Annotated in this window: 114 protein-coding genes and 2 tRNA genes (1 of these 116 cut by a window edge); 73 read left to right on the plus strand and 43 right to left on the minus strand. The window is 69.0% G+C overall.

What is annotated here, in order from left to right:
- Positions 1-197: phage integrase N-terminal SAM-like domain-containing protein (locus BM288_RS11065; protein ID WP_039071829.1), on the minus strand; the 197-nt coding region annotated here is incomplete at its 3' end.
- Between the two features lie 155 nt (positions 198-352).
- On the opposite strand from BM288_RS11065, the gene dfrA6 reads away from it, so the two are divergent.
- The 5 genes from dfrA6 to BM288_RS11100 all read left to right on the plus strand — a co-directional run bounded on the left by dfrA6 (position 353) and on the right by BM288_RS11100 (position 3379).
- The gene (gene dfrA6, locus BM288_RS11070; protein WP_063844458.1) at positions 353-826 is read left to right on the plus strand and encodes a trimethoprim-resistant dihydrofolate reductase DfrA6; all 474 of its coding nucleotides are present in this window, start codon (positions 353-355) and stop codon (positions 824-826) included.
- Positions 827-949: 123 nt separating this feature from the next.
- The gene (locus tag BM288_RS11080) at positions 950-1372 is read left to right on the plus strand and encodes a DUF3806 domain-containing protein (RefSeq protein ID WP_092918797.1); all 423 of its coding nucleotides are present in this window, start codon (positions 950-952) and stop codon (positions 1370-1372) included.
- 156 nt (positions 1373-1528) lie between these two features.
- A complete protein-coding gene (locus tag BM288_RS11085) occupies positions 1529-1876 on the plus strand; it encodes a quaternary ammonium compound efflux SMR transporter QacE delta 1 (protein WP_000679427.1) in 348 nt (115 codons plus the stop codon).
- Positions 1870-2709, plus strand: a complete 840-nt coding sequence (gene sul1 / locus BM288_RS11090) for a sulfonamide-resistant dihydropteroate synthase Sul1 (protein ID WP_000259031.1) — start codon at positions 1870-1872, stop codon at positions 2707-2709. Before BM288_RS11085 ends, sul1 begins: the two co-directional genes overlap by 7 nt.
- 127 nt (positions 2710-2836) lie before the next feature.
- Positions 2837-3379 carry a GNAT family N-acetyltransferase gene (locus BM288_RS11100; RefSeq protein ID WP_092918799.1) on the plus strand — a complete coding sequence of 181 codons (543 nt, stop codon included), beginning with the start codon at positions 2837-2839 and terminating at the stop codon, positions 3377-3379.
- A gap of 28 nt (positions 3380-3407) precedes the next feature.
- Here the strand turns inward: BM288_RS11100 and BM288_RS11105 are convergent, their stop codons facing one another.
- From BM288_RS11105 to mobF, 8 genes are all read right to left on the minus strand, one after another.
- Positions 3408-4397 (minus strand): IS481-like element IS5564 family transposase, encoded by a 990-nt coding sequence (locus tag BM288_RS11105; protein WP_012359994.1) that lies wholly within the window; start codon positions 4395-4397, stop codon positions 3408-3410.
- Positions 4397-5572 (minus strand): chloramphenicol efflux MFS transporter Cmx, encoded by a 1176-nt coding sequence (cmx, locus tag BM288_RS11110; RefSeq protein WP_092918801.1) that lies wholly within the window; start codon positions 5570-5572, stop codon positions 4397-4399. The genes BM288_RS11105 and cmx overlap by 1 nt, the downstream gene beginning before the upstream one ends.
- A gap of 21 nt (positions 5573-5593) precedes the next feature.
- The gene (locus tag BM288_RS14740) at positions 5594-5647 is read right to left on the minus strand and encodes a chloramphenicol resistance leader peptide (protein ID WP_011113070.1); all 54 of its coding nucleotides are present in this window, start codon (positions 5645-5647) and stop codon (positions 5594-5596) included.
- Positions 5648-5849: 202 nt separating this feature from the next.
- A complete protein-coding gene (gene qatD / locus BM288_RS11115; RefSeq protein ID WP_092918803.1) occupies positions 5850-6608 on the minus strand; it encodes a Qat anti-phage system TatD family nuclease QatD in 759 nt (252 codons plus the stop codon).
- Entirely contained in the window at positions 6605-7882 is a 1278-nt protein-coding gene (gene qatC, locus BM288_RS11120; protein WP_092918805.1) for a Qat anti-phage system QueC-like protein QatC, read from the minus strand. The genes qatD and qatC overlap by 4 nt, the downstream gene beginning before the upstream one ends.
- Positions 7879-8691 carry a Qat anti-phage system associated protein QatB gene (gene qatB, locus BM288_RS11125; protein WP_092918807.1) on the minus strand — a complete coding sequence of 271 codons (813 nt, stop codon included), beginning with the start codon at positions 8689-8691 and terminating at the stop codon, positions 7879-7881. Before qatB ends, qatC begins: the two co-directional genes overlap by 4 nt.
- The gene (locus tag BM288_RS11130; RefSeq protein ID WP_092918809.1) at positions 8672-10543 is read right to left on the minus strand and encodes a KAP family P-loop NTPase fold protein; all 1872 of its coding nucleotides are present in this window, start codon (positions 10541-10543) and stop codon (positions 8672-8674) included. The genes qatB and BM288_RS11130 overlap by 20 nt, the downstream gene beginning before the upstream one ends.
- 240 nt (positions 10544-10783) lie before the next feature.
- The gene (gene mobF / locus BM288_RS11135; protein WP_092918811.1) at positions 10784-14353 is read right to left on the minus strand and encodes a MobF family relaxase; all 3570 of its coding nucleotides are present in this window, start codon (positions 14351-14353) and stop codon (positions 10784-10786) included.
- Positions 14354-14574: 221 nt separating this feature from the next.
- Here mobF and BM288_RS11145 point away from each other — a divergent pair, with 221 nt between their 5' ends.
- Positions 14575-15747: a restriction endonuclease gene (locus tag BM288_RS11145; RefSeq protein ID WP_092918813.1), complete on the plus strand. Its 1173-nt coding sequence runs from the start codon at positions 14575-14577 to the stop codon at positions 15745-15747.
- Between the two features lie 21 nt (positions 15748-15768).
- Here BM288_RS11145 and BM288_RS11150 read toward each other — a convergent pair whose 3' ends face one another.
- A complete protein-coding gene (locus BM288_RS11150) occupies positions 15769-16620 on the minus strand; it encodes an AbiJ-NTD4 domain-containing protein (protein WP_092918815.1) in 852 nt (283 codons plus the stop codon).
- 358 nt (positions 16621-16978) lie between these two features.
- Between BM288_RS11150 and BM288_RS14680 the strand changes: the two genes are divergently transcribed.
- Both BM288_RS14680 and BM288_RS14685 read left to right on the plus strand, forming a co-directional pair.
- Positions 16979-17497 carry a DNA cytosine methyltransferase gene (locus BM288_RS14680; protein ID WP_318255502.1) on the plus strand — a complete coding sequence of 173 codons (519 nt, stop codon included), beginning with the start codon at positions 16979-16981 and terminating at the stop codon, positions 17495-17497.
- 218 nt (positions 17498-17715) lie between these two features.
- On the plus strand, positions 17716-17889 hold the full coding sequence (locus tag BM288_RS14685; protein WP_318255503.1) for a hypothetical protein: 174 nt from the start codon (positions 17716-17718) through the stop codon (positions 17887-17889).
- Positions 17890-18146: 257 nt separating this feature from the next.
- Here BM288_RS14685 and BM288_RS11160 read toward each other — a convergent pair whose 3' ends face one another.
- Entirely contained in the window at positions 18147-19823 is a 1677-nt protein-coding gene (locus tag BM288_RS11160) for an ABC-F family ATP-binding cassette domain-containing protein (RefSeq protein WP_092919084.1), read from the minus strand.
- 584 nt (positions 19824-20407) lie between these two features.
- Between BM288_RS11160 and erm the strand changes: the two genes are divergently transcribed.
- The 11 genes from erm to BM288_RS11215 all read left to right on the plus strand — a co-directional run bounded on the left by erm (position 20408) and on the right by BM288_RS11215 (position 30383).
- Positions 20408-21184: a 23S ribosomal RNA methyltransferase Erm gene (erm, locus tag BM288_RS11165; RefSeq protein WP_092918817.1), complete on the plus strand. Its 777-nt coding sequence runs from the start codon at positions 20408-20410 to the stop codon at positions 21182-21184.
- A 135-nt stretch (positions 21185-21319) separates the two neighbouring features.
- Positions 21320-22225 (plus strand): helix-turn-helix domain-containing protein, encoded by a 906-nt coding sequence (locus tag BM288_RS11170; protein WP_318255505.1) that lies wholly within the window; start codon positions 21320-21322, stop codon positions 22223-22225.
- 210 nt (positions 22226-22435) lie between these two features.
- On the plus strand, positions 22436-23533 hold the full coding sequence (locus tag BM288_RS11175) for an ArdC-like ssDNA-binding domain-containing protein (RefSeq protein WP_092918821.1): 1098 nt from the start codon (positions 22436-22438) through the stop codon (positions 23531-23533).
- Complete coding sequence (locus BM288_RS11180; protein ID WP_092918823.1) at positions 23533-24471, plus strand: bifunctional DNA primase/polymerase; 939 nt, start codon at positions 23533-23535, stop codon at positions 24469-24471. Before BM288_RS11175 ends, BM288_RS11180 begins: the two co-directional genes overlap by 1 nt.
- The gene (locus tag BM288_RS11185; protein ID WP_092918825.1) at positions 24471-25253 is read left to right on the plus strand and encodes a DUF2637 domain-containing protein; all 783 of its coding nucleotides are present in this window, start codon (positions 24471-24473) and stop codon (positions 25251-25253) included. The genes BM288_RS11180 and BM288_RS11185 overlap by 1 nt, the downstream gene beginning before the upstream one ends.
- Positions 25250-25663: a hypothetical protein gene (locus tag BM288_RS11190; RefSeq protein ID WP_092918827.1), complete on the plus strand. Its 414-nt coding sequence runs from the start codon at positions 25250-25252 to the stop codon at positions 25661-25663. The genes BM288_RS11185 and BM288_RS11190 overlap by 4 nt, the downstream gene beginning before the upstream one ends.
- An 84-nt stretch (positions 25664-25747) precedes the next feature.
- Positions 25748-26656 (plus strand): hypothetical protein, encoded by a 909-nt coding sequence (locus tag BM288_RS11195; protein ID WP_404799712.1) that lies wholly within the window; start codon positions 25748-25750, stop codon positions 26654-26656.
- A gap of 30 nt (positions 26657-26686) precedes the next feature.
- Complete coding sequence (locus BM288_RS11200; RefSeq protein ID WP_318255506.1) at positions 26687-27694, plus strand: ParB N-terminal domain-containing protein; 1008 nt, start codon at positions 26687-26689, stop codon at positions 27692-27694.
- A gap of 47 nt (positions 27695-27741) precedes the next feature.
- A complete protein-coding gene (locus BM288_RS11205) occupies positions 27742-28476 on the plus strand; it encodes a hypothetical protein (RefSeq protein WP_092919086.1) in 735 nt (244 codons plus the stop codon).
- A gap of 15 nt (positions 28477-28491) precedes the next feature.
- Positions 28492-30117 (plus strand): M23 family metallopeptidase, encoded by a 1626-nt coding sequence (locus BM288_RS11210; RefSeq protein ID WP_092918831.1) that lies wholly within the window; start codon positions 28492-28494, stop codon positions 30115-30117.
- On the plus strand, positions 30117-30383 hold the full coding sequence (locus BM288_RS11215) for a DUF6112 family protein (protein WP_092918833.1): 267 nt from the start codon (positions 30117-30119) through the stop codon (positions 30381-30383). Before BM288_RS11210 ends, BM288_RS11215 begins: the two co-directional genes overlap by 1 nt.
- On the opposite strand, the gene BM288_RS11220 is transcribed toward BM288_RS11215, so the two are convergent.
- Positions 30380-31258, minus strand: a complete 879-nt coding sequence (locus BM288_RS11220) for a TIGR02391 family protein (RefSeq protein ID WP_318255507.1) — start codon at positions 31256-31258, stop codon at positions 30380-30382. The genes BM288_RS11215 and BM288_RS11220 overlap by 4 nt on opposite strands.
- A 124-nt stretch (positions 31259-31382) precedes the next feature.
- Here BM288_RS11220 and BM288_RS11225 point away from each other — a divergent pair, with 124 nt between their 5' ends.
- Genes BM288_RS11225 through BM288_RS11235 form a run of 3 tightly spaced genes read left to right on the plus strand, consistent with a single transcriptional unit; the run spans position 31383 to position 34525 of the window.
- The gene (locus BM288_RS11225; protein WP_092918835.1) at positions 31383-31652 is read left to right on the plus strand and encodes a DUF6112 family protein; all 270 of its coding nucleotides are present in this window, start codon (positions 31383-31385) and stop codon (positions 31650-31652) included.
- Positions 31653-31693: 41 nt separating this feature from the next.
- On the plus strand, positions 31694-33055 hold the full coding sequence (locus BM288_RS11230) for a conjugal transfer protein TrbL (protein ID WP_092918837.1): 1362 nt from the start codon (positions 31694-31696) through the stop codon (positions 33053-33055).
- 6 nt (positions 33056-33061) lie between these two features.
- Complete coding sequence (locus BM288_RS11235) at positions 33062-34525, plus strand: SCO6880 family protein (protein WP_092918839.1); 1464 nt, start codon at positions 33062-33064, stop codon at positions 34523-34525.
- Here the strand turns inward: BM288_RS11235 and BM288_RS11240 are convergent.
- Positions 34508-35245 carry a hypothetical protein gene (locus BM288_RS11240; RefSeq protein ID WP_143103097.1) on the minus strand — a complete coding sequence of 246 codons (738 nt, stop codon included), beginning with the start codon at positions 35243-35245 and terminating at the stop codon, positions 34508-34510. The genes BM288_RS11235 and BM288_RS11240 overlap by 18 nt on opposite strands.
- 32 nt (positions 35246-35277) lie before the next feature.
- Here BM288_RS11240 and BM288_RS11245 point away from each other — a divergent pair, with 32 nt between their 5' ends.
- Positions 35278-36456 (plus strand): hypothetical protein, encoded by a 1179-nt coding sequence (locus BM288_RS11245; RefSeq protein ID WP_092918843.1) that lies wholly within the window; start codon positions 35278-35280, stop codon positions 36454-36456.
- On the plus strand, positions 36453-37928 hold the full coding sequence (locus tag BM288_RS11250) for a TraC family protein (RefSeq protein WP_092918845.1): 1476 nt from the start codon (positions 36453-36455) through the stop codon (positions 37926-37928). Before BM288_RS11245 ends, BM288_RS11250 begins: the two co-directional genes overlap by 4 nt.
- A 13-nt stretch (positions 37929-37941) precedes the next feature.
- Here BM288_RS11250 and BM288_RS11255 read toward each other — a convergent pair whose 3' ends face one another.
- Both BM288_RS11255 and BM288_RS11260 read right to left on the minus strand, forming a co-directional pair.
- On the minus strand, positions 37942-38538 hold the full coding sequence (locus BM288_RS11255; RefSeq protein WP_092919088.1) for a GNAT family N-acetyltransferase: 597 nt from the start codon (positions 38536-38538) through the stop codon (positions 37942-37944).
- 23 nt (positions 38539-38561) lie between these two features.
- Positions 38562-38906: an ArsR/SmtB family transcription factor gene (locus tag BM288_RS11260; RefSeq protein WP_092918847.1), complete on the minus strand. Its 345-nt coding sequence runs from the start codon at positions 38904-38906 to the stop codon at positions 38562-38564.
- A gap of 88 nt (positions 38907-38994) precedes the next feature.
- Between BM288_RS11260 and BM288_RS11265 the strand changes: the two genes are divergently transcribed.
- Genes BM288_RS11265 through BM288_RS11290 form a run of 6 tightly spaced genes read left to right on the plus strand, consistent with a single transcriptional unit; the run spans position 38995 to position 45231 of the window.
- Positions 38995-40314, plus strand: a complete 1320-nt coding sequence (locus BM288_RS11265) for an FAD-dependent oxidoreductase (RefSeq protein ID WP_092918849.1) — start codon at positions 38995-38997, stop codon at positions 40312-40314.
- Positions 40311-41375 carry a flavin-containing monooxygenase gene (locus BM288_RS11270; protein ID WP_092919089.1) on the plus strand — a complete coding sequence of 355 codons (1065 nt, stop codon included), beginning with the start codon at positions 40311-40313 and terminating at the stop codon, positions 41373-41375. The genes BM288_RS11265 and BM288_RS11270 overlap by 4 nt, the downstream gene beginning before the upstream one ends.
- Positions 41376-41417: 42 nt before the next feature.
- Positions 41418-42608, plus strand: a complete 1191-nt coding sequence (locus tag BM288_RS11275; protein WP_318255508.1) for an MFS transporter — start codon at positions 41418-41420, stop codon at positions 42606-42608.
- A 48-nt stretch (positions 42609-42656) separates the two neighbouring features.
- A complete protein-coding gene (cmtR, locus tag BM288_RS11280) occupies positions 42657-43016 on the plus strand; it encodes a Cd(II)/Pb(II)-sensing metalloregulatory transcriptional regulator CmtR (protein ID WP_092918851.1) in 360 nt (119 codons plus the stop codon).
- Positions 43013-44926 carry a heavy metal translocating P-type ATPase gene (locus BM288_RS11285; RefSeq protein WP_177220365.1) on the plus strand — a complete coding sequence of 638 codons (1914 nt, stop codon included), beginning with the start codon at positions 43013-43015 and terminating at the stop codon, positions 44924-44926. Before cmtR ends, BM288_RS11285 begins: the two co-directional genes overlap by 4 nt.
- The gene (locus BM288_RS11290) at positions 44923-45231 is read left to right on the plus strand and encodes a hypothetical protein (RefSeq protein ID WP_013864598.1); all 309 of its coding nucleotides are present in this window, start codon (positions 44923-44925) and stop codon (positions 45229-45231) included. The genes BM288_RS11285 and BM288_RS11290 overlap by 4 nt, the downstream gene beginning before the upstream one ends.
- A 135-nt stretch (positions 45232-45366) precedes the next feature.
- Here the strand turns inward: BM288_RS11290 and BM288_RS11295 are convergent, their stop codons facing one another.
- The 8 genes from BM288_RS11295 to BM288_RS11330 form a co-directional block, all read right to left on the minus strand.
- Positions 45367-45771, minus strand: coding sequence for an arsenate reductase ArsC (locus BM288_RS11295; protein WP_013864597.1), 405 nt, complete (start codon positions 45769-45771; stop codon positions 45367-45369).
- A 15-nt stretch (positions 45772-45786) separates the two neighbouring features.
- Positions 45787-46788, minus strand: a complete 1002-nt coding sequence (locus tag BM288_RS11300; protein WP_092918855.1) for a metalloregulator ArsR/SmtB family transcription factor — start codon at positions 46786-46788, stop codon at positions 45787-45789.
- Positions 46785-47885 (minus strand): ACR3 family arsenite efflux transporter, encoded by a 1101-nt coding sequence (gene arsB / locus BM288_RS11305; protein ID WP_092918857.1) that lies wholly within the window; start codon positions 47883-47885, stop codon positions 46785-46787. The genes BM288_RS11300 and arsB overlap by 4 nt, the downstream gene beginning before the upstream one ends.
- On the minus strand, positions 47882-48208 hold the full coding sequence (gene trxA / locus BM288_RS11310) for a thioredoxin (protein ID WP_092918859.1): 327 nt from the start codon (positions 48206-48208) through the stop codon (positions 47882-47884). The genes arsB and trxA overlap by 4 nt, the downstream gene beginning before the upstream one ends.
- Complete coding sequence (trxB, locus tag BM288_RS11315) at positions 48205-49179, minus strand: thioredoxin-disulfide reductase (protein ID WP_092918861.1); 975 nt, start codon at positions 49177-49179, stop codon at positions 48205-48207. The genes trxA and trxB overlap by 4 nt, the downstream gene beginning before the upstream one ends.
- Before the next feature lie 88 nt (positions 49180-49267).
- The gene (locus BM288_RS11320) at positions 49268-50956 is read right to left on the minus strand and encodes a hypothetical protein (RefSeq protein WP_318255509.1); all 1689 of its coding nucleotides are present in this window, start codon (positions 50954-50956) and stop codon (positions 49268-49270) included.
- Positions 50957-51015: 59 nt separating this feature from the next.
- The gene (locus BM288_RS11325) at positions 51016-51345 is read right to left on the minus strand and encodes a helix-turn-helix domain-containing protein (RefSeq protein ID WP_013864591.1); all 330 of its coding nucleotides are present in this window, start codon (positions 51343-51345) and stop codon (positions 51016-51018) included.
- Positions 51342-52430, minus strand: a complete 1089-nt coding sequence (locus tag BM288_RS11330; protein WP_092918864.1) for a tyrosine-type recombinase/integrase — start codon at positions 52428-52430, stop codon at positions 51342-51344. The genes BM288_RS11325 and BM288_RS11330 overlap by 4 nt, the downstream gene beginning before the upstream one ends.
- Positions 52431-52716: 286 nt before the next feature.
- On the opposite strand from BM288_RS11330, the gene BM288_RS11335 reads away from it, so the two are divergent.
- The 5 genes from BM288_RS11335 (at position 52717) to BM288_RS11355 (ending at position 58131) form a co-directional block, all read left to right on the plus strand.
- The gene (locus BM288_RS11335) at positions 52717-53175 is read left to right on the plus strand and encodes a hypothetical protein (RefSeq protein WP_318255510.1); all 459 of its coding nucleotides are present in this window, start codon (positions 52717-52719) and stop codon (positions 53173-53175) included.
- Complete coding sequence (locus BM288_RS11340; RefSeq protein WP_092918866.1) at positions 53172-54962, plus strand: type IV secretory system conjugative DNA transfer family protein; 1791 nt, start codon at positions 53172-53174, stop codon at positions 54960-54962. Before BM288_RS11335 ends, BM288_RS11340 begins: the two co-directional genes overlap by 4 nt.
- 82 nt (positions 54963-55044) lie before the next feature.
- On the plus strand, positions 55045-55491 hold the full coding sequence (locus BM288_RS11345; protein ID WP_092918868.1) for a single-stranded DNA-binding protein: 447 nt from the start codon (positions 55045-55047) through the stop codon (positions 55489-55491).
- A 7-nt stretch (positions 55492-55498) separates the two neighbouring features.
- Positions 55499-56098, plus strand: a complete 600-nt coding sequence (locus BM288_RS11350) for a hypothetical protein (RefSeq protein ID WP_092918870.1) — start codon at positions 55499-55501, stop codon at positions 56096-56098.
- Between the two features lie 359 nt (positions 56099-56457).
- Positions 56458-58131 carry a recombinase family protein gene (locus BM288_RS11355; protein ID WP_092918872.1) on the plus strand — a complete coding sequence of 558 codons (1674 nt, stop codon included), beginning with the start codon at positions 56458-56460 and terminating at the stop codon, positions 58129-58131.
- Here the strand turns inward: BM288_RS11355 and BM288_RS11360 are convergent.
- The 4 genes from BM288_RS11360 to BM288_RS11375 all read right to left on the minus strand — a co-directional run bounded on the left by BM288_RS11360 (position 58124) and on the right by BM288_RS11375 (position 59757).
- Positions 58124-58199 (minus strand) — tRNA-His (locus BM288_RS11360). The two genes, BM288_RS11355 and BM288_RS11360, sit on opposite strands and share 8 nt — an antisense overlap.
- Before the next feature lie 67 nt (positions 58200-58266).
- A complete protein-coding gene (orn, locus tag BM288_RS11365; RefSeq protein ID WP_092919092.1) occupies positions 58267-58851 on the minus strand; it encodes an oligoribonuclease in 585 nt (194 codons plus the stop codon).
- A gap of 71 nt (positions 58852-58922) precedes the next feature.
- Entirely contained in the window at positions 58923-59564 is a 642-nt protein-coding gene (locus tag BM288_RS11370; RefSeq protein ID WP_177220366.1) for an HAD family hydrolase, read from the minus strand.
- A 120-nt stretch (positions 59565-59684) separates the two neighbouring features.
- Positions 59685-59757, minus strand: a tRNA-Arg gene (locus BM288_RS11375).
- A 60-nt stretch (positions 59758-59817) separates the two neighbouring features.
- On the opposite strand from BM288_RS11375, the gene BM288_RS11380 reads away from it, so the two are divergent.
- Both BM288_RS11380 and BM288_RS11385 read left to right on the plus strand, forming a co-directional pair.
- On the plus strand, positions 59818-60492 hold the full coding sequence (locus tag BM288_RS11380; RefSeq protein WP_318255513.1) for a DedA family protein: 675 nt from the start codon (positions 59818-59820) through the stop codon (positions 60490-60492).
- Between the two features lie 97 nt (positions 60493-60589).
- The gene (locus BM288_RS11385) at positions 60590-61150 is read left to right on the plus strand and encodes a YceI family protein (protein WP_092918876.1); all 561 of its coding nucleotides are present in this window, start codon (positions 60590-60592) and stop codon (positions 61148-61150) included.
- An 87-nt stretch (positions 61151-61237) separates the two neighbouring features.
- Here the strand turns inward: BM288_RS11385 and BM288_RS11390 are convergent, their stop codons facing one another.
- Positions 61238-61480 carry a hypothetical protein gene (locus tag BM288_RS11390; protein WP_092918878.1) on the minus strand — a complete coding sequence of 81 codons (243 nt, stop codon included), beginning with the start codon at positions 61478-61480 and terminating at the stop codon, positions 61238-61240.
- Positions 61481-61562: 82 nt separating this feature from the next.
- Between BM288_RS11390 and msrA the strand changes: the two genes are divergently transcribed.
- The 6 genes from msrA (at position 61563) to BM288_RS11420 (ending at position 66877) form a co-directional block, all read left to right on the plus strand.
- Positions 61563-62087 (plus strand): peptide-methionine (S)-S-oxide reductase MsrA, encoded by a 525-nt coding sequence (gene msrA / locus BM288_RS11395; RefSeq protein ID WP_092918880.1) that lies wholly within the window; start codon positions 61563-61565, stop codon positions 62085-62087.
- A gap of 62 nt (positions 62088-62149) precedes the next feature.
- Positions 62150-62629, plus strand: coding sequence for a single-stranded DNA-binding protein (locus BM288_RS11400; RefSeq protein WP_092918882.1), 480 nt, complete (start codon positions 62150-62152; stop codon positions 62627-62629).
- A 37-nt stretch (positions 62630-62666) separates the two neighbouring features.
- A complete protein-coding gene (locus BM288_RS11405; RefSeq protein ID WP_092918884.1) occupies positions 62667-63131 on the plus strand; it encodes a DUF6993 domain-containing protein in 465 nt (154 codons plus the stop codon).
- 4 nt (positions 63132-63135) lie between these two features.
- Entirely contained in the window at positions 63136-64818 is a 1683-nt protein-coding gene (gene ettA / locus BM288_RS11410; protein ID WP_092918886.1) for an energy-dependent translational throttle protein EttA, read from the plus strand.
- Entirely contained in the window at positions 64818-65303 is a 486-nt protein-coding gene (locus BM288_RS11415; protein ID WP_092918888.1) for an acyl-CoA thioesterase, read from the plus strand. Before ettA ends, BM288_RS11415 begins: the two co-directional genes overlap by 1 nt.
- Positions 65304-65347: 44 nt before the next feature.
- Positions 65348-66877, plus strand: coding sequence for a CoA-acylating methylmalonate-semialdehyde dehydrogenase (locus tag BM288_RS11420; RefSeq protein WP_092918890.1), 1530 nt, complete (start codon positions 65348-65350; stop codon positions 66875-66877).
- A gap of 129 nt (positions 66878-67006) precedes the next feature.
- Here the strand turns inward: BM288_RS11420 and BM288_RS11425 are convergent, their stop codons facing one another.
- Together BM288_RS11425 and BM288_RS11430 are read right to left on the minus strand one after the other, a co-directional pair.
- Complete coding sequence (locus BM288_RS11425; RefSeq protein WP_092918892.1) at positions 67007-67582, minus strand: GNAT family N-acetyltransferase; 576 nt, start codon at positions 67580-67582, stop codon at positions 67007-67009.
- Positions 67579-68490 (minus strand): acyl-CoA thioesterase, encoded by a 912-nt coding sequence (locus BM288_RS11430; RefSeq protein WP_092918894.1) that lies wholly within the window; start codon positions 68488-68490, stop codon positions 67579-67581. The genes BM288_RS11425 and BM288_RS11430 overlap by 4 nt, the downstream gene beginning before the upstream one ends.
- 56 nt (positions 68491-68546) lie before the next feature.
- Here BM288_RS11430 and BM288_RS11435 point away from each other — a divergent pair, with 56 nt between their 5' ends.
- Positions 68547-69161, plus strand: a complete 615-nt coding sequence (locus BM288_RS11435; RefSeq protein ID WP_092918896.1) for a DUF8185 domain-containing protein — start codon at positions 68547-68549, stop codon at positions 69159-69161.
- Here BM288_RS11435 and BM288_RS11440 read toward each other — a convergent pair.
- From BM288_RS11440 to BM288_RS11460, 5 genes are all read right to left on the minus strand, one after another.
- Positions 69158-69817, minus strand: a complete 660-nt coding sequence (locus BM288_RS11440; RefSeq protein ID WP_092918898.1) for an HAAS signaling domain-containing protein — start codon at positions 69815-69817, stop codon at positions 69158-69160. The genes BM288_RS11435 and BM288_RS11440 overlap by 4 nt on opposite strands.
- Positions 69814-70176 (minus strand): PadR family transcriptional regulator, encoded by a 363-nt coding sequence (locus BM288_RS11445; protein ID WP_318255514.1) that lies wholly within the window; start codon positions 70174-70176, stop codon positions 69814-69816. Before BM288_RS11445 ends, BM288_RS11440 begins: the two co-directional genes overlap by 4 nt.
- A 51-nt stretch (positions 70177-70227) precedes the next feature.
- A complete protein-coding gene (locus tag BM288_RS11450) occupies positions 70228-70644 on the minus strand; it encodes an NUDIX domain-containing protein (protein WP_092918955.1) in 417 nt (138 codons plus the stop codon).
- A 9-nt stretch (positions 70645-70653) separates the two neighbouring features.
- Positions 70654-71691 carry an App1 family protein gene (locus tag BM288_RS11455; protein WP_092918957.1) on the minus strand — a complete coding sequence of 346 codons (1038 nt, stop codon included), beginning with the start codon at positions 71689-71691 and terminating at the stop codon, positions 70654-70656.
- A gap of 62 nt (positions 71692-71753) precedes the next feature.
- Positions 71754-72449, minus strand: coding sequence for an SOS response-associated peptidase (locus BM288_RS11460; protein ID WP_092918959.1), 696 nt, complete (start codon positions 72447-72449; stop codon positions 71754-71756).
- 48 nt (positions 72450-72497) lie between these two features.
- Here BM288_RS11460 and BM288_RS11465 point away from each other — a divergent pair, with 48 nt between their 5' ends.
- A complete protein-coding gene (locus BM288_RS11465; protein WP_177220367.1) occupies positions 72498-73136 on the plus strand; it encodes a TetR/AcrR family transcriptional regulator in 639 nt (212 codons plus the stop codon).
- A 9-nt stretch (positions 73137-73145) separates the two neighbouring features.
- On the opposite strand, the gene BM288_RS11470 is transcribed toward BM288_RS11465, so the two are convergent.
- Positions 73146-73805 (minus strand): DedA family protein, encoded by a 660-nt coding sequence (locus BM288_RS11470; protein ID WP_092919094.1) that lies wholly within the window; start codon positions 73803-73805, stop codon positions 73146-73148.
- Entirely contained in the window at positions 73805-74581 is a 777-nt protein-coding gene (locus BM288_RS11475) for an aminotransferase class IV (RefSeq protein ID WP_143103099.1), read from the minus strand. The genes BM288_RS11470 and BM288_RS11475 overlap by 1 nt, the downstream gene beginning before the upstream one ends.
- Positions 74582-74593: 12 nt before the next feature.
- Here BM288_RS11475 and BM288_RS11480 point away from each other — a divergent pair, with 12 nt between their 5' ends.
- Positions 74594-75895: an anthranilate synthase component I family protein gene (locus tag BM288_RS11480; RefSeq protein WP_092918963.1), complete on the plus strand. Its 1302-nt coding sequence runs from the start codon at positions 74594-74596 to the stop codon at positions 75893-75895.
- A gap of 11 nt (positions 75896-75906) precedes the next feature.
- Here the strand turns inward: BM288_RS11480 and BM288_RS11485 are convergent, their stop codons facing one another.
- The 3 genes from BM288_RS11485 to BM288_RS11495 all read right to left on the minus strand — a co-directional run bounded on the left by BM288_RS11485 (position 75907) and on the right by BM288_RS11495 (position 77782).
- On the minus strand, positions 75907-76290 hold the full coding sequence (locus BM288_RS11485; RefSeq protein ID WP_092918965.1) for an ArsR/SmtB family transcription factor: 384 nt from the start codon (positions 76288-76290) through the stop codon (positions 75907-75909).
- A complete protein-coding gene (locus BM288_RS11490) occupies positions 76287-77213 on the minus strand; it encodes an SRPBCC domain-containing protein (RefSeq protein ID WP_092918967.1) in 927 nt (308 codons plus the stop codon). The genes BM288_RS11485 and BM288_RS11490 overlap by 4 nt, the downstream gene beginning before the upstream one ends.
- Before the next feature lie 98 nt (positions 77214-77311).
- A complete protein-coding gene (locus BM288_RS11495; protein ID WP_092918969.1) occupies positions 77312-77782 on the minus strand; it encodes an SRPBCC domain-containing protein in 471 nt (156 codons plus the stop codon).
- Between the two features lie 114 nt (positions 77783-77896).
- Here BM288_RS11495 and leuS point away from each other — a divergent pair, with 114 nt between their 5' ends.
- From leuS to holA, 4 genes are all read left to right on the plus strand, one after another.
- Positions 77897-80440, plus strand: a complete 2544-nt coding sequence (leuS, locus tag BM288_RS11500) for a leucine--tRNA ligase (RefSeq protein ID WP_092918971.1) — start codon at positions 77897-77899, stop codon at positions 80438-80440.
- Positions 80441-80563: 123 nt separating this feature from the next.
- Entirely contained in the window at positions 80564-81127 is a 564-nt protein-coding gene (locus BM288_RS11505; protein ID WP_092918973.1) for a ComEA family DNA-binding protein, read from the plus strand.
- A gap of 88 nt (positions 81128-81215) precedes the next feature.
- On the plus strand, positions 81216-83555 hold the full coding sequence (locus BM288_RS11510) for a ComEC/Rec2 family competence protein (protein ID WP_092918975.1): 2340 nt from the start codon (positions 81216-81218) through the stop codon (positions 83553-83555).
- A gap of 10 nt (positions 83556-83565) precedes the next feature.
- The gene (gene holA, locus BM288_RS11515; RefSeq protein ID WP_092918977.1) at positions 83566-84558 is read left to right on the plus strand and encodes a DNA polymerase III subunit delta; all 993 of its coding nucleotides are present in this window, start codon (positions 83566-83568) and stop codon (positions 84556-84558) included.
- Positions 84559-84851: 293 nt separating this feature from the next.
- Here holA and rpsT read toward each other — a convergent pair whose 3' ends face one another.
- A complete protein-coding gene (gene rpsT, locus BM288_RS11520) occupies positions 84852-85112 on the minus strand; it encodes a 30S ribosomal protein S20 (protein WP_092918979.1) in 261 nt (86 codons plus the stop codon).
- Between the two features lie 231 nt (positions 85113-85343).
- Here rpsT and lepA point away from each other — a divergent pair, with 231 nt between their 5' ends.
- The 3 genes from lepA to hemW are packed head-to-tail and all read left to right on the plus strand — an operon-like array spanning position 85344 to position 89054.
- Entirely contained in the window at positions 85344-87194 is a 1851-nt protein-coding gene (lepA, locus tag BM288_RS11525; protein WP_092918981.1) for a translation elongation factor 4, read from the plus strand.
- A 13-nt stretch (positions 87195-87207) separates the two neighbouring features.
- A complete protein-coding gene (locus BM288_RS11530; protein ID WP_092918983.1) occupies positions 87208-87846 on the plus strand; it encodes a DUF1990 family protein in 639 nt (212 codons plus the stop codon).
- A gap of 2 nt (positions 87847-87848) precedes the next feature.
- Positions 87849-89054, plus strand: coding sequence for a radical SAM family heme chaperone HemW (gene hemW / locus BM288_RS11535; protein WP_092918985.1), 1206 nt, complete (start codon positions 87849-87851; stop codon positions 89052-89054).
- A 13-nt stretch (positions 89055-89067) separates the two neighbouring features.
- Here hemW and BM288_RS11540 read toward each other — a convergent pair whose 3' ends face one another.
- Positions 89068-90000 (minus strand): DUF4870 domain-containing protein, encoded by a 933-nt coding sequence (locus BM288_RS11540; RefSeq protein WP_092918986.1) that lies wholly within the window; start codon positions 89998-90000, stop codon positions 89068-89070.
- A gap of 181 nt (positions 90001-90181) precedes the next feature.
- Between BM288_RS11540 and hrcA the strand changes: the two genes are divergently transcribed.
- The 16 genes from hrcA (at position 90182) to BM288_RS11620 (ending at position 105751) form a co-directional block, all read left to right on the plus strand.
- Positions 90182-91195 (plus strand): heat-inducible transcriptional repressor HrcA, encoded by a 1014-nt coding sequence (gene hrcA / locus BM288_RS11545; RefSeq protein ID WP_092918987.1) that lies wholly within the window; start codon positions 90182-90184, stop codon positions 91193-91195.
- The gene (gene dnaJ, locus BM288_RS11550; protein WP_092918988.1) at positions 91196-92293 is read left to right on the plus strand and encodes a molecular chaperone DnaJ; all 1098 of its coding nucleotides are present in this window, start codon (positions 91196-91198) and stop codon (positions 92291-92293) included. It abuts the gene before it with no gap.
- Positions 92293-93018 carry a 16S rRNA (uracil(1498)-N(3))-methyltransferase gene (locus BM288_RS11555; RefSeq protein ID WP_092918989.1) on the plus strand — a complete coding sequence of 242 codons (726 nt, stop codon included), beginning with the start codon at positions 92293-92295 and terminating at the stop codon, positions 93016-93018. The genes dnaJ and BM288_RS11555 overlap by 1 nt, the downstream gene beginning before the upstream one ends.
- A gap of 39 nt (positions 93019-93057) precedes the next feature.
- Positions 93058-93402, plus strand: coding sequence for a histidine triad nucleotide-binding protein (locus BM288_RS11560; RefSeq protein ID WP_092918990.1), 345 nt, complete (start codon positions 93058-93060; stop codon positions 93400-93402).
- Between the two features lie 34 nt (positions 93403-93436).
- Positions 93437-94420 (plus strand): PhoH family protein, encoded by a 984-nt coding sequence (locus BM288_RS11565; RefSeq protein ID WP_092919096.1) that lies wholly within the window; start codon positions 93437-93439, stop codon positions 94418-94420.
- A complete protein-coding gene (ybeY, locus tag BM288_RS11570) occupies positions 94420-94911 on the plus strand; it encodes an rRNA maturation RNase YbeY (RefSeq protein WP_092918991.1) in 492 nt (163 codons plus the stop codon). The genes BM288_RS11565 and ybeY overlap by 1 nt, the downstream gene beginning before the upstream one ends.
- Positions 94911-96191 carry a hemolysin family protein gene (locus BM288_RS11575; RefSeq protein WP_092918992.1) on the plus strand — a complete coding sequence of 427 codons (1281 nt, stop codon included), beginning with the start codon at positions 94911-94913 and terminating at the stop codon, positions 96189-96191. The genes ybeY and BM288_RS11575 overlap by 1 nt, the downstream gene beginning before the upstream one ends.
- A complete protein-coding gene (gene era / locus BM288_RS11580) occupies positions 96188-97195 on the plus strand; it encodes a GTPase Era (protein WP_318255516.1) in 1008 nt (335 codons plus the stop codon). Before BM288_RS11575 ends, era begins: the two co-directional genes overlap by 4 nt.
- Positions 97196-97270: 75 nt before the next feature.
- A complete protein-coding gene (locus tag BM288_RS11585; RefSeq protein ID WP_092918994.1) occupies positions 97271-98512 on the plus strand; it encodes a sensor histidine kinase in 1242 nt (413 codons plus the stop codon).
- Between the two features lie 10 nt (positions 98513-98522).
- Complete coding sequence (locus tag BM288_RS11590; protein ID WP_092918995.1) at positions 98523-99170, plus strand: response regulator; 648 nt, start codon at positions 98523-98525, stop codon at positions 99168-99170.
- A 75-nt stretch (positions 99171-99245) separates the two neighbouring features.
- Entirely contained in the window at positions 99246-100016 is a 771-nt protein-coding gene (locus tag BM288_RS11595) for an alpha/beta fold hydrolase (protein ID WP_092918996.1), read from the plus strand.
- A gap of 57 nt (positions 100017-100073) precedes the next feature.
- Positions 100074-100817 (plus strand): ABC transporter ATP-binding protein, encoded by a 744-nt coding sequence (locus tag BM288_RS11600; protein WP_092918997.1) that lies wholly within the window; start codon positions 100074-100076, stop codon positions 100815-100817.
- Positions 100818-100828: 11 nt separating this feature from the next.
- Positions 100829-102265 (plus strand): ABC transporter permease, encoded by a 1437-nt coding sequence (locus BM288_RS11605; protein WP_177220368.1) that lies wholly within the window; start codon positions 100829-100831, stop codon positions 102263-102265.
- A gap of 196 nt (positions 102266-102461) precedes the next feature.
- Entirely contained in the window at positions 102462-104222 is a 1761-nt protein-coding gene (gene leuA / locus BM288_RS11610) for a 2-isopropylmalate synthase (RefSeq protein ID WP_092918999.1), read from the plus strand.
- Positions 104223-104954, plus strand: a complete 732-nt coding sequence (recO, locus tag BM288_RS11615; RefSeq protein ID WP_092919000.1) for a DNA repair protein RecO — start codon at positions 104223-104225, stop codon at positions 104952-104954.
- On the plus strand, positions 104951-105751 hold the full coding sequence (locus tag BM288_RS11620) for an isoprenyl transferase (protein ID WP_092919001.1): 801 nt from the start codon (positions 104951-104953) through the stop codon (positions 105749-105751). Before recO ends, BM288_RS11620 begins: the two co-directional genes overlap by 4 nt.
- On the opposite strand, the gene BM288_RS11625 is transcribed toward BM288_RS11620, so the two are convergent.
- On the minus strand, positions 105742-106353 hold the full coding sequence (locus BM288_RS11625; RefSeq protein WP_092919002.1) for a nucleotidyltransferase domain-containing protein: 612 nt from the start codon (positions 106351-106353) through the stop codon (positions 105742-105744). The genes BM288_RS11620 and BM288_RS11625 overlap by 10 nt on opposite strands.
- A 183-nt stretch (positions 106354-106536) precedes the next feature.
- Between BM288_RS11625 and BM288_RS11630 the strand changes: the two genes are divergently transcribed.
- The 4 genes in view from BM288_RS11630 to dnaG are tightly spaced (at most 11 nt apart) and all read left to right on the plus strand, a layout consistent with a single transcriptional unit that may run on beyond the window.
- On the plus strand, positions 106537-107916 hold the full coding sequence (locus BM288_RS11630) for a glycine--tRNA ligase (protein ID WP_092919003.1): 1380 nt from the start codon (positions 106537-106539) through the stop codon (positions 107914-107916).
- A gap of 11 nt (positions 107917-107927) precedes the next feature.
- Positions 107928-109082, plus strand: coding sequence for a tRNA dihydrouridine synthase DusB (gene dusB / locus BM288_RS11635; protein WP_092919004.1), 1155 nt, complete (start codon positions 107928-107930; stop codon positions 109080-109082).
- A complete protein-coding gene (locus tag BM288_RS11640; RefSeq protein ID WP_318255517.1) occupies positions 109072-110316 on the plus strand; it encodes a deoxyguanosinetriphosphate triphosphohydrolase in 1245 nt (414 codons plus the stop codon). Before dusB ends, BM288_RS11640 begins: the two co-directional genes overlap by 11 nt.
- Positions 110317-110327: 11 nt before the next feature.
- Positions 110328-111924, plus strand: the 5' portion of a protein-coding gene (gene dnaG / locus BM288_RS11645) for a DNA primase (protein WP_092919006.1). 254 nt of this gene lie beyond the right edge of the window; only the first 1597 of its 1851 coding nucleotides appear in the window; the start codon lies at positions 110328-110330; its stop codon lies off the right edge, out of view.

Below are 111924 nucleotides of genomic sequence, written 5' to 3' on the forward strand. Positions count from 1 at the left end.
GACAGAAATGCCTCGACTTCGCTGCTGCCCAAGGTTGCCGGGTGACGCACACCGTGGAAACGGATGAAGGCACGAACCCAGTGGACATAAGCCTGTTCGGTTCGTAAGCTATAATGCAAGTAGCGTATGCGCTCACGCAACTGGTCCAGAACCTTGACCGAACGCAGCGGTGGTAACGGCGCAGTGGCGGTTTTCATGGCTTGTTATGACTGTTTTTTTGTACAGTCTATGCCTCGGGCATCCAAGCAGCAAGCGCGTTACGCCGTGGGTCGATGTTTGATGTTATGGAGCAGCAACGATGTTACGCAGCAGGGCAGTCGCCCTAAAACAAAGTTAGCCCTCAGGAGGAAAAATGAAAATATCTCTTATGGCAGCTGTTTCCGAGAATGGAGTAATTGGCTCTGGATTGGATATACCTTGGCATGTACAAGGCGAGCAGCTCCTATTCAAAGCCATGACTTACAATCAATGGCTTCTAGTTGGTCGTAAAACCTTCGACTCAATGGGTAAACTTCCGAATAGAAAATATGCAGTGGTTACTCGTTCTAAAATTATCTCGAATGACCCTGATGTTGTGTATTTCGCAAGTGTTGAATCGGCATTAGCTTACCTAAACAATGCGACAGCACATATCTTTGTTTCTGGTGGTGGTGAAATATATAAAGCTTTAATCGATCAAGCAGATGTTATCCATCTTTCAGTGATTCACAAGCATATCTCTGGCGATGTGTTTTTTCCTCCAGTTCCACAGGGCTTCAAGCAAACATTTGAGCAAAGTTTCAGTTCAAATATTGATTACACGTACCAAATTTGGGCAAAGGGCTAACAATCTGTTTAAGAGTGATTCGCAACGCGTGGCATTTTTACTATGCGTTGCGTTTAGTGTTTAAGGTGGTATGCGGAGGCTTCGGTATTGCGTTGCTCACACCTTAACAGGGCGTTAGGCACTATGGATCAGATCATCGAAGCTTTGAATCAGGAAGATTCTTCCGACGTTGAGGCAAAGCGGGACTGGGTGAGGAATCACTACGAGCCTCAGGCCCTGCACAAATACGACACGGTTGAGGGCAAGCTGGCTGTTGTTGACGCAATTCTTTCAAACGGCTGGGTCAACCCAGAGGACACACTTAAGCTGCAATGCCTTGGTATCGCATTCGGGGACGCGTTGGCACAGCACTTGGGCCTGGACTGGGTCGCGGTAGAGGACGAGTATGGCCGTGACCCTGCGTTGAGACTTGAAGGTACTTCTGTGCTTGTTTTCCCAATGACTTCAATCTCTAAGCGTATTGAGCAGGGAGAGTCCGTTGACGTCTATGATTTGTTCAATGGCGCATGCGCCACAATCAATGACTCGGCGCAGCATAGCGCCTAACAATTCATTCAAGCCGACGCCGCTTCGCGGCGCGGCTTAATTCAGGTGTTAGATGCACTAAGCACATAATTGCTCACAGCCAAACTATCAGGTCAAGTCTGCTTTTATTATTTTTAAGCGTGCATAATAAGCCCTACACAAATTGGGAGATATATCATGAAAGGCTGGCTTTTTCTTGTTATCGCAATAGTTGGCGAAGTAATCGCAACATCCGCATTAAAATCTAGCGAGGGCTTTACTAAGCTTGCCCCTTCCGCCGTTGTCATAATCGGTTATGGCATCGCATTTTATTTTCTTTCTCTGGTTCTGAAATCCATCCCTGTCGGTGTTGCTTATGCAGTCTGGTCGGGACTCGGCGTCGTCATAATTACAGCCATTGCCTGGTTGCTTCATGGGCAAAAGCTTGATGCGTGGGGCTTTGTAGGTATGGGGCTCATAATTGCTGCCTTTTTGCTCGCCCGATCCCCATCGTGGAAGTCGCTGCGGAGGCCGACGCCATGGTGACGGTGTTCGGCATTCTGAATCTCACCGAGGACTCCTTCTTCGATGAGAGCCGGCGGCTAGACCCCGCCGGCGCTGTCACCGCGGCGATCGAAATGCTGCGAGTCGGATCAGACGTCGTGGATGTCGGACCGGCCGCCAGCCATCCGGACGCGAGGCCTGTATCGCCGGCCGATGAGATCAGACGTATTGCGCCGCTCTTAGACGCCCTGTCCGATCAGATGCACCGTGTTTCAATCGACAGCTTCCAACCGGAAACCCAGCGCTATGCGCTCAAGCGCGGCGTGGGCTACCTGAACGATATCCAAGGATTTCCTGACCCTGCGCTCTATCCCGATATTGCTGAGGCGGACTGCAGGCTGGTGGTTATGCACTCAGCGCAGCGGGATGGCATCGCCACCCGCACCGGTCACCTTCGACCCGAAGACGCGCTCGACGAGATTGTGCGGTTCTTCGAGGCGCGGGTTTCCGCCTTGCGACGGAGCGGGGTCGCTGCCGACCGGCTCATCCTCGATCCGGGGATGGGATTTTTCTTGAGCCCCGCACCGGAAACATCGCTGCACGTGCTGTCGAACCTTCAAAAGCTGAAGTCGGCGTTGGGGCTTCCGCTATTGGTCTCGGTGTCGCGGAAATCCTTCTTGGGCGCCACCGTTGGCCTTCCTGTAAAGGATCTGGGTCCAGCGAGCCTTGCGGCGGAACTTCACGCGATCGGCAATGGCGCTGACTACGTCCGCACCCACGCGCCTGGAGATCTGCGAAGCGCAATCACCTTCTCGGAAACCCTCGCGAAATTTCGCAGTCGCGACGCCAGAGACCGAGGGTTAGATCATGCCTAGCATTCACCTTCCGGCCGCCCGCTAGCGGACCCTGGTCAGGTTCCGCGAAGGTGGGCGCAGACATGCTGGGCTCGTCAGGATCAAACTGCACTATGAGGCGGCGGTTCATACCGCGCCAGGGGAGCGAATGGACAGCGAGGAGCCTCCGAACGTTCGGGTCGCCTGCTCGGGTGATATCGACGAGGTTGTGCGGCTGATGCACGACGCTGCGGCGTGGATGTCCGCCAAGGGAACGCCCGCCTGGGACGTCGCGCGGATCGACCGGACATTCGCGGAGACCTTCGTCCTGAGATCCGAGCTCCTAGTCGCGAGTTGCAGCGACGGCATCGTCGGCTGTTGCACCTTGTCGGCCGAGGATCCCGAGTTCTGGCCCGACGCCCTCAAGGGGGAGGCCGCATATCTGCACAAGCTCGCGGTGCGACGGACACATGCGGGCCGGGGTGTCAGCTCCGCGCTGATCGAGGCTTGCCGCCATGCCGCGCGAACGCAGGGGTGCGCCAAGCTGCGGCTCGACTGCCACCCGAACCTGCGTGGCCTATACGAGCGGCTCGGATTCACCCACGTCGACACTTTCAATCCCGGCTGGGATCCAACCTTCATCGCAGAACGCCTAGATGTGATGTCCAGGGACGTTGTTTCTCGACACGGGGCTGAGTCTTCCAACGGGTGAGGGCCTCCGGGCTGTGAAGTGGAGCTGTCTAGTTGTGATGTCCAGGGACGTTGTTGAGTCGGTCGAAGGGTACGCCGCCAATCGCAGAGTGGTGTCGGTGGTGGTTGTAGAAGTGGAGCCAGCCGGGCAGCGCCAGGCGTCGTTCGGCCTCTGAACCGTAAAACCTGGCATAGGCCCAGCCGTCCCCGAGCGTGCGGTGGAATCGCTCGATCTTCCCGTTCGTCTGCGGCCGGTAGGGGCGTGTCCGCTTGTGTCGGATGCCGAGCCGAGCGCAGAAGTCCCTCCATGCGTGGGATCTGTATGCCGACCCGTTGTCGGATAGGACTCGCTCGACGGTCACGCCTCGTTCGGCGAACCAGGCCACGGCGCGTTCGAGAACTCCCACCGCTGTGCTCGCCTGCTCATCCGACCAGATTTCTGCGTATGCGACGCGGGAGTGGTCGTCGATGACTGTGTGAACGAACGCCGTCCCGGTGCGCGGCTTGTGATCTTTTCCTCGTGGTAATCCCGGAGTCGCGAGCTTGTTCCGTGCGCCTTGCTGCCGACCTACGTAACGATGTCCACCGCCGTCGGGGATGTTGCCGAACTTCGTGACATCGACATGAATCAACGATCCCGGATGAGGATGCTCATATCGCCGCAATGGCTCGCCAGTGACACGATCGATATGCGAGAGGCGGTTCACGCGGCAACGGACGAGGACCGCGTGAACAGTCGACGTCGAGAGACCAAGTCGCGCAGCGATCTGGGCTGGCCCCAGTCGAAGCCGCCAGCGCAGGTTGATGATCTTCTTCTTGACATGCTCGGGCGTCCTGCCTGGGATCCGGTGCGGCTTGCTGGAGCGATCCTGCATCCCAAACTCACCCTCTTCCCGGTAGCGGCCGGCCCATTTCCGGGCAGTGATCGGGGAAACCATGAACATCTTTGCGGCGATCGTGGCCGGATAGCCGTCTTCGACAATCAGCCGAGCTAACCGGAGACGGGCACGAGGAGTGAGAAGAGCGTTCGGATGGGTCATCAATTGGCCTCCGCCGCGGTCTTCGTAAGCGCGCGTCCGGTGAGAAGCATGATGACGAGAGCGATCGCTGTCAGCACCGAAGCGACCCAAACCGGCGCGAGCAGCCCCAGCCCGGTCGCGAGCCCGAACGCACCAAGCACAGGCCCCGCGGCAGCTCCGATATTCAATGCTGCGGTTGCGTACGAACCGCCCATCGTTGGCGCACCCGATGCTGCATACAGCACACGCGTGATCAGAGTACTGCCGACGCCGAACGACAGGAAGCCCTGAACGAGGACGAGGACGATAAGCGCAACGGGATGAGATGCGACCACTGCCAACACGATCCAGCCCGTCAGCAACAGCGGTCCGCCGACTGCGAGCACGAGGCCAGGTCGTTGATCTGATAGTCGACCTGCGATCGTGACGCCAAGGAACGATCCGATGCCGAACATCACCAGCGCGACGGACACCCACGCTTCGGCCAAGCCCGCGGTCTCGGTCACGACGGGTGCCAGGAAGGTGAATGCCGCAAAGGTCCCTCCGTTGATCAGCGCTCCGAGTGCCATGGCCAGGATGAGCCGCGGCGTCGCCAACTGACTGAGCTCGACACGGAGCCTTGGTGAGGTCGCGCCAGTCGCGCTCCGACCAACATTGTTCGTGACGCCACGAATGACTCCAACGGCCGCGGGAATACAGAGGATGGCGATCGCCCAGAACGTCGTTCGCCAGCCCAGCGCTGTGCCGAGCAGTGCCCCGGCGGGGACGCCCACGACGGTTGCGATCGTCGTGCCGGAGAGCAGGATCGACAGTGCACGCCCCTTCTGGTTCGCTGGCACGAGGGTAGTGGCCGTGCTCAGTGCTACGGCGAGGAATCCTGCGTTTGCGAGAGCGCTGAGCACCCGGGTGATGAGCAGGAGAGAGAACACTGGTGTCATCGCTCCGATGACGTGGCTTCCCGCGAACACGAGAAGGCAAACGATCAATGTGAGCCGCGGTGGCCAACGGCGAGCGAATGCCGCCATCACTGGCGCGCCGACGACCATACCGACCGCGAATGCGGAGGTCAGCAGGCCTGCAGTGCCGACCGAGACGTCAAGTTCGGTCGCGATCGCGGGGAGCAATCCCGCGAGCATGAATTCTGAAGTGCCCATGACGAAGACCGCCAGGGCAAGCATGTAGAGAGCAAAAGGCATCGAGTACTCCGAGGTGTGAGATCAAGAAATGGTTCTTCTTGTCACCACGGCCAGCGCCCCGGGTACGCCAGACATACGCCCACACAGATCGTGGGCGTCGTAACTAGTGGTTCAAGGGGCTGGCGGTGTGACCGACAACCCCTGACCTGTCTGATTCGGGACTCGACATGCCCCAAACTCTACATGCCTTCAATGGTGAGCGGTCTGGACAGATACTTCTTGAATCAGCACGGTGTCATTGCGCGCGGGGGCAGAACAACGTCCCTGGACATCACATCTAGGTGGTCGGTCGGCCTAGCGCAGCTGCGACAGAAGCAAGCAGCGCCCGCTCGTTGACTTCGATCCGCCGCTGTGCTTCACGTTCCGTCACGCCCCACAGCGCCGCGATCGGCCTGAGGGCCGCGGTGATGTCCCACGGGTTCAATCCCTGACGCCGAACCTGTGCGAATGGTCCGTCAGTCTCAAGGAGAACCTTGCCGTTGGGCATGGCCGCAACGAGTTCCCTGCCTTTCGCGCCGGCAAGCATTGCTGGTCCAACGCTGAACCAGCATCCGCGCCCGATAGCACGTTCCAGTTGCGAGCGTGAGCCCGAGAACCAGTGGAGTATTGGGGTCTTGATCCGGTCGTAGCGGTCAAGTTGGTCAAGTACGTCTTTGGCCGCTCTGCGACTGTGGATCGAGATGACCTTTTCGTCGCCTGCACTACATGCCTGAAGCACGTGATCGAAGACTTCCAACTGGTCTTCCCAGAAGGCACGGCACTCGGGCGACCCGTCTAGGCCCACTTCACCAACAAAGGGTGTGTTCGCCAAGTACCTGTCGAAGAGAGCGAGTTCATGCTTCCGCTGTCCCGCGAGTTGAGGGTGCAAGCCAATTGCAGTGCGGATCGCAGACCGCCCCTCGGCGAGCCTCGCGGTGCCGCTCCACGCGGAGGGCGTCGTTGTTACCGAAAGCAGACCGATACCTCGGCGCTGACTCTCCTCGGCTACGGCAGGTGGCGATTGGTAAAGATCGAGGTGGCAGTGGAAGTCGATCACACTAGGCCGTATCTCTCGTGGACCGTCCGCAGTTCGCCGAAACCACGCTGCAGCATGTCTCTAAGTTCGAGTCGGTTGTGAATGAGCGGAGAGCTGAGAGTCGGTCCGAGCCAGCGGTCGAAGCCGTCCTGCTCGATCGTGAGCAGCGCGATTGCTACGGAGCGAACGTCGTCAAACGCTGCATGGTCCTCGTCTTGGATAGCTAAGTTGTCGTACACGTATTCGGTCGGGTCTGGGCGCCCCCATGCCTCGAACGATGCGCGTCGAATCTGGCATGGGACGCAGCGCCCACAATGTCTGTAGTTGAAGCGTTGGAATCGACCACAGCTCGTCGATATCGGTGCCTCGGTCGACAGTAGGTCTTGGTCGAGGCACTCACGAAGCATCTCGCCCTTGGTCTTCTCCGCGTACGGGTTCTTGATCTGGACGTTAAGGCCTACGGCATCGAAGATGCTTTGCATCCGTCCCAGGAACTCGGGATGCGCAGTTCGAGTGCTGAGGCTTCCCACGCGCGCAGTCGTCAGCGGCGGGTTGATCGCAATAAAGCCGTTCTCGCATACGTAGAGCGGTACCGGTTGGCCGTAGGCATGACGACGGGTAGCGGTCGCGGCCAGTACGGCAAATGCCAGGAAGATCAGCGAACGGGAGCGTTGTGAGGTCTCTTTCTGGCCGCGGGGTGTACTCGCGTTGTGATTGAGCTGAAGGTGGTCGATACCTCCGCCAATCCGCTGAGCGAACCGGTCTTGCTTTGCCGCATCTCCACGCACCGTTTGACTGACGGCGAGCAGTGTCGTTCCCGCAGCAGTGAGGTCGATCGCTCCAATCAAGGAGTCGAGGCCACCAGACAGAAGAGCAACGGCATCACTCGTCGGGTATCGAGGCTTCTTGGGTGGGGTTGGAATCGTTCCGCCATCTCGGAACGAGATGGTCCAACGATCAGTGGTAAGAAACCTCAACGCCGTGGCTATCGCATCAGCGTGGGGGCTCCACCGATCCGGATCGCTCAACGCGATCTCAAGTTCGATCTGTCGGGTCCATCCGTCTGGGCTAGAGCTTCGCAACGTCGTCCCGTCGGCAACAACAACTGACAGGGCGATGGCGAGCAAGTCCCAGGCGGCGGCATCCGGCATCAGCTTCTGTCGGCGAACCTTTTCCGCGGCAGACCATCCCGCCGTGAGTAGGTCGCCATTTCCGTCGCGTCCGAACAACACGATGGGAGTCTGGTCGCCGCTTCGATCAGTTCCGTCCAACTTCGGAACGCTGAGGTACCTCATGAGGTGTACTCCTCGAAAACTGCTAGCGTCTCGCGAAGCGCAGCACGGGTAAGTTGAGCGATGCTCCGGGTCGTCGGAGATGCGTTTTCGTCGCGAATCTTGCGGAATGATTCCGAGACCTGTTCCGATATGAACTCGCGGATGTATCGCAGCCGGCGCATCCCTGTGACCGCATCTGGAGCTTTGTCCAGCACGGTCTTCTGCAAGTCAAGGCAGAAGCGCGCATACACGTCCAGAGCCGCATAGCGCTCGATCACGTAGTTTCTCTGTGCTTCGGTCAGCGCGAAGAGGTCCGCATCCGGGAACCTGACAAGAAGATCGGATAGCGCGTTGCGGATTGACAGGCGTGACGCTTCCTTGTCCTGCGTCCCGTCCGCGGGACTTGCGGTATCAACGATCGCGTCGAGTACAGCGTTCGCGTCGCTTCCACTGGCCAGAGCTGCGTCACGAAGCGATGCCCCGTCCGGCGTTCGACCGGACTGGAGCATCGTGCCCAGCCGCCCGGCTGTGGCGGCGGTTCCGCCAAGCCGACGCGTCATAGTTGCGGTACCGCCGTAACCGCTTCTCACATAGTGACCGAGCGCACGACGTAGGTCTGTGCTGTCTCCGTTGCGGGCATAGCTTCCGAGGCTTCGGCGAGTGTCCCTGAACCGTGCGGGGGGCGCTTCCCGCGGCGGCGTCTGATCGGAATCGTCGGGGGCGTTGTCAGCACTCGGGTCAGTAGGGTCGCCTGAGGGCACATCGTCGGCCCACGGCGGAACGAGAGCGACCCCAGCGCCCGGTCCGGTACTACTTTGCGATGTTCCCACTCTTCGACCTCCCCTCGATGACCTTCTTTACAGGACCCTCGACATCCCCAGCACCGGCCCAGTGTTTGAGCACCTCGGCGGCCCACAGTTCGGACTCAATCTTCGGCACGATGCTTGCCTGAATCTGTTTGCCAGGCCGCTCGATGAGGAATCCCGCAACGCTCCGGCCTTGGTTCGGGTCGGCCGTGGCTAGAGCAATGCAGGCGTCCAAGATCGGCGGAGCGCCCCACTCTTGGACCTGACGAGCGCGCGCAAGCACGCGATCCATCATGATCGACAGCTCGGTCCGGGGCAGGGCCGCGAGGTCGGCAACGAGAGCGTTCGACTCCTGTGGGTCCTCGACAAGCGCTCGAAGCAGATCGGCTGCAGCGGACGAGAGACGATCCGATGCTGTGACCAAGGGAGCGTGCTCGCGCCCGACATAGAGCGCGCCACGAAGGTCGACCTGGCCGAGCGCCGGAGGGAGGGCCAACCACTCACGCACGAACGTTTCATCCCACGCCTCGTCGGGCTCGAACTCCTCCTCCTTCGTGGCCGCGTCCTCCCACGGAATCAGGATCTGAGGCTTCCCATCTGGATCGGCATTCACCGCGGCGGTCAATGCGGCGTATGCCAAGGGCGACGCCAAGCGCTCGAACAGGAGCAGCTTCGCCAAAACAGCTTCGTCCACGCCTACGCCTTGAGCGGTCGAGATTGTCATACGGATCGAAAGCGCATTGAGGAACCGCTTGATCAACCTGGGATTTCCTGCGATCCGTTCAGACGTTGTCATTAGCGGAGCAAGCCGCTCCGCTGTCTCCAACCGAGCAAGCAGCGCGGGCTTCAACTCAATCCCGCAGCTACTAACGAATGACCGATCGACGCGCTTGCCCTTCCAAGTCTCTCGGAGCTGGCCCGCAATCGACGTCCGAAGCTGATCCTTCTTCGCCTGGTCAAGATCGCTGTTCTCGATGAATAGCATCATGAGATAGGCGCGGACTTCTTGCGTTCCAAGCGCTGGCACTCGAATAGGTATCTGGACAAGTTTGTCGAAGTAGTTGGTGATCAGTTCGTCGTCTTCGAGTCCACCGAAATGCTTCTTGACGGCGTACTTGATCATGTTGTCGTCGGCAGCGATGACGAACGCTGTGTGATCAAGGAAAAGGAAAAGGCGAATGGCTTCCAGTGTCGATATTGTCGTGCCAGGCATGCACCGATCCAGATCGTCGATGAGCACCACGAGCGTGATGTCGAGTGCTTTGATCGCATCTTCGAACGAATCGCGAAGGGCCTGAATCTCCTTCGGCGGCGAGACCGCTTCCTTCGGCTTCACCAGAGCTGAGGCAGCGCTAGCTGTGGCCGACGCCTGCTCGCCAAGAGACTCCAGCCCTTCGCTAGTCAGGTTGCCAGCGGTTGCGTCGTTGGCGACTCCGACAATCTCGCCTGGGAGTCCTATTGGCGGAAGCCCCAGCGCCATGGATGCAGCGGGCAGCGCGATCAGCTTGGCGAGGCGGAACCATCGCACGCGTGAGAGAAAATCTCTGGCCTTGTCGACTCCCGTCTCGCGAGCTTCCGCTTCGGCTTCGAGCTTGTTTGCAATCACTTCGAGGAGTGCTGCACGAGCGTCGTCATATCCTTGGTACAACCATGCATTGAACTCTACGAAGACGAACTTCTTGTGTCCTTGCGCTGGCTGATGCTTGGCGAGGGATGTCTTGGTCAGCTTGATCATGGAGGACTTGCCGACGCCCCAGGCGCCGGACACTCCGATCGACACGGGCCGGCCGTCAGCACTGACGATGACTTCGGCGATGGTGTCTGCGACGCCCTCGAAGTTGAGGAAGTCGCGGTCGGTCTCGTTGTCGGTCCACATGCTCGGTCGCCTCCTCGCGTTGCTTGCTCCGATCGGCGACCTGAGCTTGACTTCGCGTCGATTGTCCCATGTGCAGTGGATCGGAGGGCGGAGAATCGCCGGCGTACCAGTCTGAACGTCTGGGCTCGCTCACTGTGGGTAGGGCTTGGGAAGTGAGCCGCCACTCCTGTTCGGGTCTGATGCCTGGGCGATTTCTCTAGCCTCCGGGGCCTCGCGCCACGTGGTGCTGGTCGAATCACATCAAAGGCTCGGGGTCGCCTCCACGGCGCGAGGCAGTCGAGGCGGCCCGGCTGCCGCGTTCTCGTTCGCAAGTGCTCTGGCCTGCGTGACGGCGGCGCGGGCTCGTGCGGCGTCGATTTTCTGACTGGCGCTATCCGGCTCGGGGCCAAGTGGTGTCCGAATGTCGGTGATCTGGTGGCGGTCGCGGTACGCCGCGATTGTGCGAGCAGTTCGCCACCATGTCGCCTGTTGTTTCTCGTCCTTCGGGGTTGTGCCGAGCTGGGTTGTCCACGGTTCCTTGTCGGCGATGGCGTTACGCAGGACTGCGTTCGCGCGTTGTTCGATCAGGTCACGCCGTTCGGTCAGTGCGTGGTCCATGTCGTCGGGCATCGGGCCGATGGCTTGCGGGATCAGCCCCGCGATCAACGCCGGCGCCTTCCTGGTGCGGCCGGAGCCGGCGGGTCGTGCGGTGGCGCGGGCGACGCGGTGGTGGATGACGGAGGCGATGTCGTCCGCGTCGGTGAACCCACGCGCCTTCACGAGTCTGGGCAGGAGGGTGTCGAGGTCGTGGTGGTTCGCGTCGGCGCGGCGCAGCTCGGCCGAGAGCGCGCCGTAGGCGTCCGATCCGAGCACCGCGTCAACCTGGTCAAGGTCGAGGCCGGACATGGTGAGGAGGGTGGTCCAACGGTCGTGTTGGGCGGCTTGGGCAATGGTGTCGTATTCGGCGGCGAGCTGCGCGATCGATCCCCAGCGTTCCTGCTCGGCGGTGATCGTCTCATGCGCCGAGAGTTCCGCGCCGACGTGCTGGAGCACCCCGTAGAGCACGGACCTCGCGGTGGCGTCGGTGTTGTCGGAGGGGTGCGGTGCGACGTGTGTGTCGTCGGCGGTGTCGGTCGCGACGTAGACGTGGTTCCCCTCGCGGCCACGGGTCATCGCGACGTAGAAGTTCTCCTTGGTGGTCGTCGCGGTGGCCAGGACGTGGGAGGTGTCGACGGTGATGCCCTGGGCGCGGTGCGCGGTGATCGCGTACCCCAGTTCGACGTGTTCGGCGACGTAGCCGGCGGGCAGTACCATCGCGCCGCCGAATCGTCGCCCTGTGGGGCGGACGGTGATCGACCCGTCCTCGCGCACATCGGTGACCGTCCACCGGTCACCGTTGCGGACGTGATTCTTCCCGTTCCTCGACCGCAGGCGCCGATCGTTACGCCGGGTGATCACCTGGTCCCCGGTCGAGACGCGGGTGCCGTCGTGCAGAGGGGTCTCCCGGTCGGGGGTGATGGTGCCGTCGATGATGAGGTCGGCGCGGGCGCGTTCGTTCAACTGGGTCACTGTCTCGCGTGTCTCGGCGACCAGGATGGATGCCCGGCCGGCCTGGGTGTCGGTGCGCCAGGCGGAGTAGGCAGCATCGACCATCGCATCCTGGTCGCCGCCGTGGATGCGGGCGTGGTCGATCAGGGTGTCGATGGCGTCGGTGCGGCCGTGCCGCAGATCGAGGGAGCACAGCCTCTCCCACTGGTGCGTGAACCGGTGCACATCAGTCAGCTCGGGGGCGTCGTCACGGTCCTGGACGAGCATCCCGAACGCCCCACCGGCGTCCACGGATTGCAGCTGCGACCAGTCACCCACCAGCAGCACCTTCGCACCCGCCGTCGCGGCGATCTCGGTGATGCGGTCCAGGGAGGCGGTGCCCGCGAGGGAGGCTTCATCGAGGATCACCAACTGGTCCGGTTGAAACATCTTGCCCTGGTGGAGGTGGCGCTGCCACCAGCGGGCCGTGTTCTCCGGCGTGATGCCGAGTTCGTCACCGAGCACCTGCGCGGCGGCATCCGACGGCGCCAGGCCGACCACACTCCCAGCTCCGTAGTTCTGCTCCCAGGCACGTTTCAGTGCCGACATCGCGGTTGTCTTCCCCGCACCTGCCGGGCCGACGAGCACATCCACGACTCGACCCGACACGGCGATCCGGGTGAGGGCGTCGGCCTGATCGGGACCGAGCGTACGCCCGTCCGCATCTGGCTTCTGAACGATCTTCTCCACAGTGCGGAGCGGGAGGGTCGGTGCGGTGGTGGTGTTCGCGCGGGTGAGGAGGCGGTCTTCGGCCGCGAGCATCGCCTCGGTGGAGAACACCATCGCACCAACGTGCCGAAACCGCGACGACCCATCCGAGCGCTGGAACCGTGCCGGGCTCGACGCCAGCTCTGGCGGTGTCAACCGCAGCGATACCTGCTCGGCGGCATCAGTCACCATCCCGGTCACCGTCTCCCGGTCGAGCGCAGTCGCGAACCGCAGGCCCATGAGTTGACGGGATGCTTCGGCGTGCAGGTTCCAGCGCCGCCACGTCGACCGCTTCTCACCGACCACCTCGACCACCGACCGCCCCAGCTCCACGATCGTGTCAAGAGGCACATCATCCGCCCGCAACAGCACGGGAGACTGACTAGCAGTGCTCGTCACGGCGGTGGCCCAGCTCGTCGCATCCTTACCCAACAGCCCAGTGGCGCGGGTACGCCAATCGCGAGTGAGGTCCGCGAGCGAATGCACCTGCTTCGCCGGCCGCGTCGACAGGGTCGCTTGGGCGCGGAGCTTCAGGATCGTCGTCGCCGACGGCACACGCCCATGCCTCTGCGAATAGGCGTCGATGAGCCTGGCCGTCTCAAACTCGATCTCCCGACTCCGCGAGGAGAACTCCTCGATCAACCCTTCCGTGACCGATGCGAGTTCCCAGGCCTGGTTGCGGTCACGGCCACGTTCGCGGGCTTCCCAATCGACACCGAGGCAGCTGGTGATGCGGTCGGCGAGGATCGCGTTGTACAACTCCGAGACCGCCACCACCGACGCGTGGACGGGGCGACCGGCGAGGGTGCGCCACTTCTGGTCCTGCACCGTCAACACCTTGTTACTCACAACCACATGCGTGTGCAGCTGCGGGTCACCGGCCCTACTGTCGTAGTGATCGAACGCCGTTGCCAAGACGCCGGCGACATCGACATGCGCGACCGCGCCCTCCGGGCCGGCGGCGCCGGTGCGGGTGGTCGCGATCTCCTGCTCGAAGAACGCCAGCACCTCGGCGACCGACTGATGGTGCGCGTCCGCGATCAACGCCTGGGTACCGGCGTCGGCGACACCCCACAGCACCGACAGCGACTTCGGCGCCGAGAACGTCAAGTCGTATCCCGCCACCGCCCGCCGCGTCCCGCGCTCACGCTCCTCAGCCTCGATCGCGGCAACCTGCTCGGCACGAGACACCGGTCCCATCCCCGGATCGAGGGCAGACGCGCGCTGATCGATCCGCTCTTGCACGCCGGCGTAGGTCCGGTACGCCTCTCCCAGAGGTTCACCGGTGAGCGGGTCGCGCCCCATGCCAACCAGGAGCTGCAGTTGAGTCTCCGACACCCGCCCGCCAGCGGTCAGCTGCCCGTCGCCGAGGTACGGCAGACCGGAGCCCAGCCAGAAGCCAGGAGGCGTACCTTCCTCCGTGTAATACCTCGTGAAAGGAGTTGAGAGTGCCCGGTCGCCATCACCAGCGGCGACGGTGCGCAGCAGGTACTCATAACCGTGTTCGGCGCTCATCACCCGCATCGAGACCGTCATACTGAGCAGGTGAGCACCCAAGGTGCTTCGCGCTCGGCTTCGCCGAGGGCGGGGTCCAGACCTTGGCGTAGTAGCGAACGAGCCGGGTTGACAGGGAGCGGTCGCCGACACCCGTGACGACGGAGCGCAGGAGGTACTTGCAGCCGCCGCCGGCGCTCATCATCCGCATCGAAACCGTCACATCAACTAGGTCGAAGTAGAGCTGATGAGAGACTGGATGGATGAATCTCGACGAGCTACTCCAGGTGATGGATCGCGCCGCAGCGAACCTGGCCAAGCTTCAGGCAATCTGGGATCGTGCGCAGCCAATGATCCCGACCAGCCCGCAGCGCGGTACGAGCCGCGAATATGAAGACCTCCGCCGAGCATGGAGCCCGCTCCTCCACGGTCTCCCACCCATTGATGGCGTAACAGTAGCCGAAGAGCTGCCCGACATCGACGAAGCCGGACAGTCATTCATTGAGCTTTTCGAGATCAGCGAGCCGGCCTTCGACCTGATGAACCAACTCGAACTGCCAGGTCATCAGCTCGATGAATACCGTTTCCGGCTTGGGCAGGCCCGACGGCGTGCGATCCATGACCGTCTGAATGAACTCACTTCCACGATCAATACGGCGCTCACTCAGATCATCGAGTCAATCGCGCCGGACTCGTCGGAACGTGTCGATGATCCCCGAACGACCGTGGTGGCCGACTCGATCAGCGAGATCGAACGGCTACTCGGAGACACGACCGAACGCAAGGGGCGTTGGGGAGATCTGCACCGTCATCTTCACTTCGGACAAGGTCACGACTGGCACGACATCGCGGAGATGGATTGGCCATCAGTTCGCACCGATATCGAGGCTGCAAGCCTTTCGGAGCTCGACCCTCTGCCCGTGCCTGCGATCGATCTCGGCGTCGCGGCCTCAGCACGGCCGACGGGTGGCGCGAGCATCGGCCTCGACTGGTCTGTCCTCGATGACGACGGGTTTGAACGTTTGCTGTTCGACCTCTTGCGCGGCTTTCCCAGCTATCAGAACGTCGAGTGGTTGATGAAGACGCGCGCGCCCGACCGAGGGCGCGACCTGTCTGCTGAGCGAGTGATCAAAGATGATGGCGGAACCACTCGGACCGAGCGGGTCATCATTCAAGCGAAGCACTGGACGTCGAAGTCGGTGGCTCCGACGGACGTCACGAACACTCTGGCCGCACTGTCGCTCTGGGAACCACCTATCGTTCGGGTATTGGTGATTGCGACGAGCGGCCGTTTCACCACCGATGCGGTTGCGATTGTCGAGAAACACAACTCTGACGGCAAGCTGCCGCTGATCGAGCTATGGCCGGACAGCCGTTTGGAGACGCAACTCTCTCAGCGCCCGGACCTGGTCGCCTCATACCGACTTCGTTCGTAGGAGTCGTCGGTCCAGCCTCACTTAGAACCCGAAGTCGAAGTCAGCGCCAGCATTCTCGGCTACAGCTTCACCCCTATGCAGGGTGATGAGGAAGGTGATGATCGCGCCGGCCGTTCGCACGACCATGGCCGTTTCAGCGTGTGCGATATCTGGCTCCGCGTAGCGTCCATGGCGCGCTCCCGGAAGCTGGTTCGAGTAGGCATAGAGCTTCTCAATCGCAATACGAAGCGGAGCATGGTATCCAGGACTGTCCGGAAATAGGTTGCGTGCAACATTTCCTAGGGTTGCGTGGGGCTTCGCCTCGACGATCTTCGCAACCGCCTCCAGCGCGTTGAGCGCGTCAGCCACAGCGCTTTCCAGGTTTGCAGGCATGCTACGCAGGTTGCGCAACGCACTCAGGTACTGCTTGCGCACGGGTTCGAACTCATCAGTCAAGGACGCGATTGCTTCGTCCTCGTCGTGCCGAGTCTCGAACTCATTCGCGACAGGTTCGTAGAACTCGAACCGACCATCGCGCATCTCATAGGCGATTCCACTCCGCGACAAAGCCCTGTTCACCGACTTCTGCAGTTCCGCACGCGACGGCCCCTCCATGGCTGAAGCCTCAGCTTCCAACGCTTCATAGACGTCCAGCCAGATCATCTGATCGAGGAGTAGCCGCGCGGACTCATCGGCGTAAGTATCGCTCCAGATATTTGCGTCGGGCAGCTGCTGGGAGTACTCACAGAGCTTTCGATATGCGGCAAGCGGACTCTTCCCGTCACGACTAACCGCATTCCACAGCACGAGACGCACTGCGTCGCTGTCTCTCTCGACCTGGGTGCGTTGCGGCTCAGGTCGCGTGTACCCAAATCGATCTCCGAACGACATCATGCTCCTTGCTCTGATCCAGACTCCTAGAGTCCATTCTCTCGAAGCACTGCCCGAACCCGTCGATCCTCACTTGAAAGAAGTGTGGCAGCTCGTGGTAGGGCTCGGGCAGCTCGTGGTAGGGCTCGGAGGTTATCGAAGCACGGGGCAGATGACGGCCTGGCTCTGCGGATCGAACAGCGGCGTCGTGAGTACGTCGGCAGGGGCTGGCCGACTTGTTCGTGGTGGTCGTGCACCTGGCAGGTGATCAGCCGGTGCAGGGCTCCCCGCGAGATTCCTGGGTCGGGTTCGCCGACCTGCCGGAGCCGTCATGCCGTCCTCAACGCCGCCACTCGGTCCACGCCCGATCCGGATCGGATCGTTGTTCAGCGGATACGGGGGCCTCGACCTCGCCGTCGAACACGCCACCGGCGGCGAGACCGCCTGGTTCTCCGAACTCAACGATCCCGTCGCCCGCGTCTTCACCCACCACTGGCCCGAAGCCCCGAACCTCGGCGACATCACCACTATCAACTGGAACCAGGTGACGCCGCTCGACGTGCTATGCGGCGGATTCCCATGCCAGGACGTCTCGACCGTCGGCAAACAAGCCGGCCTCGCACCCGGCACGCGATCGGGGCTCTGGTCGCACATGGCCGAAGCGATTGACGTGCTGCAACCCCGGCAAGTCGTGATCGAGAACGTGCGCGGCCTGCTCTCGGCCCGCGCAATCCGTCCACAGGCGCAAGGAGCAACCGATGACAACCGCAACCCCGCAACCCCCAGTCCTGCAACCCTTGGCGATCTGGAATCCGCGACGTGGAGTCTGGGAGACGACGCAGCGCGACCTCTTCGGGCTCTCGGCGCCGTTCTCGGCGATTTGGGCCGACCTGCGGTATGACGCGAAGTGGATCGGCCTACCGGCTTCCGCTCTCGGCGCTCCTCACCACCGGTTCCGCATCTTCATCCTCGCCACCCGCCAAGGCGCTGTTTCGGACTCCGTTGGCGTCGGACTCCTCCCGCGGCGGCGAGACCCTGGACCAGGTGAAAGCCAGACGCGGAACGATCGCGCTATCGCACCAGATCATCGACTTCGCCCTACACGGACCGCATGGCTCAGTGAACAAGAAGGACGCCTCGGAGACTCTGTGGTCGCTGATCGACGAGCTGTTCAACGGTGGGGACGATACGCCGACGCCATCACCCGCTGGGAACACATCACCGGCAGGCCGCACCCTCACCGGCGATCGTAACCGACGACGCGGAGCCGCGACCGGCGCCGGCGTTCGTTGAGTGGCTGATGGGGCTACCTGCCGGGTGGACCACCGACTCCGTTCACGGACTTACCTATTCGGGTCGGCTTTCAGCTCTTGGTAATGGCGTTCTTCCGATACAAGCCGTGTATGCGCTGCGCACGTTCTGTAGCAGCATCGAATAGGCGCCAGTCGAGGGGCATGCAGCCTTCGGCCCACCCTGAATGCCCTTGAGAACAGAGTTCCGCAACTTGAAGCGATGCGCGCATCGTCTACTAACTTCCGCGTATCATTCTTTCAATCCTCCGTCCTTGCTAGGCCCCCGAGGTCGACATGAACTCTTTGTACATTGCCTCCTGCCAGCGCCTTCTCTCGCCATCGCCGATCGTGAGTAACGGTGAGCACTGCCCCTGGGTAATCGCGTAGCGCGTCTTCCATCTGTTCGATGAGGTCCGGCGAGAGGTGGTTGGTGGGTTCATCAAGGAGCAAAATGTCGCTGGGAGCAGACACTGCTACGGCGACTTCCATGCGTCGGCGCTGCCCAACAGATAGCTCGTTCATGCGCAACGTCAGGTCATCTGGCGAGAAGAGTCCCAGCGCGAGAAGCGTTTCTGCCGCGTTCTCGACGTAGGCGTGTGTGGCCTCCGCAAATGTATCCGCGAGCGTGCTTTTGCTCTCGCTCGCGGGCTCCTGACGGAGCCAGGCGAAGCGAAGACCAGGCCGCCGCCAGATCACGCCTTCTTGAACCACAAAATCGCCTGCAAGCGCACGTAGCAGCGTGGTCTTCCCTGCACCATTCGACCCAGAGATGAGCAGGCGGTCGCGCTCGTACACTTCAAGCGAGTCGAGCACCAGTCCCGGCCCAGCGACGTCCTGCCCGTTGGCCAAGGAATGGGCTGCCAGCAGCAATGAATGCTGGGGCGTCGCATCGGTATTCTGGTCGGACGACCGGTCCGTGAAGTCTGGCGTGAACCTCAGTGGGTCTGCGGGTCTTGGCACCGGATCTGCGTGCAGTCGTGTCACGCGCTCCTTGGCCTGTCTGACCCGTCCCGTCGCGCCGTGGTCGCTGCTTCGGGCACGGAATGCGCCGTGGCCGAAACCGGCTCTGTCCTGCTTGCGTGGTATCGCGGCGAGGCGGAACGAGTTCGATGCTAAGAGTGCCTCACTCCGGGATAGCTCCTGGCACCATGCCTCGTACTGGGCGAGAAGCCGCTGTCGCTCCGCGTCGCGCGCAGCAAGATAGCCGGCGTACCCGTTGCCATATCTCCGGAGCTCCCCGCCTTCGATCGCGACGATATCTGTTGCGATTCGATCGAGGAAAGCCCGATCGTGCGTCACGACGACGAGTGCGCCTCGATGGTGCGCGAGTCTGTCTTCCAGCCAGGCGACACCCTTGTCATCGAGGTCATTCGTGGGTTCGTCGAGGAGGAGCAGTTCTGATCCTCCGGACAGCGCCGCAGCGAGCGCAAGTCGCGTGCGTTCGCCTCCGGACAGTGACCCCACGAGACGCGTGCGATCGAGGTCACTCAGGGAAAGCTGGTCGAGCGCCGCATCGACTCTCTGGTCAACGCCGTACCCATCCCTGGCTTCAAACTGATCGGTCAGTTCAGCTAGGCCATCGAGGAGGCTGGGGAGCTCGGATTCAGGAGCATCGGCAAGTTGCTCACTGATGTTCTGCATTGCCGCCTCGATATCGCGAACGTCGACCAGCAACTGATCCAGCGCATCGGAAATCGTCGCTGCTGGCGGGAAGTGAGGCTGCTGCTCGGCCAGGGCGAGCCCGCCCGGAAGGTCGACGGCACGCTCGCCTGATGTGAGGGGGACGGCTCCTGCGAGAACCTGGAGGAGGGTCGACTTTCCGGCACCGTTGTCGCCGATCACTGCGACTCGTTCGTGAGCGCCCACAGTGATGTCGATGCTGCGGAGCACGACGCGGTCGGCGAAGCGCACGGTGCCGTTGCGGATTGCGCAGATGCGATGGCGAGCTCTCGTGGTGCTCGTAGGTTGGCTAAGTGGTGTTGGATGGGTCAAGGGGAACTCCTCTGCGCGACCGGCAGGTGAGGACACCAGCAGAATCGCAACAGGTGCGACTCAAGAAAGGAGTCGCACGGTGTACGGGGGCCTCGCGTCTGCGGCGTGACACTGCCCAGCGCGCTTAGGACCCACCACGGAGAGAACTCAACGTGGTGTCCCGTACTAGCGGATCAGTGCTCCCATGACGAACACTCTATCAGGCACGGCTGCTCAAGCCCCTGAACCCGGAGACGTGAGAGGTACGGCAGGCACTGAACGGGTCTGACGCGACATTCAAGCGCTTGGCGTTTCGACGGAGGGTCGGATAGCCTGGCACTCATGGGAACATTGATTTTCGCGCGCTGATGGCGCTCTCTGGGAAAGGCGACAGTCGCTCGTAGCGATCTGAGCGCTTCTCTTTTTGGTACCCAGATTGTCTACGCCATCGCTCGGAGTGTCCTTAGCATCCGCGCGCGCGTTCCTCTTCTCTCAATGTTCGTTGTGACGTCGGGTGCTCCAATTCCCATGCTTCTTGGAGCGCTCAAATGCGATTTCAATCAACCAATGGTGGCCGCCATGAACTCGGCCAAAACTTCCTCCGTAATCCCAACACCATCAATCGATTCGTTGCTGTCGTTCGCGAAACAAAGGGCGGCATTCTTGAGATCGGTGCTGGCGATGGGGCTATCACACGAAAGCTCTCACTACTAGGACGAGAGCTCACCGCAATCGATGTTGACGAACGACACGTCAAGCGTTTGCGGCAAAACTTCTCTACCATTCGAGTCGAGCGAGCCGACGCGTTGCGTTTCACGCTTGAGTTCCCCGTGATAGTCGGAAACATCCCCTTCAGCCTCACAACACCAATCCTGCGCCGCCTCCTCAAAGCATCCTCCTGGCATGACGCGGTCCTGCTGACCCAGTGGGAAGTTGCTCGGAAGCGCGCAGGCATTGGTGGACGCACAATGATGACTGCGCAAGCTGCTCCCTGGTATGTCTTCGAGTTGTGCGGGCGCGTACCAGCCCAACATTTCACACCGCAGCCCAGCGTCGACGGCGGCATCCTCCACGTGACTCGTCGCGAAAGACCACTCGTGCCCTCAAAGGAACGGCGGGGCTACGAGAATTTCGTGTATGCGACTTTTACCGGCAAAGGTCGCACACTCGCGCAGGTCATCACCCAGTCAACTGGAGCACCAAGCAACGACGTATCTCGAGCGCTCAGCGACCTGTCGCTAACAGCAATTCGTCTACCACGCGATCTGGACGTCGAGGCATGGGTTTCTTTGTGGTCACGACTAGCACGCAACCGGCCACGGTGATCGCGTGCATCACCCCGCGCGGACTCAGCGGACTCCTGACCGGATGCACGTTCACCGACGCACGTCGCTCAGTCTCCCCGGCCATCGCAGACCATGAGCCAGCCTGAACGAGCACGGCCCGCCGGAACAAGGTTCGTGCCGATCCACGCCAACACCCGCACCATCCACCGCCCCGTCGGCCCCGTCGCGTACGACTGCGTGAAACTCATCGTCGTGCGCGACGGGTCCGCCATCCTGTTCAGCGAATTCGGGGAACGACCGATCAACGTCGGCGACGTGGTGCTGCTGGCCGCAAACACGCTGTGCGGGTCCGAGCCAGAAGAGCACATCACGGTCTCAACGATCTACGCCGACGCCGACTACGTGCTCGACCAACTGTTCTGGCAGCACGCCGACCTCCTGTGCGACCGCCTCGACACCCAAGCCCTTGCGGACACGATCTACACCGAACCAGCGCAGATTCTGCGACTCGGTGAAGGCCGCGCCGGGATGCTCATGCCCTGGGTGGACGAGCTGGTCGCCCTCACCGCGGACGGGATCGCGCGTCACCGGTTCCACCGTGCTCAAGCTCTCTGGTTCTCGATCATCGACCAGGTGGCACCGTTCATCCGCGTCTCACCGCACCGGGCCGGCCCGAGCCAACGAGCACATATCCGGCCGACGTTGCCGCGGGATCGCCGGTTCGCACCGCTCCGCGCCGAAGCGCGCGAGGTAGAGGAACTGCTCCGCGGACGTATCGCCTACGACTGGAGCTTGCCCGAACTCTCTGCTCGCGTGCACCTGTCTTCGAAGCAGCTCGGTCGCGTGTTCGTGGAGGCATTCGGGAAGACGCCGTTGGCGTATCTGACGATGCTGCGCGTGCAGGAGATGGCGCGAGTGTTGCGCGAGCCTGACGTGACGATCGCGGAGGCTGGTCGCCGGGTCGGGTGGCGCTCACGCAATCGTGCGACGGAGGCGTTCCGGGAGCATGCCGGGATCACTCCGGCGCGGTATCGGCAGATGCAGCGGATGCCCGTGAACGGGACATCTGGGCCCGGGTAATAGACGTCATCATCAGGGGCTTCGCCCGCGGGCTCGGCAGGGCTGCTATCCGGTTGTTCTACGTCAGGCGCACACGACGTTCCTGATGGCCAACCTACTGATCGTTTTGTTCGCTGACCGTCTCGACACTCCGGGTTCTCCTGGCGCACCTCGCAGGTGCAGGACCGACCGCCATCGTGGTGGCCGGTCCCGCCGGGAGGAGGCCGGATCATGGCGACGAGGGAGGAAGCCCGCCAGGCGCGGGAAGCGAAGCTCGACGAGCTGCACGCCCGTCTGACCGGCGCGGTCGAGCAGCTGGTCACCGGTGATGACTGGGCCGCCGCGCTCCGGTTCGCGGCCCGGTTCCGGTCGCGGTCGTTCAACAACACACTGCTGATCTGGGTGCAGCACGCCGCTGCGTTCGCCGAAGGGCGGGTGCCGGAGCCGTTCCCGACCTATGTCGCCGGGTACAAGCAGTGGCAGCAGCTCGGGCGTCAGGTCGAGAAGGGTCAGGGCGGGTATCAGATCCTCGCCCCGGTCACCGGCCGGTTCGCCTCATCGCACCCGGCGGACCCGGAGTCGTGGCGGCGTCTGAACCGGGGCGAGAAGCCGAAACCGGGTGAGGTCGTGCGCACTCGCATGGTCGGGGTCCGTCCCGCCTACGTGTGGGACGCCTCGCAGACCAGCGGTGAGTCGATCCCGGAACCACCGTCACCGAAGCTGCTCGTGGGTGAGGCGCCGGCTGGCCTGTGGGAGGGGCTGGCGTCGCAGGTGCGGTCGGCGGGGTTCGAGCTGCTGGTGGTGCCGCATGAGGGCATGATCCACGGCGCGAACGGGATGACCGACTTCGAAGCGAAGCAGGTCGCCGTGCGGGAGAACATGGACCCCGTCGCGCGGGTGAAGACCCTCGCGCACGAACTCGCGCATGTGCTGATGCACGACCCGGACGCCGAGGATGCGCGGGCCCATCGCGGGATCGGTGAGGTCGAGGCCGAATCGGTCGCACTAATGATCGGTGCTGCACACGGAATGGACACCAGCGAGTACACGATCCCGTACGTGTCGAGCTGGGCGGCGCGCGTCGACGGGAAAGAGCCCGTCGAGATCGTGCAGGCCACCGGCGAACGAGTCCGCAAGACCGCTGCCGGGATTCTCGATCAGCTCGACACGATCCAGGTGGGCGACGGCATCCCACCCGGCCTTGACAAAGACGCGCCAGCACGCGAGACCAAGCGACCAGCACCCGCGCAGGACGCACCGTCGCGGAGCACGCCGGCACCTGCGCGGGAACCGGAGCGGGCCGCAGTCGCGGTGGGGCGGGGGCTGTGATGGCTGGGCAGACCGCGTTCACGGCCGTCCTCGGCGGAATGAATCAGCGGTGGCCGCTTCCGGAGGCGGCGCGAGCCTTCGCAGCGGCGGGGGTGCCGGTGTTCCCATGCGCCCCGGGCGGGAAGCGTCCGCTGATCCGTGACGGACGCGGATTCCGCGACTCCACCACGAACCTCGCGCAGGTCGAGGCCTGGTGGCGGCGGGCTCCGGAGGCGAACATCGGCATCCCTACCGGTGCTGTCTCCGGGGTCGTGGTCGTCGATGTCGATGTGCACGGCCCCGTCAACGGCTACGACCAGTTCGCTCGCGCCGACCGTGCCGGCTTCGTGGACGGGTGGGAGGTACTCGCCAGGTCGCCGTCGGGCGGCATGCACGCCTACTACCCAGCCTCTGACGGTGGGACGCAGCGGTCGTGGCAGGCAGCCCGGGCCGGGATCGACTTCCGCGGCGACGGCGGCTACATCATCGCCCCACCCTCCCGCCGCATCATCAACGGCAACCCGGTGCCGTATGTCGTGGAGACGTTCGCGACGAGTCCGGGCAGCCCGGTGGATGCGGCCCGGTTGCGGGACTTCCTCGACCCCCGACCAGCACCGGCCACCAGGCCTGCGCGCACCGTCGCGGGGTCGGGGGCGGAGGTGTCGCGGTTGGCGGCGTGGGTGTCCCGGCGGCAGGAGGGCGAGCGCAACCACGGGCTGTTCTGGGCGGCGTGCAAGCTTGCCGAGCACCAGGTCGCTCCCTCCGATGCGCTCGACGTACTCACCGCCGCAGCCGGGCACGCCGGGTTGAGCGAACGCGAAGCGGTCACCACGATCCGTTCCGCCTATCGGGCCGTGCACGGTGGTACCCGAGGCAGCCCAACGTCGGCCGTATCCTCGCCGTCGCGGTTCGCAGCGCTGGAGGCGGCGGCGTCGCGAGTTCGGGTGCGGGGGTTGTGATGGTCGGCCGGCAGCGGTGGGGGTGGTCGGTCGTCTCGGCGGCGGCCGGCACCATCGGGATCGCGGCCGGCGCGTTCTGGCTGTCCTTCATCGCGTTGGCCGACCTCGCTGCCCGCTCCGGGATCACGGTTGGGCAGGCGTGGGTGTGGCCGCTGCTGGTCGATGGGCTGATCGTCGTCGCGACCGTCGCGGTCGTCGCTCTCGACCGGCACCGGGCGGCGTGGTATCCGTGGGCGCTGCTGATCGCCGGCGCCCTGGTGTCGGTGACGGCGAACGCCGCACACGCTCTGGTCGCCGCGGATGCGACTGTGCCCGGCGTCCTCGCGGGCATTGTCGCCGCGGTGCCGCCGCTGGTGCTGCTCGCTTCCACCCACCTCACCGTCGTCCTCATCCGCTCCACTGCCCCTGAACGGGCCACCGCGGACGCGCTCGATGTGTCGCCGGCGGCTGTTCCTGCTCCTACTGCTGAGCCTGCCGTGGCCGAGACGCCGCCCATCCCGGAGCCGGAGCAGGCGACGGCGCTTCCTGTACCGGTCGAGTCTGACCCGCCGGTGCCCGTCGAGTTGCCCGCATCGGAGGGCGCTGATGGGCGGCGGGAGCGTGCGGTCGCGTTGCGGGAGGAGCAGTGGTCGAACAAGAAGATCGCCGCCGAGCTCGGGGTGCATCCCTCGACGGTGGGGCGATGGTTCGCGCACCTGACCGATACCCGGCCGTCATCCACGGCTGCCACGTCGTCTCCGGCTGATCCGGCCGGGCCGCTCTCGGAAGGAGCACCATCATGAACGAGTCACACCACGACCCGCACACCACACGAACCAACGCAGCTGCCGAGGCAGCCGAAGCCGCCCGTGCGGAGCCGGCGGCGGAGGCACGGTTGGTGCCGGAGGCGATCCAGGCCGCCGACATCGACCACCACACCGCCGACACCGTGCTCACTGGGGATGGCATGGCGGCGAGGGCGCGGGGTGTGGATTGGGTGCGCCCGTCCGATCTGCTGGCCCGCGGGACGGGACGGGTGGCGCGGTCGGCGATCGATCTCCAGGCGCATCTGGCCGAGCAAGCCCGTACGGGTATCCGTGTCGGGGTGTCGCGGTTGGGTGAGCGGGCGCGGCGGCTGCCGCCGGTGACGGCGTTCGGGCGCGGCCCGGCCGGGAGGTCGGGGGCCGAGCGCGATGCGGTCGGGATGAGCTGATGGCGGTGCATGAGCATGTCCACCATCACGGGCCCGGAGTCGTGGGACGAGGTGCGCACCTGCTGTGCAGGAGGTGCCCTCACCATGACATCCACCCAGAACACCCACGATCCGCACCCGACCACCTCGGCACGGTCTGCTGACGCAGCATCCGAAGCGCCACGGGCGGCGGAGGATTTCACGACCAGTGCCGGGCTGCGCGCCCTGCTGACCCGGCTGCACGCCGCCGGCGCCGGAGCCTGGGAACGTGATCCGGTCGCGCAGGAGCTGATGCGGTACGCCGCCGACAAGTACGCCGCTCTGGCCCGCAAGCATCATCTGGACCCGTGGGAGGCGGCATCAGCGGCGTTCGATGTGATGCGCACCCCGTCCGCGCGTCGGGCGAACGATCCGTGGGCGGTGGTGACGCGGGCGGTGCAGATCACCTGCATCGCCGAAGACCGCGCCCAGGGCCTGCTTTGCTCGGTGCACCAAGCCCGGCGTCCGCACGTGTCGGTCTTCCACGACGCCGAGCGATTCTCCGATCGGGAGAACCCGCTCACCGACTACCACCCGGCCTTCCAGATACCAGCCACCGATCCCGATCTCGACAAACCCGGTGCGGTCGAGGTGCCAGTCGCGTCGACGTCGGCGACCGCCGCAGTCGATGAGACGGTTCGGCTGTTCGTCCTCCTCGGCTGGGCGGAGCCGGTGGCGCGGCAGAGCATCGAGCACGTCTGCGGCGTGCTCGCCCGGACCGGGGCGAGGCATACGACGTTCGAGAACCTGCGCCGCGACACGTACGCCCGCCACCTCCTCGACCTGCCGAAAACGTCCTGGTCGGGGCTGTTGAAGGTGCTGCTCGGCAACCCGAATCCCGCCGCCACGGGCACGAGCGCGGGCCGGGGCGTGCTGCTGCGGCTGCTGATCGGCGAAACCCTGGAGCTGCTGCTGCGCGATGACGACCTCGTGCTCACCATCGCCCTGGCCTCCCCATCCCGGATGCGGGAATGAGCAGGGTGGTGAGTGGTCATGAGCGTGGAGATGGAACGCACCGTCGACTCGATCCAGGTCGGGCCCCGGCACCGCACCGAGATCGGTGACCTCGACGACCTGGTGACCTCGATCCGCGACCGCGGCCTGCTCCAGCCGATCACCGTCACTCCGACCGGGGTGCTGGTCTGCGGGGCGCGCCGACTCGCCGCGATCAAACAGCTCGGCTGGCGGACCGTCAACGTGTGGGTGCGGCCCGGGATCTCGACCCAGTTGGAGCATGTGCTGGCCGAGCACGACGACCACACCCTCGCCAAGCCCCTCACCCAGCTCGAAGCCGCCACCCTCTACCGCGAGTTGAAGACCCTGCTGGCCGAGGACGCGAAGCAGCGTGAGACAGCGACCCGATTCAGCACCGAGAATCAGCCGGGAACTGACGGGGGTGCAAATTTTGCACCCCCGTCAGCGGGCCCGGTCGGCAAGTCGCGACAGCAGGCTGCCGGCATGATCCCGGGCGGTGCTTCGCACACGACCTTGGAGAAGATCAGCTACCTCCAACAGCACGCCGCCGACGAGACCCTGCCCGACACGGTGCGCAAGCAACTCGGCAATGAGTTGGCCGCGATCGAGGAGGGCGGGCCGGTGCAGCCCGCCTACGAGCGCGCCCGCGCCTTGATCGAGCGGCACCACGCCGACCGTGACGCGCACCTGGACGATCTCGCCAGGGCTGCGCTTGCCCGGGCGCAGCAGGGCAAGTTGAAGAACAAGAAGAAGTCCCCGACCCTGCCGAGCACACCGCTTGATGGGGTCTGGCCGACGCGACGGTTCGTGCTCATCTGGGACGAGCTCGACTCCTGGTGGACCCACTACGACGCCGACACCCTCGCCGCTGAGCTCACGCCGGAACAGGTCACCGCATTCCTTGCCGTCGTCGATGGCAGCGTCGCGTTCGCCGACCGGCTCCGTGCCGCCCTCGAAACCCCCGACGCCGACTCCGACGCTGCCCTTGACGGGGCAGCCGATGTCGGGGCCGGGGTGCGGCATCTGCGTGCCCTCTGACCACACCGCCGTGCCGCCGCTCGGCGGTCCGCGTGCACCTGGCGGGTATGAAGACTTCACATGCTCCCTCGCCGCGCCGCCGCCTGATCGTCGTCATCGCCGCCGGCGTCGTGTTCCTGCTGCTGGCCTGGGTCGGCATCTACGGCCTGATCACCGGCCCCCGCACCGCCCCGACACCGAGCCCCGGAGAGCCCGGAGCCACCGCGACCGCACCGCCAGATGGCGGCGCGTCACCGGTCCGGATTCCGGCGGTGCCGCACAGCAGCGATCCGGAGGAGTTCGCGCGCGGGTTCGCCGAAGCATTGTTTGCCTGGGACACCAGCTCGGGGTTTATGCCGCTGGACTACACGACCGTGCTCCTGGATGCCGGCGACCCGACCGGGACAGAGCAGGCCGGCCTCGCCGCGGACATCGCCTTGTATCTGCCGACCCGAGACGCGTGGACCGGGCTGCGGGAGTACGGCACGACCCAGCACCTCACGATCGACACCGCGACCGTGCCCGACGCCTGGGATGACGCCGTCGCGCAGGCGCGACCGGGCCAGCTAGCCCCCGGCACGACCGCATACACGATCGACGGCACCCGGCACCGCGACGGCGTCTGGAACGGCGAACCCGTCACCAGCGAGCACGAAGTCGCGTTCACGATCTTCCTGCGCTGCCCACCCGACCCCACACCCAGCCCCAGCCCGGGCGAAAAGCCGGACACGACTACGGGTGATGAGCGACCGGCCCGGTGTCACGTGCTGCGGCTGTCGCAGCTGGATAACCCGCTGCGGTAGGCGGCCGGTGCTCTGATGATGAAGAAACTCGCGATCGCGGCGATCCTGCTCCTGCTGCTCGGCCCCACGATCGGCCTCGTCGCGGTGGGGCTGCTGATGAATCCTGCCGCCACAACCTCCTGCACGGTCGACGGCGGGGTCACCGTCGGGGATGTTCCCGACTCGTTGGCGGTGACCACCCGCGACGGGGAGACGTACACGCTGAACAAAAAGCAGCTCACCCATGCCGCGACGATCATCGAGATCGGCTCCGGCATCGACGGGGTGAACCGGGACGGCCTGCACATCGCACTCATGGCCGCACTGACCGAGTCCACGCTGCAGCAGCTCGCGAACACCAGCACCTACCCCGAATCCGGCGACTACCCAAACGACGGTGACGGCTCAGATCACGACAGCCTGGGTCTGTTCCAGATGCGCCCGCAATCCGGGTGGGGCACCGTCGAAGAGCTCATGGACCCGGAGTTCCAGGTGCGGGCGTTCTTCGGCGGCCTGGACGGCCCGAACTACCCGTCCCCGCGGGGACTGCTCGACATCCCCGGCTGGGAACAGCTCGGCCACGGCGAGGCCGCGCAGGCCGTCGAAGTGTCCGACTATCCCGACCGGTACGACAACTACGCGCCCGTCGCGACCACCATCCTTGAGACCCTCAGCAGCGGCAGCGGTGCCGTTCCGGTGCTCAACGCATCGGCGCCGACAGGGTCGTCGCGGGTGGTGTTCCCGCTTCCGGAGGGCACCTGGGTGAAGACCAGCGACTTCGGGCCGCGGGTGCACCCGATCACCGGCGACCCTGAAGGGTTCCACACCGGCCTCGATCTCGCCGCCCCGGACGGCACCCCGATCCTCGCCGCGGCCGACGGCACCGTCACCGTCGCCGAGTTCTCCGGCGGCTACGGCGGACTCATCGTCATCGAACACCACCTCGACGGGCAGACCGTCGCGACCGCGTACGGGCACATGTGGGAGCACGGCATCCACGTGAATCCCGGCGACACCGTGACCGCCGGGCAGCACATCGGCGACGTCGGCTCTTCGGGCATGTCCACCGGCGCGCATCTGCACTTCGAGGTCCGCCCCGGCGGCACCAACAGTGAAGCCATCGACCCGGCGAAGTGGCTCAACGACCACGACGCCGCCGACCTCCCCGAAGCCGACACCGGCCCACCCGACGGCTGCACCACCGCGCCCGGTGGCGCGCCGGACCCGTTCGACGACAGCAACCCGGACCAGCTCGTCGATGACCCCACCAGCGACGGGCAGATCACCGCCCGCACCCTCCACCTCTACCAACAGGCGACTGCCGCGTTCCCCGACACCGGCTGGGCCTGCTACTCACCCCGCTCCGGCACGACATCGGAGCACCCGCTGGGGCGGGCGTGCGACATCACCTTCGGCAACCAGATCGGCCAGCGCCCAAACCCCGCGCAGCTGGCCGCGGGGCAGCAGACCGTGGACTGGGTGCAGGAACACGCCCAGCTCCTCGGCGTCGAGTACCTGATCTGGCAAGGCGAAATCTGGTCCCTCGCCCGCAACGCTGAGGGGTGGCGGCCCTACAACGGCGGCGGCATGCACGACCCGCGAGACGTGACTGGCGGACATTACGACCACCTCCACGTCACCGTGAGAGCAGGGGCCGCCTGATGGACGTGTTCCCTGACTTCGGCGGCCTGGACGGTATCGGTGATCTGAAGCAGGTGATCGGTGCGGCGCTGATGATCGTGCTCATCGTCGCCGTGCTGATGATGATCGTCTCCGCGATCATCTGGGCCATCGCCGCCTCCACCGGCAACTACTCCGCCTCCACGAAGGGCCGCGCCGGCGTCCTCATCGCGCTCGGCGCTGCTGTCCTCGCCGGCGCCGGCGTCGCCTGGGTGAACTGGCTCATCGACCTCGGCGGCCAACTCTAGACGGGTTCTGACTCCGGCTCGAAGTCGTCACCACGGTCGATGGTGCACTGATCGAGAATGCGTGCCAGGTAGCTGTAGGCGGCGAGGCGTTCCATCGCCTCTTGCTCGCTCAGTTCGGCCCGCGTGTGGGTGGTCACGTTGCGGACCGTGAGGTTCAAGCCGGTCGCGAGCCCGTTGAGTGCTTTCGCCAGAGGCTCCAGTCCGCCACGTATGCTTCGAACCGTCTTGTCGCCGTCCTCACCGGGCCAGCGAAGCTTCGGCTTCCCTGGTTCCGCCTGTCCTGGCGAGAGCGTCTGCTGCCAGAAGACACTGTCGTCGACGTTGTTGCGGCACAGTTTCTGCTTCCAGTGGATCGTCAACCCTTCTGCGGCTTCACGCACTGCGACGCGGTACTGATGCGTCGTCCAATGCGCAGCGGCGCCGGCCCAGACGACCTGATGGAACTGTGCGGGAGCGAACTTCGGCAGGTCGGAGTCGGTGCCGGCGGCCGAGTCGATGATCATCGCGTCGAGGCGGCCCTTGACGTTCGCCGTGGTCATGCGGACATCGCGCGGTGCGAGCGGGGCTTTCGGTGCCGACATGAACGACCAGTTCGAGATCGGGTCAATCATTCCGAGCCCGGCAACCGCGATGTAGGCCCCGGTGACGGCAACGGCCCGCGCAGCCAGGCCAGCGGCCTCGGCGACATCGAGTTCAAGGCGACGAACAGCATCGGCGTCCTGTCCTTCCTTGGCCCACACCGTCGGAAAGAGCCCGCGGGACTCCATGTGGCTCGACTCGACCTGCGTCGCCATCCACGCCTCGAACGCGGCCTCGAACCGCTCCACAGCGTCCCGGAGCCGTGAGAGGTAGTCCTCGCTGTACTCGTTGCTCAACCCGTCTCCTTACCGCCTAGATCCCGACGACCTCAGCGTATCGGCGGCCACGGACATCCCACGGGCATCTGTGTGCACCTGGCCAGCAGAACACCCTTCCGCCCGCGTTTTGAGGAGTTTTGCTGTGATCGACATCGACCCCAATGGCACCGGTCTTCCCGGTATCGAACAGCTGCGCACGATCGTGGGCGCGGTGATGACCGTCGGCCTGATCCTGGCCGTGCTCGCCCTGATCGTCTCGGCGATCGTGTGGGCCTACGGCTCGAACTCCTCCAACCCGCACCTGTCGGGCCGCGGGAAGATCGGCGTGCTGATCTCCTGCGGTGCCGCGGTGATCTGCGGTGCCGCGGTGACGCTGGTGAACTTCTTCTGGAACGTCGGCCAGGCCGTCTGACCCGTCTCTCTTCTCGTGCCTTCGGAAGGGAGGGGGTCGTGATGGGCGTGTGCGACATCCCCGTCATCTCAACGGTCTGCGACACCGCCGGTGAAGCCGCCGCGTCGTTGATCTCGGCGCCGTTCGACTGGCTCGCCCAGGCCCTCGGCGGGGCGGCCGGATGGCTGATCGAGACCATGTGGACCGTGTTCGACACGACCACCCTGGTCGATCTCACCGGCGACGGCTACGTGTCGGTCTACAACCTCGTGTTCGGGATCGCGGTGTTCGTCACGCTGCTGTTCTTCTGCTTCCAGCTCATCCTCGGCCTCATCCGCCGCGACCCCGGAGCCCTCACCCGTGCCGCCCTCGGCACCGGCAAAGCGATCCTCGGCAGCTTCGTGGTGATCACGTTGACGACGCTCGCGATGGAGATCGTCGACCAGCTGTGTATCGGGATCGTGCAAGCTGCCGGCGAGACCACCGAGACGATGGGCGACAAGATCGCCCTGCTCGCCGCCGGCCTGGCCGGGATCAACATCAGCGCCCCCGGCGTCGGCGCGATCATCAGCATCTTCCTGGCCGGGCTGATGATCGCCGCGGTCGCGATCGTCTGGTTCTCCCTGCTGATCCGCAAGGCGCTGATCCTGATCGTGGTGATCCTCGCCCCGCTGGCGTTCTCCGGGTCCGCGTGGGACATCTCCCGGTCATGGGTCGGGAAGTGGGCGGCGTTCCTGCTCGCCCTGATCGTGTCCAAGCTGGTGCTGGTGCTGGTGTTCCTCATCGCGATCACGCAGATGGCGACCCCGATCGAGGCCGACCTGCAGGCGGTGACCGAGCCGATCACCGGGATCGTGATGCTCGCGATCGCCGCGTTCGCCCCCTACATGGTCTACCGGCTGATCTCGTTCCTCGGGTTCGACATCTACAACCAGATGGGCACCGAGCAAGACGCCAAACAGGCCATGAACCGGCCCGTCCCAATGCCCAACAAGCCGCAGGGCGGGCAGCCGAAGAAGGTACTCGACGGCAACGGCGGGGACGGCCCTTCCGGCGGCGGGAGCGGCGGCGCCGGTGGCGGGCCGCCTCCGCCACCGCCCGGCGGAGGCGCTGCCCCTGCCGCAGGTGCGGGCACGGGAGCCGGCGCGGGTGCGGGTGGTGCTGCGGCGGCTGGCCCGGCAGTGGCGGTGGTGCTGGGTGCGGAGGTCGTGAAGGAAGCCGCGACCGCGGGCCCTGAAGCCGGGGCCGAGTTCGGCGGGCAGGCCGAAGCCGCCGCCGCCGGCGCGAACCAGAACACCCCCACCAGCGACGGAACCGGGCAGACCCCGCCACCGGCGACGCCGGCCCCGCACGCACCCTCCGCGCCGAACCCGCCCCCACCCGGCGGGCCGGTCAACGAGACCCCCGACTACGGGAAGGAGTGAACCGACGTGAGCACCGAAACCAGCAGGAGCGTCGGCGAGGTGGTGCCGGTGAAATTTTCCCGGCTCTCCCGCCGCGGCATCATCCTCGGCCTGTCCACCACCCAACTGATCACCCTCGGCATCGGCATCCTCACCCTGGTGGCTGCGTTCTACGCCGGCGGCGGGATGCTCATCGCCTACACCGCCCCCGTCTGGGCGCTCTCCGCCGCGCTCACCTGGATACCCGTCGCGGGCCGTCCGGTCGTCGAATGGGTCCCGGTCGTGGCGTGGTGGGGGTGGCGGGCCACCGGCGGGCAGCTGCTGTACCGGCGACGGATCGTCGCCCCACGCCCCGCCGGCACCCTCTCCCTGCCCGGCGACATGGCCTGCCTGCGCGAATACACCGACCCCGAGACCGGGGCCGGCATGATCCACGACCCCCACCACGCCACCCTGACCGTCGTGTGTGAGGTGTCGCATCCGGCGTTCGTGCTCCTCGACCCCGGCGAGCAGGAACGCCGCGTCACCTCCTGGGGCCGGGTCCTGGCGACGGTGTGCCGGTCGGGCCGGATCACGACCCTCCAAGTCCTCGAACGCACCCTCCCAGACTCCGGCACCGGACTCGCGGAATGGTGGGCCGAACACGGCACCGCCGACGGTTCCTGGGCGGCGACCACCTACGCCGAGCTCATCGGCCGGGCCGGCCCGGCAGGGGAACGCCACGCGACGACAATCTCGCTGTCGTTGGATATGAAGGCCGCGGCGCGGCAGATCCGCACCGCTGGCGGCCACCTGCGCGGCGCCTCCGCCGTGCTCCGGCAAGAGATGGGCACGCTCACCGCCGCCCTCCGCGCGGCCGATTTGGCCCCGTCGGGGTGGCTCACCCCGGGAAAGATCGCCGTCATTCTTCGGTCGGCGTACGACCCGGCGATCGCGCCTACCCTGGAACGTCACGGCGAACTCGGCCAGTCGCTCGCGACCGCGGGCCCGGTCGCGGTCACTGAGACCTGGGCCGGGCTGCGCACCGACACCGGGCATCACGCGGTGCTGTGGATCAGCGAATGGCCCCGCTCCATGGTGTATCCCGGGTTCCTCGCCCCGGTCCTGCTCTCCACCGGCATCCAACGCGCGTTCTCGCTGCTCTACACACCGCTGCGGACCGATCAGGCAGTGCGCGACATCCGCAAGAAGAAAGTCGAGCACATCTCGGATGCGGCGCAGCGGCGCAAGATCGGGCAGATCGAAGACGCCTCCCAGACCGCCGAATACACCGACGTCCTCCAGCAAGAAGCCGACCTCACCTCCGGCCACGGCCTCCTGCGCGTCACCGGCCTCATCTCCATCAGCGCACCCACCATCGAGGACTTGGATGCAGCAGTGTCACAGATCGAACAGGCCGCGATCCAAGCCTCCTGCGAAACCCGCCGCCTCGTCGGCCAGCAAGCCGCCGCCTTCACCGCCGCCGCACTGCCGCTATGCCGACGTGTCTGATTCTGTTCCGGCTTCGTGGAGGCGCCGAGAGAAGTGGGCATCGTTCGGGGCAATGTCGGGACGAATCCAATGCAGGACTTGGTATGTGTTGTTGACGAGCATGAAGCCGTCGGCTGCCATCGCGCTCGCGGAGAACACGACCTGGTCGTCACCAAGAGCATCGAGCAGCTCGGCGTTGTCGTCGCCGTGGACGAGGTCGCCATAGAGGAACTTCCGGGCGATCTCGTTGTCCCACGCATCGACCCGAGGACCATCGACTGCGGGGTCGCTTGGACCCTGCATGATGCGCATCCGGCGCGCCGGGTAGCTCGTCCAGAATCCTCGGAGCTCATCGAGCTTCTGGCGAATATCCGCCCGCTCACTCGGGCAGAAGAACTCCAGCGCTGTGAGCACCGTGACCCACGCGAGCCGGTCGCCCTTCTTGGTCAGCGTCAGGGGCCGGATCAACGCGAGCGCATAGGCCACTTGTTCCTTGGGCGCGATCACCTGGCGGAAGTCGCGAATTCCCGATGCGCCTGTTCGCTTGTCCACCACGAAGTTCATGTGGAACTGCTGACCAAGCTTGAGCGCGTCCTCTCGCTGGGCCAGCTCGCAGCCGAAGATGTCCTCGGCACGCCGCTTGAATAGGCGCAGAGTCTGATGATGCTTCTCGGCAACAGGGTCTTCGTTCGCACGGTCAACGCTAGATGGGACGGCTGACAAACGACGTGGGTGGCGCACCTCCCGGGCATACACCGTTGAGGAGGAGCATCATGCCCACGTTCTACGATCCTGCCGCTTATGCCGCAGAGGCGTCGGAAGCGTTGCGGGGTCTCGCACACGCCAGCCACAGCTTCGAGCATCCCGAAGACCTGTACCCGGTGATCGGGGACCTGATCTCCGGGGTGCGGTCGTTGCGGCAGGTGCTCGACCAGCTCGCGAACGCGCACATCACCCACCACACGCACGCATCCGATGACGACGGCAACGCGCTGATCGGTGCGTCGACCGCGCTGGATGCGGCTGACGCGCTGCACCAGGCCGCCACCGTCCTCGACCGTGTGCAGGACCGTCTCGACACCGCCTCGCAATACGCGGGCCGTATCGCCTGGCCAGCAGCGACTGCCGGTGCGGCGCAGGTTGATACGGGGCGGCGGTGGATCTCGGTGGTGTTCCTCCAGGGCGAGGACGCCGACGAGGTGCTCGACCTCATCGACCGGGACGGCATCGACGCTGGACTCGACCATCTGAAGGGGTGGGACTACGGGGAGGAGACCACCGGTGCGGCGATGGAGAACGGGCACGTTTACGACCTCGACCAGCTCCCGACCGGCCCGTTGGACCTGGACGCCACCGTTGCGGGGTATCGGATGGTCTACAACCCGTCGATGGGGCATGTCGCCCTGTACCGGCAGCACACCATCCCCGCCAAGGACCGCCTCGACACCAGCCCGGTGCCGGGGTCCGCGGCGGTCGGCGGCATCGGTCCGCTCGACGGCGACGCGGCCACCGGTGCGGCGGCTCCGGTGCGGTGGGTGGAGGTGACGCGGGTGACCGGGGCGGCGGCGGATCGGGTGTTCGGCATCCTCACCACGCTCGGGCATGTCGATGCGATCGATCACCTCGCCCAGTGGGACCACGGCGACGACGGGCCGATACTCGACGTGCTCCCGACCGCCCCTGGCGTCCAGATGCTCGAATCCGGGAAGTACGCGCTCACCGTCGACACGGCCCGCCGCGAGTTCGCCCTGTACCGCCACGACACCACCGCCCATCCGTCGCGGTCCCGGGGTGCGGGGCGCAGCGGTCCGGAGCTGCTGGTGTCCTATTCGTCTCCCGGCACCGCTGCGCCGTCTCGGGAGCGGAAGGAATCCGGCCGGACGGGCGGAGCGTCGTGGTTTGCTCATCCGGGTGTCGAGGCGGTCAAGCGGGAGCGGGGGCTGGGACGGTGACCCGGACCGAGCGGGAAACCCTGCACACCTCCGTCCTCGTCGCCCCCGCCGCGGAACGCCGCCGGCTGCGCAAGCAGCGCCGGCAAGCCGCCGCGAAGCTGCAGGCCAACCGCCGCCAACGCGAGATGGCCACCGCGAAAGCGAAAGCAGAAGCTGAGCGTGCCGAACGGCGTGCGCAACAGTACCTGCCTCGGGCAGGCGAAGCAGGGCCGGCGGCGCTGCGGTCGCCGGGCCGGTTCCGGGTGCCGCGGCATCAGGACACCTCCGCCACCCTCGGGGCGCAGTATCCGTTCCTCGCCGAAGGTGGCCTCGGCGCTGCTGGGGTGTTCGTGGGGCAGGACCTGTACTCTGGCGGCTCGTTCGTGTACGACCCGTGGGTGCTGTACCAGCGCGGCGTGATCACGGCCCCGAACCTCGTCATCGCCGGCATCGTCGGCTCCGGCAAATCATCGTTGATCAAGTCCCTGTACACGCGGTCGTTGCCGTTCGGACGCCGCGTCTACGTCCCCGGCGATCCGAAAGGCGAACACACCGCGGTCGCTGAGGCGGTCGGCGGTCGGGCGATCGTGCTCGGCCACGGGCTGCGCACCCGCCTGAACCCGCTCGATGAGGGGTATCGGCCCTCCGGGTTGTCGGATGCTGAGTGGGCGTCGATGGTTGCCTCCCGCCGGCGCGACCTCATCGGTGCGCTCACTGAGACGGTGCTGACGAGGCCGATGAGCCCGTTGGAGCACACCGCTATCGACACGGCCCTGTCGGCGACGGTGCGGGAGAACACCGTGCCGATCCTGCCGATGATCGTCGATCACCTTCTCAACCCCTCGGATGATCCCGATGGCCGGTTGGCGGAGGACGGGCGGATGGTCGGGCACGCGCTGCGCCGCCTCGTCGGCGGCGACCTGTCCGGCTTGTTCGACGGGCCGTCGACTGAGCAGTTCGACCCGACCCTGCCGATGGTGTCGCTCGACCTGTCGCGCGTGACGGAGAACAGCACGCTGATCTCGGTGCTGATGACCTGCTCCAGCGCGTGGATGGAAGCAGCGCTCCTGGACCCGGCGGGCGGGCAGCGGTGGTGCATCTACGACGAGGCCTGGCGGCTCATGTCCCAACCGGCACTGCTGAAGCGGATGGATGCGCACTGGCGGCTCGCCCGCGCCTACGGCATCAGTAACGCCCTCATCTTCCACAAACTCTCCGACATGGAAAACGTCGGCGACGAAGGCTCGGCTATGCGCGCGCTGGCGAACTCGCTGCTCGCGAACGCGGAGACCAGGATCATCCTGCGGCAGGAATCCGACCAGCTCGGCACCACCGCCAAGTCCCTCGGCCTGACCAGCACCGAACGATCGCTGCTGCCCACGCTTGGGACGGGGCAGGCGCTGTGGCGGATCAAGGAACGCGCGTTCGTCGTTCAGCACCAGCTGCACCCTGCTGAGCTGGAACTGTTCGACACCACCGCCCGCATGGGCTGAATTCCCCGCAAGTTCAGGAATCCTGAAGTCGATTTGGCGTGAAGATGCGGGTTGAGAGGTCGCTGGGGCAGGTGTGAGTGTGCATGTTCACGGAAGATGCAACCTCAGCGTGGTTTCCTGCGGGATCAGCAGGGGTGCGGCGTTCGACGAGGATGGTGTCGCGCCAGCGGCCGGCGTGCGGCCCGTAGTCCATGCGGGCGATGCGTTCTCGTCTGCCGACGGTGCGGAATCCGGCGCGCTCGTGGAGACGCAGGCTTGCGGTGTTCTCGGGGAAGATTGAGGACTGGACCGTCCAGATGCCCGCGTGGTCGGCGACGGCGAGGAATGCGGCCAGGAGCCTGGAGCCGACGCCCTGTCCTGCAGCATCCGGGTGGATGTAGATCGAGTGTTCGACGACGCCCGCATAGGCGGTCCGCGTTGAGGTGGGGGCCGCGGCAACCCATCCGTTGACCCGATCTGCGGAGTCGAGGGCTACCAGGCTCAGCTCGGAGCGTTTGCAAGTGATGAACGCGGCCCAGTTCGCGGGCGGCACAGCTTCGAAGGTGGCGTGCCCGGTGGCGATCCCGGCTTGGTAGATGCTCGCGACCTCGGGCCAGTCGGACTCGACCATCGGCCGGAACCGGGACTCTGGCATCAGGAGAGGAACGCCCGCGCGGCAGTGGCGAGCGTGTCGGTTGTGGGCTGGTAGTAGGCCCACTTACCGCGTTGCTCGCGGGTCACGAGTCCGGCTTCGACAAGGAGCTTCATGTGGTGTGACACGGTCGGCTGCGACAGTCCGACGGGTTCGGTGAGGTCGCACACGCACATCTCGCCCTCGCTGCTGCCGACGATCATCGCCATGAGCTTGACCCGGGTGGGGTCGCCGAGCGCTTTGAACACCCGGGCGAGCTGCTGTGCGGTCGCATCGTCGAGCGGTTGCCCCGGGATGCAACAGGTCGAGGCTTCGGGGGTGCTCTCGATGGTCGCGGGGGTGTTCATGGCTCCATTCTGCCCTACGCATTGACATCTGTCGATACGTGAGGCAGGCTTGCTCATATTGAAGAACGTCAATGTATGGAGGTTGGGTATGGTTTCCGTCGTCGTTATCGGTGCAGGCCCGCAGGGGCTCGCAGCGGCCGCGCATCTACTGGAACGCGGATTGAACCCGCTCGTGCTGGAGGCCGGTGATGGTCCGGGGGCAGCTGTTGCGGAGTGGGGGCATGTGCGGCTGTTCTCGCCGTGGACGGAGCTCACCGATGCGGCGTCTCGTCGCCTGCTGGAGCCGACGGGGTGGGTGGCGCCGGAGAAAGGCTATCCGACCGGGGCGCAGTGGATCGAGGGGTATCTCGCCCCGCTTGCGGACGCGCTGGGCGACCGGGTCCGGTATGGGGCTCGTGTGGTCGGAGCGGCGCGCAAGGGGCGGGATCTCGCGGTCGATGCCGGGCGAGCGGAGCAGCCGTTCGTCGTGCACGTCCGCCGCACGGATGGTGGGCAGGAGCGGATCGAGACCGACGCGGTGATCGACGCGTCGGGCACCTGGTACACCCGGAGTCCCGCGGGTGCTGACGGTCTCCCCGCGCTCGGTGAGGAGGCTGCAGTCCATGCGGGGCTGGTGGAGCATCGCATGCCCGCGATCGAGGATGCCCTGGGTTTGGCTGGTCAGCATGTGGTGGTGGTCGGCAACGGTCATTCTGCGGCGACGACGATCGGGATACTGTCGCGGGTAGCGAAGCGGGTGCCGGGGACGCGGATCAGCTGGGTGCTGCGCCGCGGCACGGTCGGCAATACGTTCGGCGGCGGGAGCGGGGACGAACTGCCCGAGCGCGGTGCGCTGGGTCAGCGGGCGAAGAAGGCGGTCGAGGACGGGCTTGTGGATCTCGTCACCGGGTTCCGTACCGAAGAGGTGGCGGTCGAGGACGGGCAGGCTGTGCTCCTCGCGGAGGACGGCCGCCGTTTGGAACCGGCATCGCGCGTGTTCGTCGCGACCGGGTTCCGGCCTGACCTGTCGTTCCTGTCCGAGATCCGGCTCGATCTCGACATGCGGTTGCAGGCTCCGGCGAAGGTCGCTGTCGAGGTGGACCCGAACCTGCATTCGTGCGGCTCCGTCCGTGCCACGGGAGCGGCGGACCTCGCACACCCGGAGCCGGGCTTCTACATCGTGGGGGCGAAGTCGTACGGGCGGGCGCCGACGTTCCTGGCTCTGACCGGGTTCGAGCAGGTCCGCAGCGTCGTCGCGGCGATCGCCGGCGACCGTGAGGCGGCCGCGCGCGTCGACCTCGTCCTGCCGGACACAGGGGTGTGTGGCGGGTCTGGCCTGTTCGACGCCCCGGACGATCAGGCGGCCTCGGACTCGTGCTGCGCGCCCGCGCCGCAGCTGGTCCAGATCGGCGCGAGGACCACGAGATGAGCCGGGGCCGCCTGCTGATCGTCGGCGGCGGGCAGTCCGGCCTCGCCGCAGCCCGCACCGGACGCGTCCGGGGCTGGGAACCGGTCGTCCTGGAGGCCGGTGACGAGCCGGTCGGGTCCTGGCCGCGCTACTACGACAGCCTGCGCCTGTTCTCCCCACGCCGGTTCAGTTCCTTCCCCGGGTACCCGTTCCCCGGCGACCCGGACGGCTACCCGGGCCGCGACGAGGTCGTCGAGTACCTGCGCGGATACGCCGACCGGCTCGGCGTCGAGGTCCGGACCAATGCCCGCGTCGTCGACGTCACCGCCGACGGGCCGGCGTTCACGGTGGAGTTGGCTGACGGGAGCAGCCTGGTCGGTGACGCGCTCATCGCCGCTTCCGGTTCGTTCGGCAATCCCCACGTGCCGGCGATCCCCGGCAGGGGGGCATTCGAGGGGCGGGTTCTGCATGTGGCCGACTACCGGTCGCCGGAGGAGTTCGCCGGGCAGCGGGTCGTGGTCGTCGGGGCGGGCAACTCCGCCGTGCAGGTGGCCCACGAGCTCGCCGAGCACGCGGAGACGTCGCTGGCGGTGCGGGACCGGGTGCGGTTCGCGCCGCAGATGATCGCCGGACGCGACCTGCACTGGTGGCTGCGCCTCACGCGCGCCGACCTGCTCCCGCCATCGGTCCTCGAACGGCTCGTCACCGGCACCCCGGTGATCGGGACCGACACGTACAAGCGGGCGCTGGAGGCGGGCCGGCCCGACCAGCGGCCCATGTTCACCGCGTTGTCCCCGGACGGGGTCGTGTGGCCTGACGTCTCCCGGGAGCAGGTCGACGCCGTGATCTTCGCGACCGGCTACCGGCCGCACCTGACCTACCTGACCTCGCTTGGCGTCCTCGACGGGGCCGGCAGGCCCCGGCACGACCGCGGTGTCTCGACCGCGCTGCCGGGGCTGGGCTTCCTCGGTGTGGAGTTCCAGCGGTCGTTCTCCTCGAACACGCTGCGCGGGGTGCACCGCGACGCCCGGCACGTCGTCGACGCCCTGACCAGGCTGCCGCGGGGTGCCGCCGTTGCCTGAGCCCGGACCCCGCCCATCGCTGGGAGCGGTGCTGGCGGCGCTGTGCGTGACCGAGATCGTCTCCTGGGGCTGCTCTACTACGCCTTTCCGGTGCTCGCGCCACGGATCAGCGCCGACACCGGTTGGTCCTCGATGGCCGTCACCTCGGCGTTCTCGGCGGCACTGGTGGTCTCGGCGCTGGTCGGGGTCCCGGTCGGCCGCGTCATCGACCGGCGCGGACCGCGGCTGGTCATGACGGTCGGGTCGGTCCTTGGAGTCCTGGCTCTCGTGGTGATCGGCACGGCAGGGAGCCTGCCGGTCTTCGTCGCCGGGTGGGTGCTCGCCGGGGCCGCGATAGCCGGGGTGCTCTACCCGCCGGCGTTCGCCGCGGTCACCGGCTGGTTCGACGCACGCCGTCTCGGGGCGCTGGCCACGCTCGCGCTCGTCGCGGGCCTGGCCAGTACGGTCTTCGCGCCGCTGACGGCGGTCGCGGGCGAGCAGCTGGGCCGGCGGGCGACCTACCTGTGGGCGGCAGCCACCCTCGCCGTCGTCACAGTGCCGGCCCACTGGCTCCTGCTGCGACGCCCCTGGCCCGCGCGCGGGCATCGCGACGCGCCCGCCGCCGACAGCGCCCATGCCGTCGCGGTCCTGCGCAGCGCGCGGTTCTGGCTGCTCACGGGCGGTTTGACCGCGGCGTCGCTGGCCATGTACACGGGCCTGCTGGCCCTGGTCCCGCTCATGCTCGAGCGCGGCCTCGACGCCCGGGCCGCAGCCTGGGTGCTCGGCCTCGGGGGCGTCGGCCAGGTCGCCGGACGCCTCGTCTACACCGGCCTGGCGCACCGGGCCTCGCTGACCGCGCGCACCGCCGCCGTGTTCATCCTGGTGACTGCGAGCACGCTGGTCCTGGCCGTGGTGCCGGGCCCGGTGGGCCTGCTGATCGCGGCGTCGATGCTCGCCGGAATCGGCCGCGGGATCGCCACGCTGCTGCAGGCGACCGCGATCACCGACCGCTGGGGAGAGCGCGCCTACGGCCACCTCTCCGGCGTCCTCGGCCTCCCGGTCCTGCTGGCCGCCGCCCTCGCCCCGTTCGCCGGGGCCGTCCTCGCCGAGGTGACCGGGAGCTACGCGAGGGCATTCGCCGTCCTGACCGCCCTGGCTGCAGTCGGGACGGCCCTGATGATCGCCAGCGCGTGGACGAGGGCCTGCGCGGAGCAGCCACTCCTCCCGCCGCGTGGCGTTCATAGTCGAGGTTGAGGTCATCGGAGCCGACAATAGGTCAGCATTCACTGTATAGTTCAGCGTATGCTGACTATTGCTTCGCGTCTCGACGTCATGAACCGGCTGGGCCGGGCCATGGCGGACCCGACGCGCTCCCGGATCCTGATGACCCTGCTGGACGGCCCGAGCTACCCGGCCGTGCTCTCGCGCGAGCTGGAGCTGACCCGGTCGAACGTGTCGAACCATCTGACCTGTCTGCGCGACTGCGGGATCGTGGTCGCCGAGCCCGAGGGTCGGCAGACGCGCTACGAGATCGCCGACCCGCACCTCGCGGCGGCGCTCACGGCGCTGGTGGACGTGACGCTGGCCGTGGACGAGCACGCGCCGTGCTTGGATGCCGAGTGCACGGTGCCGGGCTGCTGCGGGACGGGAGCGGGCGCGTGAGCGCGGCGTGCGGCTGCGACGAGCCGGAGACCCGGGTCGGCGAGGAGGCCGAGGAGGAGCGGGAGCGTCCGTGGTGGCGCGATCGCGGGATCATGGTCCCGGTGTTCTCCGGCGTCGCCTTCGGCACGGGCCTGGTCCTGGAATGGACGGGTGCGGAGGTCCCGGCGCTGGTGGCGTTCTGGATCGGCCTGCTGCTGGGTGCGTCGACGTTCACGCCCGGCGCGATCCGCAAGCTCTTCAAGGGCAAGCTGGGCATCGGGCTGCTGATGACGATCAGCGCGGTGGGCGCGGTCATCCTCGGCTACGTCGAGGAGGCCGCCGCCTTGGCGTTCCTGTACTCCATCGCCGAGGCGCTGGAGGACAAGGCGATGGACCGCGCCCGTGGCGGGCTGCGGGCGCTGCTCAAGCTGGTCCCGGAGACCGCGACCATCCGGCGGGATGGCGCGTCCGTGGAGGTCGCCGCGAAGGATCTGGCCGTTGGTCAGCTGATGCTCGTGCGTCCCGGTGAGCGGATCGCGACCGACGGGATCGTCCGCACGGGCCGGTCGAGCCTGGACACCTCGGCGATCACCGGGGAGTCGATCCCGGTGGAGGTCGAGCCCGGCGACGCGGTGTCGGCCGGGGCGATCAACACCGCCGGTGCCCTGGAGGTCGAGACGACCGCGGCGGGCACGGACAACTCGCTGACCACGATCGTGGAGCTGGTCGAGCAGGCGCAGGCCGAGAAGGGGGACCGTGCCCGCCTGGCCGACCGCATCGCCCGGCCGCTCGTGCCCGGCGTGCTGATCCTCGCTGCCCTTGTCGCGATCATCGGCTCGCTGCTGGGCGACCCGGAGCTGTGGATCACCCGCGCCCTCGTGGTGCTCGTCGCCGCGTCGCCGTGCGCGCTGGCGATCTCCGTCCCGCTGACCGTCGTCGCCGCGATCGGCTCGGCGAGCAAGTTCGGCGTGATCATCAAATCCGGTGCCGTGTTCGAACGGTTCGGCGTGATCCGCCACGTCGCCGTCGACAAGACCGGCACCCTCACCCGCAACGAGCCCGCCGTCACCGCCGTCCTCACCACCGAGGGCGTGACCGAGGCGCAAGCCCTGGCCTGGGCGGCGTCGCTGGAGCAGCACAGCACCCACCCGCTGGCCGCCGCGATCACCGCCGCCGCCCCCGGAGCTCCCGCCGCCCTGGAGGTCACCGAGCAGGCCGGGCACGGCATCGAAGGCAGGATCGACGGGGCCAGGGTCACAGTCGGCAGCCCCCGCTGGCTCGACGCCGGAACCCTCACCGACCAGGTGGAGGGCTTGGAGGAGCAGGGCATGACCGTCGTGATCGTGCACCGCGACGACGCCCCGGTCGCCGCGGTCGGTGTCCGCGACGAGCTGCGCCCCGAGGTCCCAGAGGTGGTCCGCACCCTCGCCGCCCAGGGCGTCGGGGTGACGATGCTCACCGGTGACAACGCCCGCACCGCCCAGGCGCTGGCCGCGCAGGCCGGGATCGACGACGTGCGCGCCGAGCTGCGTCCGGAGGACAAGGCCGCCGCGATCGCAGAGCTCGGTGCGAAGGGTTCGGTCGCGATGATCGGCGATGGCATCAACGACGCCCCCGCCTTGGCCGCCGCGGACATCGGCATCGCGATGGGCGCGACCGGCTCCGACGCCGCGATCGAGTCCGCCGACGTCGCCTTCACCGGCCACGACCTCCGGCTGCTGCCGCGCGCGTTCGACCATGCCCGTCGCGGCAGGCGCATCATCAACCAGAACATCATCCTGTCGCTGCTGATCATCGCCGCCCTGCTCCCGCTGGCCCTGTTCGGCGTGCTGGGGCTGGCCGCGGTGGTGCTGGTGCACGAGATCGCCGAGGTCGTCGTCATCCTCAACGGGCTCCGCGCGGCTCGGACCCGAAAAGAGCGGATCGCATGAAGGTCGAACTGTTGCACATCCTCGACTGCCCGAACACGGACATCGCCGAAGCCAACGCGCGTGCTGCGCTGGACGCTATCGGATTTGTGGACGTGGCCGTCGAACTGGTAGCCATCCGGACCGAGGCCGAAGCGACGAATTCTCCGTTCGGAGGATCACCCACGCTCCTCGTCGACGGCGTCGACCTGTTCCCGACCGCACCGGTCCGCTCGCTCGCGTGCCGCGTCTACTCGACGGAAAGCGGATTCGCCGGAGCGCCCACGCCGGAGCAGATCGAAGCAGCGCTGCGAGGCGCTTCTCGATAGAGCGACAACCACTGGGGACGCAATTAGCGGGCCACACCCGCGGCACAACGATGTTCCCCGCATGGATTGAGCTCCCTCAAGAGCATGGGAGGGGCAAGCGCCGATGTTGCTTGCCCCTCCGGCGCTCACACTCCCTCAGACGAGCAGCTCTGCCAAGAGCGCTTCGATGCGCCCCTTGATCTCGTCGCGGATCGGGCGCACCGCCTCGATGCCCTGTCCGGCGGGGTCGTCGAGCTTCCAGTCCTCGTACCGCTTGCCCGGGAAGAACGGGCAGGCGTCGCCGCAGCCCATCGTGATCACCACGTCGGAGGCCTGCACCGCCTCGGTGGTGAGCACCTTCGGCTGCTCGGCGGTGATGTCAATCCCTTCCTCGCGCATGGCTTCGACGGCCACGGGGTTGATCTGCTCGGCGGGCATGGACCCGGCCGAGCGGACCTCGATGCGGCCTGCGGCGAGGTGGCGGAGGTAGCCGGCGGCCATCTGGGAGCGGCCGGCGTTGTGGACGCAGACGAACAGGACAGAGGGCTGCTGAACGGTCATGATCTTTGGCTTCTTTCAGTCGGTGAGGGTCGCGAGGAGGGCGCGGACGCGGGACTCGATGTCGTGTCGGATCGCGTCGACCCCTTGCGGGGAGGCGAGGGCGGGGTCGCCGACGGCCCAATCCTCGTAGCGGACACCCGGGATGATCGGGCACACGTCGCCGCAGCCCATCGTCACCACAACGTCCGCGGCGCGGACGGCGTCGTCGGTCAGCGGCTTCGGGAACGCATCCCGAGCCTCCTGCTCGCCTTCGATCTCGACGAGCAGGGAGCGCACGTGCGGGTGCAGGTCCGACGCCGGGGTCGAGCCTGCGGAACGGGCGATCACTCGGCCGTCGGCGAGCTGGTTGACGATGGCGGCGGCGAGCTGGGAACGGCCCGCGTTCTGCACGCACACGAACAGCACCTGCGGCACCCCCGAAGACCGATCCCGGGTGAGGTCGGCGAGGCGCTGGCGGGCGAAGCGCTCGGTCAGCGGGATCATGTGCTGCGTCAGCTTCGCCGACCGCACCAGGCCCGCGTAGGACTCGCGCACGATCGCGATCACGACATCACGGTGCAGCCCGGTCAGCTCGTCGGCCAGTTCCTCGGCGAGCCGGGTCACGCGGGCGTCCATCTGCCGCAACGCTGCAACTCGCGCCTGAGCGTCCTCCGGCTCGTCGGCGACTGCCGCTGGTGCGAACGCGTCGAGGAGGGCCGCGACGGCGCGCTGCTTGCCCGGCGCGATCCGGTACCAGACCCACGTACTGCGCCGCTCGGACCGCAGCATCCCGGTCTCCTTCAACACCTTCAGATGGTGGGAGACGGTCGGCTGGGACACGTCGGCGAGCTCCGCGAGATCGCACACGCAGGACTCGCCGCGCGGGTCGGTCGCGATCACTGACAGCATCCGCAGCCGCAGCGGATCCGCCAGCGCCTTGAGCGCCCCGGCCACAGTCGCAGCTGCGTCGGCGCCGATCGCGTGCATCGCGGAGGGCGCGCACGCCTCGGCGTCGGGAAGGACAGCAGCGTCGGTCATGACGTCCTCGATTCGATCATGGATTCGGTGGTGTAGGGGTCGGCGCGGAACCAGGCTTTCGCCGCCCAGAGCGAGACGTAGACCAGCCCCACCAACACGGGCACCTCGATGAGCGGGCCGACGACCCCCGCCAAGGCCTGCCCGGAGGCCGCGCCGAAGGTGCCGATGGCGACCGCGATGGCCAGTTCGAAGTTGTTCCCGGCCGCGGTGAACGCGAGCGTCGTCGATCGCGCGTAGCTCAGGCCGATGCCCTTGCCCAGCAGCAGCCCCGCGAACCACATCAGCCCGAAGTACACCAGCAAGGGAAGTGCGATCCGGGCGACGTCCATCGGCCGGGAGGTGACCTGTTCGCCCTGGAGGGCGAACAGCAGCACGATCGTGAACAGCAGCCCGTACAGCGCCCACGGCCCGACCCTCGGAAGGAACGTCTCCTCGTACCAGTCGCGCCCCTTCCGCTTCTCGCCGATCCACCGCGAGGCGAACCCCGCGGCGAGGGGGACGCCGAGGAAGACGATCACATTCAGCGCGATCTGCCAGACCGAGATCTCCAGCCCTTGCGTGTCCAGCCCCAGCCAGCCCGGCAGGACGGTGAGATAGAACCAGCCCAGCAGGGAGAACGCGACGACCTGGAACACCGAGTTGATCGCCACCAGCACCGCGGTCGCTTCCCGGTCACCGCAGGCCAGATCGTTCCAGATCACGACCATCGCGATGCAGCGGGCGAGCCCGACGATGATCAGCCCGGTGCGGTACTCGGGCAGATCCGGCAGGAAGATCCAGGCCAGGGCGAACATCACCGCCGGCCCCACGAGCCAGTTCATCACGAGCGAAGAGACCAGGAGCTTCTTGTCGCCGGTGACGGCGGCGACCTTGTCGTAGCGGACCTTCGCGAGCACCGGATACATCATCACCAGCAGGCCCAGCCCGATCGGGACCGAGATCCCACCGACCTCCATCGCGGACAGCACGTCGGAGAGCACAGGCACGAACCGGCCGAGGAGGAGACCGGCGACCATGGCGAGGCCGATCCACAGCGGCAGCCACTTGTCGAGTGTGGAGAGCCGTTTCGGTGCGGTGCGGGTCACGGTGTCGGTCATGCGAGCAGCTCCTCGATCTTCGTCGCGTAGACGGGCTTCGGCTGCGCGCCGATCAACACGTCCACCCGTTCCCCGTTCCGGTAGAACCCGAGGGTCGGGATCGAGGTCACGCCGGCCGCGGTCACGGTCTCGGGGTTCTGATCGGCGTCGACCTTCACGATCTTCACCCGGCCCGCGTACTCACCGGCGAGCTGGTCCAGGATCGGGGCGACCGCCTTACACGGCCCGCACCAGGCCGCCCAGATGTCGACCACGACGGGCAGCTCGGACTCGAGCACTTCAGCCCGGAACGTGGCGTCGGTGACGGGGGTGACGGTGCTCATGCGGAGACCTCCAGGACGGGCTCGGGCAAGGTGGCGGGCGCGAGGTTCGACAGGTAGTGCTGGGCGTCCTGCGCGGCCGCGCAGCCGGTGCCCGCGGCGGTGATCGCCTGCCGGTACGTGTGATCGACGAGATCCCCGGCCGCGAACACCCCGGCCAGGTTCGTCCGCGTCGACGGGTGCGCGACCCGCACGTACCCGTCCGCGTCGGTGTCGACCTGGCCGGTCACGAGATCTGAACGCGGGTCGTGCCCGACCGCGACGAACACCCCCGTCGCGTCGAGTCTCCGCTCGGTTCCAGTGACGCTATCGCGCAGCGTGAGCCCGGTGACCTGCTCGTCGCCGAGGATCGCGGCGACCTCGCTGTTCCAGGCGACCTCGATCTTCGGGTCGTCCAGCACGCGCTGCGCCATGATCTTCGACGCCCGGAACTCGTCCCGGCGGTGCACGACGGTCACTTTCGACGCGAACCGGGTGAGAAACAGGGCCTCCTCCATCGCGGAGTCCCCGCCGCCGACCACGGCGATCTCCTGGTCGCGGAAGAAGAACCCGTCGCACGTCGCGCACCAGGACACTCCGTGCCCGGACAAGCGGCCCTCCTCGGGGAGGCCGAGCTTGCGGTACGCGGAGCCCATCGCCAGGACCACCGCCCGCGCCCGATACGTGGCCCCGGCACCGGTCTCGATGATCTTCACGTCGCCGTCGAGATCGAGGCGGATCGCGTCGTCGTAGACGATCTGAGCGCCGAACCGTTCAGCCTGCGTCCGCATCGACTCCATCAACTCCGGACCCTGCACACCATCGACGAAGCCCGGGAAGTTCTCCACCTCGGTCGTCGTCATCAACGCCCCGCCCGCGGTCACCGAGCCGGCGATCACGACCGGGGCAAGCCCCGCACGAGCAGCGTAGACCGCCGCGGTGTACCCGGCGGGACCGGACCCGACGATGACCAACTCGACCTCTTGATTCGACATGTATCTATATTGACGCTTATCGAAGCACGCGGCAAGTCGGCGAGGCGCATCTGGGTGGTGTTTGCCGAAGGTTCATCTTCTGAGGCGGCTACGCACTGTCGGCCGTGATGTTCTGCGGTCCCGTGGCGGTGTGGGAGTAGCGCAGCGCGGTCTCGATACCGATGCCGAAGAGGTCGCAGATGCGCCTGACGTCGCCGCCGGTCTGCTCGACTTCGTAGAGAATCCGGTCGGTGCGCAGGGCCTGGGCTGTCACGCCGGCCTTCTTCCAGGGGAAGTTCCGGCCGGGCGGCGAGAGACGGGGCGCGGTCTGGACGGTGACGAGCAGGTAGGGGTTCTTCGTTTCCGGCCAGCGCTGGGCACGGTGGTCGAGCCACGCGCTCAGGCGGACGCGGACAGGTTTCGCGAGCGGGATGAAGCGGCCGTCGGGCATTCGCAGACGTCCGTCGATGATGTCGGTGAGTTGGATGTGCTGGACCTGCTGCGTGGTCAGGGCGTGGAAGGCGACGAGCGAGACGGCCAACGCGATTGCGGGGTCGGGGTTGACCAGTGCGTCGCGGATCGCCGTGGGCCCCATTGGCAGCGGTGTGTTGCGCCGCGGGCCGCGCAGCGGGATCGCATTCGTCGGGTCGGTGAAGACCTGCTTGCGGCCGCGCAGGATCGTGAACAGACTGCGGAAGCCGAGCAGCATCGTATGGCGACGGGAGGGGTCGTCCGGGAGGGCGGCGAGGATGTCTTCGGTGCTGATCCCTGCGAGGCTGGTGCGCCCGTCGTCGACCCAGCGAGTGATCGCGGGGAGGATGCCATACATCTGGCCTTTGACGGTCATCGTGTCGCGGGGCTGACGGCGCGGCGGGGTCTTGGAACCGTCGACCATGATGTCTCGCCAGAGCTCGAGCTGGGATCGCATCGGCTCGGGCAGGGCATGGGTCTTGCGTTCGAAGAGCTTGGTGAACGAGGGCACCCGATCGTCGATGAGGAGCCCGGCGTCTTCGAGGACTTCGATGGTGGAGCGGATGTTGCTGCCGTCGTCGTAGCTGCGCATCGCGAGGATGTCAGAGGCGCGAAAGCGCAGATTCGCGCCGGGGAACACGAGCTGCAGGACTTTCAGGGTGCGCCTGACCTGGTTGGTCTGTCGCTTGCTCCAGGCGTACTCGCGGGCTCGGGCGTAGAGGAAGTGGTCGGTGCGGCTGGTGATGTCGCGCAGCCGGATCTCGTTGGAGCGCTGACGGAGGCGTTCGGGGTCGGGGTCGATATGAAACAGGACCGGCTGGTAGCTGGCGGGAGGCGGCGGCGTGTTGATGACCTTGAGCGCTTCGCGGATGCTCATCGCCATCGGCAGGTGGAGTTCTGCGGGCTGACGGGAGTCGTTCATCGAGGCGAGGAAGAGCTGCTGGCCGTACGTGCGGGCCGCGTCGAGGTCGAGCGGTTCACCAGGCGTCTGGTGGTAGCGGGCGGTTTCCAGGCAGAGGCGGCAGTAGCCCTGCTCACCGATGGTGACCTCGCGGTGGCAGGAGACGCACTCGCCCTGCGGGTAGTGCGTGAACCACCAGCGGCACTTCCAGCACCGCCAGTTGCGTTGCCGGTAGACGCCCCAGGCGAGGCAGTCGCGGCAGGAGCCGATGAAGCCGGGGCTGCCGGGGTGACAGTGGGCGCAGAGCCCTTGGCTGTAATACTCGGCCGATCCGCACTTGCTGCACGCCGGCGGTGTGAACGGGCCGCCGGGGATGCAGTCGTAGCAGAAGTCGATTCGGGGCGTGAGCCACGCGGCCGGCTTCACCCCGCACGCAGTGCAGGGCAGCGGCGGACTCAAGGGTCCGTTCGGGCCGCGTGCCGGACTCATAGCGGTGGCGCCGGCCGATCGTTCTTCGGGCCGAACCGGGGCGCGACCATATTCGTGCTCCCACTCGCTTCTACCCGCCGACGGGCGCCGGGCTTGCGTGCTCGGACCTTCTCGGGCTCGGGCACGAGAAGATCAGTCGGCTCGCAACCGAGGACATGGCAGATGACGTCGAGATCGTCCAGCCGGATCGTGGTCGGGGTGCCCGTCCACAGCCCGGACATCTTGCCCTGGCTGATCTCTAGCCCGGCGTCGGCGAGCATCCGCCGCAGTTCCGCCGACTTCCAGATGCCGCGCTCGGCGGCCTGGACTCGCAGGTTCCATTTCATCGCGTGGTCATCCCTTCAAATCGGTCTTCCAGCCGTTGGTTCGCTTGCATCCACGAGTCCTCGACGTGCTCGCCCGGAACGTGGATGTACTGCGTCGTGGTCGCCAGCCACTGATGCCCCAGCAGCTCTTGCAGGGCTTTCAAATCCATGCCCGCCAGATACAATGATGACGCGCAGTAATGGCGGAGCAAATGCGGCGTCATCCGTCCTCCGGCCCAGGCGGGCAAGAACCGTTCAGTCGCTCGGGTCAGGCCCCGCCGGAGCACGTCGTCGCTGGCCCGCCAGGAACGACCGAGTTCGTGGTCGAACCGCTCGGACGGGATCATCGGGGCATCCGGGTCATCCCAATCAGGGCCGAAGCGGTGTCGCACATCGCCGAGCCACCAGTCGATGAGCTTGTCCGCCCCGTTGATCGCAGGCACCAGACGCTGCTTCGACCCTCGTCCCCGCGAGCCTTTCCCGAACCGGACATGCAGCTTACCCAGCGCCCCGAGATCGGGCCGCCAGTCACGGATGTCGAGTTTCGTGCTCTCCGTGATGCGCACCCCGACCCTGCGCCAGAGCGACGCAGCGAAGTAGTTCCTCGCGGCGGGCAGATAACGTCGCTCATCTTGGAGCGAGGCGGCCCACCCGCCGAAGAGCCTGCCGATCTCCGCATCGGACGGAGGCACACGGACCTTGCCCAGCGACGAGCCCGACTGCCGGTTGTACTCGTCGACGGGCTGCTCGATCACCCAATCGGTCAGCGCATTGATGTCGCCCTGGTAGCGGGCGATGGCGAAGTCGTAGAACTGCGCGATCGCGCCCGCCTTGCTCGCCCGCGTCGTGACCGCCAACCCAGCCCGACGTAGCCCGGCCAGAAAAGCGTCCGCGTCGGAGGGCCTTGCTTGCCACAGCGGGACGTCGAGATGGTGACGGAACTCGAACACGACTGCTCTGGACTGCGCGATGTAGCCGTCGCTGAGCCCGGCGGCAGCCATCGCGAGAGCGTACTGGTCGATGATCTCCTGCTCGAAGTCGGCAGCATCCTCCTCGGACCGCCAGCCCCTGGCAGTTCCGACACTCCGAACCGCAGCGAGCTTCATCACTCCGCAGCTTCACGAATCATGACCATGCATCAAGAATACTGCAAAAGTGTCAGGAATCATGATGGTTCGTCAGAATTCTCGCCAAGCGGTAAGTCCGTTGCGGCGGCGGGCGGAGCGCACCTGAGAGACATGAACCTCGGTCAGAAAGTTGCGGCTCTAGAGATAGCCGCTCGGTGGGGTGTGGGCGCACCTGCGGGGTATGAACAAGCACAGCGTCCCCGAATCCGATTCGTCTCCCGTCGATCTGCCGCTGGTCGTGCTCATCGTCTCCTTGGACGGGACGATGACCGCGACCATCGACGGCGCCGAGTACGCGCCTGGGCCGGGTGAGGCGGCGTGGACGCGGGCATCGTTCCCGGAGATCATCGACCATGCCGGCGCGGATCGGACCCGGGCGATCCGGGTCGAGGTGCACGAGGTCGACGGGAGCACCTTCACCGAGGTTCTCGCCGCCAAGCCCCGCCGTCCCGCACCGGAACCGGAAGTGCCGGAGCCGGTGGTGGAGTCGCGGGCAGCCCGGCGCAGGCGACAGGTCGAGCCGGTGCTGGTGGAGATCACCGGGGACGGGTTCGTGCCGGGTGAGGACATCTCCTGTGCGCTGATCCTCACCCGCGCCGACGCCGCGCCGGACGGCACCGCCAGCGCCATGCTCGACACGAACCAGCTCACCGCCGGCGCGGACGGCACGCTGCTGTTGGTCGGGCATGTCTCCGGCCGGGTCGTCACGAGGAGCCTGGCGTGAGCAGTCCGCAGGGCCGGCAGCCCGGCAGCTTCGGCGACGAGCTGACCAACACCCTCATGATCGGCCTGGTCGCCCTGTTCTGCCTCGCCCTCATCCTCCGCGCCGCAGGCTCTGTCACCGCATTCCTCACCGGCACCCCCCAACCCACCTCCGGGCCGGGCGCCGGGGTCGCTGTCCTGTTCCGCCCCGGCAACCCCGCCGGAGCACTCGACGCGCCGGGACTGAACCCTGTCGTGTACTGGATCGTCACCGCCCTGCTCCTCGGCGGGCTGGGTGCCGGGGTCGGGTGGGTGTGGATGCGGCTGCGCCGGCACACCCGCGCCGTGGAGCTCGACCCGAGGAACGCGGCCGGCGTCGCAACCCGCCACGACGTGCACACCACCGCCTCCGAGACCGCGCTACTTCGCCGAGCCGGCAGCCTGCGACCGTCCCTGGAACATCCGGCCGCAGGAGATGTCGGGTATCGGCTCGGAACCTCGAAAGGCCGGTCAGTGTGGGCGTCGGTCGAGGACTCGCTGCTGCTGATCGGCCCACCCCGCTCCGGGAAAGGCCTGCACGTCGTGATCCCCGCGATCCTCGACGCCCCCGGCGCCGTCGTCACCACCTCTACCCGACCGGACAACCTCACCGCGACCCTCCGCGCGAGGGAGAAGATTGGCCCGGTCGCCGTGTTCGACCCCCAACATCTCGCCGAAGGCGTCCCGGCAGGGATGCGCTGGTCACCCGTCCGGGGCTGCGAGGACCCATTGACGGCGATGATCCGCGCCACCGGCCTCGCCTCCGCGACCGGTTTGTCCGCGGGCGGGGTCGAATCCGGCGGATTCTGGGAAGGCAAAACGAGAGTCGCACTCCAAGCACTGCTCCATGCGGCCGCGCTCGACCACCGGACACCCGCCGAGCTGTTCCGGTGGACGCTCGACCCGACCGCCGCCCACGAGGCCGTCGCGATCCTCACCAGCAACCCCAACGCCGCGACCGGGTGGGCGGACTCGCTGGAATCGATGCTCGACGCCGATCCCCGCACCCGCGACTCCATCTGGCAAGGCGTCAGCCTCGCACTCAACGCGCTGGCCGATCCGCGTGTCCTCGATGCTGTCAGCCCAGACGAGGGCGAGGCGTTTGACCCCGAAAATTTCATCCGGAACCGGGGCACGCTCTATCTCCTCGCTACTGGTGCCGGGGCTGGCGCGTCCGCCGCCCTCGTCGCCGCGCTCGTCGAAGACCTCGTCGAGACGGCCCGGCAACTCGCGGCCCGGTCGCCTGGCGCGCGGCTGGACCCGCCGCTGCTGCTCGCGCTGGATGAGATCGGGAACCTCGCCCCGCTCCCGTCGCTGCCGACGTTGATGGCCGAAGGCGGCGGCACCGGGATCACGACCATGCCGGTGCTGCAGTCCCTCGCCCAAGCCCGCGACAAATGGTCGGAGAACCAGGCCGGCGCGATCTGGGACGCCTCGATCGTGAAGATCATCCTCGGCGGAGCCTCGAACTCGAAGGACTTGCAGGATCTGTCCACACTGATCGGGGAACGCGACGACCTCACCGACACCGTGACTCTCGGCGACCACGGCTCACGCTCCAACCAGCGCTCCGTCCGCCGGATCGCGATCTTCCCACCCGACCGCATCCGCCGCCTACCATTCGGCACCGCCATCGTCCTGCTGCGCGCCGCAACACCGATCGTCACCGACCTCCAACCCTGGCCATCCCGCACGGACGCCGCCCAGCTGAAGAGCGCCCGGGTCGAGATCGAACGTCTCTTGGAACGCCCTGCACCGGGTGCTGAGTAGTGCCCGGCTGCTGGGTGTCGTCGTGCACCTGCCTGCCACAGCGGTCATCACGCAACGGCCGCACGAACGTAGGGAGCAGGCCATGTCGATGCACACGCAGAGCTCGGTGTCGGGATTCATCGCGTCCGACCCGCAGCTGAGCGAGACCGTCAAGGGAGACCCACGGTTCTATGTCCGGTTCGGGCAGGAGCACTACCGGCGCGAACCCGACGGGTCGTTCACCGAACTGGAGACGAGCTACCACAACCTGGTGATGTACGGCCGATCGGCTCAGCACGCACATGACCAGTTCGCCAAGGGCGACAAGTTCGTCGCCGAAGGATACAAGCGCACACCGGAGTACGAGCGCGACGGGGCCATGGTCGAAGGCGAGGATGAATTCATCGCCAAACGGATCGGCCACGACACCGCCCGCACCCGTTACCAGGTTGACCGAACTCCCCGCCGCAGCGCGCCCGAGCGAGGCACCGTCGGGTTCGAGCCGACCGAGCCGACGCGCTCGGCCCCGACACCGGCGATGGGCATGTGAGCCGGCCATGACCGATCCGCACAACGACGCTCCGAATGACGAACTCATCGATGATGCCGGGGTGCTGCCGGATGATCTCGGTCCGGGCGATGACAGCTACGAGCTACCCGGCACCGATCAGGCTGGCCCGCCGAATCCCGTGAACTGGCACATCCTGAACGCGGACGCCCTCGAAGCCGAGTGGTTCGAACTGAACCGGTGGGTTGAGACCTTGCGCCGCACCTACGGGCTCACGGCATCGGTGATCCCGCCGTTCTGGCACCGCCATGACGAGTTGCTGTGGGAACTCAGCGCACTACACCTGCACTGGCTCTGCGCCTACGACCCCGAACAAGACGGCTCCGCACCGTTCGGCTGGCACCGTGACTTCGCTGACGCTCGCAACCGCCTCCGTGATTGGGTTGCCTCATCCGGAACCCGCCTGGATCGCGATCGTCCGACACGGCAGACTGCCTGGCCCGGCGAGGACCCTGCCGACCCCGTCGAGGACGTGTTCGTCGCCGACCGCGACCAGGACTTCGTCGACTACGTCGCCGAACAGGTCGCCGCGCGGCGAGAGGCAGAAGAAGAGTTCTACCGAGCGATCGCCAGCGAGGACCGACCATGAGCCGGCGATACACACCCAAAACCGGACAACGACCCCAATCGGAGCGCCAGCTCACTGTCCGCTCCGAGCGTCGCCCGGAGCCCGACTACGACAAGCTCACCGAGCTGCTGATCCGGCTGTCGCTTCAGCCGCCCCGTGACACGACATCCGAGCATCAGGAGCCTCGTGCCGTAGAATGAGGGCACATGCAAGACCCGCCAGGAGGTGGGTGTTGTGGTCCTAAACCCTCGCTGCTCAGCAGCGAGGCAACGCTTACGTGACCGTCATGGTCTAGTCCTACAGCCTTCGGGCTCTTCTTACGATCAACATCCGCAGTCGATCACTCCTGGTCGGGAGGACCGATCTGTAGGAGAAGAGCCATGACCATCCTCGACGCCGAGCAGTCGGCGCTCAACAGTCTTGTCACACCGAGCCGCCCGATGGGCGCCGTCGCCGTGACGTACCTCCGGGTCTCGACCAAGGAACAGGCCGAACGCGGCGGCACGGACGAGGGGTTCTCGATCCCCGCCCAGCGCGACGCGAACCATCGCAAGGCCGACGACCTGGGTGCGACCATCGTCGAGGAGTTCGTGGACGCAGGGGAGTCCGCCCGCAAGGCCGACCGGCCCGATCTCATGCGGATGATCAAGTACGTCACCAAGCACAAGGTGGACTACTGCATCGTGCACAAGGTCGACCGGCTCGCCCGGAACCGTGCCGACGACGTCGCGATCCACCTCGCCCTGCGGGACGCGGGCGTGATGCTGGTGTCGGCGACGGAGAACATCGATGAGACCCCGTCGGGGATGCTGCTGCACGGGATCATGTCCACGATCGCGGAGTTCTACTCCCGCAACCTCGCCACGGAGACGGTGAAGGGCCTGTCGCAGAAGGCTGCCAGCGGCGGCACCGTCACCAAGGCGCCGCTCGGGTACCGCAACGTCGGCGTGCGCGACGAGTACGGGCGTGAGATCCGTACCGTCGAGGTCGATCAGGAGCGGGCGAAGCTGATCCGGTGGGCGTTCCAGGTGTATGCCTCTGGTGAGTGGTCGACCAATCAGCTCCACGCCGAACTCACCGCGCGAGGGCTGACTACGCCGCCGACGCCGCGGCGCCCGTCGAAACCGATCGGAAGGTCGTCGCTGCATCGCATCTTGACCAACCCGTACTACAAGGGCGATGTCACGTATCAGGGTGTGACGTACAAGGGAACACACGAAGCGCTTGTCCCGGCGGAGGTCTGGTACCAGGTGCAGACGGTGTTGAGCATGCACCGCTCGGCGGCTGACGCGACCCAGATTCATGACCACTACTTGAAGGGGACTGTGTTCTGCGGCCAGTGCGGGGCACGGTTGCTGGTGTGCAACGCGAAGAACGCGCGCGGCAACATCTACCCGTACTTCGTGTGCGGAGCACGCCACTCCGGGCGTGGCGACTGCACGCGGCAGGCGATGCTCATCGAGGAAGTCGAGCGGCTCATCGAGCGGCACTACGAGACGGTGCAGATCACGAAGCAGACCCGGCAAGCGGTTGGTGCGAGGCTGCACGCGGCGTTCGACGAGCTGATGGCATCGGAGAGTGGTGCGCTTGCTGCGATGGCGACCGAACGCACCCGACTGGAAGACGAGCAGTTGCGCGTGCTCCAGGCGCACTACGCCGGGGCGGTGCCGCTGGACTTGTTGAAGAAGGAGCAGGACCGGATCAGCGCTGCGTTGGAGACGATCGAGCACCGGATCACCGCCCATCACGGCGAGTACGCCGACGCGCGGGCGAACCTGGACGACTCGCTCGACCTGCTCGAACACGCCGCCGAGGTCTACGCCCGCTGCGACGACGCGAACCGGCGTCTGTGCAACCAGGCGTTCTTCACGGCGATCTACATCGACGAGGACAACGACGTGCGGGTCGGGTACGCGACACCGTTCGATGCGCTCACTGACCGGGAGCTGCAGAGCAACGCGCTGGCCTGGGCGGAGGGCGCCCGAAATGAGAGCGAGGTGCGAACCCCGACTGGTTCAACAGTCGAAAGTTCACACCTCGCACATCTGGGGTGAGTAACGGGACTTGAACCCGCGACATCCGCCACCACAAGGCGGCGCTCTACCAACTGAGCTATACCCACCATGCGCGCGCAAGGCGCGACTAGGAAAGTGTACGACATCCAGCACCCGAATGCCGCATCGGCGGCCTCAGGTCGGCAGATGCTCGCCGAAGCCCTGCACTGCCTGCTCCGAGATCTGCTGCAGCTCCTCGCTCGAGCGACCGGGCGCATCCGTGAACACCGCCGCGCGGTAGTACCGCAGCTCGCGGATCGATTCGAGGATGTCGGCGAGCGCGCGATGGCCGCCGGCCTTCTCGGGGCTCTTGAAGTAGGCGCGCGGGAACCAGCGGCGCGAGAGCTCCTTGATGCTCGAGACGTCGATCGACCGGTAGTGCAGGAAGCCGTCGAGCGCCGGCATGTAGCGGGCCAGGAACATCCGGTCGGTGCCGATCGTGTTGCCGCCCACCGGCGCGGTGCGCTCCAGCGGCACGAAGCGCTGCACGTACTCGAGCACCTGCAGCTCGGCGTCGGCGAGGCTCACGCCGTTCGGCAGCTCGAGGTCGAGGCCGCTCGTCGCGTGCATCTGCCGCACGAAGTCGTTCATCTGCGCAAGCGCCGCGTCGGAGGGCTTGATCACCACCTGCAGGCCGGGGTCGAGCACCTCGAGCTCGAAGTCGGTGACGACGACCGCGATCTCCACGAGCTCATCGACCTGAGGGTCGAGGCCCGTCATCTCGCAGTCGATCCAGACGATCCGATCAGCAGCAGCCACGGCTCGAGTCTATGCGGGCGCTCCGCGGTCGCTCAGGCCAGCTGGGCGAAGAGCTGGTCGATGTCGACATCGGCCAGGGTGCCGAGCGTGCGCTCCGCGGGCACCGGCGACTCGGGCAGCTGCGTGGTGAGGAACCACAGGCGCGCGCCGGCCGCCACCGCCGATCGCGCACCCGAGGACGAATCCTCGAAGGCGATGCAGGCGGATGCGTCGGCCCCGAGCCGCGCGATCGCCGTCGCGTAGGGGTCCGGGTCGGGCTTGGACCGCGCGACGTCGTCGGCGGTGACGGCGAACCGCAGGGCACCGGCGGGCGCGGCGTCCAGGAGCGCTGCGGCATTCTCGCGCGTGGCATTGGTGATCAGCGCGGCCGGGATGCCGGCGGCCGCGACGCGATCGAGCAGCGCGAGGCTGCCCGGCAGCCACGGCACGTCCTCTCGCACGCCGTCGGCGACGGCGCTCGCGATGGTGGCGATGATCGCCGGCCGCTCCAGCGCCACGCCGCGCTCGCGCATCCGCTCCGCCCACTCGACCATCGGGCGCCCCGTGGTCCAGTGCGCGTCCGCGGTCGTCCACTCGATGCGGTGCTCGCGCGCGAACGCGCGCATCTGCTCGTGCCACATCGACTCGGAGTCGATGAGCGTGCCGTCCATGTCGAGCAGAAGTGCGCCGGTCATGCGCTCAGCCTGCCAGGTCGGCGAGCCGGCATCGCGCGCCGAGACCATCGGCGTCGGCACGCGCGGCAGCCGGCAGGCTGCGACGCGACCAGCCGCGCCTCCTCCGCGCAGTCGAGGAGGCGCCCCCGGCAGGAGTCGAACCTGCGACCAAGAGATTAGAAGGCTCCTGCTCTATCCGCTGAGCTACGGGGGCATGCTGCGGTGCGCATCGATTCTACCGAGTTGCCCAGCGCGACGACCGTAGGCTGTTCTGGTGCTCGCATCCATCACACAGACCGCTGCCGACTCCGAAGGCCTCACCGGCGTCGCAGGCTGGGCCGTCGGCCTGATGGACGCGATCGGGGCGCCGGGCGCCGCCGTGGCGATCGCCGCAGAGAACCTGTTCCCGCCGATCCCGAGCGAGATCATCCTCCCGCTGGCCGGCTTCTCGGCCGCGCAGGGATCGTTCAGCATCGCCGAGGCGATCATCTGGACCACGATCGGGTCGGTCGTCGGTGCGCTGGTGCTCTACCTGCTCGGTCGCTGGCTCGGCCACGACCGGCTCTCGCGCATCGCCGCGAAGATGCCGCTGGTGCGAGCGAGCGACATCGACAAGACCACCGCCTGGTTCGCGAAGCACGGCTGGAAGACGGTGCTGTTCGGCCGCTTCCTGCCCATCTTCCGCAGCCTCATCTCCATCCCGGCAGGCATCGAGAAGATGCCGGTGCTGCTGTTCCTGGGGCTGACGGCGCTGGGCTCGGCGATCTGGAACACGATCTTCATCATGATCGGCGTGACGCTGGGCATGAACTACCACGTGATCGAGCCCTACATGGAGTGGCTCCAGTGGTTCGTGATCGGCGCGGTGGTGCTCGTGCTGGTCATCTGGGCGACGCGGCGGATGCTGCAGAACAAGGCAGAGGGCAAGCACCTGTTCCACGGCGAGTGAGCTCCGCAGAATCTTCTCGGCGGATCGGGAATGCCACGGGGCACCGCCCCGTTATTCAATTCTGAACGACTTCCGCATACCGAAAGGCATCGCTCCCATGCTGCAGAACATCCCCGGCTACCAGCCCGGCACCTTCGTCATCGACGGCTCGCACTCCAACGTCACCTTCTCGGTGCGCCACATGATGGTCGCCAAGGTGCGCGGTGAGATCGAGGGCCTCGAGGGCACCATCGTGCTCGGCGAGAATCCCGAGGAGTCGTCGATCACGGCGACGATCGACCCGAGGACGATCAACACCAAGAACGCCGATCGCGACGCGCACCTGCGGTCGAACGACTTCTTCGCCATCGAGGAGAACCCGGAGTGGACGTTCGTCTCCACCGGCGCGCACGTCGAGGGCGACGACCTCTACATCGACGGCGACCTGCAGCTGCGCGGCGTCACCAAGCCCGTCTCGCTGCTGGTCGAGTTCGGCGGCATCGGCCCGGACACCTGGGGCAACACCCGCGCCGGCGCGTCGGCCCGCACGCGCATCAAGCGCACCGACTTCGGCATCAGCTGGAACGTCGCGATCGAGACCGGCGGCGTCATGCTGTCCGACGACGTCGACGTGGAGATCGAGATCTCGGCCATCAAGCAGGTTCCTGCAACGGTCTGATCCGCCTGCGAAGCGGGGCCCGGGCACCAGCCTCGGCCCCGCTTCGTCGTCGGCGGGCGCAGCCGCATCCGCTCGTGCCGGGAAGGCTCAGGGGCCGGTGAAGCACGCGAGCGCGTCCTCCAGTGCCCAGCCGCGGCCGATGGGCAGCATGGTGGTGCCACCCGGCAGCAGCCGGCGGGCCTCGTAGGCAGCGCCGTCGACCCTGGCGATGTAGCCGAGGGCGAGACCGGATGCGCTGCTGACGCGCCAGAGGTCGTCGCGCACGCGCCGGGTCGCGACGTGCGGGGCGTGCGGCGCCCTGCTGCGCTGGGTGCCGGTCATGATCGCCATGGGTGCTCCTCTCGGTCGTCTGCGACGCTACGACGGGCCGCCGACATGCGGTGCGCACGGCGACGCGGGATAGTCTCGGAGCATGCAGGAGATGGTGCTCGCCGGTGGTTGCTTCTGGTGCTTGGATGCCGCGTACCGCGTCGTCGACGGCGTGGAGGAGGTCGTCTCCGGCTACACCGGCGGCACGGCGGTGGACCCGAGCTACGAGCTCGTCTGCACCGGCTCGACCGGGCACGCCGAGGCGGTGAAGGTCATCTACGACGAGACCCGGGTGCCGACCGAGGTGGTGCTCGACATGTTCTTCACCATGCACGACCCACGGCAGCTGAACCGCCAGGGCAACGACATCGGCACGCAGTACCGCTCGGCGATGTTCTACCGCGATGCGGCCGAGCAGGAGCGCTTCGCCCGCGCGATCGACCGCGCGGGCGAGTGGTGGCCGGGGGAGCTGGTGACCGCCCTCGAGCCGCTGGGCGCGTTCTACCCTGCCGAGGAGCATCACCAGGACTTCTTCGCGAAGAACCCCACCCAGGGGTACTGCCTCGCGGTCGCCGCGCCCAAGGTGAACAAGATCCGTGCGGGCTTCGCCGACTACCTGCGCGTCTGAGTTGTCCACAGCCCGCTCGCGCGATCCGGCGGCCGGCGCGCGATGGGAGCATCCTCCGTGGCATGAATGATGCAATCACTGTCGTCGGGTCGCTCGGAGCTGACCCGATCCTGAAGTCCGTCAACGGCGACCGCGTCGCCGAGTTCCGTCTGGCCTGCACGTCCCGCCGCAAGGAGGGGGAGGAGTGGGTGGACGGCCACACCAACTGGTATTCCATCGAGGCCTGGGGCAGGTTCGCCGAGCACGTGGCAGCGTCGCTGCGCAAGGGCGACATCGTGGTCCTGCTTGGCAAGCTCAAGATCGATCAGTGGGAGTCCGGTGACAAGCGCGGCACGAGCGTGAAGATCCGCGCCGAGCACGTCGGCCACTCGCTGCGAGTCGGTCCGTCGACCAAGGAGCGGCGCACGGCACCGCCCCAGGACCAGGACGATCCCGGCTACCCGCAGGAGCGGCAGCATGACCTCGCGCTCGCTGGTGCCGGCCATTCCGTCGGGCAGTCGTCGTGGACCGATCCGGCGGCCTCGATCCACGACGCGGCATAGGCTGAAGGCGTCCCTGTCCAGGAGCGAAGGAGGGCGTGTGCGTCCGTTCGCAGCACTCGCCCTGCTCGCGTCGCTCGTGCTCGCAGGCTGCTCGTCCGCACCGCTGACGCGCGGGCCTGGCACCGAGCCGACGACAGGGACGCCCGCAGCCTCGGCCGCGCCGAGAGGCACGGAGGCGCCGACCACGGACGCGCCCGCGCCGGAGGAGCCGGAGGCGGACGCCGAGCTGGACGCGTTCCGCGCGGCGATCGCCGGTGGGACGCACGCAGACCCCGGCGCGCTGGTGGCCGCCGTCGAGGCCGCGGGCTTCGATCGCTCGGCGATCGAGCGCACCCGCGAGATCGACTCGCTCGGGGCTCCCGTCACGTTCCTGGAGATCGCGGTCCGCGTCGAGGACGGCTGTCTGGTCGGCCAGGTCGGCGCCGGCGAGCCGCTCGCGCTGCGCACCGCTGCGCTCGGCGGCGGCGGGTGTCTGGTGGGTGACGTCATCCGCCTAGACTGAGGGCATGGCCGAGTACATTTTTTCGATGGTCCGCGCCCGCAAGACGGTGGGCGACAAGGTGATCCTCGACGACGTCACCACTGCAGTCCTCCCCGGCGCCAAGATCGGCGTCGTCGGGCCCAACGGTGCTGGCAAGTCGACGATCCTCAAGATCATCGCCGGGCTCGACACCCCGTCGAACGGCGAGGCGAAGCTCAGCCCCGGATACTCCGTCGGCATCCTCATGCAGGAGCCGGAGCTCGACGAGACCAAGACGGTGCTCGAGAACGTGCAGGGCGCGTTCGGTCACCTGACGGCGAAGATCGAGCGCTTCAACGAGATCTCCGCCGAGATGGCGAACCCCGATGCCGACTTCGACGCGCTGATGGCGGAGATGGGCACGCTGCAGGAGGAGATCGACGCCGCCGACGCGTGGGACCTCGACTCGCAGCTCGAGCAGGCCATGGACGCGCTGCGCTGCCCGCCAGGCGACTGGCCGGTCACCAACCTCTCCGGTGGTGAGCGCCGCCGCGTCGCCCTGTGCAAGCTGCTGCTCGAGAAGCCCGACCTGCTGCTGCTCGACGAGCCCACCAACCACCTCGACGCCGAGAGCGTGCTCTGGCTCGAGCAGCACCTCGCCAAGTACCCCGGCGCCGTCATGGCCGTGACGCACGACCGCTACTTCCTCGACCACGTCGCCGGCTGGATCTGCGAGGTCGACCGCGGCCGTCTCTACCCCTACGAGGGCAACTACTCGACCTACCTCGAGAAGAAGGCAGAGCGGCTCCAGATCCAGGGCAAGAAGGACCAGAAGCTCGCCAAGCGGCTCTCGGAGGAGCTGGACTGGGTCCGCTCGAACGCGAAGGGCCGACAGGCGAAGTCGAAGTCCCGCCTGGCCCGCTACGAGGAGATGGCAGCGGAGGCCGAGCGCACCAGGAAGCTCGATTTCGAGGAGATCCAGATCCCGCCGGGCCCGCGGCTGGGCTCGATCGTGCTGGAGGCCAAGGGCATCCAGAAGGGCTTCGACGGGCGCACGCTCATCGACGGCCTCTCGTTCACCTTGCCGCGCAACGGCATCGTCGGGGTGATCGGCCCGAACGGCGTCGGCAAGACCACGCTGTTCAAGACCATCGTCGGCCTCGAGCCGCTCGATGGCGGCGACCTGAAGATCGGTGAGACGGTCAAGCTCAGCTACGTCGACCAGAGCCGCTCGAACATCGACCCGAACAAGAACCTGTGGGAGGTCGTCTCCGACGGCCTCGACTTCATCCAGGTCGGCAACGTCGAGATCCCCTCGCGCGCCTACGTCAGCCAGTTCGGCTTCAAGGGCCCCGACCAGCAGAAGCGCGCCGGCATCCTCTCCGGCGGTGAGCGCAATCGCCTCAACCTCGCGCTGACGCTGAAGGAGGGCGGCAACCTGCTGCTGCTCGACGAGCCCACCAACGACCTCGACATCGAGACGCTCGGCAGCCTCGAGAACGCGCTGCTCGAGTTCCCCGGCTGCGCCGTCGTCATCACGCACGACCGCTGGTTCCTCGACCGCATCGCGACGCACATCCTCGCCTACGAGGGCACCGACGAGGACCCGGCCCAGTGGTACTGGTTCGAGGGCAACTTCGAGTCCTACGAGCAGAACAAGATCGAGCGGCTCGGGCCGGATGCGGCGAAGCCGCACCGCTCCGCGTACCGCAAGCTCACGAGGGACTGATGCGCCTGCCCGTGCCCGTCCGCATCCGCTGGTCGGATCTGGACGCGTACGGGCACGTCAACAACGCCGCGCTGCTGACGCTGCTCGAGGAGGCCCGTGTCACGGCGTTCTGGGCGGGCGGGCCCGAGGGCTCGCCGACGACCGCGGTGATCGATGCGGGGCCCGGCGCGACGAGCCTCACCGTGATCGCGCGGCAGGAGGCCGAGTACCTCGCGCAGATCCCGCATCACCGGCAGCCGATCATCGTCGACATGTGGATCGGCCGCATGGCCGGCGCCTCGATGGACGTATGCTACGAGGTGCGCTCGCCCGACGCCGCCACGGTCTACGCCCGCGCGCAGACGACCGTCGTGATGCTGGATGCCGTCACCGGCGCGCCACGGCGCCTCACGGTCGCCGAGCTGGCGGCCTGGGAGCCGTACCTGGAACCGCCGATCGCCTTCCGGCGCGGTTCGACGGGCCCGGCGGAGGCCGGCGCTCGATAGGCTGGGGCGAGCAATGTCGCCACCCCGAAGTCTGGAGCGCCACCATGACCGACACCGTCGTCGAGACCACCGAGCAGTCCACCGAGCCGACCGCGATCCCGCACTGGATCTCGGGCGCTCGACGTGAAGGGAAGGGCCGCACCGCGCCGGTCTTCAACCCCGCCATCGGGCAGGTGGTCTCCGAGGTCGGGCTCGCCAGCGCCGATGAGGTGAGCGAGGCGATCGCGACCGCGACGGACGCCTTCCCGGCGTGGCGCGACCTGTCGATCGCGAAGCGCCAAGCGGTCATGTTCCGCTTCCGCGAGCTCATCGTGCAGCGCAAGGACGAGCTGGCGACCATCGTGACCCGCGAGCACGGCAAGGTCCACTCGGACGCGCTGGGCGAGATCGCCCGCGGCATCGAGGTGGCGGAGCTCGCGACCGCGTTCCCGCTGCTGACGAAGGGCGAGTACTCCGAGAACGCCTCGACCGGCGTCGACGTCTACTCGCTGCGCCAGCCGCTCGGCGTGGTCGGCATCATCAGCCCCTTCAACTTCCCGGCCATGATTCCGCTGTGGTTCGCGCCGGTCGCGCTCGCTGCCGGCAACGCGGTCATCATCAAGCCGAGCGAGAAGGACCCGTCGTCGGCGGTGTTCATCGCCGAGCTGTTCAAGGAGGCGGGACTGCCGGACGGCGTGCTCTCGGTCGTGCACGGCGACAAGGAGGCCGTCGACACGCTGCTGACGCACCCTGACGTCCAGGCCATCTCGTTCGTCGGCTCGACGCCCATCGCGGAGTACGTCTACGAGACCGGCTCGAAGCACGGCAAGCGGGTGCAGGCGCTCGGCGGTGCGAAGAACCACATGCTCGTGCTGCCGGACGCCGACCTCGACGTCACCGCGGACGCTGCAGTGAACGCCGGCTTCGGCTCGGCGGGGGAGCGCTGCATGGCCATCTCGGTCGTGGTGGCCGTCGACTCGATCGCCGATGAGCTGGCCGCCAAGATCAAGGAGAAGATGGCGGCCATCCGCACCGGCGACGGCACGCGCGACAACGACATGGGTCCGCTCATCACCGGGCAGCACCGCGACAAGGTGGCCGGCTACATCCAGACCGCTGCGGATGACGGGGCTGAGCTGATCGTCGACGGCCGCGACCCCGAGGTCGACGGCGACCCGAACGGTTTCTGGCTGAAGCCGACGCTGATCGACAAGGTGCCGACCGACTCGAGCGCCTACACGGAGGAGATCTTCGGCCCGGTGCTCTCCATCGTGCGCGTCGCCTCGTACGAGGAGGGGCTGGAGCTCATCAACAGCAACCCCTACGGCAACGGCACGGCGATCTTCACGAACGACGGCGGGGCGGCGCGTCGCTTCCAGAACGAGGTGCAGGTCGGCATGGTCGGCATCAACGTGCCGATCCCGGTGCCGGTCGGCTACCACTCCTTCGGCGGCTGGAAGCGCTCGATCTTCGGTCAGGGCAAGGCCTACGGCAAGCACGCGTTCGAGTTCTACACGCGCGAGAAGGTCGTCACCAGCCGCTGGCTCGACCCGAGCCACGGGGGCCTGAACCTGGGCTTCCCGCAGCACGACTGAACCGGTCGCGTCCGGCACCGCACGGCGCTCCGCCACTCGGCGGGGCGCCGTGCGCCGTTCCGGGCCGGCACGATGAGGCGGCGGCCGCAGCCGCGAGCAAGCGGCCCTCGCCGGTGCGGTCAGCGGGCGCTACCCGGTCCGGCGAGCTGCCAGGTACAGCGACGTGCCCAGCTCGCCGGTGGCCGGATTGACCTCGTCCTCGACGAAGCGGCCCTCGACCGCCATGCCGATGCGCTCGGCGACGCGACGGGAGGCGACGTTCTGCTCGTCGAGCTGTGCGCTGACCCGGTGGGCGCCGAGTGCGAAGGCGAGCTCGAGCGCGGCCTGCGCCGCCTCGGTCGCGACGCCCTTGCCCTGCGCCTCGGCCGCGACCGTCCAGCCCAGCTCCGCCTGACGGCTGGCGAGGCTCGTGATGCGCACCATCAGATCGCCGACGAGCCGTCCGTCCAGCTCGATGCCGAGTTGCATCGCGTCGCCGTCGCGCAGGAAGACGGGAGCATCACCCGCCGTCCAGGCCATCAGCTCGGCTTCGGTCTGATCGCGGTTGTACGTCCAGCGGCGCTGGCCGGGCGCGTTCCGGTAGGCGCGCACCGCGTCGAGGTCGTCGGGGCGCAGCGTGCGCAGCACGAGTCGGTCGGTGCGGATGGGGAGCGCCGCGCGGGCGACGCGCATCGCCTCCGCCGGCTCGATGGGGTCGACGGTCACGTCTGCTCCGCCCTCGGGGCGGGCACCGCATCCGCCGTCTCCTGTGGCACGCGCACCATGCCCTCCTGGGCGACCGTGGCCACGTGCGTGCCGTCGGCCGCGTAGATGTAGCCGTGGCCGAGCCCGCGCCCGCCGCCCGACGAGCTGGTCTCCAGCTCGAGCAGCAGCCACTCGTCGACGCGCGTGGGGCGGTGCCACCAGAGCGCGTGGTCGAGGCTCGCCGCCTTGAGCCCCGGCGTCGTCCAGGCGGCGCCGTGCATGCGCACGATCGGCTCGAGCATCGCGTAGTCCGACAGGTAGGCGAGCGCGGCGCGGTGGAGGGCGTCCTCGTCGGGCAGCCGGTGCTTCGCCCTGATCCAGACGTGCTGCTTGCCGTCGCGCCGCCGCGAGGGGTCTGGCAGGAAGATCGGGCCCTCCACGTGGCGGATGTCGAACGGCCGGGAGATCACCGCGCGCGCCTGCGGGTGCTCGGCGTAGGCGGCGAGCAGCTCGTCGGAGCTCGGCAGCTCGTCCGGGCGGGGCAGCCCCTGCGGCATCGCGTGCTGCGAGGAGGGGCCATCGTCGAGATCCTGGAAGGAGGAGATCATCGACATGATCGGCTGGCCGTGCTGGTAGGCCTGCACGCGCCGGGTCGAGAACGACCGGCCGTCATGGATGCGCTCGACGGCGAAGGTGATGGGCTGCTCGACGTCGCCGGGGCGCACGAAGTATCCGTGCACCGAATGGATGTGCCGGTCGTCAGCGACGGTGCGCTGCGCCGCGACCACTGCCTGTGCCATGACCTGACCGCCGAACACCCGGCCGTGAGGCATCGGATGGCTCTTGCCCGTGAAGATGTCCTCATCGGTGCGCGCGCCGGTGTCGGTCAGCGTCAGCGTCTCCAGCAGGATGCGGATGCTCTCGGTCATGCCGGTCCTCTCAGACTGTTGGGCCCAAGTCGGGGCCGCTCTAGTCTAGAGAGCGCATGCACGCCATCCTCTCCCTCGACGACCGCGCCCGCGCCGACCTCGTCCTGCTGCTCGATCGGGCGGCCGTGTTCGGCGACGGCACCGTGCGTCTGGCCGCCGACGGCGATGTCGCGCTGCTCACGACGCCCATGACCGCCTCGGCGGGTCTGCTCGACTCCGGCCCGACGGTGCTGGTCGCGCGGGCGGCGCGCATGCGCGAGCCCGCGCGCTTCGACGGCGTGGTGGCGCTGCCGGCGCTGCGGGAAGCGCTGAAGGAGGGTGCCGACATCGAGGTGCCGGATGCCGTGGGTCGCCCCGCGTGGGCCGCCGTCTCACCGCCGAGGGGCGGCTGGGTGCACCTCGGCGACGTCGACCCTGCGCGCGTGCGCGAGCTCGCGATGCAGGCGGCGTCGGACGTCGAGGCGGCGCTGCCTGCCTCGCCCGGCGAGCCCGTGCGGCGCCGGGCGGAGCGCGCCGTCTGGGCGCGCAGCGTCGACCCGAGCGGCCTCACCGCCGGCCAGGCGGCAGCGCTCGTCGCCATGCGCTTCCTGGGCGAGGCGCCCGTGCGGGTGACGGAGTCGGGTGGGTGGATGCGCGCCTCCGGCCGCGCGGGCGAGGTGCTGGCCCGCTAGATCCTGCCCCGCTGCACACCGGAGCGCTCCGGCCGGCGTGCGGTGAGCAGCAGAGCGATGCTGCCGCCGATCGCGAGCACGATCCCGGGGATCGCGATCAGCAGCGAGCGGCCGCGCCCGGTGAGCAGGACCAGCGCGCCGCTGAGGATCAGCAGGAGTGCCCCCGCGGCGATGGCCGCGATGGACAGGGTGCGGGCGATGCGACGCCTGGCCTGCGCGGTCGCGGGGTCGTCGTCGCCCGAGCGCAGCCGGCGCACGAGCAGCACCACCCCGGTGGCGGCCAGCACAGCGCCGGGAACCGCCAGCAGCAGGGTGCGGCCCCTGCCTGTCACCAGCATGAGGCTGCCGCCCCACAGCAGCATGAGCGCACCGACGACGATGGCCGCGGCCGCGAGCCACAGCATCGCGCTCGGCCGCCGGGGCGCGGGAGCCTGCTCGGCCGTCTCCGCGCCGGCCTCGGCGACCAGCTCGCGCGGGCTGCCGAGGCGCGCGAGCACGTCGTCGATCTCGGAGCCCTCGCCGGCCGCCTCGCCCAGGTGCTCGCTGATCTGGCCGAGCAGCTGCTGCCGGTCGGCCCGCGGCAGCCGGGCGGATTCGAGCCGGAGCTGCTCGAGGTAGTGCTGCGCTGCGGGCGGCAGCGCGGTCGCCTCGGTCATGGGTGCACCTCTCGTTGCTGATCGGAGTCATCGCCGGGAGTGAGGATCGAATCGACGGCGCGCGTGAATGCCGGCCAGTCGGTGCGGAAGGCGGCGAGCTCTGCGCGGCCCGTGCTCGTCAGGCGGTAGAAGCGGCGGGGACGGTCGCGCTCGTTCACGACCCATTCGCTCTCGACCGCGCCGGCGTCCTGCAGGCGCGTGAGCAGCGGGTAGACGGTGCCCTCGCTCGCGACCAAGTCGCGGGTGGAGAGCTCCCGGACGATCTCGAGGCCATAGCGCTCGCGCTCCTCGAGCAGCGCCAGCACGAGCGGGCCCAGCACGCCCTTGCGCAGCTGGGATGCTGCGGGTCCCGTCGCCATGCCAGGCACCATACCTTGCGGTGCAAAGTACGCGCAAGGCGTCGAGTGGCCTCAGCCGTCAGGCTGGTCGAGCAGCGAGCGGAGGCCGGAGGGAACCAGCTCGAGCGCAGGGTCGTCGAAGCGATCGGGCGTGAGCCACCACACCGGGTGCCCGGCATCCGTGGTCGGCGGCACCGACGCATCCGCCCCCATGGTCGCCGTGAGCACGTGCACCAGCTCGTGCCGCTCGCGACCGGCGAAGGCCACGCGGTGCTCGATGACGCGCAGCGGTGCGATGCCGGTGACGGCGAGGCCGAGCTCCTCCTGCAGCTCGCGGGCCACCGCATCCGCCGCCGTCTCGCCCGCGTCGAGACCGCCGCCCGGCGGGCGCACGAGCATACGGCCGCTGCCCGGCTCGACGGCGCTGGTGACCAGCAGGGCGCCGTCGGCGCGGCGGATCAGCGCGATCGCGATCGGGCGGGCGGGCACGGCTGCGCCTCAGAGCACGTGCAGCTCGGGGATGGCGCCGAGCTCGGAGGCGAGGCCGCCGCCGTTGGGCGACCACACCCACGGATGCATCGAGCGGGTATCCGAGTGCTTGCGGCCACCGGCGAGCACCGCCTCCTGCGTCGACAGCTCGCGGATCGCGACGGCCCGCACCGAGGCGGGGTGCGCGTTGGCGAACTCGCCGTAGATCTCCTCGTCGTGCTGGCCGTCGTCGCCGACCAGCAGCCAGCGGATGTGGGGGAACTCGCGCGCGAGCCGGCGCAGCTCGGCGCGCTTGTGATCCTTGCCGGAGCGGAAGAAGCGGTCGTGCGTCGGGCCCCAGTCGGTCAGCAGCATGCTGCCGGCGGGGTAGAGGTTGCGGGAGAGGAAGCGGGTGAGGGCGGGGGCCGCGTTCCAGGCGCCGGTGGAGAGGTAGATGAAGGGGCTGCTCGGGTGCTGCCTGGCGATGCGCTCGTAGAGCACGGCCATGCCCGGCACCGGCTGGCGGCCGTGCTCGTCGAGCACGAACGCGTTCCACGCGGCCAGCAGCGGCCGGGGGAGCGAGGTGACCATGACGGTGTCGTCGATGTCGCTGACGACGCCGAAGCGTGTCTCCGGGTCGACGACGAAGATCGGAGCGGCGACGGGGAGGGAGCCGGCGACCGAGAGAGTGACCTCCTGCCAGCCCGGCTCGAGCCGGAACGGCACGATCGCGTCGACGACGCCGCCGCGGTCGGCGACCACGACGTGGCGCTCGCCGCCGGCCTCGATCATCACGTCGATGTCGTTGAGGGCGAGCGAGGTGAAGGAGCGCCAGCCGCGCACGTTCTCGTAGTGCACGCTGCGCTCGGCACCGGGCTGCACCAGCAGCACGCGCGCGAGCACCCGCACCCAGCCGTCGCCGCCGTAGCCGGCGTAGGCGACGATCGCGGGCAGCCGGCCGGCGCGGAGGGCGTTGGCCTCGCGCTGCTCGTGGATCCAGTCCTCGATGCGGGCGGCGGTGTGCTTGATCGGCTCGGGGATGTGCGCGAGCGGATCGAGTTCCTCCATGCGTGACCTCCCGAGCCGTGAACGCCCCTCGACCCTACTGGCTGAGGGCTGCCCGGCCCGGACTACGCCGGGTTGATCGGTGCCATCAGCCCCGCGCCGGTCTCGCGCACGTTGCCCACGCGCCGGTCGACGACGTGCATCGTCAGGCTCTCGGCGGTCTCGGCGGCCTCGGCGACGACGGCCCCGAGCGCGGCCTCGCCGTCCTCGGTCGGGTCGAGCCAGGCGTCCCGCATCTCCGCCGAGACCACCACCGGCATCCGCTCGTGGATGCCGGCGAGCTCGCCGGCCGCCGCGGTGGTGAGGATGGTCGTGGAGAGGAGCCAGAAGCCGTCGGGCTGCTTCCACCACGCGTAGAGGCCGGCGAACGAGATCGGCGCCTCGCCGTGGATGTAGTGGGGCGTCTTCGTCTCGGCCTGCTTCTGCCACTCGTACCAGCCGTCCGCGGGCACCAGGGCGCGGCGCTCGCGGACGGCGTCGCGGAACATCGGCTTCTCGGCCGCCGTCTCCGCCCGCGCGTTGAAGGCGCGCACGCCGATCGAGGGGTCGTCTGCCCAGGCCGGCACCAGGCCCCAGCGCGCTGCCTCGAGGCGGCGGATGGGTGGGGTCTCGTCGCGCGGGCTGGGCTCGACCACGATGGGCACCGTGGTCGTCGGCGGAATGTTCCAGTTGGGCTCCGGCAGCCCATCGCCCGACTCGTCGATCTCGAACAGGGCGACCAGGTCGCTCGCGGGGGTGGCCATGACATAGCGTCCGCACATGCCGGAGATGCTCTCACTTTCGGAGCCCGGATGCGAGATGATGGCGCAATGGACGATCTCAGCGCCGGAGGACCTTCGATCACGGTGCGGCACGAGCCCGTGCAGGCGCGCGCCGCCCATCGCGTCGAAGCGCTGCTGGACGCCGCAGCGGCGGTCGTCGTCGAGCATGGCATCGAGCACCTGACCACGGCGCTGGTGGCAGAGCGCGCCGGCGCCTCCATCGGCACCGTCTACCGCTACTTCCCCGACCGCGTCGCCGTGCTGGTGGCGCTCGCGGAGCGCAACCTCGAGCGCATGCGGCTCGCGCTCGAGCGGGTGCTCGGCGCCGAGCACGCGAGCTGGGAGGAGGCGCTCGAAGCGATCGTCGCAGCGATGGTCGAGACCTTCCGCGAAGTGCCGTCCTTCCGCTCGCTGCGCACGGGCGAGGGGCTCGATCTCGGCCCGCAGAACCGGGAGCCGGTGGCGCCGCTGTTCGTCGCAGACATCGCCGGGTACCTCGGGGCGCGCTGGGGCGTGCAGGTCGCCGACGGCGAGCACGAGCACATCGAGCTGGCGATCGGCGGCCTCGACGCGCTCGTCACCTATGCGTTCCTGCACGACCCCGACGGCGACCCCCGCTACTTGACCATGGGGCGCGAGATCGCGCGCGAGCAGCTTGCACCGCTCTTCGCGGGCGCGGGCGCGTGAGGCCAGCCCTTAGTCGCGCTCGTGCTGCTCGTCGCTCATGTGGCGGGCCTCGAAGCGGGAGATGACGCGCTTCGCCACCCAGGCGAGCAGGATGAACGCCGCGATGACGGCGACGAAGATGAAGCCGGCGCCGTGCAGGCGATCGGCGAGCTCTCGGTAGGTGCCGGCGGCGAGCCAGCCGGCGGAGGCGTAGGCGCTCGCCCAGACGACGCAGGCGGGGATCGTCCAGGCGAGGAAGCGCCGGTACGGCATCGCCGAGGCGCCGACGATCAGGGGGACGAGCGAGTGCGCGATCGGCAGGAACCGGGAGAGGAAGATCGCCGGCCCGCCGCGACGCGCGAGGTAGCGCTCGGTGCGCTTCCACTGCGCCGAGGCGCGCGGCCACCGCCGGGCCAGCCAGCGGTCGATCTTCGGCCCCAGCCAGTGCCCGATGGCGAAGCCGATCGACTCGCCCGCCAGCGCGCCGAGCACCGCCGCGCCGATGAGCGCGAGCCACCACGGCCACTGCTCGACGGCGAGCGCGGCGACGATCACGATCGTGTCGCCTGGCACCACCAGGCCCAGCAGCACGCTGGTCTCGAGCAGCATCGCCAGCCCGGCGAGCAGCGTGCGCAGCAGCGGATCGATCGCGCCGACCGCCTCGAGGAAGTCGCCGATGACGTCGTCGATCACCGTCGGCTCACCGACGGTGCGGTGCGGAGGCCCTCGAGGCGCGATCGCCACGCGGCCGCACGGGTCGCCGGTGCCACAGCCGGCCCGTCGACCCAGCCGGTCACGGCGCGGATGCCGCGCAGCGCGTTGGCGAGCCAGACCTCGCAGCCCTCCAGGTCGCCGGGCGCGGCCCGCTCCTGACGCAGCTCGACGCCGTCGATGCGCGCCACCTCGGCGATCACCGCTGCCGTGACCGACGGCAGCCGCGCGACATCGGCGGCCGGCACGCACAGCACGCCGTCGCGCCACCACAGCACCGCCGATCGGGTGCTCTCGGCGATCAGGCCCGCGCTCAGCAGGATCGGCTCCACGTCGGCGCCCAGGCGCGCCGACTCCTCGGCCTGCAGCTCGCTCAGCGCAGTCAGGTCGGGCCCCTTCCGCAGCGGCAGCGTGCGCGGGTCGCGGGAGGCGGTCGCGACCGCGACGGTCGTCGTCGCCGGGGGAGCCGGGCGCACGCGCAGCCGGATGCCCTCGGGCGTCAGATCGAGTCGCGGCGACCAGCGGCCCTCCGCGGGCACCGCTCCCATGGCGTGCCTGGCCGCCGTGAGCGCGTCGAGCCGGTCGCCGCCCGCGTCGGCCACGGCATCCGCGAACCGCAGTCGGTGCCGCTCGAAGGCGAGCACTCGGCCGTCGTCGACCAGCCAGGAGTCCGCCGCGAGGGTGCTCGTGACGGGCGTGCCGGTGAGCGCGAATCGCGGGTGCGCCCACGCGCGCACAGCCCCGGTCCCGCTCATAGGATCGACCCTATGCCCGCGACCACTGCGCCGCTTCTGCCGCACCTCGGCGCGCGCTGGGCGCGCTCGGTGACGACGACGCCCGAGGCGGCGTTCGCGGCGCTCGAGGCGGCGGGCGGTGACGTCGTCTGGCTCGACTCCTCCTCGGCCGGCACGCATCTGCTCGGCACCGGCGCGCACGTGCTGGTCGTGCGTGAGGGGCGGGCGACGCTCGACGGCGAGCCGGTGGACGGCGACGCGGTCGCGGCGCTCGAGGCTGCGCGTGCCGCGCACCCGGGCGCGTGGGTCGGCTGGCTCGGCTACGAGGCGGGCGTGCGGATGCTCGGGGTCGACCCGGGCGCGGATCGCGCGGGGGCGGGCCGGTTCCCCGAGGCCGCCTGGCTGCTGCTCGACCGCTGGGTGGTGCTCGACGGGGCCGAGGCGCAGCTGCAGTCGCGCGACGGCCACCCGTGGGCGCTGCCGGTCGCGCCGGTGCGGCTGCCACCGATGTCGACGGTCGACGCGGCGCAGCTGCGCTGGCGCGACGACGACGCCGCCTACGCCGCGAAGGTGGAGCGCTGCCGCGAGCACATCCGTGAGGGAGACTCCTACGTGCTCTGCCTGACGACGGGCATCGAGGCGCCGCCGATCGATGCGATCGCGACCCACGCGCGGCTCCGCTCGGCCAGCCCGGTGCACCATGGAGGGCTGCTGCGCATCGCAGGCGTGACCGTCTCGAGCGCGAGCCCCGAGACGTTCCTGCGCGTCGAGGCCGGCGTCGCCACCACGCGCCCCATCAAGGGCACCCGCCGACGCGGGGCGGAGGACGACGCCGCGCTCGCCCTCGAGCTGTACGAGAGCGAGAAGGAGCGCGCGGAGAACGTCATGATCGTCGACCTGTGCCGCAACGACCTGCAGCGGGTGTGCGCGCCGGGCACCGTCGAGGTGACGAGCCTGCTGCGCGTCGAGACCTACCCGACGGTGCACCAGCTGGTCTCGACGGTGCGGGGCCGGCTGCTGCCGGGCTTCGGGCCGCTCGACGCGGTGCGGGCGCTGTTCCCGGCGGGCTCGATGACGGGCGCGCCCAAGCGCCGCACGGTCGAGCTGCTGCAGGCGCTGGAGGGCGAGCCGCGCGGGGTGTACGCCGGATGCTTCGGGCTGGTGGCGGGGGAGCGGTGCCAGCTGGCGATGGTCATCCGGAGCGTCGTCGCCGACGAGCACGGCACGCACATCGGTGTCGGCGGCGGCGTGACAGCGCTGTCGGAGCCGGCGTTCGAGGTGGAGGAGCTGCACGTGAAGGCGGCGGCACTGCTGGCGTCGCTCGTGCCCGCGTAGCGAGCGTCCGCTCAGCCGCCGTCCGGCGCGGGCTTCGCCTGCCCTGCCTGCGCCTGTCCTGCCTCGGCCCGGTGCGCCAGCCGCTCGAGCCGCTGCTCCCATCCGCGCCCGATCGCGTCCAGCCGATCGGCCAGCGCGCTCAGCCTCGCGCCGATCGCGCGGTGCCGTACCGAGCGGCCCTCCCGCACGGCGTCGACCAGGCCGGCCGCCTCGAGCACGGCGAGGTGCTTCGCGATCGCCTGGCGCGACACGGGCAGCTCGGTCGCGAGCTCGCTGGCCGAGCGCGGCCGGCTGCCGAGCAGCTCGAGGATGCGCCAGCGGGTGTCGTCGGCGAGCGCCGACAGCTGCGCGGTCGGCGCGATGCCGCCCGCCGGTCCCGCCGCAGCGCCCGTCATGCCGCCACCGCGAGCACGTGGCGCCGGAGGCCGTCGAGCACGATCTCCCAACCGCCGCCGTTGCCCTGCATGCGCTCGTCGCGCTCGGCCGCAGGAACCCGCATCCACCCCGACTCGACCACGGTGACGCGGGTGCCGCCGTGCTCGGTCGTCTCGAGGTCGAAGCGCACGTCGCAGGCCTCCGGCCCCGGCTCGGCCTCGCCGAAGGCGCCCCAGCGGAACGCGAAGGTCTCGGCCTCGCGCAGGATGCGGATCGCGACCGGCCAGCGCTGCCCCTCGTGCTCGAACGTGCCGGTGACGCCCTCGCGCATGCCGCCGGGGAATACCGCGGGATGGCCCCACCATGTCTCGATGGACGCGGGATCGGTGAGGTGCCGCCAGACGCGCTGCTTCGGCGCCGCGATGTCGAGCGTGCGCGTGATGGTGCCGGCTGCGGGGTCGACGATCGACGGCGTCCAGCGACGGGCGAGGAGCGCGACGAAGTCGTCGAGCTCCTCGGTCCAGCCCTGCCGGTTGTCCTCGAGCGCGGCACGGCCGGCGGCCTCGTCGCCGAGGTGCTCGAAGCCGGTCTCGACCACCGTCAGCCGCGTGAGGTCACCGTCGCGCTGGAGGCTGAAGGCCGCGAGCGTGCTGTTGTCCTCGCGGATCGGCTGACCGGGCGCGCCCCAGCGGAAGGCGAAGGCGTGCGGCGGCTCCCAGCGCTCCACGACCGCGGGGAAGTCGCCGTGCGCCTCCCAGCCGAAGCTGCCCTCAGCGCCCTCGCGCATGCCGCCGGGGAACTCGGCCCGCTGCCCGAACCACTCGGCGAGCTCGCGCGGGTCGGTCAGCGTCTCCCACACGACGTCGATCGGTGCGCGCACCTCGATCGTGCGGGTCACGCGCATCGCCGCCTCGTCGGTCGTCGCCGCTGACTCGTGGGCCATGGTCGCCTCCTGCTCGCCTGACTGCAACCGCCCGGTTGCACATGCAGGCTAGGTCGTGACCACGAATTGCGCAACCCTAGGGTTGCATGTTGGACGGATCAGCCGCCGAGCGACTCGGCCAGCTCCACCAGTTCGTCGAGCTCGACCGTCCAGCCCGCTGCGAGCGCGCGCAGCGCCTCCCGCTTGGTGGCGTCGTCGCCCTCCAGCGGGAACCCCGACTCGACCAGGTGCAGCTGGGCGCAGCCGTCGATCTCGCGCAGCGTCATCTCCACTCTCGAGGCGCGGTCCGAGAGGATGCCCTCGGCCCAGTCGAAGGAGAAGTGCGTCTCGGGCGTGACGTCGCGGATCCGGGCCGCGAGCACGACCTCGCCCGTCCACGCGAACCGGCCCAGCGCATCCGGCACCACCCCATCGGGGAACGCCGCGATGTCGCCGAGCCACTGCGCGAGCAGGTCGGGTTCGACCAGGCACCGCCACACCGTCGAGACCGGCGCATCGACGGACACGATGCGCGTCACGCGCGATGCGGGCACGTCGACGGTCGCGGGCGGGTTCTCGAACTCCGGCACAGACCACCTCCTCGACGTTCCAGCTCGATTCTGGCACGACGCGGCTGATCAGCACGTCGCCGTAGACTGGGGAGCCGGTCAGCCGCCGACGGCTGACGCCATCCAGGAGCATCAGTGACCGACGAGACCTACGACTTCGCCCGCATCCAGCAGCGCTGGCTGCCCGTGTGGGACAGCATCCGTCCCTTCGCGACGGACGACGAGACCGACACGCGCCCGCGCAAGTACGTGCTCGACATGTTCCCGTACCCCTCCGGCGACCTCCACATGGGCCACGCCGAGTCGTACGCCTACGGCGACGTGCTCGCACGCTACTGGCGCCAGCAGGGCTTCAACGTGCTGCATCCGATCGGCTGGGACTCCTTCGGCCTGCCCGCCGAGAACGCGGCCATCAAGCGCGGCGCCGACCCCAAGGCGTGGACCGACGCCAACATCGCCCAGCACAAGAAGTCGATGCGCCAGTACGCCACCGCCTTCGACTGGGACCGCATCCTGCACACGAGCGACCCCGGCTACTACAAGTGGAACCAGTGGCTCTTCCTCGAGCTCTACAAGGCGGGCCTCGCCTACCGGAAGCCGTCGAACGTCAACTGGTGCCCCAACGACCAGACGGTGCTGGCGAACGAGCAGGTCGTCGACGGCCGCTGCGAGCGCTGCGACACCCCGGTGGTGAAGAAGAAGCTCACCCAGTGGTACTTCAAGATCACCGACTACGCCGACCGGCTGCTCGACGACCTGAACCAGCTCGAGGGCCGCTGGCCCGAGAAGGTGCTGCGCATGCAGCGCAACTGGATCGGCCGCTCCGAGGGCGCAGAGGTCGAGTTCGAGATCGAGGGCCACCCGGGCACGGTGCCGGTGTTCACCACCCGTCCCGACACGCTCTACGGCGCCACGTTCATGGTGGTGGCGCCCGACTCCGACCTGGCGGCGGAGCTGGCCGCAGGCGCCGACGCAGAGGTGCGGATGCGGTTCCAGGCCTACCTGGACGAGGTCGGCCGGATGACGGAGATCGACCGGCAGAGCACCGAGCGCGTCAAGACCGGCGTCGACCTGGGGCGCTTCGCGATCCACCCGCTGACGGGGGAGCGGATGCCCGTGTGGGCCGCCGACTACGTGCTGGCCGACTATGGCCACGGCGCGGTCATGGCCGTCCCCGCGCACGACCAGCGCGACCTCGACTTCGCGCGCGTGTTCGACCTGCCCGTGAAGGTGGTCGTCGACACGAACGCGGCTGTGACCGGTGTCATGCCGGTCGTGCCGCTCGACGAGCACGGCAACGCCGTGCTGCCCGACGACCTGCCGGCGCTCGACCCCAAGAGCACCGGTGAGGCGCTCACGGGCGACGGCCGCATGATCAACTCCGGCGAGCTCGACGGCCTGTCGAAGCAGCACGCGATCGGCCGCATGGTGCAGCTGCTCGAGGCCCGCGGCACCGGCCGCGCCGCGAAGTCGTACCGGCTGCGCGACTGGCTCGTCAGCCGGCAGCGCTACTGGGGCACGCCCATCCCGATCATCTACACGGCCGACGGCCAGGAGGTGCCGGTGCCGTTCGAGCAGCTGCCCGTCACGCTGCCCGACTCGGCCGGCCTCGATCTCACGCCCAAGGGCACCAGCCCGCTCGGTGCCGCCGAGGACTGGGTGAATGTGGCATCGCCCATCGACGGCAGCCCCGCCAGGCGCGACGCCGACACGATGGACACGTTCGTCGACTCGTCCTGGTACTTCCTGCGCTTCCTGTCGCCGAACGATGACACGCAGGCCTTCGACCGCAAGCAGGTCGAGCGCTGGGCGCCGGTCGACCGCTACGTCGGCGGCGTCGAGCACGCCATCCTGCACCTGCTCTACGCGCGGTTCATCACGAAGGTGCTCTTCGACCTCGGCCACGTGTCCTTCAGCGAACCGTTCGAGTCGCTGCTGAACCAGGGCATGGTCATCCTCGACGGCGCGAAGATGTCGAAGTCGAAGGGCAACCTCGTCACGCTGTCGGAGGAGCTCGAGCAGTTCGGTGTCGACGCGGTGCGCCTGGCGATGTCGTTCGCCGGCCCGCCCGAGGACGACATCGACTGGAAGGACGTCTCGCCGACCGGCGCGCAGAAGTTCCTGGCCCGCGCCTGGCGGCTCTCGCGCGAGCAGCTGGCCGAGCCCGGCACCGACCCGAAGCCGGGCGACCGCGCCCTGCGGCGCGAGACGCACAGGTTCCTGGCGGATGCGCCGGGTCTCATCGAGGGATTGAAGTTCAACGTGGCCGTGGCGCGGCTGATGGAGCTGACCAACGCGACCCGCAAGGCGGTCGACTCCGGCCCGGGCGCGGCCGACCCGGCGGTGCGGGAGGCGGTCGAGACGATCGCCCTGGGCCTGTCGCTGTTCGCCCCGTACACGGCGGAGGAGATGTGGGCGAACCTCGGCCACGAGCCCTCGGTCGCGAACGCCGGCTGGCAGGAGGCCGACCGGTCGCTGCTGGTCGAGCAGAGCGTCACGGCCGTGGTACAGGTCAACGGCAAGGTGCGCGACCGGCTCGAGGTGTCCGCCGACATCAACGACGCCGACCTCGAGACGCTCGCGCGCGAGCTGCCGGGCGTCGCCCGCGCGATCGGCGACGCGACGATCCGCAAGGCGATCGTGCGCGCGCCGAAGCTCGTGAACTTCGTCATCGGCTAGCCGCCCTCCCTCCCTGAGCCGCTCCGCGCCGCTGGTGCCGAGCGTGTCGAAGGGCGGCGACACCCTCCACAGGTGCGCCGAGAGCGTCTGCGCGCCCCGACCCATCCGCTCTACCGTGCCCGGATGGCCGGAACGGATGCGCGCTGGCGGCTGAGCGCGGGGGCCGCGGTGCTGCTGGTGCTCGGCGCCGTCGCTGGCGGTGTGGCGCAGCGCATGGTGGCGGACGCGCAGCCCGCCGCGGTGCTGCCGGCACCGGTCGCCACCGCGACGGCCGAGCTGGTGGTCGACGTGCAGGGCGCGGTCGCCGAGCCGGGCGTCTACCGGCTGCCGGAGGGCTCGCGGGTGCTCGACGCGCTCGCGCGCGCGGGTGGCACGGACGAGGAGGCCGCACCGGGCGCGCTGAACCTCGCCCGGCCGCTGGCCGACGGCGAGCAGCTGATCGTGCCGACCGTCGAGGAGCAGGCCGAGGTCGCGCAGGCGAGCCCCGAGGAGGGCGGTCCGGTCTCCCTCAACCGCAGCGATGCGGCGGCGCTCGAGACGCTGCCCGGCGTCGGCCCTTCGCTGGCCGGCGCGATCATCGCCCACCGCGACGAGCACGGACCCTTCACCGACATCGCTCAGCTCGATGACGTCGCCGGCATCGGTCCGGCGACGCTCGAGCGGCTGACGCCGCTGGTGACGCTGTGAGCGCGGCTTCCGACGCGGCCCTGCCGAACGCATCCCTCGCGTGGCGCGCAGCGCTCGTGCGCGAAGCCCAGCACAGCGGTGGGCGCTGATGCGCGATCTGCGGCTCGCGCTGCCGGTCGCGATCGCGTGGGCAGTGCTGGCGGTGCTCAGCTCGCACGCTGCGCTGCTCGGGGCGGCAGCCGTCTCCGCCGCAGGCGCTGCTGCAGCGGCGCTGCTCGCGGCCCACCTGCTGGAGCGGTGCTCGGCGCCGCCGGGTGCGACGGGCCCGTCGGGCGACCTCGTGGGCCGGCTCTCCCGCTTCGTCACCGCGCGGCGCACCGTCGCGGCGCTGCGCACCGTCGGCCTGGGGGCGGCACTCGCCTGCCCGCTGCTGGCCGGCGCCGACGCGGTGGTGGCGACGGATCTGGACACGTGCGATTCGCTCACCCTGCTGCTGCTCGGGCAGGCCGCGCCCACCGAGGTCCTGGTGACCGGCTGCGACGGGCAGGGCGTGCTGCGCAGCGCGATGCTGCTGCGGGTGACGGATGCGTCCCTCACCATCGGCGGCACCGCATCCGGGTCGTGCAGCGCGTGGCTCGACGGCTCCCGCTGGCTGCTCGCCTGCACCGAGCTGGAGGTCGCGCAGCCGCAGGCGTGGGCGTCGTGGGCGGCGCCGCTGCGCGACGGCCTGCTGCGGGCTTCGGCGCAGCTGCCGGGCGTGGGCGGCGAGCTGCTGCCGGGCCTGGCGATCGGCGACGAGCGGCGAGTGAGCCCGCTGCTGCGCACCGCGATGCTCGACACGGGCCTCTCGCACCTCACCGCCGTCTCCGGGGCGAACTGCGTGATCGTGGTCGGCATCGCCTTCCAGTCCGCGGCGGCGCTCGGCGCGAGGCGGGTCGTGCGCGTCGGTGCGGCGGCCGCGGCACTGGCGGCGTTCGTCGTGCTCGTCACGCCGGAGCCCTCGGTGGTCCGGGCGGCCACCATGGCCTCGATCGGGCTGCTCGGCATCGTCACCGGGCGCAGGGCGGGCGCGATCGCGCTGCTGTCGCTGGCGGTGCTGGTGGTGCTCGCCCTGCAGCCGCACATGGCCACGAGCGTCGGCTTCGCGCTCTCGGCGCTCGCCACCTGCGGGCTCATCGTGCACGGCAGGCCCATCACGACGGTGCTCGCTCGCTGGCTGCCGACGCCGATCGCCGCGCTCATCGCGGTGCCGGTCGCGGCGCAGCTGTGGTGCCTGCCGGTGCTCGTCGCCCTCGACGCGCGCGTGAGCCTCGTCTCGGTGCTCGCGAACCTGCTGGCCGGGCCGGCCGCGCCGCTGGTCACGGTCGTGGGGCTGGTGGCGTGCCTCGCGTCGCCGCTGGCCCCGGCCGTCGCCATCGGGCTCGCGTGGGTCGCGTGGCTGCCCGCCGCGTGGATCGCCGAGGTCGCGATGGTGTCCCAGCAGCTCCCGGCCGCCCAGGTGCCCTGGCCGGTCGCGCCCTGGGGCGTCATCGCCGCATCCGCCATGCTCGCGCTCGTCACGATCGCCCACGCCCGGCGCCGGCTCGCACGCGGGATCGCGGCCGCGCTGGTGCTGGGGCTGGTGGTGGGACTCGGCGCCGCGTGGCCGAGCATCCGGATGGGCACCCTCGCTGACTGGCGCATCGCGCAGTGCGACGTCGGGCAGGGCAGCGCCACCCTCGTGCGCCACGAGGGCGCCGTCGTGCTCGTCGACGCCGGGCCGGAGCCCGCCCGCATCGACGGGTGCCTGCGCACGCTGGGCGTGGGGCGCATCGACCTGCTCGTGCTGACCCACTTCGACCTCGACCACGCCGGCGGCTCACCGGCGCTGGCCGGACGAGTGGGGCTGCTCGTGCACGGGCCGCTCGACGAGCGGGCGCTGCCGACGGTCGAGGAGCTCGCGGTCGGCGGTGCAGCGACGCAGGAGGCGCGGCGCGGTGACGCCTGGCAGGTGGGCGGCATCCGCGTCGAGGCGCTCTGGCCGATGGGCGAGCACGAGCCCGGCAACGACGCGAGCGTCGCGGTCAGCATCGACCTGCCCGATGCCGGCAGCGGCGCGGGCACGAGCGCCGCAGCGGGCGATGGCGAGGGCATGCTCGAGCTCATCGTGCTCGGCGACCTGAGCGCGCGGCCGCAGTCGCGGCTGCTGCGCGCCGGCATCCCGCCCGCCGCCGTCGTGGTCGTGGCTCACCACGGATCGGCCGATCAGCTGCCAGCCCTGTACCGCGACGTCGGCGCCGTCGTCGGACTCATCGGCGTCGGCGAGAACGACTACGGGCACCCGACGGATGCGGCCCTGCGTCTCGTGCAGGAAGCCGGCGGCGTGCCGCTGCGCACGGACGAGCTCGGCATCATCGCCCTCGCGGTCGACGAGTCGGGCGTGCGGGTGTGGTCGGAGCGCACGGTGTCCACCCCGACAGCGTCTGCCGCGGTGGGCGGCTCCCCGTAGGCTGGTGCGCATGGCGCAGAGCATCCCCAAGATTGGCTGGGAGCAGGTGTCGCCTGCACCCGTCGTGCTGGTGTTCGGCAAGGAGTCGTTCCTCGCCGACCGCGCCATGCAGCGGCTCAAGTCGCTGCTGGTGATGGAGGATCCGGAGCTCGAGGTGAGCGACCTCGACGCCGGCCAGTACAGCGACGGCGCGCTCGAGCTGATCGCCAGCCCCTCGCTGTTCGACGAGCCCCGTCTGGTGCGGGTCGCGAACGGCGTCAAGGCGACGGATGCGTTCATCACCGACGTGCTCCGCTACCTCGAGCAGCCCGTCGACGGCACCACGCTCGTCATCCGGCATGATGGCTCGACCGTGCGCGGCAAGAAGATGCTCGACGCGATCCGCAGGACGTCCGGCGCCCTCGAGGTCGCGTGTCTGCCGCTGGGCAAGGGCGACATGGTGCCCTTCGCCCGGAACGAGCTGCGCATGCTCGAGCGCGAGGCGACGCCGGGCGCGATCGCCGCGCTCGTCGACGCGTTCCACACCGACATCGCCGAGCTCGCCAATGCCATCCGCCAGGTGGTGCTCGACACCGAGGGCCCGGTGACCGAGCAGGTCGTGCGCACCTACTACGCCGGCCGCGTCGAGACCACCGCCTTCGCCGTGGTCGACGCCGTCATCGCCGGCGATGTCGCGCGGGCGCTCGTCACGCTGCGGCAGGCGATCGCCACGGGCGCCGACCCGGTGCCGATCGTCGCCGCCTTCGCGATGCGCTACCGACAGCTCGCGAAGGTCTCCGGCGCCACCGGCGGCGGCCCCCAGGTCGCGCGGCAGCTCGGCATGCAGGACTGGCAGCTGAACAACGCCCGCAAGGATCTGCGCGGCTTCACCGATGCGAAGCTGTGTGACGCGATCGAGGCGATCGCGCACGCCGACCATGCCGTCAAGGGCTTCGAGCGCGACCCGCAGCACGCCGTCGAGCGGCTGGTGCGCCAGCTCGCCGAGAGCCGCGCCGCCGTCTGACCCGGGCTTGCCGGGGCATGGCCGCGAGCCGGTCCTGACCAGAGGAAGAGTCTCGAGCAGAGGACGATTTCTCCTTGATTCGCGACGGATCGCCGATTGCTCCTCGATTCGCGACAGGTCCCGCTCCGTCCGCTGCTCGCGACGCCGGATCGCGCTGGAGCGGTAGCGCTGGCGCGGCAGCACCGACCTGCAGGCGCCTGCCAACGCAGAAGCGGGGCCCCATCAGGGACCCCGCTTCGAAGCGTGCGGCTCTGCAAGCAGAGTGTGCAGCGCAGCGCAGTGTGGCTAGCAGCTCAGAGCGCTGCGACCTGCTTGGCGATCGCCGACTTGCGGTTCGCCGCCTGGTTCTTGTGGATGACACCCTTCGACACGGCCTTGTCGAGCTTGCGCGTGGCAACGGTGACCTTCGCCTGTGCGGCGTCCTTGTCGCCGGCGGCGATGGCCTTGTTGGCCTCGCGCACAGCGGTGCGGAGCTCGCTCTTCAGCGCGCGGTTGCGGTCGGTGGCCTTCTGGTTCGTCAGAATGCGCTTGATCTGCGACTTGATGTTCGCCATGGTGTCCTGTCTTGGTTGAAACGTGGTGTGGCGGCGGCTTGCGCTCGAGCGAGCCCGCCGCGACCCGGTCCCGCGCGACGGGCGCGCAGGAACAGGGGAAGCCAACGAATGATGCTATCAGCGGGCGGGCTTCGATCGCAACGCGAGCCGACGCATCCGCTGTGGAAGAATGGACTTTTCGCACCGCCCACTTCCGGCGGCCCCGCTGAGCTTCCCAGACGAGAAGGACCCGTGAGCCCCCGAGCGACCAAGGCACTCCAGCCTGCCGCGACCGACCCGGCGCAGATCCGCAACTTCTGCATCATCGCGCACATCGACCACGGCAAGTCGACCCTCGCCGACCGCATGCTGCAGCTGACGGGCGTCGTCGACGACCGCTCGATGCGGGCGCAGTACCTCGACCGCATGGACATCGAGCGCGAGCGCGGCATCACCATCAAGTCGCAGGCCGTGCGGATGCCGTGGGAGCTCGAGGGGGAGACCTTCGCGCTCAACATGATCGACACGCCCGGCCACGTCGACTTCACCTACGAGGTGAGCCGCTCGCTCGCCGCGTGCGAGGGCGCGATCCTGCTGGTCGACGCCGCGCAGGGCATCGAGGCGCAGACCCTCGCCAATCTCTACCTGGCGATGGAGAACGACCTCGAGATCATCCCGGTGCTCAACAAGATCGACCTGCCCGCCGCCGACCCCGAGAAGTATGCGGCCGAGATCGCGGGCCTGATCGGCGGCGACCCGGCAGACGTGCTGCGCGTGAGCGGCAAGACCGGCGAGGGCGTCGAGGCGCTGCTCGACCGCGTCGTGCGCACCATCCCGGCACCGGTGGGCGAGGTCGACGGGCCGGCCCGCGCGATGATCTTCGACTCCGTCTACGACTCCTACCGCGGCGTCATCACCTACGTGCGCATGGTCGACGGCAGGCTGACGCCGCGCGAGCAGATCCAGATGATGTCGACCGGCACCAAGCACGAGCTGCTCGAGATCGGCGTCTCGAGCCCCGAGCCGAAGCCCTCCGAGGGCCTCGCGGCCGGCGAGGTCGGCTACCTGATCACCGGCGTGAAGGACGTGCGCCTGTCGAAGGTCGGCGACACGATCACGACCGCCAGGAATGCCGCCGAGCGGCCGCTGCAGGGCTACGCCGACCCGAAGCCGATGGTCTTCTCAGGCATCTACCCGATCGACGGCAGCGACTACCCCGTGCTGCGCGAGGCGCTCGACAAGCTCAAGCTGTCGGATGCGGCGCTCGTCTACGAGCCGGAGACCTCGGTCGCGCTCGGGTTCGGGTTCCGCTGCGGGTTCCTCGGCCTGCTGCACCTGGAGATCATCACCGAGCGGCTGCGCCGCGAGTTCGACCTCGACCTGATCGCCACCGCCCCGAGCGTGATCTACCAGGTGCAGACCGAGGATCGCGGCATCCACACCGTGACGAACCCGTCGGAGTTCCCTGAGGGCAAGATCCACTCGGTGGTCGAGCCGATGGTGCGCGCGACGATCCTGGCGCCGAAGGACTACGTGGGCGCGATCATGGAGCTCTGCCAGTCGCGCCGCGGCACCCTGAACGGCATGGAGTACCTCTCGGAGGACCGCGTCGAGCTGCGCTACCGGCTGCCGCTGGGCGAGATCGTCTTCGACTTCTTCGACCAGCTGAAGTCGAAGACCCAGGGCTACGCCTCGCTCGACTACGAGGTCGACGGCGAGGAGGAGGGCGACCTGGTGAAGGTCGACATCCTCCTGCAGGGCGAGCAGGTGGATGCGTTCAGTGCCATCGTGCACCGCGACAAGGCCTACGCCTACGGCGTGCTGATGGCCGGCAAGCTGCGCGAGCTCATCCCTCGGCAGCAGTTCGAGGTGCCCATCCAGGCAGCGGTCGGCGCCCGCATCATCGCCCGCGAGACCATCCGCGCCATCCGCAAGGATGTGCTCGCCAAGTGCTACGGCGGCGACATCTCCCGCAAGCGCAAGCTGCTGGAGAAGCAGAAGGAGGGCAAGAAGCGGATGAAGATGGTCGGCCGCGTGGAGGTGCCGCAGGAGGCGTTCATCGCCGCGCTCTCCAGCGGCGAGACGAAGAAGGACGCCAAATGATGAGGACGGCACGGTGAGCACACCTATCCGCGATCGCGCGACGAACTACGGCTCGGTCGGCGCCACCGCGCACTTCGACTTCCACCGCTTCCCGCCCAAAGGCTTCGAGGTGGTGCAGCTGCGCAGCCGCATCGGCCACGGACGCCCGCGCTATGACGCGGCGGTGGCGGCGCTGCGCACCTGGAAGATCCAGCGGCTCGCCGGCATCGAGGTCGACGTGGTCGGCACCGAGGAGGGCACCGTCTACCGCCCGGTCGGCTTCGACGGCACCGAGGCCACCCGCGCCGCGAGCATCGAGCCGCAGCAGGACTTCGGCCCGGACGGCGAGCCCTTCCTGCAGCCGGGCGACTCGGTCGACCAGCGCATCAGCGTGCTCGGGGTGCAGATCCACGCCCCCATGCGCGTGATCGCGGTCGAGGATGAGGCGAACAGCCACGGCGTCATCCTCGGCACCCTCGAGGGCCACCCGGAGGCCGGCGAGGAGCGCTTCACGATCGAGATCGTCGAGGACGAGACCGTCTTCCTGCACTTCCGCGCCATCGTGCGCAGCGCCAAGTGGTGGGTCAAGCTGGGTGCTCCGGCGGCCAAGGCCACCCGTGCGAGGTACCACGACCGCTACATGGATGTGCTGCGGTCGATCGACGTGCGCTGACCGTGGGACGCCTGCCTGAGGGCGAGCCCGCGCCGGCCGACGGCGCGCTGCCCGCCGGCACCGCGGCCGATGCGCCCTTCGGGGCCTACATCCACGTGCCGTTCTGCTCGGTGCGCTGCGGCTACTGCGACTTCAACACCTACACCGCCGACGAGCTGCGCGGCGCGACCCGTGCCGGCTACCCGGGCGATGTCGCGAAGGAGATCGCGCTCGCCCGCACCGTGCTGGGCGAGCTCGGGCCGCTGCGCCCGATGCAGACGGTCTTCTTCGGCGGCGGCACGCCCACGCTGCTGCCCGCCGGCGACCTGGTCGCCATGCTCGAGGGCGTGACGGATGCGTTCGGCCTGGCCGAGGGCGCGGAGGTCACCACCGAGGCCAACCCCGACTCGATCGACGCGGAGGGCCTCCGCCGGCTGAAGGCCGGCGGCGTCACGCGCGTGTCCTTCGGCATGCAGTCGGCGGTGCCGCACGTGCTCGCCGCGCTCGACCGCACGCACGATCCCGCTCGCGTGCCGCAGGTGGTCGACTGGGCGCGCGATGCGGGGCTGGAGGTGAGCCTCGACCTCATCTACGGCGCACCCGGCGAATCGCAGGGCGACTGGCAGCGCTCGCTCGACGCCGTCGTCGCGATGGAGCCCGATCACGTCTCCGCGTACGCGCTGATCGTCGAGGAGGGGACGGCGCTCGCCCGCCGGATCCGGCGCGGCGAGCTGGCCGCTCCCGACGACGACCTGCAGGCCGCCATGTACGAGGCGGCGGATGCGACGCTCGCCGACGCGGGCTACACCTGGTACGAGATCTCCAACTGGGCACGGGGCGAGCGCGTCGCCCGGCACAACCTGGCCTACTGGCGCGGCCACGACTGGTGGGGCTTCGGCCCCGGCGCGCACAGCCACGTCGGCGGGGTGCGCTGGTGGAACGTCAAGCACCCCGCCGCCTACCGCGACCGACTGCTCGCCGGGGCCTCGCCCGCGCTCGCGCGCGAGGTGCTCGACGACGAGACCCGCCGCGTCGAGCGCGTGCTGCTCGAGTCGCGCATCGCCGAGGGACTGGCCATCGACGTGCTCGAGCCCGAGGGCCGGCTGGCCGTCGCCGGCCTGGTCGCGGATGGCCTGGTCGACGGAAGAGCCGCCCTCGCCGGCCGGGTGATCCCGACGCTGCGAGGGCGGCTCCTGGCCGACGCGGTGGTGCGGCGACTGCTGCCCTGATGCTGGCTGCTGGTCAGCTGATGATGCGCCAGTTGAACGGGTAGCGGTACGAGCCGCCGTTGTTCACCCGCATTGCGCCGATGATCGAGAAGATCACCTGCAGCAGGCCCGGCAGCCACCACAGGAGCAGCAGGATCACGCCGATGCCGACGACGCTGAGGATGGTGCCCAGGATGAGCAGGCCGACCGTCAGGATCGTCATGAAGATGCCGAAGTTCAGCGCCTCCTTGGCCTCCTGCTTGGCGAAGGCGCTGCGGTCCTTGTAGATCATGTAGACGATCAACGGGCCGATCCAGCCGCCGTAGCCGCCGGTGACGATCGTCGAGAGACCCGAGAGGTGGCCCCACATGCCGGCGTTCTTCTCGTCGACCGGCGACATGGGCGCCGCGGCCGCGTACTGCGGCTGGCCGGGTGCGCCGTACTGGGGCTGACCGGGGGCGCCGTACTGCGGCTGACCGGGCTGGCCGTAGGGCTGCTGCTGGCCGGGCTGGCCGTAGGGCTGCTGCCCCGCTTGGCCCGGCTGCCCGTACTGCGGTGCGCTCGGGGAACCGTACTGCGGGGCGCCGGGCGAGCCGCCCGGCTGACCCTGCTGGGGCTGGCCGTAGCCGGGAGCGCTCGAGTGATGGCCCGGCTGCTGCTGGCCGTGCTGCCACTCCTGGCCGTTCGCGGCGGGCTGTCCGAAGGCAGGCTGGCCGGGGGCCGGGTCGACGGCGGGGGAGGAGAACGACTGCGCGGGCTCGCCGACGGGCGGCGCGCTGGGAGCAGCGGGCGCGCTGGGCGCCGCGTGCTGCTCGTGGGTCACCGCGAAGCCGTCCACAGGCTGCTCGGCGTCCACAGGACGCGCGGGGTCGGCGGGCTGCGACGGGTGGATCGGCTGCTCCGGGTCGACGGGCTGCCGCGCTGCGGGATCGTGCTCCTCGGGACGGGGCGCATTGGGATCGGACATGGCTTGCCTTTCGTGGATGATCGTCGCGGAGCCGCTGGGGGGCGGTCCCGCTGCGCCCATTGTGCGCCCTCTCGGCTGAAAGTCGGATGCGAGCAGGGCGGGTCGCGATAGGATTGGCAGTCAGCAGTCGAGAGTGCCAGGGCGCGGCGCAGAGCCGCCGCCCGCAGCGAGAGGAGCGTGGATGGTCTCGGATCGCGGCCTCGAGGTCCTTCGCGCGATCGTGCAGGACTACGTGGCGCTGCGCGAGCCGGTCGGCTCGAAGTCGATCGTCGAGCGGCACGCCTTCGGCGTCTCCGCCGCCACCATCCGCGGCGACATGGCGCTGCTGGAGGAGGAGGAGCTGATCGTCGCTCCGCACACCTCGTCCGGTCGCGTGCCCACCGACAAGGGCTACCGGGTGTTCGTCGACCGGCTGCAGCGCATGCAGCCCCTGACGCACGCGCAGCGCGTCGGCATCACCCGCTTCCTCGACGAGGCGGTCGACCGTGCCGACGTGCTCGATCGCACCGCGCGGCTGCTCTCGCAGCTGACCAACCAGGTCGCGCTCGTGCAGGTGCCGATCCGTCGGCACACGCTCGTGCGGCGCGTCGAGCTGGTCGCGGTCGTCGAGCACAAGCTGCTGGCGGTGCTCATCCTCGACTCCGGCCGGGTCGAGCAGCGGGTGGTCGACGCGCAGCAGCGCATCGAGCCCGAGGAGGCCACCGCGCTCGGCCGCGCCTTCACCGAGACGGTGGCCGAGCAGGCGCCGGCCGAGGCCGTCCAGCGCCTGGCCGGCGCAGCCGCATCCGCCCCAGCCTCTCTGCGCGCGGCGACCGCCGCCGTCGCGCAGGCGCTCACCGAGATGCTGCAGACCGGCGGCGGCGACCGCATCGTGATGGCCGGTGCCTCGCACCTGGTGCGCGAGGAGCGGGACTTCCAGGGCACCGTCACCCCGGTGCTCGACGCCATCGAGGAGCAGGTGACGCTGCTGCGGCTCTTCGACGAGATGGGCGCGGAGGGAGAGGTCGCGACCCGCATCGGGCGCGAGCTCACCGGGGCGCTGGGGGAGGCGTCCGTCGTCGCCTCCACCTACAGCACCGACGGCATCGAGGGCCACGTAGGCGTCCTCGGGCCGACCAGGATGGATTACGCAGGGAACATGGCCGCGGTGCGCGCAGTTGCGCGCTACCTGACGCGGCTGCTGAGCGAGGACTGAGTGACAGACCACTACGAGACCCTCGGCGTCGCGCGCGACGCCGGCCAGGACGAGATCAAGAAGGCCTACCGCAGGCTCGCCCGCGAGCTGCACCCGGATGTGAACCCGAGTGGGGATGCGGCGGAGCGGTTCAAGGACGTCACGCACGCCTACGACGTGCTGGGCGACGCGCAGTCGCGCGCGGAGTACGACCGCGGCCCCATGCCCGGCATGGGCGGCGCGGGCGGCTTCGGCTTCGGCGACATCTTCGAGCAGTTCTTCGGCGGCGGCGGGCGCTCGAGCGGCCCGCGCTCGCGGAGGCAGCCCGGGCAGGACAGCCTGCTGCGCGTCGACCTCGACCTGGCCGACGTGGTCTTCGGCGTGCACCGCGAGCTGCGCGTGCAGACGGCGGTGCTGTGCGAGACCTGCGACGGCGCCGCCACCGCGCCCGGCACCAGCCCCGAGCGCTGCACCCAGTGCGGCGGCTCCGGTCACGTGCAGCGGCAGGTGCGCTCGCTGCTCGGCAACGTCGTCACCAACCAGCCGTGCACCATCTGCCAGGGCTTCGGCACCGTGATCCCGCAGCCCTGCCACACCTGCGCCGGCCACGGCCGCGTGCGCGCCGAGCGCACCATCCCGATCGACATCCCCGCCGGCGTCGACACCGGCCTGCGCATCCAGCTGCCCGGTCAGGGCGAGGTGGGTGAGGGCGGCGGCCCCGCCGGCACCCTCTACCTCGAGATCAACGTGCGCCACCACGACGTGTTCAGCCGCGACGGCGACGACCTCCTCGGCACCCTCGAGGTGTCGATGCCGGATGCGGCGCTCGGCGCCCGCGCGACGGTCGAGGGCATCGACGGCCCGGTCGACGTCGAGGTGCGCCAGGGCATCCAGTCGGGCGACGTCATCACCATCGGCGACCGCGGCGTGACCCGCCTGCGCGGCGCCGGCCGAGGCGATCTCAAACTGGGCGTGCAGGTGGTGACGCCGACGAAGACGGACCGGCGCACCGAGGAGCTGCTGCGCGAGCTGAAGGAGCGCACCCGCGCGCCCGAGCCGCAGCTGGCGCAGTTCAAGCAGGGCCTGTTCGCGAAGATGCGCGACCGCTTCCACCTCTGATGGCCCACTGCTACTGGCACGACGCGCTCGCGGGCGCGGCCGCCGGCGACCTCGTCACGCTGACGGGCGAGGAGGCGCACCACGCCGCTGTCGTCTCGCGGATGCGCCGGGGCGAGCGGGTGCTGCTCAGCGACGGTGCCGGGGTGCTCGCGGAGGGCGTGATCGACCGGGCCGAGCGCGAGGGCGTCCACGTCGTGCTGCAGGAGGTGCGCGTCGTGCCCGCGCCGAGTCCGCGCATCGGTCTGGCGCAAGCGCTCGCCAAGGGCGACCGCGCCGAGCTCGCGGTGCAGGCCTCGACCGAGTTGGGCGTCGACGCGATCGTGCCGTGGCAGGCGCGCCGCAGCGTCGTGCAGTGGAAGGGCGAGCGGGGCGAGAAGTCGCTCGATCGCTGGCGGAAGGTGGTGCGGGAAGCCGGCAAGCAGGCGATCCGCGCCCGCCTGCCCGAGGTGGGCGCCGCCGTCGACACCGCGGGGCTCGCGGCGCTGGCGGAGGATTGGCAGCTGCTCGTGCTCGAGCCCACCGCATCCGTCTCGATCCTCGAGGTGCCGATCGAGCGCGACGCGCTGCTCATCGTGGGGCCAGAGGGCGGCATCGACCTGGGCGAGCTCGAGGCGCTCGAGGCGGCCGGCGCCGTGCCGGTGCGCATGGGCGAGCACGTGCTGCGCACCTCGACCGCCGGGCTCGCGGGCATCGTCGCGCTCTCGGCGCGGCTCGGCCGCTGGTGAGCCAGGACGCTCCGAGCGGTGCGAAGGTAGGCTGACGGCATGGCTGAGAGCACCGTGTTCGAGAAGATCATCGCGCGCGAGATCCCCGCGGAGATCGTGCTCGAGAACGACCGCATCATCGCGTTCACCGACATCGCGCCGAAGGCCCCCATGCACGTGCTGGTGGTGCCGAAGACGCCGCAGTACCGCGACGTGGTCGAGCTGGCCGCCGGCGACCCCGAGCTGCTCGGGGAGATCGTGCAGGCGGCGCAGGCGATCGCGCGCGAGCGGGCGGAGGGCGACTTCCGGCTCGTGTTCAACACCGGCGAGCTCGCCGGGCAGACGGTGTTCCACGCGCACGCGCACGTGCTCGCAGGAACCCTTGGAGAGGACTCGCTTGCCTGACGCAACGCAGTCGATCGAGATCGACGGCATCGAGATGGTGCGGCTGCTGGGGCCGCAGGACCGGCTGCTCACGCGCCTCGAGCACGAGCACCCCGACGTGCAGGTGGCAGTGCGGGGCAACCAGGTCACGCTCACCGGCCCGGAGGAGGACGTCGAGGTCGCCCGCCGGCTGGTGCAGGAGCTCGTCGACCTGGTGCGACAGGGCACCCAGCTGACCGGCACCGAGGTGGGCGAGGGCTCGCGCATCCTGCGGCAGGACTCCTCACGCAGCCTCTCCGACGCGATCGGCGAGGTGATCCTCACCTCCAAGGGCAAGTCGATCCGCGCGAAGACCGAGGGGCAGCGCGCCTACGTCGAGGCGATCGAGGCGAGCACCATCGTGTTCGGCATCGGTCCCGCCGGCACCGGCAAGACCTACCTGGCGATGGCCAAGGCGGTGCAGGCGCTGCACCGCAAGGAGGTCAACCGCATCATCCTCACGCGGCCCGCGGTCGAGGCCGGCGAGCGGCTGGGCTTCCTGCCCGGCACGCTCACCGACAAGATCGACCCCTACCTGCGGCCGCTGTACGACGCGCTGAACGAGATGATGGACCCCGAGCTGCTGCCGAAGCTGCTCGCCACCGGCGTCGTCGAGGTGGCGCCGCTCGCGTACATGCGCGGCCGCACGCTGAACGACTCCTTCATCGTGCTCGACGAGGCGCAGAACACCAGTCCGGAGCAGATGAAGATGTTCCTCACGCGCCTCGGCTTCGGCTCGAAGATGGTCGTCACCGGCGACGCGACGCAGGTCGACCTGCCTGCGGGCACCTCGGGGCTGCAGGTGGCGAAGAGCGTGCTGGGCCGCATCGACGACATCCACTTCGCCGAGCTCACCAGCGCCGACGTGGTGCGGCACACGCTCGTGGGCGCGATCGTCGACGCCTACACCGAGCACGACCAGCGGCAGATGGCGCGGCAGGCACGCAAGGGGCAGCAGAACCACCGTGCCCAGGAGCATCACCGAGGAAGGCGCGGCTGATGGCCATCGACATCCTCAACGAGTCCGGCGCCGAGGTCGATGAGGCGCAGCTGCTGCGCCTGGTCGCCTTCGACCTCGAGAAGCTCTTCGTGCACCCCGACGCCGAGGTCTCGATCGCGCTCGTCGACGTCGCGACGATGGAGCAGCTGCACGTGCAGTGGATGGACGAGCCGGGCCCGACCGACGTGCTCTCCTTCCCGATGGACGAGCTGCGACCCGGCTCGCTCGATCGCATGACCCCCGCCGGCCTGCTGGGCGATATCGTGCTCTGCCCCGACGTCGCCGCCGAGCAGGCGAAGGACGCCCGGCACAGCCTCATGACCGAGCTGCGCCTGCTCACCACCCACGGCCTGCTGCACCTGCTCGGCTTCGACCACGCCGAGCCGGCCGACCGCGACGAGATGTTCACGCTGCAGGACAAGCTGCTGGCCGCCTTCGACGACCGCGAGCGCAGTGCGCAGGGCGAACCCGGGCCGGGCCGCACCGCCTGATGTTCGAAACGCTCCTCTTCGTCGGCGCGGCGCTGCTGGTCGCCTTCGGCGCCTGGCTCGCCGCCTGCGACGCGGCGCTGAGCGTCGTCTCGCGCGCCGAGCTGCAGGCGGCGGCCGGGCAGGCCCGGCGCGGCAGGGCGATGCTCGCCATCGCCGACGACCTGCGCAGCCACAGCATGACGCTGCAGTTCGGCCGCATCATGTGCGAGACGGTCGCCGCGGTGCTCATCACGCTCGCAGTCGACTCGCTCGTGGTCGAGTGGTGGATCACGCTGCTCGTCGCCGGCGGCGCCATGATCGTCATCTCCTTCGTCCTGGTCGGCTCCAGCCCACGAGCGGTCGGCCGCACCCACGCCGTCGGCCTGCTGCGCGCATCCGCCGGCTTCATCCGCTTCTGGCGGGTGCTGAGCGGGCCGATCGCCTCGCTGGTCGTGACGATCGGCGACAAGGTGACGCCAGGCAGGCAGCGCGAGACCGCGTTCTCGACCGAGGCGCAGCTGCTGTCGATGGTCGACGCGGCCACCGAGAGCGAGGTGCTCGAGGACGACGATCGCGAGCTCATCCACTCGATCTTCGAGTTCAACGAGACGCTCGTGCGCGAGGTGATGGTGCCGCGGCCCGACATGATCGTCGTCGAGCGCGACACCAGCGCGCAGGACGCGCTGCGGCAGTTCCTCGACAACGGCCTCTCGCGCATGCCCGTGGTGGGGGAGTCGACCGACGAGATCGACGGCATCCTCTACCTGCGCGACGTCGTGCGCAGCCGCACCTGGCGCCCCGACGCGGTCGAGACCGCCGCCGAGCTCGCGCGTCCGGCGATCCTGGTGCCCGAGTCGAAGAAGGCCGACGACACGCTCGCGCTCATGCAGGCCGAGCGGATGCACGTGGCGATGGTCGTCGACGAGTACGGCGGCATCGCGGGCCTGGTGACGCTCGAGGACCTCGTGGAGGAGCTCGTCGGCGAGATCCACGACGAGCACGATCGCGGGCGCGCAGAGGCGGTGGACGCCGGCGAGGGCGTCTGGCACGTCTCCGCCCGGCTGCAGATCGACGAGCTCGGCGACCTGTTCGGGCTCAACCTGGACGACGAGGACGTCGACACGGTCGGCGGCCTGATGCAGAAGGAGCTCGGCCGCATCGCCGAGCTCGGCGACGTCGTCACGGTCGAGGGGCTGCGCCTCGAGGTGCGCTCGCTCGACGGACGCGGCCGCAGCGCCGGCGAGATGGCGGTGCAGCGCGTGGCCGAGCCGGCCCCGCGCACGGGCGAAGGAGCATCATGATGGAGCACGATCAGCAGGGCGACCAGCACGAGGACGCTGCGCACGAGGACGCGGCGAACGAGGACACCGCGCCCGAGGACACCGGGCGCGCCGCGCAGCAGGCAGCGGAGCGCGCGGAGCGCCACCGCAGCGGCTTCGTCACCTTCGTGGGCCGCCCGAACGCCGGCAAATCGACGCTCATGAACGCGCTGGTGGGCGAGAAGATCGCCATCACCTCGTCGAAGCCGCAGACCACCAGGCACGCCATCCGCGGCGTCGTGCACCGTGACGACGCGCAGCTCGTGATCGTCGACACCCCCGGCATGCACAAGCCGCGCACCCTGCTGGGGCAGCGGCTCAACTCGGTCGTGAAGACCACGCTCGGCGACGTCGACGTGATCTGCCTGTGCATCCCCGCCGACGAGCCGATCGGCCCGGGCGACCGCTACATCGACCAGCAGCTCGAGGGCTTCCCGCGCGCGCGGAAGATCGCCATCGTGACCAAGACCGACCGCGCCTCCAAGAAGGCGGTGGCCGCGCAGCTGCTGGCGGTCTCCGAGCTGCGCGAGTGGGATGCCATCGTGCCGATCTCGTCGGTGAAGGGGAGCCAGCTCGACGTGCTCGTCGACCAGCTCGTCGCGCTGCTGCCGGTCGGCCCGCCGCTCTACGAGGCCGACACCACCACCGAGGAGTCGCTCAGCGTGCGGCTCGCCGAGCTCATCCGCGAGGCGGCGCTCGAGGGCGTGCGCGACGAGCTGCCGCACTCGATCATGGTCACGATCGACGACATCGTGCCGCGCGAGGGCCGCGACCTCACCGACGTCTACGCCAACCTCTGGGTCGAGCGCGACAGCCAGAAGGGCATCATCATCGGCAAGGGCGGTTCGCGCCTGCGGCAGGTGGGGGCGGATGCGCGGGCCGAGATCGAGCGCACGCTCGGCACCCAGGTGCACCTCGACCTGCGCGTCAAGGTGGCGAAGGAGTGGCAGGGCGATCCGAAGCAGCTGGGCCGCTTCGGCTTCTGATCCGCGCCTCCGCCCAGCGGATGATTCCGGACTGGGAACCCGACTCCGGCGCCGCCGTCGCCCTAGCCTGAAGCCATGTCCACCGAGGTGAGCCCGGAGGCCGAGCCCGCCTCGGCGGCCGCGCCGACGCATCCGCCGGCCCGCCCGTGGATCGACCGCTCGGCGTTGAAGGCCGACGGCATCCTGGCCGCCGTCACCGTCGGCGTGCTCGCCATCCCCTCGCTGCTGCTGGCGATCGTGATGACCGAGAGCATCCAGTGGGCGCTGTCGCTCGCGGTGACGGCCGCGATCATCGTCGCCATCCTGCTGCGCCGCACCCGCCCGGTGCTGGCGCTGGCCGGGCTGACGCTGCTCGCCCTCGCTCACGTCGCGATGCACGCGTGGATGTATCCGGTCTGGTTCGGCGTGCTCGTGGTGCTCTACTCGGTCGGCCGCTTCAGCCGCTGGCCGGGCAGGCTCATGGGCTTCGGCCTCGCCCTCATCGCGTCTCTGCTCGCGGCCTACTGGCTGGTGGTCGAGACCTCCGTGCAGGGCGTCGAGACCGTGGTCGGCGTGCTCGACGTGCTGGCGTTCCTCTGGATCCCGCCGATGCTGCTGTTCAGCGTCGCCATCCTCACCGGCTGGGGCGTCGCGGCCGTCGACCGCTCGACTGCCGCGACGCAGGTCGCGCAGGTGTCGCTGCGGCGCGCCGACCAGGAGGAGGAGCGCGCGGCGCTCGCCCGTGACATGCACGATGTCGTCGCGCACTCGCTCGCGGTGGTGATCGCGCAGGCCAACGGCGCGCGCTACACGCAGGACCCGGTCGCGAAGGACGCCTCGCTCGCGTCGATCGCGAGCACCGCGAAGGAGGCGCTCGGCGACGTGCGGCTGCTGCTCGCGCAGCTGCGGCACACCGAGGCGCCCGACCCGATCGCGTCGCTCGCCGGTGTCGATGCACTCATCGAGCGGATGCGTGAGGCCGGCCTCGACGTGCGGCTCGAGCGGGCGGGCGAGCCCGTCCCGCTGCCGCGCACGGCCGACATCGCCGCCTACCGCATCCTGCAGGAGGCGCTCACGAACGCGCTGCGGCATGGCGACCGCGACCAGCCGGTGCACGTGCGGCTGCGCGGCGTGCCGCTGCCGGGCGGCCCCGGTGGCATCGTGGTCGACGTGCACAACCGCCTCATGACGGCGCTCGGCCAGCACGGACCGGGCCAGCCCGGTCACGGCGTGCGCGGCATGCACGAGCGCGCACGCCTCGCCGGCGGCGAGGCGTGGACCGGCATCGAGGACGGCTGGTTCCGCGTGCGCGCGGCCTTCCCGGCCGGGCTGCAGTGAGGGGACGGGCGTGATCCGGGTACTGATCGTCGACGACCAGGCGCTGTTCCGCGGCGGCATCCGCATGCTGATCGAGTCGCAGCCCGACATGACGTGCGTGGGCGAGGCCGCCGACGGGGCGCAGGCCGTGCGCCTCGCCGACGAGCAGCAGCCCGACGTGGTGCTGATGGACGTGCGGATGCCGGTGCTCGACGGCATCTCGGCCACCGCCCGCATCGTCGCGGCCAGGCCGCAGAGCCGGGTGCTCGTGCTCACCACCTTCGACCTCGACGAGGCCGCGGCGCGCGCCATCCGGGCCGGCGCATCCGGCTTCATCCTGAAGGACGCGGAGCCCGAGCTCGTGCTCGCGTCGGTGCGCACCGTGCACGCCGGCAACGAGGTGGTCGCCGCGAGCGCGACCCGCGAGCTGTTCAAGGCCTTCGGCGCGCAGCGCCGCTCGGCGCCGGCGGCCTTCGAAGCGCTCACCGACCGCGAGCGGCAGATCTTCGCCCTGGCGGCGAAGGGGCTCTCGAACACCGAGATCGCCCGCAGCGAGTTCGTCTCGGAGGCGACCGTGAAGACCCACATCTCGCGCATCCTGACGAAGCTCGGACTTCGCGACCGCGTGCAGCTGGTCGTGTTCGCCTACGAGCACGGCCTCACCGGCGAGCGCGCCTGACCGGTGACCGAGCGCGCATGACCGGCGAGCGCGCCCGCTGTGGCTCGCCCAGCGACCGCAGGGCAGGATCGAGGCATGCACATCGCTGAGTCCGGGCCGGCGGACGCACCGCCCCTCCTGCTGCTGCACGGCGGCGGCGTCGCCGGCTGGATGTGGCGACCGGTGCTCGAGGCGCTGCGCACGCCGGTCCGCGCGCTCGTGCCCGACCTGCCCGGTCACGGTGCCGACGCATCCGTCGACTACCGCTCGCACGACGAGACAGCCGCCGAGCTCGAGCGGCTGCTCGAGGACCGCGCGCCCGCGGGTGCGACGGTGGTGGGGTTCTCGCTCGGCGGGCAGCTCGCCGTGCTGCTCGCGGCCCGGCGGCCGGAGCTGGTCGCAGACGCTGTGGTGGTCAGCGCCCAGGCCAAGAGCATCGTCATGCCGCAGCTGACGCTCGCGATGCTCGCCGCCGCGGCCCCGCTGGCGAAGTGGCGCCGGTTCGCCCGGCTGCAGGCGAAGGAGCTGTTCGTGCCACAGGCGCTGCTGCCCGAGTACCTCGCCGACAGCGCGCGCATCTCGAAGGCGACGCTGATCGCGAGCGTGGGGGAGAACCTGCGGTTCACCGTGCCGAGCGGATGGGCGAGGCCGGCCGAGCGGGCGGGCGCGGCCCCCAGCGCGCTCGTCGTCGTCGGTGCCGGGGAGCGGGCGCTGATGCGGGACTCGGCGCGCGTGCTGCACGAGGCGCGGGCCGGCAGCGAGCTGCGCGTCGTCGACGGCGTCGGCCACGGCCTGCCGCTGCAGCGGCCCGACCTCCTGGCAGGCATCCTGGACGAGCGGATCGCCCGCGCTCATCCCAGGGGATGATGCGGATCCGACCAGCGCCTGACGATGCCGGCCCCGAGCTTCCGTTGAATGGGAACCATGCACAGCACCGCACAGCCCACCCCCGCACTGGCGCTCCGCGACGTCTCCAAGCGCTACGGCGCCGGCGACGCCACCGTCACCGCCCTCGACAGCGTCGATCTCGAGATCGCTCCCGGCACGCTCACCGCCGTCATGGGCCCGTCCGGCTCGGGGAAGTCGACCCTGCTGCACCTCGCCGCCGGGCTCGACGCGCCCACCTCCGGCGACGTCGTCATCGGCGGCACCTCGGTGGTGGGCCTCGACGACGACGCGCTCACGGCGCTGCGCCGCGAGCAGGTGGGCGTGGTGTTCCAGTCGTTCAACCTGGTGCCCAGCCTCACGGCGCTCGAGAACGTCGAGCTGCCGGCGCTGCTGGCAGGGCGCAGCCCCGACCGCGCCCGCATCGCCGAGCTGCTCGCCGACCTCGGCGTCACCGGCCTCGAGTCGCGCCGCCCACACGAGCTCTCGGGCGGCCAGCAGCAGCGCTTCGCGATCGCCCGCGCGCTCGCCCAGCGGCCCGCGATCGTGCTCGCCGACGAGCCCACCGGCGCCCTCGACTCCGTTACCTCGATCGAGGTGCAGGAGATCCTCGTGCGCCATGCGGCCGCGGGCCAGGCGATCGTCGTCGTCACCCACGACCCGGCGGTGGCAGCCCGAGCCGAGCGCGTCGTCCTGCTGCGCGACGGCCGCATCGACGGCGACCTGCCGGCGACCGACGCCGCCACGATCGCGCAGCGCATGCTCACCGCGGGCGCCCGATGAGCGCGGCAGCGGTGACCGACGCCCGCGCACCAGGGGGAGAGCACCGCACCCGTCGGCGCGCCGACGCCACATCGCGCACCGGGCAGGGCCTCGCCTTCGCGGTGTCGGTGCTCGCCGCCGCCTTCGGCACCTCGCTCGCGACCCTGATGGAGCACGCCGCCCGCGCGCTCTACGGCGAGGCGATGATCGCCGGCAGCGGCACCGCCCGCATCATGCTGGCCATCGCCGGCGTGCTGCTGATCGGCGTCTCGGTGGTGGTCGGCGCGATCGTCGCCAGGCAGGCCTTCACCGGCGCGGTGGAGGACCTGCGCGGCGAGCTCGCACTGCGGCGGCTGCTGGGCGCCTCCTCCCGCGGCGAGCGCCGCCGGGTGCTGCGCGGCTTCGTGCTCGTCGGCGCCGGAGGCGCGCTCGCCGGCTGGCTCGCCGGAGTGCTCGTCGCGATCCCCGTGAGCGCGCTGCTCGCCTCGCTCGGCGAGCGGATGGACATCGCCGGCATGCCGGCGATCGAGCCCTGGGCGGCCGTCCCCGCCCTCGCGGTCGCGGTCGCGGCCGCGCTCTCGGCGCAGCTCGCCACCCGCGAGGTGCTCGCCGTCTCGCCGCTCGAGGCGCTGCGCGGTGCCGAGGTCGACGTCGAGACCACCGTGCAGCGGCGCCGCGTCGCCGGCATCGTGACGCTCGTCGTCGGCGCCGCGCTGCTGGCCGGATCGGTCGCGCTGTCGCTCGTGACGCCCCTCGCGGTGCTCGTCGGCTTCGCCGGCGGCGTCGTCTCCGTCGCGGGCATCATCGCGCTCGCCCCCGCCGTCGTGCCCCCGCTCGTCGCGATCGCCTCGCGCGCCTTCGGCCGGGGCGTGCCCGCTCGCGCCGCCGCCGGAACCCTGGCGACGCATCCGGGACGCACGTCTGCGCTGGTGCTCTCGTTGTTCGCCGGCGCGGCGGTCGTCACCATGATGGTCACCGCCGGCTCATCGCTCACCTCGGCGGTCGTGTCGATCGAGCGCACGCCCGAGTTCAAGGCGGAGCTCGAGTCGATCTACGGCGGAGTCACGACCGTGATCACCGCCATCGTCGGCTTCTCGGCGGTGCTCGCCGTGCTCGGCTTCGTCGCCGCGATGCTGCTGTCGGTGCGGCGCCGCACGCGCGAGATCGGGCTGCTTCGCATGCTCGGGCTGCGCCGCGGGCAGACCCGCACGATGCTGCTCGCCGAGGCGGGTGCGATCACCGTCGTCGCCGTCACGACCGGCTTCGGCATGGGCGTGCTCTACGGCTGGATCGGCACGCAGTCGATGGTCGCCTCGGTCGCCGGCGTCGTCTCCACCGCACCCGTCATCCCCTGGGGGCTGCCCGTCGCGCTGCTCGTCGGCGGCCTCGTCGTCGCGCTCGCCGCGAGCCTGCCCGCAGGGCTCCGCGCCGCATCCGTGCCCCCGCTCGCCGCGGTCGCCGCCGACTGAGCGGTGCTGCCGCGGCGCCCGCCCGACGCCGGCGCCCGGCCGACCCCGGTGCCTGCGCACGCACCCCGGTGGGTATACGCTGGAGGCATGCAGAGCGTGCTGCTCCTTCGTCGCCGCGACGAGGCCTGACACCCGGGCTTCCTCGTCGCGGAGGCTGTCCTGCCCGGACTCAGGAGCGAGCGACAGGAGCACAACGATGAAGAACATGCAGCAGCCGAGCGGGATGCCGGCGCACCGCTACACCCCGTACCACGAGCAGATCAAGGTCGACCTCCCCGATCGCACGTGGCCCTCGAAGCGCATCGAGAAGGCGCCCCGCTGGTGCGCGGTCGACCTGCGCGACGGCAACCAGGCGCTCATCGACCCGATGACGCCCGACCGCAAGCTGATGATGTTCCAGCTGCTGGTGCAGATGGGCTACAAGGAGATCGAGGTCGGCTTCCCGTCGGCGAGCCAGACCGACTTCGACTTCGTGCGCAAGCTCGTCGACGAGGGGCTCATCCCCGACGACGTCACCATCCAGGTGCTGACGCAGTGCCGCGACCACCTCATCCGCCGCACCTTCGAGTCGATCGAGGGCGCGAAGCAGGCGATCGTGCACATCTACAACTCGACCAGCGTGCTGCAGCGCGACGTGGTCTTCCGCAGCGACCGCGAGGGCGTCAAGCAGATCGCCATCGACGGCGCGAAGCTGTGCCTCGAGCTCGAGGGCATGCTGCAGGGCACGAAGGTCTTCTACGAGTACAGCCCCGAGTCGTACACCGGCACCGAGCTCGACTACGCGCTCGAGGTGTGCAACGCGATCATCGAGACGCTCGACGCGCGCCCCGAGCGCCCCGTCATCATCAACCTGCCCTCGACGGTGGAGATGGCGACGCCGAACGTCTACGCCGACTCGATCGAGTGGATGCACCGCAACCTCGCACGCCGCGAGTCGGTCATCCTCTCGCTGCACCCGCACAACGACCGCGGCACGGGCGTGGCGGCGGCCGAGCTGGGCTACATGGCCGGCGCCGACCGCATCGAGGGCTGCCTGTTCGGCAACGGCGAGCGCACCGGCAACGTCGACCTCGTCGCGCTGGGGCTCAACCTCTTCACGCAGGGCATCGACCCCGAGATCGACTTCTCCGACCTCGACCACGTGCGCCGCGTCGCCGAGCACTGCAACCAGCTCAGGGTGCACGAGCGCAGCCCCTGGGCCGGCGACCTCGTCTACACCGCTTTCTCGGGCTCGCACCAGGATGCGATCAAGAAGGGCTTCGAGCGGATGGCCTCCGACGCCGCCGCTGCCGGCAAGACCGTGGACGAGATGACGTGGGCGGTGCCGTACCTGCCGATCGACCCGAAGGACGTCGGCCGCAGCTACGAGGCCGTCATCCGTGTCAACTCGCAGTCGGGCAAGGGCGGCGTCTCGTACCTGCTGAAGGCCGACCACGGGCTCGACCTGCCGCGACGCCTGCAGATCGAGTTCTCGAACATCGTGCAGGCCCGCACCGACAGCGAGGGCGGCGAGGTCTCGAGCGACGAGATCTGGTCGATCTTCGGCGACGAGTACCTGCCGAACCCCTCGCGCCTCGCGGAGGACCAGTGGGGCCGCTTCGAGCTGCGCGAGGTCTCGGCCTCGTCGACCATGGGCGGCGACACCACGCTCGAGGTGGTGCTGCGCGACGAGCAGCAGCTGCGCGACGTCACCGCCAGCGGCAACGGCCCGATCGACGCGCTGCTGTCGCTGCTGCGGGCCGAGGGCGTCGAGGTCTCGCTGCACGACTACGTCGAGCACACGCTCTCGGCAGGGCAGGATGCGCAGGCGGCCGCCTACGTCGAGCTCGAGCTGGGCGGTGAGCGCTACTGGGGCGTCGGCATCGACCACTCCTCGAGCCACGCCTCGCTCGCCGCGATCGTCTCGGCCGTCAACCGGGGCCTGCGCACCCGAGTCGTCGAGCACGCGAAGGTCTAGGTGCCCACCTACCGCGACGAGGGCGTCGTCCTCCGCACCCACCAGCTGGGGGAGGCCGACCGCATCGTCACGTTGCTGACCCGCGAGCACGGCAAGGTGCGCGCGGTCGCGAAGGGCGTGCGGCGCACCTCGTCGCGCTTCGGCGCGCGGCTCGAGCCGTTCATGGTGGCCGATCTGCAGTTCGCGGTCGGCCGCAGCCTCGACATCGTCACGCAGGCGGTGACGCTCGGCTCCTACGCGCCGGTGATCGTCGCCGACTACCGCGCCTACACGGCGGCCGCGGCGATGGTCGAGACCGCCGACCGGCTCACCGACGAGGACGGCTCGCGACAGCAGTACCTGCTGCTGGTGGGCGCGCTGCGCAGCCTCGCTCGCTCCGAGCATGACCCCTCCCTCACGCTCGATTCCTATCTGCTGCGCGCGCTGTCGGTGGCGGGTTGGGCGCCGTCCTTCGGCGACTGCGCCGTGACGGGGGAGCCCGGCCCGCACCGCGCCTTCGTGCCGCAGCTGGGCGGCGTGGTCGCCGACAGCGCCGCCCCGCCGGGAGCGCTGCGCATCGATGCGCAGACGCTCGAGCTGCTGACGGCGCTGCTGACCGGCGACTGGGCCGCCGCCGAGGCGACCCACCAGGGCGTCCGCGGCCGCGCATCCGGTGCCGTCGGCGCCTATGTGCAGTGGCACCTCGAGCGTGGGCTCCGCAGCCTCGAGCACGTCGATCGGGGCGGCCGGTGAGCGAGGCGGGCCGCGACCCGGGCATCGAGCGCAAGCCCATCGACTGGACGGGCGAGCACCCGCCCGCCTACGAGCGCGGCAGCCTGCCGGGGCACGTCGCGATCATCATGGACGGCAACGGTCGCTGGGCGAACCAGCGCGGCCTCACCCGCACGCAGGGGCACGCGGCGGGCGAGGCGGTGCTGCTCGACGTGGTCGCCGGCGCCCTGCAGGCAGGCATCCAGCACCTGTCGGTCTACGCCTTCTCGACCGAGAACTGGAAGCGCAGCCCAGACGAGGTGCGCTTCCTGATGGGCTTCAACAAGGCCGTGCTGCGGCGTCGGCGCGACCAGCTCGACGCCTGGGGCGTGCGCGTGCGCTGGGCAGGCAGGCGGCCGCGGCTGTGGGCCTCGGTCATCAAGGAGCTCGAGGAGGCCGAGCGGCGCACGGCGGGCAACCGCACCATGACGCTGCAGATGTGCGTGAACTACGGCGGCACGGTGGAGATCACGGATGCGGTGCGCTCGATCGCCGCGGACGTCGCGGCGGGCAGGCTCAAGCCATCCGGCGTCACGGACAAGCTGCTGCGCAGCCGCATGTACAACCCGGATGTGCCGGACGTCGACCTGTTCATCCGCTCCTCCGGCGAGCAGCGGATCTCGAACTTCCTGACCTACCAGGGCGCCTACGCCGAGATGGTCTTCCTCGACCGCCTCTGGCCCGACTTCACGCGGAACGATCTCTGGCACGCGCTCGACATCTACACCGGCCGGGACCGCCGCTTCGGCGGCGCGGTCGACTCGCCCGATCAGGCCTGAGGCGCCTGCAGCCGCTTGCGCCAGGGGTGGTCATCGGCCAGTCGCTCGGTGAGCCACGTGCGCGACTCGGCGTCCAGCGAGGGCAGCGCCTCGTCGAGCCACTCCACCTCGGTGTGGTCGGCTGCCCCGTAGGCCAGCACGACCTGGGGCTTGGCGAAGCGGATGCCGTCCTGCACCGTGAGCGCGTCCTGCAGGGGCATCGTCACGGCGGTGTCGCGGCGGAAGCGCCAGGTCTCGCCGTCGCTCGGGTCGAGCAGCACCTCGTACTCCCACAGGCTGTACGCGCTGCGACGCAGCCAGATGCTCGTCGTGCCGATCGGCAGCACGTCGGAGTCGTGGGGGAGCAGAGGCTTCAGCGCACCCTGGAAGGCGCACCACAGCTGCCACTTGCCGCCCAGCCAGCCGCGCAGCAGGCTGAGCTCGCTGCGTGGGATGACGACGTCGATGTCGCCGTGCGGTCGAGCGATGCCCGATGCGGCGTCGAGCGCCCAGCCTCCGCCGATCCACCAGGAGCCGGAATAGCCGTCGAGCAGCTCGGCGACATCGGAGGGCCAGCGCTCTGCCCAAGCGCCGTAGAGCTCGCGACCAGCATCGCTCTGCATCAGCCCTCCTCGCCGTGGGATCCGGGCGCGCGCGCCCAGGCCGTGAGCCTATCCCAGGGCGCTATGCCGTCGCAGTCCACGGATGCGTCGCCGACGGCCACGCGGACGGCGGCCGATCGGTAGAATCGAAGTTCACGTGCCGCACCCCAGCCAGGGGCGCACGGCCGACCCCGAGGAGCATCCGTGGCCCAGAACCGTCTCGACGCCGTCATCAACCTCGCGAAGCGACGCGGCTTCGTATTCCAGGCGGGCGAGATCTACGGAGGATCCCGGTCGGCGTGGGACTACGGGCCCCTCGGCGTGGCGCTGAAGGAGAACATCAAGCGCCAGTGGTGGAAGACCTTCGTGCAGGGCCGCGACGACATGGTCGGCCTCGACTCCTCGATCATCCTGCCCACCGCCGTCTGGCACGCATCCGGTCACGTCGCCACCTTCACCGACCCGCTCGTCGAGTGCCTGCAGTGCCACAAGCGCCACCGCCAGGACCACCTGCAGGAGGCGTACGAGGTGAAGAAGGGCCGCGCCGCCGCCTCGATGGACGACATCACGTGCCCTGACTGCGGCACCACCGGCAAGTGGACCGAGCCGCAGATGTTCTCGGGCCTGATGAAGACCAACCTCGGCCCGGTCGACAACGAGACCGGCCTGCACTACCTGCGCCCGGAGACCGCGCAGGGCATCTTCACGAACTTCCTGAACGTCGTGACCGTCTCGCGCAAGAAGCCGCCGTTCGGCATCGGCCAGGTCGGCAAGGCCTTCCGCAACGAGATCACGCCCGGCAACTTCATCTTCCGCACCCGCGAGTTCGAGCAGATGGAGATCGAGTTCTTCGTGCCGCCCGCCGAGGCCCCCGAGTGGTTCGACACCTGGGTCGAGGCGTGCTGGGCATGGTTCCTCGACCTCGGCATCACTGAGGCGAACATGCGCCGCTTCGACGTTCCGGAGGAGGAGCGCGCGCACTACTCGGCCGCCACGATCGACTTCGAGTACCGCTTCGGCTTCCAGGGCTCCGAGTGGGGCGAGCTCATGGGCGTCGCCAACCGCACCGACTTCGACCTGGGCGCGCACTCGAGCGCATCCGGCAAGGATCTCGTCTACTTCGACCAGGCCTCCGGCGAGAAGTACACGCCGTACGTGATCGAGCCCTCCTTCGGCCTCACTCGCAGCATGATGGCGTTCCTGGTCGATGCGTACGACGAGGAGGAGGTGCCCAACGCCAAGGGCGGCACCGACACTCGCACCGTGCTGCACCTCGACCCGCGCCTCGCGCCCGTGAAGGTCGCCGTGCTGCCCCTGAGCCGCAACGAGCAGCTCTCGCCGCTCGCGCGCGAGATCGCCGGCCGCCTCCGCACGCACTGGGCGATCGACTTCGACGACGCCGGGGCCATCGGCCGCCGCTACCGCAGGCAGGACGAGGTGGGCACGCCCTACTGCGTCACCGTCGACTTCGACTCGCTCGAGGACGGCGCCGTGACGGTGCGCGAGCGCGACTCGATGCAGCAGACGCGCGTGAAGGTCGACGAGCTCGAGGCGCACCTCGCGCAGGGGCTCATCGGCGCTTGAATGTGGGGAGCATGAGCATGGCGACGGGCACACTGCCGGCGCTGTCGATCGGGCCCATCGCCCTCGACACGCCGGTCGTGCTCGCGCCCATGGCCGGCATCACCAACACGGCCTTCCGGCGGCTGTGCCGCGAGTACGGCGCCGGGCTCTACGTGAGCGAGATGATCACCACCCGCGCGCTCGTCGAGCGCACGCCCGAGACCATGCGGCTCATCAGCCACCACCCCTCCGAGTCGCTCCGCTCGGTGCAGCTCTACGGCGTCGACCCGAAGACCGTCGAGCAGGCGGTGGCGATCCTGGTCGACGAGGATCGGGCCGACCACATCGACCTGAACTTCGGCTGCCCGGTCCCGAAGGTCACGCGCCGCGGCGGTGGCAGCGCCCTGCCGTGGAAGCGCGAGCTGTTCGCGGCGATCGTGCAGCGCGCGGTGCAGCGCGCCGGCGACATCCCCGTCACCGTGAAGATGCGCAAGGGCATCGACGACGAGCACCTCACCTACCTCGACGCCGGCCGCATCGCCGAGGACGCCGGCGTAGCAGCCGTCGCCCTGCACGGCCGCACCGCGGCGCAGCACTACTCCGGGCAGGCCGACTGGGATGCCATCGCGGCGCTGAAGCAGCACGTCACCTCGGTGCCGGTGCTCGGCAACGGCGACATCTGGCAGGCAGAGGATGCGCTGCGCATGCTCGAGCAGACCGGCGCCGACGGCGTCGTGGTCGGCCGCGGCTGCCTGGGCAGGCCGTGGCTGTTCGGCGACCTCGCCGCTGCCTTCTCCGGCAGCGACGAGCGCCACCGGCCGAACCTCGGGCAGGTGGCGGATGCGTTCCGTCGCCACGCCGAGCTGCTGGTCGAGTTCTTCAATGAGCAGGATCGCGCCTGCCGCGACATCCGCAAGCACGTCGCCTGGTACTTCAAGGGCTACCCGATCGGCGGCGACGCCCGGCGCGCGCTCGCCGCGGTCTCGTCGCTCGCCGAGCTCGACGAGCTGCTCGGTGCGCTCGACCGGGAGTCGCCCTACAACGCCGAGGGCGTCGAGGGGCAGCGCGGCCGCGCCGGCAGCCCGCGCAAGCCGGCGCTGCCGGACGGCTGGCTCGAGAGCCCCGAGCTGAGTCCTGCGCAGCGCGAGGCGCTGATCGAGGACGAGAGCGATACCCGTGGCGGTTGACGAGCGGGGCTACGGCGAGCACGACGCCGAGCGGCGCCTGCCGGAGGTGCACCGCTCCGCACGCACCGACTTCGCGCGCGATCGCGCACGGCTGCTGCACTCGAGCGCCTTCCGCAGGCTCGGGCAGAAGACGCAGGTGCTCTCGCCCACCATGGGCTTCGACGACTCCCGCACCCGCCTGACGCACTCGCTCGAGGTGGCGCAGGTCGGCCGCGAGATCGCCGGCGAGCTGCGGCTCGACCCCGACATCGTCGACACCGCGTGCCTCGCCCACGACATCGGGCATCCGCCCTTCGGCCACAACGGCGAGAAGGGCCTCAACGAGTGGGCGCTGGCGATCGGCGGCTTCGAGGGCAACGCGCAGACGCTGCGCGTGATCACGCGGCTCGAGCCGAAGGTGCTGCAGGGCGGCCGCCCCTACGGGCTGAACCTCACGCGCGCGAGCGTCGACGCCGCGTGCAAGTATCCGTGGCCGGCCGCGTCTGACGTCCACGACGCATCCGGTCGCATCAAGTTCGGCTACTACGCCGACGACCGCGAGGTCTTCGAGTGGATGCGCGAGGGCGCGCCCGAGGGCAGGCCGTCGATCGAGGCGCAGGTGATGGATCTCGCCGACGACATCGCGTACTCGGTGCACGACTTCGAGGATGCGGTGGTCGGCGGCTACGTCGACGTCGCGAAGCTGCAGAGCCGGGTCGGGCACGACGAGCTCGTCTCGATGATGATGACCTGGGTCGGGCCGGAGTTCACGCGCGACGACCTGCTCGCCGCCTTCGACCGGCTCGACGACCTCGAGACCTGGGTGCGCTCGTTCGACGGCTCGCGCGCCGACCATGCCCGCCTCAAGAACCTCACCTCGAAGCTGATCGGGCGCTTCGCCAATGCGGCGATCCGGCTGACGCGCGAGACGCACGAGGGGCCGCTGGCCCGGTTCGGCGGCACGGTCGAGGTGCCGCGCGAGGTGCGCGCCGAGATCGCGGTGCTGAAGGGCACGGCGGCGAGCTTCATCCTCGCCGAGCGGCGCCAGCCCATCTACGCGAGCCAGCGGCGGGTGCTGCAGGAGCTGGCGGATGCGCTGCTGCGCATCGGGCCCGACGCCCTCGATCGCGCCTACGCCGACGACTGGGCGGCCGCTGCCGACGCGGCCGCGAGGGCGCGCGTCGTCGTCGACCAGGTGGCGAGCCTGACCGATCGCGGCGCCTTCGCGTGGCACGAGCGGTACGTCGGGGACTGAGGGGGGCGGCGATGGCGGGGAGGATCCGGCGCAGCGACATCGATGAGCTGCGCGCACGCATCTCGATCGTCGACGTCGTCGGCGAGCACGTCACGCTGAAGAACGCCGGCGTCGGGAGCATGAAGGGCCTGTGCCCGTTCCACGACGAGCGCACCCCGTCGTTCCACGTGCGGCCCGCGGTGGGCCGCTACCACTGCTTCGGCTGCGGCGAAGACGGCGACGCCTTCCAGTTCGTGATGGCGATGGACCACACCTCGTTCGCCGAGACGGTCGAGCGCTTCGCGGCGCAGCTGGGCTACACCCTGCACTACGAGGACGGCAAGCCGCAGGAGGAGACCAGCGGCCGACTGCGACTGCTGGAGGCGAGCCGCGCGGCGGAGGCCTTCTTCCAGGAGCAGCTGCTCACGCCCGCCGCGGCGCTCGGGCAGCAGTTCCTGGGGGAGCGCGGCTTCGACCTGGCCGCCGCGCAGCGCTTCGGCGTCGGCTACGCCCCGGCGTCGTTCGAGGCGCTGAAGCAGCATCTGCGCGGCAAGGGCTTCACCGAGGCCGAGCTGCTGAGCGCCGGCCTGCTCAGCGAGGGGCAGCGCGGCAGCTACGACCGCTTCCGGGGTCGCCTCATCTGGCCCATCCGCGACGTGGCGGGTGCCACCGTCGGCTTCGGTGCCCGGCGCCTCTCGGATGACGACAAGGGCCCCAAGTACCTGAACTCGCCCGAGACCCCGATCTTCCGCAAGAGCCAGGTGCTGTACGGTCTCGACCTCGCCAAGCGCGACATCGCCAAGGGGCACGAGGCGGTCGTGGTCGAGGGCTACACGGATGTGATGGCCTGCCATCTCGCGGGCGTCACGACCGCGGTCGCCACCTGCGGCACCACATTCGGCGTCGACCACATCAAGGTGCTGCGCCGCGTGCTCGGCGACGTCTCCACCACCGACACGCGCTCCCTCGGCCGGGTCATCTTCACCTTCGATCCCGACGAGGCCGGGCAGAAGGCCGCCGCCCGCACCTTCGCCGAGGAGCAGCGCTTCGCCGCGCAGACCTTCGTCGCGGTGCCACCGGAGGGCCTCGACCCCTGCGACCTGCGGCTGGAGCGCGGCGACGACGCGGTGCGCAAGCTGGTGCAGCAGCGTCGTCCGCTGTTCGAGTTCATGCTGCGGCGCATCGTCGCCGAGCACGACCTCGAGACGGTCGAGGGGCGTGTCGCGGCCATGCGGCGCGCGGCGCCGGTGCTGCAGTCGATCCGCGACCGTGCGCTCTCCGACGGCTACGTGCGCACGGTCGCCGGCTGGCTGGGGGTTGGTCCGGATGAGGTCAGCCGCGCGGTACGGCAGGCGGGGCCGCGGCCGACGCCCACTTCTGAGGGCGCCGCACCCGCGCATCCGCCCGCTGACGTGGCGCTGAAGCAGCTCGAGCACGATCCGGCTTCACGGCTCGAGCGGGATGCGATCGCGGCGCTCCTGCAGCAGCCAGATGTGCTCGGCAAGGATCTCGCCGCACGCGGCGCCTCGGCCTACATCGCGAATCCCTCGCTCGCCGTGGTGCGCGACGGCGTGCTGGCCTCGCTCGATGCGATCGAGGCGTCGGACTTCTCGGAGCGCGTCGCAGAGA

It is taken from the genome of Agrococcus baldri, assembly GCA_900114805.1.
In the GTDB taxonomy this organism is placed as follows: domain Bacteria; phylum Actinomycetota; class Actinomycetes; order Actinomycetales; family Microbacteriaceae; genus Agrococcus; species Agrococcus baldri.

What these genes read in the sequence shown, in the direction of transcription:
- BM288_RS11180 (WP_092918823.1), top strand. Translation starts at nt 23,533, where the DNA reads ATGGCTGGGCAGACCGCGTTCACGGCCGTCCTCGGCGGAATGAATCAG.
- BM288_RS11150 (WP_092918815.1), bottom strand. Translation starts at nt 16,620, where the DNA reads ATGATGTCGTTCGGAGATCGATTTGGGTACACGCGACCTGAGCCGCAA.
- cmx (WP_092918801.1), bottom strand. Translation starts at nt 5,572, where the DNA reads ATGCCTTTTGCTCTCTACATGCTTGCCCTGGCGGTCTTCGTCATGGGC.
- trxB (WP_092918861.1), bottom strand. Translation starts at nt 49,179, where the DNA reads ATGTCGAATCAAGAGGTCGAGTTGGTCATCGTCGGGTCCGGTCCCGCC.
- BM288_RS11290 (WP_013864598.1), top strand. Translation starts at nt 44,923, where the DNA reads ATGAAGGTCGAACTGTTGCACATCCTCGACTGCCCGAACACGGACATC.
- BM288_RS11265 (WP_092918849.1), top strand. Translation starts at nt 38,995, where the DNA reads ATGGTTTCCGTCGTCGTTATCGGTGCAGGCCCGCAGGGGCTCGCAGCG.
- BM288_RS11490 (WP_092918967.1), bottom strand. Translation starts at nt 77,213, where the DNA reads ATGGCCCACGAGTCAGCGGCGACGACCGACGAGGCGGCGATGCGCGTG.
- BM288_RS11145 (WP_092918813.1), top strand. Translation starts at nt 14,575, where the DNA reads ATGAATCTCGACGAGCTACTCCAGGTGATGGATCGCGCCGCAGCGAAC.
- BM288_RS11215 (WP_092918833.1), top strand. Translation starts at nt 30,117, where the DNA reads ATGGACGTGTTCCCTGACTTCGGCGGCCTGGACGGTATCGGTGATCTG.
- BM288_RS11195 (WP_404799712.1), top strand. Translation starts at nt 25,748, where the DNA reads ATGACATCCACCCAGAACACCCACGATCCGCACCCGACCACCTCGGCA.
- BM288_RS11190 (WP_092918827.1), top strand. Translation starts at nt 25,250, where the DNA reads ATGAACGAGTCACACCACGACCCGCACACCACACGAACCAACGCAGCT.
- BM288_RS11270 (WP_092919089.1), top strand. Translation starts at nt 40,311, where the DNA reads ATGAGCCGGGGCCGCCTGCTGATCGTCGGCGGCGGGCAGTCCGGCCTC.
- BM288_RS11085 (WP_000679427.1), top strand. Translation starts at nt 1,529, where the DNA reads ATGAAAGGCTGGCTTTTTCTTGTTATCGCAATAGTTGGCGAAGTAATC.
- BM288_RS11260 (WP_092918847.1), bottom strand. Translation starts at nt 38,906, where the DNA reads ATGAACACCCCCGCGACCATCGAGAGCACCCCCGAAGCCTCGACCTGT.
- BM288_RS11435 (WP_092918896.1), top strand. Translation starts at nt 68,547, where the DNA reads ATGCACGCCATCCTCTCCCTCGACGACCGCGCCCGCGCCGACCTCGTC.
- BM288_RS11475 (WP_143103099.1), bottom strand. Translation starts at nt 74,581, where the DNA reads ATGAGCGGGACCGGGGCTGTGCGCGCGTGGGCGCACCCGCGATTCGCG.
- BM288_RS11295 (WP_013864597.1), bottom strand. Translation starts at nt 45,771, where the DNA reads ATGACCGTTCAGCAGCCCTCTGTCCTGTTCGTCTGCGTCCACAACGCC.
- BM288_RS11130 (WP_092918809.1), bottom strand. Translation starts at nt 10,543, where the DNA reads ATGTGGACCGACAACGAGACCGACCGCGACTTCCTCAACTTCGAGGGC.
- BM288_RS11445 (WP_318255514.1), bottom strand. Translation starts at nt 70,176, where the DNA reads ATGGCGACGGGACCCGCAGCATCCCAGCTGCGCAAGGGCGTGCTGGGC.
- trxA (WP_092918859.1), bottom strand. Translation starts at nt 48,208, where the DNA reads ATGAGCACCGTCACCCCCGTCACCGACGCCACGTTCCGGGCTGAAGTG.
- BM288_RS11105 (WP_012359994.1), bottom strand. Translation starts at nt 4,397, where the DNA reads ATGACCCATCCGAACGCTCTTCTCACTCCTCGTGCCCGTCTCCGGTTA.
- ybeY (WP_092918991.1), top strand. Translation starts at nt 94,420, where the DNA reads ATGGCCATCGACATCCTCAACGAGTCCGGCGCCGAGGTCGATGAGGCG.
- BM288_RS11455 (WP_092918957.1), bottom strand. Translation starts at nt 71,691, where the DNA reads ATGGAGGAACTCGATCCGCTCGCGCACATCCCCGAGCCGATCAAGCAC.
- arsB (WP_092918857.1), bottom strand. Translation starts at nt 47,885, where the DNA reads ATGACCGACACCGTGACCCGCACCGCACCGAAACGGCTCTCCACACTC.
- orn (WP_092919092.1), bottom strand. Translation starts at nt 58,851, where the DNA reads ATGACGGGCCTCGACCCTCAGGTCGATGAGCTCGTGGAGATCGCGGTC.
- BM288_RS11485 (WP_092918965.1), bottom strand. Translation starts at nt 76,290, where the DNA reads ATGACGGGCGCTGCGGCGGGACCGGCGGGCGGCATCGCGCCGACCGCG.
- cmtR (WP_092918851.1), top strand. Translation starts at nt 42,657, where the DNA reads ATGCTGACTATTGCTTCGCGTCTCGACGTCATGAACCGGCTGGGCCGG.
- BM288_RS11345 (WP_092918868.1), top strand. Translation starts at nt 55,045, where the DNA reads ATGTCGATGCACACGCAGAGCTCGGTGTCGGGATTCATCGCGTCCGAC.
- BM288_RS11185 (WP_092918825.1), top strand. Translation starts at nt 24,471, where the DNA reads ATGGTCGGCCGGCAGCGGTGGGGGTGGTCGGTCGTCTCGGCGGCGGCC.
- BM288_RS11355 (WP_092918872.1), top strand. Translation starts at nt 56,458, where the DNA reads ATGACCATCCTCGACGCCGAGCAGTCGGCGCTCAACAGTCTTGTCACA.
- BM288_RS11175 (WP_092918821.1), top strand. Translation starts at nt 22,436, where the DNA reads ATGGCGACGAGGGAGGAAGCCCGCCAGGCGCGGGAAGCGAAGCTCGAC.
- dfrA6 (WP_063844458.1), top strand. Translation starts at nt 353, where the DNA reads ATGAAAATATCTCTTATGGCAGCTGTTTCCGAGAATGGAGTAATTGGC.
- BM288_RS11230 (WP_092918837.1), top strand. Translation starts at nt 31,694, where the DNA reads ATGGGCGTGTGCGACATCCCCGTCATCTCAACGGTCTGCGACACCGCC.
- BM288_RS11430 (WP_092918894.1), bottom strand. Translation starts at nt 68,490, where the DNA reads ATGACCGAGAGCATCCGCATCCTGCTGGAGACGCTGACGCTGACCGAC.
- BM288_RS11480 (WP_092918963.1), top strand. Translation starts at nt 74,594, where the DNA reads ATGCCCGCGACCACTGCGCCGCTTCTGCCGCACCTCGGCGCGCGCTGG.
- BM288_RS11465 (WP_177220367.1), top strand. Translation starts at nt 72,498, where the DNA reads ATGGACGATCTCAGCGCCGGAGGACCTTCGATCACGGTGCGGCACGAG.
- BM288_RS11325 (WP_013864591.1), bottom strand. Translation starts at nt 51,345, where the DNA reads ATGAAATGGAACCTGCGAGTCCAGGCCGCCGAGCGCGGCATCTGGAAG.
- BM288_RS11575 (WP_092918992.1), top strand. Translation starts at nt 94,911, where the DNA reads ATGTTCGAAACGCTCCTCTTCGTCGGCGCGGCGCTGCTGGTCGCCTTC.
- BM288_RS11100 (WP_092918799.1), top strand. Translation starts at nt 2,837, where the DNA reads ATGGACAGCGAGGAGCCTCCGAACGTTCGGGTCGCCTGCTCGGGTGAT.
- BM288_RS11540 (WP_092918986.1), bottom strand. Translation starts at nt 90,000, where the DNA reads ATGTCCGATCCCAATGCGCCCCGTCCCGAGGAGCACGATCCCGCAGCG.
- BM288_RS11415 (WP_092918888.1), top strand. Translation starts at nt 64,818, where the DNA reads ATGCGCCTGCCCGTGCCCGTCCGCATCCGCTGGTCGGATCTGGACGCG.
- BM288_RS11350 (WP_092918870.1), top strand. Translation starts at nt 55,499, where the DNA reads ATGACCGATCCGCACAACGACGCTCCGAATGACGAACTCATCGATGAT.
- BM288_RS11625 (WP_092919002.1), bottom strand. Translation starts at nt 106,353, where the DNA reads ATGCAGAGCGATGCTGGTCGCGAGCTCTACGGCGCTTGGGCAGAGCGC.
- BM288_RS11245 (WP_092918843.1), top strand. Translation starts at nt 35,278, where the DNA reads ATGCCCACGTTCTACGATCCTGCCGCTTATGCCGCAGAGGCGTCGGAA.
- BM288_RS11335 (WP_318255510.1), top strand. Translation starts at nt 52,717, where the DNA reads ATGACCGCGACCATCGACGGCGCCGAGTACGCGCCTGGGCCGGGTGAG.
- BM288_RS11420 (WP_092918890.1), top strand. Translation starts at nt 65,348, where the DNA reads ATGACCGACACCGTCGTCGAGACCACCGAGCAGTCCACCGAGCCGACC.
- BM288_RS11370 (WP_177220366.1), bottom strand. Translation starts at nt 59,564, where the DNA reads ATGACCGGCGCACTTCTGCTCGACATGGACGGCACGCTCATCGACTCC.
- ettA (WP_092918886.1), top strand. Translation starts at nt 63,136, where the DNA reads ATGGCCGAGTACATTTTTTCGATGGTCCGCGCCCGCAAGACGGTGGGC.
- BM288_RS11330 (WP_092918864.1), bottom strand. Translation starts at nt 52,430, where the DNA reads ATGAAGCTCGCTGCGGTTCGGAGTGTCGGAACTGCCAGGGGCTGGCGG.
- BM288_RS11510 (WP_092918975.1), top strand. Translation starts at nt 81,216, where the DNA reads ATGCGCGATCTGCGGCTCGCGCTGCCGGTCGCGATCGCGTGGGCAGTG.
- erm (WP_092918817.1), top strand. Translation starts at nt 20,408, where the DNA reads ATGCGATTTCAATCAACCAATGGTGGCCGCCATGAACTCGGCCAAAAC.
- BM288_RS11585 (WP_092918994.1), top strand. Translation starts at nt 97,271, where the DNA reads ATGTCCACCGAGGTGAGCCCGGAGGCCGAGCCCGCCTCGGCGGCCGCG.
- qatC (WP_092918805.1), bottom strand. Translation starts at nt 7,882, where the DNA reads ATGAGGTACCTCAGCGTTCCGAAGTTGGACGGAACTGATCGAAGCGGC.
- dusB (WP_092919004.1), top strand. Translation starts at nt 107,928, where the DNA reads ATGAGCATGGCGACGGGCACACTGCCGGCGCTGTCGATCGGGCCCATC.
- holA (WP_092918977.1), top strand. Translation starts at nt 83,566, where the DNA reads ATGGCGCAGAGCATCCCCAAGATTGGCTGGGAGCAGGTGTCGCCTGCA.
- mobF (WP_092918811.1), bottom strand. Translation starts at nt 14,353, where the DNA reads ATGACGGTCTCGATGCGGGTGATGAGCGCCGAACACGGTTATGAGTAC.
- BM288_RS11080 (WP_092918797.1), top strand. Translation starts at nt 950, where the DNA reads ATGGATCAGATCATCGAAGCTTTGAATCAGGAAGATTCTTCCGACGTT.
- BM288_RS11255 (WP_092919088.1), bottom strand. Translation starts at nt 38,538, where the DNA reads ATGGTCGAGTCCGACTGGCCCGAGGTCGCGAGCATCTACCAAGCCGGG.
- rpsT (WP_092918979.1), bottom strand. Translation starts at nt 85,112, where the DNA reads ATGGCGAACATCAAGTCGCAGATCAAGCGCATTCTGACGAACCAGAAG.
- leuA (WP_092918999.1), top strand. Translation starts at nt 102,462, where the DNA reads ATGAAGAACATGCAGCAGCCGAGCGGGATGCCGGCGCACCGCTACACC.
- BM288_RS11300 (WP_092918855.1), bottom strand. Translation starts at nt 46,788, where the DNA reads ATGACCGACGCTGCTGTCCTTCCCGACGCCGAGGCGTGCGCGCCCTCC.
- BM288_RS11565 (WP_092919096.1), top strand. Translation starts at nt 93,437, where the DNA reads ATGGTGCGGCTGCTGGGGCCGCAGGACCGGCTGCTCACGCGCCTCGAG.
- msrA (WP_092918880.1), top strand. Translation starts at nt 61,563, where the DNA reads ATGCAGGAGATGGTGCTCGCCGGTGGTTGCTTCTGGTGCTTGGATGCC.
- BM288_RS11600 (WP_092918997.1), top strand. Translation starts at nt 100,074, where the DNA reads ATGCACAGCACCGCACAGCCCACCCCCGCACTGGCGCTCCGCGACGTC.
- BM288_RS11210 (WP_092918831.1), top strand. Translation starts at nt 28,492, where the DNA reads ATGATGAAGAAACTCGCGATCGCGGCGATCCTGCTCCTGCTGCTCGGC.
- BM288_RS11595 (WP_092918996.1), top strand. Translation starts at nt 99,246, where the DNA reads ATGCACATCGCTGAGTCCGGGCCGGCGGACGCACCGCCCCTCCTGCTG.
- BM288_RS11385 (WP_092918876.1), top strand. Translation starts at nt 60,590, where the DNA reads ATGCTGCAGAACATCCCCGGCTACCAGCCCGGCACCTTCGTCATCGAC.
- BM288_RS11440 (WP_092918898.1), bottom strand. Translation starts at nt 69,817, where the DNA reads ATGACCGAGGCGACCGCGCTGCCGCCCGCAGCGCAGCACTACCTCGAG.
- BM288_RS11460 (WP_092918959.1), bottom strand. Translation starts at nt 72,449, where the DNA reads ATGTGCGGACGCTATGTCATGGCCACCCCCGCGAGCGACCTGGTCGCC.
- BM288_RS11505 (WP_092918973.1), top strand. Translation starts at nt 80,564, where the DNA reads ATGGCCGGAACGGATGCGCGCTGGCGGCTGAGCGCGGGGGCCGCGGTG.
- BM288_RS11390 (WP_092918878.1), bottom strand. Translation starts at nt 61,480, where the DNA reads ATGGCGATCATGACCGGCACCCAGCGCAGCAGGGCGCCGCACGCCCCG.
- hrcA (WP_092918987.1), top strand. Translation starts at nt 90,182, where the DNA reads ATGGTCTCGGATCGCGGCCTCGAGGTCCTTCGCGCGATCGTGCAGGAC.
- BM288_RS11560 (WP_092918990.1), top strand. Translation starts at nt 93,058, where the DNA reads ATGGCTGAGAGCACCGTGTTCGAGAAGATCATCGCGCGCGAGATCCCC.
- BM288_RS11205 (WP_092919086.1), top strand. Translation starts at nt 27,742, where the DNA reads ATGAAGACTTCACATGCTCCCTCGCCGCGCCGCCGCCTGATCGTCGTC.
- BM288_RS11555 (WP_092918989.1), top strand. Translation starts at nt 92,293, where the DNA reads ATGGCCCACTGCTACTGGCACGACGCGCTCGCGGGCGCGGCCGCCGGC.
- BM288_RS11400 (WP_092918882.1), top strand. Translation starts at nt 62,150, where the DNA reads ATGAATGATGCAATCACTGTCGTCGGGTCGCTCGGAGCTGACCCGATC.
- BM288_RS11200 (WP_318255506.1), top strand. Translation starts at nt 26,687, where the DNA reads ATGGAACGCACCGTCGACTCGATCCAGGTCGGGCCCCGGCACCGCACC.
- era (WP_318255516.1), top strand. Translation starts at nt 96,188, where the DNA reads ATGATGGAGCACGATCAGCAGGGCGACCAGCACGAGGACGCTGCGCAC.
- sul1 (WP_000259031.1), top strand. Translation starts at nt 1,870, where the DNA reads ATGGTGACGGTGTTCGGCATTCTGAATCTCACCGAGGACTCCTTCTTC.